At 60.6% G+C, this 113588-nt stretch carries 104 protein-coding genes and 2 pseudogenes; 49 read left to right on the top strand and 57 right to left on the bottom strand.

The annotated features are described in order from the left end of the window. Window positions 1-67 precede the first annotated feature (67 nt). The 8 genes from ruvB to ACYP2Q_RS28210 all read right to left on the bottom strand — a co-directional run bounded on the left by ruvB (window position 68) and on the right by ACYP2Q_RS28210 (window position 6686). Window positions 68-1129 (bottom strand): Holliday junction branch migration DNA helicase RuvB, encoded by a 1062-nt coding sequence (gene ruvB, locus ACYP2Q_RS28245; RefSeq protein WP_046818807.1) that lies wholly within the window; start codon window positions 1127-1129, stop codon window positions 68-70. Then, window positions 1130-1738: a Holliday junction branch migration protein RuvA gene (gene ruvA, locus ACYP2Q_RS28240; protein ID WP_046818808.1), complete on the bottom strand. Its 609-nt coding sequence runs from the start codon at window positions 1736-1738 to the stop codon at window positions 1130-1132. It abuts the gene before it with no gap. Window positions 1739-1852: 114 nt separating this feature from the next. Next, window positions 1853-2377, bottom strand: coding sequence for a crossover junction endodeoxyribonuclease RuvC (gene ruvC, locus ACYP2Q_RS28235; protein ID WP_008015799.1), 525 nt, complete (start codon window positions 2375-2377; stop codon window positions 1853-1855). Window positions 2378-2505: 128 nt separating this feature from the next. Further along, the gene (locus ACYP2Q_RS28230) at window positions 2506-3252 is read right to left on the bottom strand and encodes a YebC/PmpR family DNA-binding transcriptional regulator (RefSeq protein ID WP_459733477.1); all 747 of its coding nucleotides are present in this window, start codon (window positions 3250-3252) and stop codon (window positions 2506-2508) included. Window positions 3253-3377: 125 nt separating this feature from the next. After that, window positions 3378-5153: an aspartate--tRNA ligase gene (aspS, locus tag ACYP2Q_RS28225; RefSeq protein ID WP_408598603.1), complete on the bottom strand. Its 1776-nt coding sequence runs from the start codon at window positions 5151-5153 to the stop codon at window positions 3378-3380. Window positions 5154-5262: 109 nt separating this feature from the next. Beyond that, window positions 5263-5484, bottom strand: a complete 222-nt coding sequence (locus tag ACYP2Q_RS28220) for an FmdB family zinc ribbon protein (protein ID WP_032829812.1) — start codon at window positions 5482-5484, stop codon at window positions 5263-5265. Window positions 5485-5620: 136 nt separating this feature from the next. Then, the gene (locus tag ACYP2Q_RS28215) at window positions 5621-5959 is read right to left on the bottom strand and encodes a ribbon-helix-helix domain-containing protein (RefSeq protein WP_459733476.1); all 339 of its coding nucleotides are present in this window, start codon (window positions 5957-5959) and stop codon (window positions 5621-5623) included. A 256-nt stretch (window positions 5960-6215) separates the two neighbouring features. Continuing rightward, window positions 6216-6686: a Dps family protein gene (locus ACYP2Q_RS28210; RefSeq protein WP_180205182.1), complete on the bottom strand. Its 471-nt coding sequence runs from the start codon at window positions 6684-6686 to the stop codon at window positions 6216-6218. A 304-nt stretch (window positions 6687-6990) separates the two neighbouring features. Between ACYP2Q_RS28210 and ACYP2Q_RS28205 the strand changes: the two genes are divergently transcribed. Then, complete coding sequence (locus ACYP2Q_RS28205; protein WP_459733475.1) at window positions 6991-7593, top strand: cold-shock protein; 603 nt, start codon at window positions 6991-6993, stop codon at window positions 7591-7593. 75 nt (window positions 7594-7668) lie between these two features. Here the strand turns inward: ACYP2Q_RS28205 and ACYP2Q_RS28200 are convergent, their stop codons facing one another. Together ACYP2Q_RS28200 and ACYP2Q_RS28195 are read right to left on the bottom strand one after the other, a co-directional pair. Then, the gene (locus tag ACYP2Q_RS28200) at window positions 7669-7875 is read right to left on the bottom strand and encodes a SlyX family protein (protein ID WP_053155314.1); all 207 of its coding nucleotides are present in this window, start codon (window positions 7873-7875) and stop codon (window positions 7669-7671) included. Window positions 7876-7878: 3 nt separating this feature from the next. Next, window positions 7879-8304 (bottom strand): HIT domain-containing protein, encoded by a 426-nt coding sequence (locus ACYP2Q_RS28195; RefSeq protein WP_459733474.1) that lies wholly within the window; start codon window positions 8302-8304, stop codon window positions 7879-7881. A gap of 907 nt (window positions 8305-9211) precedes the next feature. On the opposite strand from ACYP2Q_RS28195, the gene ACYP2Q_RS28190 reads away from it, so the two are divergent. Continuing rightward, window positions 9212-10540, top strand: coding sequence for an OprD family porin (locus ACYP2Q_RS28190; protein ID WP_459733473.1), 1329 nt, complete (start codon window positions 9212-9214; stop codon window positions 10538-10540). 204 nt (window positions 10541-10744) lie between these two features. Here the strand turns inward: ACYP2Q_RS28190 and ACYP2Q_RS28185 are convergent, their stop codons facing one another. Further along, window positions 10745-11587, bottom strand: coding sequence for a mechanosensitive ion channel family protein (locus ACYP2Q_RS28185; RefSeq protein WP_459733472.1), 843 nt, complete (start codon window positions 11585-11587; stop codon window positions 10745-10747). Window positions 11588-11723: 136 nt separating this feature from the next. Continuing rightward, window positions 11724-12209, bottom strand: coding sequence for a YajQ family cyclic di-GMP-binding protein (locus ACYP2Q_RS28180; RefSeq protein ID WP_007990750.1), 486 nt, complete (start codon window positions 12207-12209; stop codon window positions 11724-11726). A gap of 142 nt (window positions 12210-12351) precedes the next feature. On the opposite strand from ACYP2Q_RS28180, the gene ACYP2Q_RS28175 reads away from it, so the two are divergent. From ACYP2Q_RS28175 to ACYP2Q_RS28165, 3 genes are read left to right on the top strand one after another with little or no spacing between them, the layout of a single operon-like run. Beyond that, entirely contained in the window at window positions 12352-13269 is a 918-nt protein-coding gene (locus ACYP2Q_RS28175; protein ID WP_459733471.1) for a putative 2-dehydropantoate 2-reductase, read from the top strand. A gap of 45 nt (window positions 13270-13314) precedes the next feature. Beyond that, complete coding sequence (locus tag ACYP2Q_RS28170; protein ID WP_459733470.1) at window positions 13315-15351, top strand: sensor histidine kinase; 2037 nt, start codon at window positions 13315-13317, stop codon at window positions 15349-15351. Between the two features lie 2 nt (window positions 15352-15353). Then, the gene (locus ACYP2Q_RS28165) at window positions 15354-15935 is read left to right on the top strand and encodes a cob(I)yrinic acid a,c-diamide adenosyltransferase (protein ID WP_459733469.1); all 582 of its coding nucleotides are present in this window, start codon (window positions 15354-15356) and stop codon (window positions 15933-15935) included. Window positions 15936-16052: 117 nt separating this feature from the next. Here the strand turns inward: ACYP2Q_RS28165 and ACYP2Q_RS28160 are convergent, their stop codons facing one another. From ACYP2Q_RS28160 to secA, 4 genes are all read right to left on the bottom strand, one after another. Next, a complete protein-coding gene (locus ACYP2Q_RS28160; RefSeq protein ID WP_459733468.1) occupies window positions 16053-16997 on the bottom strand; it encodes a Nudix family hydrolase in 945 nt (314 codons plus the stop codon). Beyond that, window positions 16994-17626, bottom strand: coding sequence for a glutathione S-transferase family protein (locus tag ACYP2Q_RS28155; protein ID WP_459733467.1), 633 nt, complete (start codon window positions 17624-17626; stop codon window positions 16994-16996). The genes ACYP2Q_RS28160 and ACYP2Q_RS28155 overlap by 4 nt, the downstream gene beginning before the upstream one ends. A 148-nt stretch (window positions 17627-17774) precedes the next feature. Continuing rightward, on the bottom strand, window positions 17775-18992 hold the full coding sequence (argJ, locus tag ACYP2Q_RS28150; protein WP_459733466.1) for a bifunctional glutamate N-acetyltransferase/amino-acid acetyltransferase ArgJ: 1218 nt from the start codon (window positions 18990-18992) through the stop codon (window positions 17775-17777). A gap of 122 nt (window positions 18993-19114) precedes the next feature. Then, window positions 19115-21850: a preprotein translocase subunit SecA gene (gene secA / locus ACYP2Q_RS28145; RefSeq protein WP_459733465.1), complete on the bottom strand. Its 2736-nt coding sequence runs from the start codon at window positions 21848-21850 to the stop codon at window positions 19115-19117. 307 nt (window positions 21851-22157) lie between these two features. On the opposite strand from secA, the gene ACYP2Q_RS28140 reads away from it, so the two are divergent. Further along, complete coding sequence (locus tag ACYP2Q_RS28140) at window positions 22158-22613, top strand: DUF721 domain-containing protein (RefSeq protein WP_459733464.1); 456 nt, start codon at window positions 22158-22160, stop codon at window positions 22611-22613. Window positions 22614-22739: 126 nt separating this feature from the next. On the opposite strand, the gene ACYP2Q_RS28135 is transcribed toward ACYP2Q_RS28140, so the two are convergent. Further along, complete coding sequence (locus ACYP2Q_RS28135) at window positions 22740-24227, bottom strand: helicase HerA-like domain-containing protein (protein WP_459733463.1); 1488 nt, start codon at window positions 24225-24227, stop codon at window positions 22740-22742. A gap of 189 nt (window positions 24228-24416) precedes the next feature. On the opposite strand from ACYP2Q_RS28135, the pseudogene ACYP2Q_RS28130 reads away from it, so the two are divergent. From ACYP2Q_RS28130 to ACYP2Q_RS28110, 5 genes and pseudogenes are all read left to right on the top strand, one after another. Next, window positions 24417-25448, top strand: a pseudogene (locus tag ACYP2Q_RS28130) (HAMP domain-containing protein); the annotation flags it as partial. 93 nt (window positions 25449-25541) lie between these two features. Further along, window positions 25542-26306 carry a methyl-accepting chemotaxis protein gene (locus tag ACYP2Q_RS28125; protein ID WP_459733492.1) on the top strand — a complete coding sequence of 255 codons (765 nt, stop codon included), beginning with the start codon at window positions 25542-25544 and terminating at the stop codon, window positions 26304-26306. A gap of 138 nt (window positions 26307-26444) precedes the next feature. Next, the gene (locus ACYP2Q_RS28120; RefSeq protein WP_459733462.1) at window positions 26445-27566 is read left to right on the top strand and encodes a glycosyltransferase family 4 protein; all 1122 of its coding nucleotides are present in this window, start codon (window positions 26445-26447) and stop codon (window positions 27564-27566) included. After that, window positions 27559-28335, top strand: a complete 777-nt coding sequence (locus tag ACYP2Q_RS28115) for a DUF2334 domain-containing protein (protein WP_459733461.1) — start codon at window positions 27559-27561, stop codon at window positions 28333-28335. The genes ACYP2Q_RS28120 and ACYP2Q_RS28115 overlap by 8 nt, the downstream gene beginning before the upstream one ends. Continuing rightward, the gene (locus ACYP2Q_RS28110; protein WP_459733460.1) at window positions 28332-29327 is read left to right on the top strand and encodes a lysylphosphatidylglycerol synthase transmembrane domain-containing protein; all 996 of its coding nucleotides are present in this window, start codon (window positions 28332-28334) and stop codon (window positions 29325-29327) included. Before ACYP2Q_RS28115 ends, ACYP2Q_RS28110 begins: the two co-directional genes overlap by 4 nt. Here the strand turns inward: ACYP2Q_RS28110 and ACYP2Q_RS28105 are convergent. Together ACYP2Q_RS28105 and purU are read right to left on the bottom strand one after the other, a co-directional pair. After that, entirely contained in the window at window positions 29305-29541 is a 237-nt protein-coding gene (locus tag ACYP2Q_RS28105) for a hypothetical protein (RefSeq protein WP_459733459.1), read from the bottom strand. The genes ACYP2Q_RS28110 and ACYP2Q_RS28105 overlap by 23 nt on opposite strands. A gap of 86 nt (window positions 29542-29627) precedes the next feature. Further along, complete coding sequence (purU, locus tag ACYP2Q_RS28100) at window positions 29628-30476, bottom strand: formyltetrahydrofolate deformylase (RefSeq protein WP_020797876.1); 849 nt, start codon at window positions 30474-30476, stop codon at window positions 29628-29630. Window positions 30477-30810: 334 nt separating this feature from the next. Between purU and mvaT the strand changes: the two genes are divergently transcribed. After that, on the top strand, window positions 30811-31188 hold the full coding sequence (mvaT, locus tag ACYP2Q_RS28095; protein ID WP_008058684.1) for a histone-like nucleoid-structuring protein MvaT: 378 nt from the start codon (window positions 30811-30813) through the stop codon (window positions 31186-31188). Between the two features lie 97 nt (window positions 31189-31285). Here the strand turns inward: mvaT and sbcB are convergent, their stop codons facing one another. After that, window positions 31286-32716, bottom strand: a complete 1431-nt coding sequence (sbcB, locus tag ACYP2Q_RS28090; RefSeq protein ID WP_459733458.1) for an exodeoxyribonuclease I — start codon at window positions 32714-32716, stop codon at window positions 31286-31288. Between the two features lie 184 nt (window positions 32717-32900). Here sbcB and ACYP2Q_RS28085 point away from each other — a divergent pair, with 184 nt between their 5' ends. Genes ACYP2Q_RS28085 through ACYP2Q_RS28060 form a run of 6 tightly spaced genes read left to right on the top strand, consistent with a single transcriptional unit; the run spans window position 32901 to window position 39620 of the window. Next, the gene (locus ACYP2Q_RS28085; RefSeq protein WP_459733457.1) at window positions 32901-33626 is read left to right on the top strand and encodes an RDD family protein; all 726 of its coding nucleotides are present in this window, start codon (window positions 32901-32903) and stop codon (window positions 33624-33626) included. Then, on the top strand, window positions 33623-34600 hold the full coding sequence (locus ACYP2Q_RS28080) for a stage II sporulation protein M (protein WP_459733456.1): 978 nt from the start codon (window positions 33623-33625) through the stop codon (window positions 34598-34600). The genes ACYP2Q_RS28085 and ACYP2Q_RS28080 overlap by 4 nt, the downstream gene beginning before the upstream one ends. Then, window positions 34587-36134: a DUF4129 domain-containing protein gene (locus ACYP2Q_RS28075; protein WP_459733455.1), complete on the top strand. Its 1548-nt coding sequence runs from the start codon at window positions 34587-34589 to the stop codon at window positions 36132-36134. Before ACYP2Q_RS28080 ends, ACYP2Q_RS28075 begins: the two co-directional genes overlap by 14 nt. Beyond that, on the top strand, window positions 36131-37294 hold the full coding sequence (locus ACYP2Q_RS28070) for a DUF4350 domain-containing protein (protein ID WP_459733454.1): 1164 nt from the start codon (window positions 36131-36133) through the stop codon (window positions 37292-37294). Before ACYP2Q_RS28075 ends, ACYP2Q_RS28070 begins: the two co-directional genes overlap by 4 nt. Further along, window positions 37291-38292, top strand: coding sequence for an AAA family ATPase (locus tag ACYP2Q_RS28065; RefSeq protein WP_459733453.1), 1002 nt, complete (start codon window positions 37291-37293; stop codon window positions 38290-38292). Before ACYP2Q_RS28070 ends, ACYP2Q_RS28065 begins: the two co-directional genes overlap by 4 nt. Beyond that, window positions 38289-39620 carry a DUF58 domain-containing protein gene (locus ACYP2Q_RS28060; RefSeq protein WP_459733452.1) on the top strand — a complete coding sequence of 444 codons (1332 nt, stop codon included), beginning with the start codon at window positions 38289-38291 and terminating at the stop codon, window positions 39618-39620. Before ACYP2Q_RS28065 ends, ACYP2Q_RS28060 begins: the two co-directional genes overlap by 4 nt. A gap of 16 nt (window positions 39621-39636) precedes the next feature. Here ACYP2Q_RS28060 and ACYP2Q_RS28055 read toward each other — a convergent pair whose 3' ends face one another. Both ACYP2Q_RS28055 and ACYP2Q_RS28050 read right to left on the bottom strand, forming a co-directional pair. Next, window positions 39637-39996: a PilZ domain-containing protein gene (locus ACYP2Q_RS28055; protein ID WP_459733451.1), complete on the bottom strand. Its 360-nt coding sequence runs from the start codon at window positions 39994-39996 to the stop codon at window positions 39637-39639. A gap of 240 nt (window positions 39997-40236) precedes the next feature. Continuing rightward, window positions 40237-40611, bottom strand: coding sequence for a tetratricopeptide repeat protein (locus tag ACYP2Q_RS28050; RefSeq protein WP_274074335.1), 375 nt, complete (start codon window positions 40609-40611; stop codon window positions 40237-40239). 172 nt (window positions 40612-40783) lie between these two features. On the opposite strand from ACYP2Q_RS28050, the gene pyk reads away from it, so the two are divergent. Next, window positions 40784-42235 (top strand): pyruvate kinase, encoded by a 1452-nt coding sequence (gene pyk / locus ACYP2Q_RS28045; protein ID WP_008052494.1) that lies wholly within the window; start codon window positions 40784-40786, stop codon window positions 42233-42235. Between the two features lie 209 nt (window positions 42236-42444). Further along, window positions 42445-43716, top strand: a complete 1272-nt coding sequence (locus ACYP2Q_RS28040; RefSeq protein WP_459733450.1) for an NHL repeat-containing protein — start codon at window positions 42445-42447, stop codon at window positions 43714-43716. Window positions 43717-43762: 46 nt separating this feature from the next. Here ACYP2Q_RS28040 and ACYP2Q_RS28035 read toward each other — a convergent pair whose 3' ends face one another. Then, on the bottom strand, window positions 43763-44698 hold the full coding sequence (locus ACYP2Q_RS28035) for an iron-sulfur-binding ferredoxin reductase (RefSeq protein WP_459733449.1): 936 nt from the start codon (window positions 44696-44698) through the stop codon (window positions 43763-43765). After that, window positions 44691-45797 (bottom strand): GGDEF domain-containing protein, encoded by a 1107-nt coding sequence (locus ACYP2Q_RS28030; protein ID WP_459733448.1) that lies wholly within the window; start codon window positions 45795-45797, stop codon window positions 44691-44693. Before ACYP2Q_RS28030 ends, ACYP2Q_RS28035 begins: the two co-directional genes overlap by 8 nt. 311 nt (window positions 45798-46108) lie before the next feature. Between ACYP2Q_RS28030 and ACYP2Q_RS28025 the strand changes: the two genes are divergently transcribed. The 6 genes from ACYP2Q_RS28025 (at window position 46109) to ACYP2Q_RS28000 (ending at window position 53916) form a co-directional block, all read left to right on the top strand. Then, window positions 46109-47632, top strand: a complete 1524-nt coding sequence (locus ACYP2Q_RS28025; protein WP_008061943.1) for a fumarate hydratase — start codon at window positions 46109-46111, stop codon at window positions 47630-47632. Window positions 47633-47777: 145 nt separating this feature from the next. Then, a complete protein-coding gene (locus ACYP2Q_RS28020) occupies window positions 47778-49544 on the top strand; it encodes an ATP-binding protein (protein WP_459733447.1) in 1767 nt (588 codons plus the stop codon). Then, window positions 49538-50863, top strand: a complete 1326-nt coding sequence (locus ACYP2Q_RS28015; protein WP_459733446.1) for a sigma-54-dependent transcriptional regulator — start codon at window positions 49538-49540, stop codon at window positions 50861-50863. Before ACYP2Q_RS28020 ends, ACYP2Q_RS28015 begins: the two co-directional genes overlap by 7 nt. 307 nt (window positions 50864-51170) lie before the next feature. After that, window positions 51171-52490: an MFS transporter gene (locus tag ACYP2Q_RS28010; RefSeq protein WP_459733445.1), complete on the top strand. Its 1320-nt coding sequence runs from the start codon at window positions 51171-51173 to the stop codon at window positions 52488-52490. Between the two features lie 322 nt (window positions 52491-52812). After that, entirely contained in the window at window positions 52813-53028 is a 216-nt protein-coding gene (locus ACYP2Q_RS28005) for a hypothetical protein (RefSeq protein WP_459733444.1), read from the top strand. A 258-nt stretch (window positions 53029-53286) separates the two neighbouring features. Further along, window positions 53287-53916, top strand: a complete 630-nt coding sequence (locus ACYP2Q_RS28000) for a flavin reductase family protein (protein ID WP_459733443.1) — start codon at window positions 53287-53289, stop codon at window positions 53914-53916. On the opposite strand, the gene ACYP2Q_RS27995 is transcribed toward ACYP2Q_RS28000, so the two are convergent. Both ACYP2Q_RS27995 and ACYP2Q_RS27990 read right to left on the bottom strand, forming a co-directional pair. Continuing rightward, window positions 53917-54147 carry a hypothetical protein gene (locus ACYP2Q_RS27995; RefSeq protein WP_323626982.1) on the bottom strand — a complete coding sequence of 77 codons (231 nt, stop codon included), beginning with the start codon at window positions 54145-54147 and terminating at the stop codon, window positions 53917-53919. A gap of 41 nt (window positions 54148-54188) precedes the next feature. After that, a complete protein-coding gene (locus ACYP2Q_RS27990; protein WP_459733442.1) occupies window positions 54189-54542 on the bottom strand; it encodes a putative quinol monooxygenase in 354 nt (117 codons plus the stop codon). Between the two features lie 337 nt (window positions 54543-54879). On the opposite strand from ACYP2Q_RS27990, the gene ACYP2Q_RS27985 reads away from it, so the two are divergent. Next, window positions 54880-55809, top strand: coding sequence for an AraC family transcriptional regulator (locus ACYP2Q_RS27985; RefSeq protein WP_459733441.1), 930 nt, complete (start codon window positions 54880-54882; stop codon window positions 55807-55809). 132 nt (window positions 55810-55941) lie between these two features. Here the strand turns inward: ACYP2Q_RS27985 and ACYP2Q_RS27980 are convergent, their stop codons facing one another. The 6 genes from ACYP2Q_RS27980 to ACYP2Q_RS27955 all read right to left on the bottom strand — a co-directional run bounded on the left by ACYP2Q_RS27980 (window position 55942) and on the right by ACYP2Q_RS27955 (window position 63335). After that, a complete protein-coding gene (locus tag ACYP2Q_RS27980; protein ID WP_459733440.1) occupies window positions 55942-56997 on the bottom strand; it encodes an ABC transporter ATP-binding protein in 1056 nt (351 codons plus the stop codon). 16 nt (window positions 56998-57013) lie between these two features. Beyond that, window positions 57014-57862, bottom strand: a complete 849-nt coding sequence (locus tag ACYP2Q_RS27975; protein WP_459733439.1) for an ABC transporter permease — start codon at window positions 57860-57862, stop codon at window positions 57014-57016. After that, entirely contained in the window at window positions 57859-58767 is a 909-nt protein-coding gene (locus tag ACYP2Q_RS27970) for an ABC transporter permease (RefSeq protein ID WP_459733438.1), read from the bottom strand. Before ACYP2Q_RS27970 ends, ACYP2Q_RS27975 begins: the two co-directional genes overlap by 4 nt. A gap of 164 nt (window positions 58768-58931) precedes the next feature. Further along, on the bottom strand, window positions 58932-60035 hold the full coding sequence (locus tag ACYP2Q_RS27965) for an extracellular solute-binding protein (protein WP_274074319.1): 1104 nt from the start codon (window positions 60033-60035) through the stop codon (window positions 58932-58934). Window positions 60036-60252: 217 nt separating this feature from the next. Beyond that, a complete protein-coding gene (locus ACYP2Q_RS27960) occupies window positions 60253-61701 on the bottom strand; it encodes an aldehyde dehydrogenase family protein (RefSeq protein WP_459733437.1) in 1449 nt (482 codons plus the stop codon). Beyond that, window positions 61698-63335: a 5-guanidino-2-oxopentanoate decarboxylase gene (locus ACYP2Q_RS27955; protein ID WP_459733436.1), complete on the bottom strand. Its 1638-nt coding sequence runs from the start codon at window positions 63333-63335 to the stop codon at window positions 61698-61700. The genes ACYP2Q_RS27960 and ACYP2Q_RS27955 overlap by 4 nt, the downstream gene beginning before the upstream one ends. A gap of 159 nt (window positions 63336-63494) precedes the next feature. On the opposite strand from ACYP2Q_RS27955, the gene ACYP2Q_RS27950 reads away from it, so the two are divergent. Next, complete coding sequence (locus ACYP2Q_RS27950; RefSeq protein WP_459733435.1) at window positions 63495-64376, top strand: LysR substrate-binding domain-containing protein; 882 nt, start codon at window positions 63495-63497, stop codon at window positions 64374-64376. Window positions 64377-64389: 13 nt separating this feature from the next. Here the strand turns inward: ACYP2Q_RS27950 and ACYP2Q_RS27945 are convergent, their stop codons facing one another. Further along, a complete protein-coding gene (locus ACYP2Q_RS27945; RefSeq protein ID WP_459733434.1) occupies window positions 64390-65268 on the bottom strand; it encodes an MBL fold metallo-hydrolase in 879 nt (292 codons plus the stop codon). Window positions 65269-65386: 118 nt separating this feature from the next. On the opposite strand from ACYP2Q_RS27945, the gene ACYP2Q_RS27940 reads away from it, so the two are divergent. Together ACYP2Q_RS27940 and ACYP2Q_RS27935 are read left to right on the top strand one after the other, a co-directional pair. After that, a complete protein-coding gene (locus ACYP2Q_RS27940; protein ID WP_459733433.1) occupies window positions 65387-66292 on the top strand; it encodes a LysR family transcriptional regulator in 906 nt (301 codons plus the stop codon). 231 nt (window positions 66293-66523) lie between these two features. Then, the gene (locus tag ACYP2Q_RS27935) at window positions 66524-66700 is read left to right on the top strand and encodes a hypothetical protein (protein ID WP_162837843.1); all 177 of its coding nucleotides are present in this window, start codon (window positions 66524-66526) and stop codon (window positions 66698-66700) included. Window positions 66701-66709: 9 nt separating this feature from the next. Here the strand turns inward: ACYP2Q_RS27935 and ACYP2Q_RS27930 are convergent, their stop codons facing one another. Then, window positions 66710-67606: a helix-turn-helix domain-containing protein gene (locus ACYP2Q_RS27930; RefSeq protein ID WP_459733432.1), complete on the bottom strand. Its 897-nt coding sequence runs from the start codon at window positions 67604-67606 to the stop codon at window positions 66710-66712. Between the two features lie 190 nt (window positions 67607-67796). On the opposite strand from ACYP2Q_RS27930, the gene pobA reads away from it, so the two are divergent. Together pobA and ACYP2Q_RS27920 are read left to right on the top strand one after the other, a co-directional pair. Beyond that, complete coding sequence (gene pobA / locus ACYP2Q_RS27925; RefSeq protein ID WP_459733491.1) at window positions 67797-68981, top strand: 4-hydroxybenzoate 3-monooxygenase; 1185 nt, start codon at window positions 67797-67799, stop codon at window positions 68979-68981. Window positions 68982-69057: 76 nt separating this feature from the next. Further along, the gene (locus ACYP2Q_RS27920) at window positions 69058-70575 is read left to right on the top strand and encodes an MDR family MFS transporter (RefSeq protein WP_459733431.1); all 1518 of its coding nucleotides are present in this window, start codon (window positions 69058-69060) and stop codon (window positions 70573-70575) included. An 87-nt stretch (window positions 70576-70662) separates the two neighbouring features. Here ACYP2Q_RS27920 and ACYP2Q_RS27915 read toward each other — a convergent pair whose 3' ends face one another. The 4 genes from ACYP2Q_RS27915 to ACYP2Q_RS27900 form a co-directional block, all read right to left on the bottom strand. Continuing rightward, window positions 70663-71511 carry a cache domain-containing protein gene (locus ACYP2Q_RS27915; RefSeq protein WP_459733430.1) on the bottom strand — a complete coding sequence of 283 codons (849 nt, stop codon included), beginning with the start codon at window positions 71509-71511 and terminating at the stop codon, window positions 70663-70665. Between the two features lie 99 nt (window positions 71512-71610). Further along, on the bottom strand, window positions 71611-72483 hold the full coding sequence (locus ACYP2Q_RS27910) for an ATPase (protein ID WP_459733429.1): 873 nt from the start codon (window positions 72481-72483) through the stop codon (window positions 71611-71613). 108 nt (window positions 72484-72591) lie between these two features. Continuing rightward, complete coding sequence (locus tag ACYP2Q_RS27905; RefSeq protein WP_459733428.1) at window positions 72592-73584, bottom strand: NAD-dependent epimerase/dehydratase family protein; 993 nt, start codon at window positions 73582-73584, stop codon at window positions 72592-72594. A gap of 54 nt (window positions 73585-73638) precedes the next feature. After that, complete coding sequence (locus ACYP2Q_RS27900; protein WP_459733427.1) at window positions 73639-74532, bottom strand: LysR family transcriptional regulator ArgP; 894 nt, start codon at window positions 74530-74532, stop codon at window positions 73639-73641. A 95-nt stretch (window positions 74533-74627) separates the two neighbouring features. Between ACYP2Q_RS27900 and ACYP2Q_RS27895 the strand changes: the two genes are divergently transcribed. The 3 genes from ACYP2Q_RS27895 (at window position 74628) to ACYP2Q_RS27885 (ending at window position 76411) form a co-directional block, all read left to right on the top strand. After that, complete coding sequence (locus ACYP2Q_RS27895; RefSeq protein WP_459733426.1) at window positions 74628-75029, top strand: ACT domain-containing protein; 402 nt, start codon at window positions 74628-74630, stop codon at window positions 75027-75029. Between the two features lie 6 nt (window positions 75030-75035). Then, window positions 75036-75638 (top strand): LysE/ArgO family amino acid transporter, encoded by a 603-nt coding sequence (locus ACYP2Q_RS27890; RefSeq protein WP_459733425.1) that lies wholly within the window; start codon window positions 75036-75038, stop codon window positions 75636-75638. 176 nt (window positions 75639-75814) lie between these two features. Then, window positions 75815-76411: a superoxide dismutase gene (locus tag ACYP2Q_RS27885; protein WP_008052532.1), complete on the top strand. Its 597-nt coding sequence runs from the start codon at window positions 75815-75817 to the stop codon at window positions 76409-76411. A gap of 118 nt (window positions 76412-76529) precedes the next feature. On the opposite strand, the gene ACYP2Q_RS27880 is transcribed toward ACYP2Q_RS27885, so the two are convergent. After that, a complete protein-coding gene (locus ACYP2Q_RS27880) occupies window positions 76530-76841 on the bottom strand; it encodes an NGG1p interacting factor NIF3 (protein WP_459733424.1) in 312 nt (103 codons plus the stop codon). Between the two features lie 20 nt (window positions 76842-76861). Further along, window positions 76862-80758 (bottom strand): phosphoribosylformylglycinamidine synthase, encoded by a 3897-nt coding sequence (gene purL, locus ACYP2Q_RS27875; protein ID WP_459733423.1) that lies wholly within the window; start codon window positions 80756-80758, stop codon window positions 76862-76864. 285 nt (window positions 80759-81043) lie between these two features. Between purL and mltF the strand changes: the two genes are divergently transcribed. Beyond that, a complete protein-coding gene (mltF, locus tag ACYP2Q_RS27870) occupies window positions 81044-82504 on the top strand; it encodes a membrane-bound lytic murein transglycosylase MltF (RefSeq protein ID WP_459733422.1) in 1461 nt (486 codons plus the stop codon). A 126-nt stretch (window positions 82505-82630) separates the two neighbouring features. Here mltF and pdxJ read toward each other — a convergent pair whose 3' ends face one another. The 8 genes from pdxJ to lptF all read right to left on the bottom strand — a co-directional run bounded on the left by pdxJ (window position 82631) and on the right by lptF (window position 91013). Beyond that, window positions 82631-83374, bottom strand: coding sequence for a pyridoxine 5'-phosphate synthase (pdxJ, locus tag ACYP2Q_RS27865; RefSeq protein ID WP_459733421.1), 744 nt, complete (start codon window positions 83372-83374; stop codon window positions 82631-82633). A 49-nt stretch (window positions 83375-83423) separates the two neighbouring features. After that, on the bottom strand, window positions 83424-84107 hold the full coding sequence (gene recO / locus ACYP2Q_RS27860; RefSeq protein WP_459733420.1) for a DNA repair protein RecO: 684 nt from the start codon (window positions 84105-84107) through the stop codon (window positions 83424-83426). A 133-nt stretch (window positions 84108-84240) separates the two neighbouring features. After that, on the bottom strand, window positions 84241-85143 hold the full coding sequence (era, locus tag ACYP2Q_RS27855) for a GTPase Era (RefSeq protein ID WP_020799458.1): 903 nt from the start codon (window positions 85141-85143) through the stop codon (window positions 84241-84243). Continuing rightward, entirely contained in the window at window positions 85136-85825 is a 690-nt protein-coding gene (rnc, locus tag ACYP2Q_RS27850) for a ribonuclease III (protein WP_018927089.1), read from the bottom strand. The genes era and rnc overlap by 8 nt, the downstream gene beginning before the upstream one ends. 184 nt (window positions 85826-86009) lie before the next feature. After that, the gene (lepB, locus tag ACYP2Q_RS27845) at window positions 86010-86864 is read right to left on the bottom strand and encodes a signal peptidase I (RefSeq protein ID WP_459733419.1); all 855 of its coding nucleotides are present in this window, start codon (window positions 86862-86864) and stop codon (window positions 86010-86012) included. Window positions 86865-86869: 5 nt separating this feature from the next. Then, the gene (lepA, locus tag ACYP2Q_RS27840; RefSeq protein ID WP_248686846.1) at window positions 86870-88669 is read right to left on the bottom strand and encodes a translation elongation factor 4; all 1800 of its coding nucleotides are present in this window, start codon (window positions 88667-88669) and stop codon (window positions 86870-86872) included. A gap of 171 nt (window positions 88670-88840) precedes the next feature. Beyond that, window positions 88841-89902 (bottom strand): LPS export ABC transporter permease LptG, encoded by a 1062-nt coding sequence (lptG, locus tag ACYP2Q_RS27835; RefSeq protein WP_459733418.1) that lies wholly within the window; start codon window positions 89900-89902, stop codon window positions 88841-88843. Further along, the gene (lptF, locus tag ACYP2Q_RS27830; protein ID WP_459733417.1) at window positions 89895-91013 is read right to left on the bottom strand and encodes an LPS export ABC transporter permease LptF; all 1119 of its coding nucleotides are present in this window, start codon (window positions 91011-91013) and stop codon (window positions 89895-89897) included. The genes lptG and lptF overlap by 8 nt, the downstream gene beginning before the upstream one ends. Window positions 91014-91178: 165 nt before the next feature. Here lptF and ACYP2Q_RS27825 point away from each other — a divergent pair. The 6 genes and pseudogenes from ACYP2Q_RS27825 to rlmF all read left to right on the top strand — a co-directional run. Then, window positions 91179-91259: pseudogene (locus ACYP2Q_RS27825) on the top strand (outer membrane lipoprotein carrier protein LolA); the annotation flags it as partial. 170 nt (window positions 91260-91429) lie between these two features. After that, entirely contained in the window at window positions 91430-92920 is a 1491-nt protein-coding gene (locus ACYP2Q_RS27820) for a leucyl aminopeptidase (RefSeq protein WP_459733416.1), read from the top strand. A 59-nt stretch (window positions 92921-92979) separates the two neighbouring features. After that, window positions 92980-93408 (top strand): DNA polymerase III subunit chi, encoded by a 429-nt coding sequence (locus ACYP2Q_RS27815; RefSeq protein WP_459733415.1) that lies wholly within the window; start codon window positions 92980-92982, stop codon window positions 93406-93408. A gap of 8 nt (window positions 93409-93416) precedes the next feature. Beyond that, complete coding sequence (locus ACYP2Q_RS27810; protein ID WP_459733414.1) at window positions 93417-93806, top strand: DNA polymerase III subunit chi; 390 nt, start codon at window positions 93417-93419, stop codon at window positions 93804-93806. A 163-nt stretch (window positions 93807-93969) separates the two neighbouring features. Further along, window positions 93970-96816 (top strand): valine--tRNA ligase, encoded by a 2847-nt coding sequence (locus ACYP2Q_RS27805; RefSeq protein WP_459733413.1) that lies wholly within the window; start codon window positions 93970-93972, stop codon window positions 96814-96816. Window positions 96817-96948: 132 nt separating this feature from the next. Further along, window positions 96949-97971 (top strand): 23S rRNA (adenine(1618)-N(6))-methyltransferase RlmF, encoded by a 1023-nt coding sequence (gene rlmF, locus ACYP2Q_RS27800; RefSeq protein ID WP_459733412.1) that lies wholly within the window; start codon window positions 96949-96951, stop codon window positions 97969-97971. An 80-nt stretch (window positions 97972-98051) separates the two neighbouring features. Here rlmF and ACYP2Q_RS27795 read toward each other — a convergent pair whose 3' ends face one another. Next, a complete protein-coding gene (locus ACYP2Q_RS27795; protein WP_007905514.1) occupies window positions 98052-98333 on the bottom strand; it encodes an HU family DNA-binding protein in 282 nt (93 codons plus the stop codon). Window positions 98334-98728: 395 nt separating this feature from the next. Here ACYP2Q_RS27795 and yejK point away from each other — a divergent pair, with 395 nt between their 5' ends. Continuing rightward, on the top strand, window positions 98729-99733 hold the full coding sequence (yejK, locus tag ACYP2Q_RS27790; protein ID WP_459733411.1) for a nucleoid-associated protein YejK: 1005 nt from the start codon (window positions 98729-98731) through the stop codon (window positions 99731-99733). After that, window positions 99733-100083 (top strand): glutaredoxin family protein, encoded by a 351-nt coding sequence (locus tag ACYP2Q_RS27785; protein ID WP_459733410.1) that lies wholly within the window; start codon window positions 99733-99735, stop codon window positions 100081-100083. Before yejK ends, ACYP2Q_RS27785 begins: the two co-directional genes overlap by 1 nt. A 58-nt stretch (window positions 100084-100141) precedes the next feature. Here the strand turns inward: ACYP2Q_RS27785 and ACYP2Q_RS27780 are convergent, their stop codons facing one another. The 7 genes from ACYP2Q_RS27780 to ACYP2Q_RS27750 all read right to left on the bottom strand — a co-directional run bounded on the left by ACYP2Q_RS27780 (window position 100142) and on the right by ACYP2Q_RS27750 (window position 106814). Then, window positions 100142-101077, bottom strand: a complete 936-nt coding sequence (locus ACYP2Q_RS27780; RefSeq protein ID WP_459733409.1) for a glutathione S-transferase family protein — start codon at window positions 101075-101077, stop codon at window positions 100142-100144. Between the two features lie 88 nt (window positions 101078-101165). Beyond that, the gene (locus tag ACYP2Q_RS27775) at window positions 101166-101477 is read right to left on the bottom strand and encodes a GIY-YIG nuclease family protein (RefSeq protein WP_459733408.1); all 312 of its coding nucleotides are present in this window, start codon (window positions 101475-101477) and stop codon (window positions 101166-101168) included. 40 nt (window positions 101478-101517) lie between these two features. Further along, the gene (locus tag ACYP2Q_RS27770) at window positions 101518-101988 is read right to left on the bottom strand and encodes a nuclear transport factor 2 family protein (RefSeq protein ID WP_459733407.1); all 471 of its coding nucleotides are present in this window, start codon (window positions 101986-101988) and stop codon (window positions 101518-101520) included. Between the two features lie 100 nt (window positions 101989-102088). After that, the gene (locus tag ACYP2Q_RS27765) at window positions 102089-103387 is read right to left on the bottom strand and encodes a CynX/NimT family MFS transporter (RefSeq protein WP_459733406.1); all 1299 of its coding nucleotides are present in this window, start codon (window positions 103385-103387) and stop codon (window positions 102089-102091) included. Beyond that, window positions 103377-104036 carry a FadR/GntR family transcriptional regulator gene (locus ACYP2Q_RS27760; protein ID WP_459733405.1) on the bottom strand — a complete coding sequence of 220 codons (660 nt, stop codon included), beginning with the start codon at window positions 104034-104036 and terminating at the stop codon, window positions 103377-103379. Before ACYP2Q_RS27760 ends, ACYP2Q_RS27765 begins: the two co-directional genes overlap by 11 nt. A 233-nt stretch (window positions 104037-104269) precedes the next feature. After that, window positions 104270-104611 carry a Grx4 family monothiol glutaredoxin gene (gene grxD / locus ACYP2Q_RS27755; protein WP_128605459.1) on the bottom strand — a complete coding sequence of 114 codons (342 nt, stop codon included), beginning with the start codon at window positions 104609-104611 and terminating at the stop codon, window positions 104270-104272. A gap of 97 nt (window positions 104612-104708) precedes the next feature. Next, the gene (locus ACYP2Q_RS27750) at window positions 104709-106814 is read right to left on the bottom strand and encodes a molybdopterin oxidoreductase family protein (RefSeq protein ID WP_459733404.1); all 2106 of its coding nucleotides are present in this window, start codon (window positions 106812-106814) and stop codon (window positions 104709-104711) included. Window positions 106815-107289: 475 nt separating this feature from the next. Between ACYP2Q_RS27750 and argF the strand changes: the two genes are divergently transcribed. Then, window positions 107290-108210 (top strand): ornithine carbamoyltransferase, encoded by a 921-nt coding sequence (gene argF, locus ACYP2Q_RS27745; RefSeq protein ID WP_459733403.1) that lies wholly within the window; start codon window positions 107290-107292, stop codon window positions 108208-108210. Continuing rightward, window positions 108207-109316, top strand: coding sequence for an ABC transporter ATP-binding protein (locus ACYP2Q_RS27740; RefSeq protein WP_459733402.1), 1110 nt, complete (start codon window positions 108207-108209; stop codon window positions 109314-109316). The genes argF and ACYP2Q_RS27740 overlap by 4 nt, the downstream gene beginning before the upstream one ends. A gap of 109 nt (window positions 109317-109425) precedes the next feature. On the opposite strand, the gene ybaK is transcribed toward ACYP2Q_RS27740, so the two are convergent. Then, complete coding sequence (gene ybaK / locus ACYP2Q_RS27735) at window positions 109426-109896, bottom strand: Cys-tRNA(Pro) deacylase (protein ID WP_459733401.1); 471 nt, start codon at window positions 109894-109896, stop codon at window positions 109426-109428. A 338-nt stretch (window positions 109897-110234) separates the two neighbouring features. Between ybaK and ACYP2Q_RS27730 the strand changes: the two genes are divergently transcribed. The 3 genes from ACYP2Q_RS27730 to ACYP2Q_RS27720 all read left to right on the top strand — a co-directional run bounded on the left by ACYP2Q_RS27730 (window position 110235) and on the right by ACYP2Q_RS27720 (window position 113518). Then, window positions 110235-111086, top strand: coding sequence for an MIP/aquaporin family protein (locus ACYP2Q_RS27730; RefSeq protein WP_459733400.1), 852 nt, complete (start codon window positions 110235-110237; stop codon window positions 111084-111086). 75 nt (window positions 111087-111161) lie between these two features. After that, on the top strand, window positions 111162-112667 hold the full coding sequence (glpK, locus tag ACYP2Q_RS27725) for a glycerol kinase GlpK (RefSeq protein ID WP_459733399.1): 1506 nt from the start codon (window positions 111162-111164) through the stop codon (window positions 112665-112667). A gap of 95 nt (window positions 112668-112762) precedes the next feature. Beyond that, window positions 112763-113518, top strand: coding sequence for a DeoR/GlpR family transcriptional regulator (locus ACYP2Q_RS27720; protein ID WP_459733398.1), 756 nt, complete (start codon window positions 112763-112765; stop codon window positions 113516-113518). Window positions 113519-113588: the final 70 nt, after the last annotated feature.

Below are 113588 nucleotides of genomic sequence, written 5' to 3'. Positions count from 1 at the left end.
CGGCTTTCGCGCAAAAGTACGGTCCTGGGACCACACATTGCCCGAAAAAATCAGCTCGCAACGTTAATTAATCGTCCACGGCATCAAGGAACTCGTCTACCACGGGCATTTCGCCCAATCGTGACGGAATGTTTAAACCAAAATGCAGGTACGCGTGCCGTGTCACGACCCGGCCGCGCGGCGTGCGCATGATGTAGCCCTGCTGGATCAGGTACGGCTCCAGCACATCTTCAATGGTGTGACGTTCTTCGCTGATCGCCGCGGCCAGGCTGTCTACCCCCACCGGCCCACCATCGAACTTCTCGATCATGGTCAGCAACAGACGTCGGTCCTGATGATCGAAGCCACGCTCGTCGACATCCAGCAGGTTCAGGGCCAGGTCGGCAATCGGCTTGGTGATGTGGCCTTTGGCGCGCACTTCGGCGAAATCCCGAACCCGGCGCAGCAAGCGGTTGGCGATTCGCGGAGTGCCGCGGGCACGCCGAGCGATTTCGAAGGCGCCTTCCGGGTCCAGCGGCAGGCCGAGGATGTTCGCCGAACGACTGACAATCGTCGACAGGTCGGCTGTGCTGTAGAACTCCAGGCGCTGGACGATGCCGAAACGGTCACGCAACGGGTTGGTCAGCATCCCCGCCCGCGTGGTCGCACCGACCAGGGTGAACGGCGGCAGATCGAGCTTGATCGACCGCGCGGCCGGCCCTTCACCGATCATGATGTCGAGCTGGAAATCCTCCATGGCCGGATACAGCACTTCCTCGACAATCGGCGACAAGCGATGGATTTCATCGATGAACAGCACGTCGTGGGGTTCAAGGTTGGTCAGGAGCGCCGCCAGGTCGCCAGGACGCTCAAGGACCGGCCCCGAAGTGCTCTTGATCGACACACCCATTTCCTGGGCGATGATATTGGCAAGGGTGGTCTTGCCCAAGCCCGGCGGGCCGAAGATCAACGTATGGTCCAGGGACTCGTTTCGCCCGCGGGCAGCCTGGATGAACAGCTCCATCTGCTCGCGAACGGTCGGCTGGCCAATGTACTCGGCCAGGCTGACGGGGCGTATCGCCCGGTCCTGGACTTCCTCGCGATCACGGGGCGCGCCCGTGGCGGCGATCAGACGGTCAGCTTCAATCACTTAGATCATTCCCTTCAGGGCACGACGAATCAGGTCTTCGCTGCTCAAGCCTTTCTCCTTGATCGCGGAAATCGCCTTGCTGGCTTCCTGCGGCTTGTAGCCCAGGGAGATCAGCGCGCTAACCGCGTCGTTTTCGGCGCTATTGACCGGCGCTGGCCCGTCCGGCTGGTTCGGCACCAGGGCAAACATGGCCGGCACGGTTTCCCAGGCCTTGAAGCGATCCTTGAGTTCCACCAACAGGCGTTCAGCGGTTTTCTTGCCCACGCCAGGCACCTTGGTCAGCGCCGAGGTATCCTGGGACTGCACGCAACGCACCAGCTCGTCGACTTCCAGGCTCGACATCAAGGCCAGGGCCAGTTTCGGCCCTACACCATTGAGACGGATCAGTTCGCGAAAAAAGTCTCGCTCACGCTTGCCGACAAAGCCATAGAGTAACTGCGCGTCTTCGCGTACGACCAGATGGGTGTGCAGCGTCAGCGGTTCACCGACCGACGGCAAGCGATAAAGCGTGGTCATGGGCACTTCAAGCTCATACCCCAGGCCATTTACATCCAGAATCAGGTGCGGCGGCTGTTTCTCAGCCAGAGTGCCGCGCAAGCGTCCAATCACGTTACAGATCCTTGAGCGTTGGCCAGCCCTGGGCCAGCGACTGACAGAGCAAGGGTTTTGCGCCGACAACCCAGGCGCATGACCCTCATTCCAGAAAAATGATTGCTGATGCTATCAGAGACGCAGGCGCCCGCCACGACTGCGTGCGGCGCCCAGGCCATGGGGCAACAGGCTGGAGCGGGTGTGCGCATGGCAAATGGCAATGGCCAGTGCGTCGGAGGCATCGATTTGCGGTTTACTGGTCAGCTTCAGCATATGCATGACCATCATCTGTACTTGCTCTTTATTGGCCGCGCCGGTGCCGACGACCGCCTGCTTTACCTGGGTCGCCGTGTATTCGGCGATCTCCAGGCTTTCCTCGGCACCTGCCACGATGGCTGCGCCACGGGCCTGCCCCAGCTTCAAGGCGGAGTCGGCGTTACGGGCCATGAACACTTTCTCGATGCCCATGGTTACCGGATGGTAGGTCTGAATGATTTCCCGCACGCCGCGATAGACTATCTGCAGCCGCTCATGCAGCTCGCCGGCACCGGTACGAATGCAACCGGAGGCCACGTACTCGCAGCCACGACCGGTATCGCGTACCACGCCATAACCGGTAATGCGCGAACCGGGGTCGATACCAAGAATTAAAGTCATAACGCCTGCGGGTTAAATATGTAGGAGCGAGCTTGCTCGCGATGGACGTTAACGAAAACGCGGTTCACCTGACTAAGCGCGTCGCTTTCAGGTTTATCGCGAGCAAGCTCGCTCCTACAGACAGCAGATCAACCGAGTTGTGCGGCGACCGACTCTGGAATATCGGCATTGGAGTAGACGTTCTGCACGTCATCCAGGTCTTCGAGCATATCGATCAGCTTGAGGATTTTCTCCGCCCCTTCCAGGTCCAGCTCGGCGCTGGTGGTCGGCAGCATGACGATTTCCGCATCATCACCCTTGAAACCGGCTGCTTCCAGCGCGTTGCGCACCGCATAGAATCCGGTGAATGAGGTGAACACATCGATAGAGCCGTCTTCGTTGCTGACAACGTCATCGGCATCGGCTTCCAGCGCTGCTTCGGTCAAGGCATCTTCATCGACGCCTGGCGCAAAGCTGATTTGCCCCTTGCGCTCGAAAAGATAGGCCACCGAACCGTCGGTGCCGAGGTTGCCGCCGCACTTGCTGAACGCATGGCGAACAGCCGCTGCGGTCCGGTTTCGGTTGTCGGTCATGCACTCGACCATCACAGCCACGCCGCCGGGACCGTAACCTTCGTAGGTCAGCTCTTCGACGTTGTCGGCTTCGGTCGCACCAGCACCACGGGCAATGGCGCGATCGATGATGTCGCGGCTCATGTTCGCCCCAAGGGCCTTGTCCAGCGCCAGGCGCAGGCGCGGATTCGAGCCAGGCTCGCCACCACCCTGACGGGCCGCGACGGTCAGTTCACGAATCCACTTGGTGAAGATCTTGCCTCTCTTGGCATCCTGACGTTCTTTGCGGTGCTTGATGTTCGCCCACTTGGAATGACCTGCCATATCTCGCTCCGAATTCTCTTTGAAACATTGCCCGCCACGCTGCATCGCGCCGGCCGGCAAACAAAAATCTTGAACTGCTGTATGTATAAAGAAAGGGCGCATCCGCGGATGCGCCCTCCTGAGCCTTACTCAGCCTTGGGCGTTTCGCGCAGACGAATGTGCAGTTCGCGCAATGCCTTGGCATCGACCTGGCCCGGCGCCTGAGTCATGACGTCCGCCGCGCTCTGGGTTTTCGGGAAGGCGATCACTTCACGGATAGACTGGGCGCCAGTCATCAGCATCACCAGACGGTCCAGGCCGAAGGCCAGGCCACCGTGCGGCGGCGCGCCGTATTTCAGGGCGTCGAGCAGGAAGCCGAATTTCTCTTCCTGTTCAGCTTCATTAATGCCCAGCAGGCGGAACACCGACTGTTGCATCTCTTTACGGTGGATACGGATCGAACCGCCACCCAGCTCGGTACCGTTCAATACCATGTCGTAGGCACGGGACAGAGCGCCAGCCGGGTTGGCTTCCAGCTCTGCCGGGGTGCACTTCGGCGCAGTGAACGGGTGGTGCAAGGCGGTGAAGCTGCCATCGTCGTTCTCTTCGAACATCGGGAAGTCGACGACCCACATTGGCGCCCACTTGCAGGTCAGCAGGTCCAGGTCATGGCCGAGCTTGATCCGCAGCGCGCCCAGGGCTTCGCTGACGATCTTCGCTTTGTCGGCGCCGAAGAACACGATATCGCCGTCGACCGCACCAACGCGATCGAGGATCACGTTGAGGTTGGCTTCAGGAATGTTCTTCACGATTGGCGACTGCAGGCCTTCGACGCCTTTGGCGCGCTCGTTGACCTTGATGTACGCCAGGCCCTTGGCACCGTAGATGCCGACGAACTTGGTGTAGTCGTCGATCTGCTTGCGCGGCATGCTTGCCCCGCCTGGAACGCGCAGGGCGGCAATGCGGCATTTAGGGTCGTTGGCCGGGCCGCTGAACACCTTGAAGTCGACTTCCTTGAGCTGGTCGGCAACGTCAACCAGTTCCAGCGGGTTACGCAGGTCTGGCTTGTCGGAACCGTAGCGACGCATGGCTTCTTCGAAAGTCATGTGCGGGAATTCACCGAATTCCAGACCCAACACTTCCTTGAACAGGTTGCGGATCATTTGCTCGGTCAGGCCCATGATCTCTTTTTCATCGAGGAAACTGGTCTCGATGTCGATCTGGGTGAATTCCGGCTGGCGGTCGGCGCGCAGGTCTTCGTCGCGAAAGCACTTGGCGATCTGGTAGTAACGATCGAAGCCCGCGACCATCAGCAGTTGCTTGAACAGCTGCGGTGATTGCGGAAGGGCGAAGAACGAACCGGCATGGGTACGGCTGGGCACCAGGTAATCGCGCGCACCTTCAGGGGTAGCACGGGTCAGGATCGGCGTCTCGACGTCGAGGAAGCCGTTCTCGTCGAGGAAGCGACGGATGCTGGTGGTCATGCGCGAACGCAGGCGCAGCTTCTCGGCCATCTCCGGACGACGCAGGTCCAGGAAGCGATAGCGCAGGCGGGTTTCTTCGCCGACGTCGGAGAACTCGTTCAACGGGAACGGCGGGGTTTCCGACTCGTTCAGCACTTCCAGCTCATAGCCCAGGACTTCGATCATGCCCGACGCCATGTTGGCGTTGGTGGCACCGGCCGGACGCAGGCGAACCTTGCCGGTGATCTTCACGACGTACTCGCTGCGCACGCGATCGGCAGCGGCGAAGGATTCAGCGCGGTCCGGATCGAACACCACCTGGGCCAGACCGTCACGATCACGGATATCGAGGAAAATCACCCCACCGTGGTCACGACGACGGTGGACCCATCCGCAAAGGGTAATTTCCTGGCCTTCCAGGCTTTCGTTCAGTTGGCCGCAATAATGGCTGCGCATCATGGTAGTGGTTTCGCTTCTCGTAATTCGACATTCAGTTGGAGGGCTCGCGTCGATCCGCTGACGGATGACGCAAGAACTCGCGCGTGTGGTTCAACTCAGGTCCAGAAACCTAGTCAGCTTTGTCGCCGCCGGCCAGGTTCTTCTTGGAACCGGTCTTGAAATCGGTCTCGTACCAGCCCGTGCCGCTGAGGCGAAAGCCTGGCATGGACAGCAGTTTCTTAAGCTCTGGCGCCTGGCACGCAGGGCAGTCGACCAACGGTGCATCGCTGATCTTTTGAATGGCTTCCAACTGATGACCACAGGAAGCACATTGGTAATCGTACATCGGCATGGGGGTTGTCTCGGCGATCAGATTGCTACCGCGCACGCTGGGTTTTGCGGCAAAGAGCGGGATTATATCCATTAAATGCAGCCTGTGCAGCCGTAAGACTGCACAGATCGACACGTTGCTCCTTGATTCATCAGGTTCAAGCCATTACCGGGCAATGCCCTTCCTTGCGGCTGTGGACAACACAGACCACCCGCACCAGCCCGCTGAAATTCCTCACCCCGCCATGACGCAAATGCACTTGGCGATCGACATGGGACAGCAACGCGCTGACCGAACAGCAATTGACCCTGGCCATGTCGCCCAAAATATCCCAATACACCTGTTCAAGCCGCAAACAGGTGGCAAAGCCATTCAATCGCACCGACCGGGATAGTGGCTGGGCCAGCCCCATATCGAACTCACTGACAAATGGATCGACCTTTATGTCCCTGGCCGAACTGATCCGCCCCTCGTCTCTCCTGCCTTCATATTCCATATCGCTGACACTCCTTTGCCATTTGCGGTTTCTATAAAAGCAATTTGCATGCTTATAAAAACGTGAGGACAAAGTTATAGCCAGATGACTTTATGACCATCCGCGTAGGATAAGCCAACAACTGAAGGCAGATCAGGGAGAGCGTCCTAGTCCAACACTTTTCCTACAGCAACAGACGAAGAATCGCTCACTCGCCAGGGCGCCCTTCCGAGGAAAAGCGGCGCGCGAACAACAGTGCCATTCACGCGCCGGCGCATCATTGATCCAGCAGCGCGCGGAGCATCCACGCGGTTTTCTCGTGGACCTGCATGCGCTGGGTCAGCAGGTCAGCCGTCGGTTCGTCGCTGACCTTGTCGAGCAGCGGGAAGATCCCACGGGCCGTACGCGTGACAGCCTCCTGTCCCGCCACCAGTTGCCTGATCATGTCTTCGGCAGCTGGCACCCCCTCTTCTTCCTTGATGGAAGACAGGCGCGCATAAACGGAATAGGCGCCCGGCGCCGGAAATCCGAGCGCGCGAATACGCTCGGCAATCGAGTCGACCGCCAACGCCAACTCGTTATATTGCTCCTCGAACATCAAATGCAGGGTGCGGAACATGGGACCCGTAACGTTCCAATGGAAGTTATGGGTTTTCAGGTAAAGCACATAGGTGTCCGACAGCAGACGCGAAAGTCCGTCGACTATGGACTTGCGGTCCTCTTCACTGATACCGATATCGATTGCCATGTTTTTCCCCTAAAGGTGATGAAGTTCATCCAACAGGTGCAAGACCACTCTAGCAAGCCTGTCGCCAGGCTGCAGCTCGGATGCCCCGCCAGGCCGCAAAGCCACCCGATGCACCGCTGGACTCCTTGATTTGAGTAGGCTGCAGCTTTGCTGTTAAATAGGCAGCGTGTCGTCAGCGCCTATTTTTTCGGGCGCGACGCATAGGCTGATACCGGGTACGTGTCCAACGCCTCTCATTTATTCCGAAGCGAACCGTGCGCCATCAGCTCTTCCTTGTGAGCTGTCTTAACGTGAGTTAATCAAAATGTTGAAAATCGTCCACCTGCTGATAGGCGCAGCGGCCTTGCTGCTGTCCTTCATCCCTAGCCTGCGATCCGAGGCTTTACCGTACCTGCAACAACCCGAGGCGCTGTACCTGGCCTTTTTCGGCCTCCTCAACCTGACACTTGCCCCGGTTATCCCTTACTGGAACAAAGGCCCGCGCCATCAACTGCAGAACCTCGTCAGCATCCTGCTGGTGCTGGCTGTCGCCCTGCAAACCGTGACCCTGATCGCGGAGATGCCGGTCATTGCCGGCCAGCCTGCCGTGCTGTTCAGCCTGGTTGCAGCCTTTATCGCTGTTGCCCTGCATCTGGCCATAAGCTTCTACAAATCGTCCCCGGCCGCCGCTTCACCAAGCTATGACATGAGCAACCGCGATACCGGGACCGTCAAGTGGTTCAACACCTCCAAAGGCTTCGGCTTTATTTCCCGCGACTCCGGCGACGATATTTTCGTGCACTTCCGGGCCATTCGCGGTGAAGGCCATCGCGTTCTGGTCGAAGGCCAGCGCGTCGAGTTCTCCGTCATGAATCGTGACAAAGGCCTGCAAGCCGAAGACGTCATCGCCGCTTTGCCGCGACGCTGATCAAAGGCAAAAAAAAACCGCGAACATGTTCGCGGTTTTTTATTGCCTGCATTCTTAATGAAGGAGCCGCGGCGCTTAATAATGAGGCGGCGGCGCATCTTCTTCGAAAGACTCGAACTGGCCGACCATTTCCTCCTGCCGTTTGAGCAGCGCGGCCATTTGCAGCTGCAGGCGCTCGACCACCCGCTGCTGCGCCACCAGGACATCATTCAATGCCTGGATGGTGTCATCCTGAAACGCCAGTCGGCTTTCAAGGTCGGTTACACGCTCTTCGAGGCTCATGGTTCAATCCTCCACAAACGTGAAATCATCGGTCAACACCAGGCGCAGCCGTTCGCGAATCGCCGCGACCTGCTCTGCACCGTAGGGCCTGGCCGGATGCTTGCCCCAGATCGGAGACGGCCAGGCCGCGTCATCACGCTTGCGCACGATCACATGCATGTGCAACTGGCTGACCACGTTGCCCAGGGCTGCGACATTGAGCTTATCCGCATCGAACGAGTCCTTGAGCAACTCTGACAACGCGGTCGTTTCCTGCCACAGTTGCTGCTGATCGGCGACACTCAACTGAAATATCTCGCTGATATCGTCCCTGCGTGGCACCAGGATGAACCAGGGGTAGCTCGAATCATTGGACAACAGCAACCGACAGAGCGGGAAATCACCGATCGGTAGTGTGTCTTGTTGAAGTCGTGGATCTAAAGCGAACACTGCGTTTACTCCCGCCAGGTCATCATTTTTCAGCTTAGCGCCCTTCCAGAGAGATCGTACGCCAGGCCACCGGACGGCAGCATACCCTGCTGGCTTCACGGCGAACCACTGCCTGTGCCACTCGAGGTTGTATAAAGGGCTCTAGCCCGCCCCGAGATGAGACATTTTCTGCGAAAACGCACCAACACCGAACTCGCTTGCGGGTAAAAAACGCCGAAATGACCAGAGAACCAAGGACTGCTCACGCCACGCAAAAGGCCCGACTGTTTGAATTCAGCACAGTCATAAAAATTTTTTGCACCAAAACCGCACAGTGCGTCTACGCTGAGTGCTTCGCATATCCGCCAATTACTCACTGGCGGGGTGAACCGGTAACGCTTTTGCATGTCACGCGACCTAACAGGAGGCTGAGACACGATGCCGAGCATGGCGTCAAGCCCGAAGTAAAGAAGCATGAACCCCCCGGTTTCATGAGGTTTTTACCGCATCAGGCAGCCAGTCAGAAAAAAACATCGGTGGAGTTCTGATTTGTGCACGCTTGTTGCATTGTTACCCACATCGTCTATAAGGCACCGCGGGAAGCGGGCAGCCTTAAGACCCAAAAAAACAGTGGCAGGGTAGCCCGATGGAGATTCAAACGTTTCACCAGGGACTCTTTTTATCGATGCGCCAACCCAGAAAAACAGCATTGAAGTTGTCAGTTCGGTTGCATCGGGGCTGTAAATTTGCGACATCTGGCTAGCCGTTTACGACAGGGTCGTAAAGAAGCTGAAAGGTTAGATGCGCAAGTATCGCCAACATTGTCGGCGTGATATAAGTTTGCGCCGACACAAAAAGAAAGAGCCGCCCAGATAATAAAACAGGTGGAGCGGCAGTACTCTTCTAAAAACCAAAGGAGCAAATCACGATGCGCGTGATGAAGTGGAGCATGATCGCACTGGCTGTTGCAGCAGGCACCTCGCAGTTCGCAATGGCGTCTTCCCAGGACGAGTCCAAGGGTTTTCTCGAAGATTCGAGCCTGAAACTCAAAACCCGTTTTGAGTACATGAACCGCGACTTCAAGAACGGTGCAGGCAACAGTACTTCCGGTACTGCCGGCTATCGTCAGGATTCCGGTCTGAGCCAATTGCTCACCTACGAGTCGGGCTTCACTCAAGGTCTGTTTGGTTTCGGCGCCGACGCCATGGCAATGGGCTCGGTAAAACTGGACGGCGGTTCGGGCCACCGTGGTAACGGCCTGTTCGCCAACGACAGCGATGGCAACCCGGAAAAATCCCAAGGCAAGGTAGGCGGTGCAGTGAAAATGCGCCTGTCCGACACCGTTCTGAAATACGGTCAGCAATTCGTTGCCAGCCCTGTATTCGCAACCGACGACAGCCGTCTGCTGCCAGAAGTCGCTACCGGTACCCTGCTGACTTCCAAGGAAATCAAAGGCCTGGAACTGAGCGCTGGTCGCTTCACCGCGCTGAGCAAGCAAACCGGTATGGCCCGTGACAGCATCGGCGGCATTGAAAATGATGATGGTCTTCACGCCAAAGGCCTGAGCGGCGGCATCAACATCTTCGGCGCCAGCTACGCCTTCACCGACAACTTCACCGGCGCCCTGGCTGCATCGGATGCCGAAGAGTACTTCAAGAAGTACTACGTCAACCTGAACTGGACCCTGCCGATCAACGACGAACAGTCGCTGAACTTCGACCTCAACGGTTACAAGACCAAAGGCGACAAGCGCGGCGACACCGTTGACGCGATTGGCGACGGCACCCTGGGTGTGGACAACAACCTGTGGTCCCTGGCAGCTGCCTACAGCCTGGGCGCTCACAAGTTTACCCTGGCCTACCAGCAGTCGAGCGGCGACAACGCTTACTACTACGGCATTGACGGCGGCAGCGCCATCTTCGTATCCAACTCCATTCAGATCTCCGACTTCGTGGGCCGCGAGGAGAAATCCTACCAAGCTCGCTACGACCTGAACATGGCGACCTACGGCGTACCTGGCCTGAGCTTCATGACCCGTTACGTAATGGGTGACAACATCAAGACCAACGGTCTGGGTGAAGGTAAGGAAAACGAGTGGAACCTGGAGTCCAAGTACGTAGTACAGGAAGGTCCGGCAAAAGACCTGTCGTTCCGTGCACGTTTCGCCAACTACCGTTCGAACGGTGCGTACAGCGGCTACTCGTCTGACAACTACGACACCCGTCTGATCATCGAGTACCCGCTGAGCATCCTGTAATCAGGGTGTAAAACCGGAACTCTGTAGATCAAAAACCGCCCACCTCTTCAGGTGGGCGGTTTTTTTATGCCTGCCACATAACAAACACTGCGGCAAGCAACTTGCGCGCATAACGTTAATACTTTTTTCAATGAACTGATCAATAGTCACAAAAAAACCCAAGAGACTATTAGCCTCTTGGGTTTTTTGCAGTAACAAACAGGCTTACTGTACTGATGCTTCCTGAACCACGCGAACTACACGCTGAGGAAATGGAATGTCAATACCCGCCGTTTTCAATCGGTCACGGGACTGTTCGTTAAACATGAACATCACGTCCCAGTAATCCGCTGTTTTCACCCAGACACGCAGGGAAACAGTGATCGAACTGTCGCCCAGGGTCGAAATGACTGCCTGCGGCGCCGGATCGGCCAACACCCGCGGATCCTTGGCCAGCTCCAGCAACACTTCACGGGCCTTTTGCAGGTCCGCTTCGTAATCAACGCCCACATCGAACACCACCTTGCGAGTCGGTTGACGATTGGTGTTGGTAATGATGCCGTTCGACAGGTTGCCGTTAGGCACGATGATGGTCTTGTTATCGCCGGTGCGCAGTACGGTGTGGAAGATCTGGATGCTGTCGACGGTGCCGGCAACCCCCTGGGCTTCGATCCAGTCACCGATACGGAACGGACGGAACAGCAGAATCAGCACGCCGCCGGCGAAGTTCGCCAGGCTGCCCTGCAACGCCAAGCCGATGGCCAGGCCCGCCGCACCGATGGCCGCCACGAACGACGTGGTTTCCACACCGATCATCGACGCCACGCTGACGACCAGGAGGATCTTGAGAATGATGTTCGCCAGGCTGCTGATAAATCCTTGCAGCGCAAGGTCGGCGTTACGCAGGGCGATCAGGCCACCAAGTTTTTGCGTAACCTTGTTGATCAACCACCAGCCGATAGCCAGGGTGATCACCGCCAACAGTACACGGCTGCCGTATTCCATGATCATCGGGATCCAGGACTGGGACACCCTGACCAGGTTGTCTACTTCAGCATTCAAATCCATCTTGGTTCTCCTGATTTGCGGCTACGCGGCACACGAAAAATAAAGCGGCAGAAAGACCGAACCCTATCCGGATCAATCGTTTCTGCCGCTGCTTGGGCCTCGGACGCCGAAAACGCCGAGAGGTTCCCGACCAAAGTCAGTCGCGGAAGTTGTTGAACTGCAGCGGCATGCCGAATTCCTTGGCTCGCAGCACTGCAATGGCTTCCTGCAGGTCGTCACGCTTCTTGCCGGTGATGCGCACTTGCTCGCCCTGGATGGCCGCCTGGACCTTGAGCTTGGCGTCCTTGACGTGAGCGACGATTTTCTTCGCCAACTCTTTGTCGATGCCTTCCTTGAGGACAGCGTCCTGCTTCATCAGCTTGCCCGAGGCGAATGCATCCTTGACCTCAAGGCACTGCACATCGATCTTGCGCTTGACCAGGGCCAGCTTGAGGATCTCAATCATCGCTTCGAGCTGGAAATCCGCCTCAGCGGTCAGATTGACGGTCAGGTCCTTTTCCTTGAACTCGAAGCTGCCTTTGCCTTTCAGGTCATAACGACGATCGAGTTCCTTGACGGCGTTCTCGACCGCGTTGGTGACTTCGTGTTTGTCCAGTTCGGATACCACGTCGAACGACGGCATGTAATCTCTCCAATAAATAGGGCACGCTCAATCAAGAGGGAGCACGCCTGGCTTGCGGTTAAAATCCGCGCTGATTATAACGGGTCTTTCCCATCATTCACTGCGAGCCTCCCATGCGCGCCTCAAACAGAGCAAAAAGCTGATGTCCACCACCTGGCATGTTCTCGGCGCAGGGAGCCTCGGCACCTTGTGGGCCGCCCGCCTGGCGCGGGCCGCCGTACCGGTGCGGCTGATCCTGCGTGACGCGGCTCGGTTGCAGGCGTACGAAGCGGCAGGCGGCTTGACCCTGGTCGAACAGGGCCAGGCACAGTGTTATGCGGTGAGCGCCGAAACGGCCGACAGCCTCACCCCTATCAATCGCCTGCTGGTTGCCTGCAAGGCCTACGACGCGGAACAGGCGGTGGCACAACTGGCACCGCGCCTGGCGCCCGGCGCCGAGCTGATCCTGTTGCAGAATGGCCTGGGCAGCCAGGATGCCGTGGCGGCGCAAGTACCGCAGGCGCGTTGCATTTACGCGTCCAGCACCGAAGGTGCCTTTCGCGACGGTGACTGGCGTGTGGTCTTCGCCGGGCACGGGTTCACCTGGCTGGGCGATGCCGGCCATCCTGTCGCTCCGATCTGGCTGGACGACCTCGACGCCGCCGGCATTCCCCATGAGTGGAGCACCGAAATCCTCACCCGCTTGTGGCGCAAACTGGCACTCAACTGCGCGATCAATCCGTTGACGGTGCTGCACGATTGCCGCAATGGCGGGTTGCAGGAGCATCACTGTGAGGTTGCCACCTTGTGCGGCGAACTGATTGAGTTGCTCGAGCGTTGCGGCCAGCCGGCAGCCGCCGAAAACCTGCAGCAGGAGGTTGAACGGGTGATTCACGCGACCGCCGCCAACTACTCCTCGATGTACCAGGACGTCAGCAATGGGCGACGCACCGAAATCAGCTACCTGCTGGGTCATGCCTGTAAAGTCGCCGCACGGCATCAACTGAACCTGCCGCACCTCAATCAGCTCGAGGCGAGGCTGATCGCACGCCTGCACAGCCTTGGATTGCCCAGCGACTGAGCAGCGGCTACGCTGGCCCCTTGTTCCTTTGCAGCGATAAACCTGATGCCATTGCGCCAGCGTCTTGAAAACCTCCCTGTCGGCCAGAAACTTCTGGCCGCCCTGTTGGTGCTGTTGACCACTGTCCTGCTTGTCGCCAACCTGACCTTTATCAGCGCCGCGTACTACATCTCCCAGGAAAGCATGGCGCCCCAGGCCCTGCAGACCATTGGCCGGCTGGTCTCCAACCCGAGCCTGGTGTCCGAAGCCTTGCAGTCGCCGCAAAGCGCGCAACGCCTGCTCGATGAGCTCGACAGTTACTCGCCGCTGCGGGCCGCGGCCCTGTATGACGGCAAGGGCGAGCGCCTGGCGCAGTTGCAGCATGGCGATCATCTGAGCCTGCCCAAACGTTTCCGGCACATCGAATCCTGGCAGGTCACCGAATTTCGCAGCAACCAGGTCATCACCCTGCCCCGCCCCGGCACCGCACCCGGTCACCTGCTGCTGGTGGCCAGCAGCGAGCTGCCCATGGCGTTCTATACCGGCACCCTCACCGCCAGCCTGGGCATCCTGATTTTCAGCGTGCTGCTGTGGCTGATCATCGCGCGGCAGATCAAACGCCTGATTACCCAGCCGATTCATCAGCTTGAGGAGTTGTCACGGCAAGTGACTCGGGAAGAGAACTACGCCCTGCGCGCCTCGCGGGGCAACCACGATGAAATCGGCAGCCTGGCCGAAGCGTTCAACACCATGCTCTCGCGGATCGAGGCGCGGGAGCAGCAACTCAAGCGCGCCCGTGATGACTCCCAGGCCGCGTATGACCAGGCCCAGGGCCTGGCCGAAGAAACCCGCCACACCAATCGCAAACTGGAGCTGGAAGTCCAGGTGCGGAGCAAGATCGAGAAAAAACTCACGGGGTTCCAGAATTATCTCAACAGCATCATCGACTCCATGCCTTCGGCGCTGATCGCCCTCGACGAACAGCTCTACGTGACGCAGTGGAACCAGGAAGCCAGCGCCCTTTCCGGTACGCGCCTGGATGAAGCCTTGAACCAGCCGATCTTCCTCGCCTTCGAACCGCTCAAGCCCTTTCTGCCGCAGCTCAAGCAGACCGTCGAGCAGCACACGGTGGCGAAGATCGAGCGCGTGACCTGGGTCAAGGACGATGAACCGCGCCACTACGCCCTGACCTTTTATCCACTGATGGGCGGCGCCGGGCGAGGCGTGGTGATCCGCATCGACGACATCACCCAGCGCCTGTCCCTGGAAGAAATGATGGTGCAGTCGGAGAAAATGCTTTCCGTCGGCGGACTCGCCGCCGGCATGGCCCACGAAATCAACAACCCGCTCGGCGCAATCCTGCACAACGTGCAGAATATCCGCCGTCGCCTGTCCCCCGAACTGCCGAAGAACCTGGAGCAGGCCGAGCAGGTCGGCATCGAGCTGTCGACCGTCAACCAATACCTGCAGGCGCGGGAAGTGCCGCAGCTGCTCGACGGCATCCAGCAGGCGGGCGCCCGGGCGGCGAAGATCGTCACGCACATGCTCAGTTTCAGTCGCCGCAGCACCCGACAAATGGCCCCATGCGATCTGCCGGCGCTGATCGATCAGGCCGTGGAAATCGCCGGAAACGACTTCGACCTGGCGATTGGCTTCGACTTCAAGGGCCAGGCGATCATTCGCCAGTTCGACCCGGCGCTGGGGCCGGTACCCGGCACCGCCAACGAGCTGGAACAGGTGTTGCTCAACCTGCTGAAAAACGCCGCACAGGCCATTCATTTGCGTGAAGACGACCGGGAACCCGGCCGCATCATCCTGCGCACCCGGCTCAATCCACCCTGGGCGGAAATCCAGGTCGAGGACAACGGCATCGGTATGAGCGAAAGCGTGCGCAAGCGCACCTTCGAACCGTTTTTCACCACCAAGGAAATCGGTCAGGGCACCGGCCTTGGCCTGTCGGTCTCGTACTTCATCATCACCAACAATCACAAGGGCCAGATGGAGGTGCAATCGACCTTGGGCCAAGGCACCTGCTTTACCCTGCGCCTGCCATTGGTGAGCACCCCGCTCGTCTCTCAAGAACTCAACCTGCTATCGAGGTAACCATGGGCTTTCGCCTGTCGAAAATTTACACGCGCACCGGCGACAAAGGCGAAACCGGCCTGGGCGACGGTCGCCGCGTCCCCAAGGACCACCCACGGATCGAGGCCATTGGCGAGGTGGATACGTTGAACAGTCAGGTCGGTGTATTACTGGCTGGACTGGCGGCAGACAGTGCCCGGTATCCGGGGTTGCAGGAAGTGATCGAGGTCTTGGCGCCTTGTCAGCACAGGTTGTTTGACCTGGGCGGTGAGCTGGCGATGCCGGAGTATCAGGCATTGAATGCCGTGGAAATCGAGCGCCTGGAGGCGGCGATTGATGTGTGGAATGAGGAGTTGGGGCCGCTGGAGAATTTCATCTTGCCCGGCGGTTCGATGCTGATTGCTCAAGCCCATGTCTGTCGGAGCCTGGCGCGCAGTGCCGAGCGTCGCTGTCAGCATTTGAATGCGATTGAGCCGTTGGCCGGGGTTGGATTGGCGTATATCAATCGGTTGTCGGATTTGTTGTTTGTGGTGGCGCGGGTGATTGCCCGGCGTCAGCGGGTTGCGGAGATTCTTTGGCAGCCTGCGGCGAAACCTGAAGTTTAGTCGGCGCTTGTGAGGCCCTCATCGCCAGCAGGCTAGCTCCCACAGTGGATTTGTGGTGCACACAAAACCTGTGGGAGCCAGCCTGCTGGCGATGAGGCCAACTGCATCACTGGAAAATCAGGCCTCAGGCCAGAACGCCCGAATCCCCGCCACACCCTGGGCACCGGCAGCCCATGCCTTCTGAACTTGCGCAGGGCCAACACCACCCAGCAGAAACACCGGCTTGCTGAATCCCTCGATCAAGCTCGTAGCCTGTTCCCAACCCAGCGGCTGCGCCCCTGGATGCGTCAGGGTCGGCTGCACCGGCGACAAGGTCACGAAGTCCACGCCCATCTCTTCGGCCAACGCCAATTCCTCGGCGTTATGGCAGGACGCCGCCAACCAGCGCGATGCCGGCAGCGGCCGACCAGCGGCGGCATACTTGCGCAACTGCGCCGACGTGATGTGCCATCCAGCGGAAGGAAAATCCCCCAGCCACTCGAACGGCCCCTTGATCATCAGCTGCGCCTTACCGGCACACAGCCCTGCCGCATCTACGGCCAGATCGCGGTATTTCGGATCATAACCGTTGGGTGCACGCAGCTGGATCAGCTTGATGCCGCCGGCGATGGCTTTCTGAATACCCCGCAGCAGGGCTGGGGTTTCCAGGTCATCAGGCGTGATCAGGTATTGCTCGGGCAAACGTGCAGCCGCGACGATTGGCCGGTTGGCCTCGGGGAACTCGTAACCCGACAGTTCACGCGCCGACACCCAGGCCAATGGCTGGCCCTCGGCGCCGTGCGGCTCGCCGGTGAATGCCGAGACTTCCCAGACATCCAGCAACACCTGTTTGTCCGGGTAATCATGGCAGACCTTGATCAGCGGGCGAGCCGCGCCGACCACGATGCCCAGCTCTTCGTGCAGCTCACGGGCCAGGGCGCTTTCGACCGACTCGTCGGCCTCGACCTTGCCACCGGGAAACTCCCACAGGCCGCCCTGGTGTTGCGTGTCGGCACGGCGGGCGATGAGGATCTTGCCACTGTCATCACGGATGACGGCGGCCGCTACGTGTACTCGTTTCACCGCTCGATTTCCTCCAGTCCGGCCTTCTGCCAGGCCTTGAAGGCTGGCCATTGGTAGATGGATTGAACGTAGGCTTCGTCAGCCTCCGGCAGCGTCACCTGATAAGTGCGCAGGCGCACGGCAATCGGGGCGAAGAATGCATCGGCCAGGGTTGCCCGGCCAAACAGGTACGGACCACTTTCGGTTGCGGCGGCGCGGCACTCGGCCCACAGGGCGGACATGCGCTCGATGTCAGCCTGGACATCGGCCGGTGTCGGTGTCAGCGGGGCATCATGGCTCAGGTCGAACGGCATGTTGCCGCGCATGGCGAAGAAGCCGCTGTGCATCTGCGCACACGCCGAACGCGCCTGGGCGCGAGCGCCAACGTCCTTGGGCCAGAGCCCAGCGTCCGGAAACTGTTCCGCCAGGTATTCGGCAATCGCCAGGGAGTCGGCGACGGTGCCGTGTTCGGTCTTCAACAGTGGGACTTTGCCGGTCGGCGAGTGTTTAAGCAGGCGTTCGCGAGTGTCCGGCTGGTTCAGCTTGATCAGCTCTTCGGTGTAGGGGGCGCCGGCCAGTTCAAGGGCCAAGGCACCGCGCAGGGACCAGGAGGAAAGCAGTTTGTCGCCGATGATCAGGTGCAGGCTCATGTTAAAGCGTCCTTAAGCATAAAGAGAGACCTGTAGGAGCTGCGGTGCGGCGATCCGACTTGCCAGCGACAACGGTAGCAGCCTCAACACATGTTTCGCGGCAGAGGACGCCTTCGCCGGCAAGCCGGCTCCTACAGTTTATGCAGCGTTACGTACGGTACTCGGCATTGATTTTCACGTATTCGTGGGACAGGTCGGTGGTCCAGATGGTTTCGCTGCAATCGCCGCGACCCAGTTCGATACGGATGGTGATCTCCGCCTGTTGCATCACCGCCGCACCCTGGGCTTCGGTGTAGGTTGCAGCGCGGGCGCCACGGCTGGCAATGCACACTTCACCGAGGAACACATCGATCTTGCTCACGTCCAGGTTCGGCACGCCGGCACGACCAACAGCCGCGAGGATGCGACCCCAGTTCGGGTCGGAAGCGAACAGTGCGGTCTTGATCAATGGCGAGTGGGCCACGGTGTAGCCGACGTCCAGGCACTCCTGGTGATTGCCGCCGCCATTGACTTCAACGGTAACGAATTTGGTCGCGCCTTCGCCATCGCGAACGATCGCCTGGGCCACTTCCATGCACACTTCGAACACCGCTTGCTTGAGCTTGGCGAACAACTCGCCTTCGGCACGGGTGATTTCTGGCAGTGCCGCCTGACCGGTAGCGATCAGCATGCAGCAGTCGTTGGTCGAGGTGTCGCCGTCGATGGTGATGCGGTTGAACGACTTGTTGGCACCGTCCAGCATCAGGTTCTGCAACACATCGCGGGCGACCTTGGCGTCGGTGGCAATGTAGCCGAGCATGGTCGCCATGTTCGGACGGATCATACCCGCGCCCTTGCTGATGCCGGTGACGGTGATGGTCACGCCGTCATGCTGGAACTGACGGCTGGCGCCCTTTGGCAGGGTGTCGGTGGTCATGATGCCGGTGGCGGCAGCTTCCCAGTTGTTCTCCGACAGATCGTCGAGAGCGGCTTGCAGTGCGCCTTCGATTTTTTCGACCGGCAGTGGCTCGCCGATCACCCCGGTGGAATACGGCAGTACCAGGCTGGCATCGACACCGGTCAACTCGGCCAGTTTGGCGCAAGTACGCTCAGCCGCGGCCAGGCCAGGCTCACCGGTACCCGCGTTGGCATTGCCGGTATTGGTCAACAGGTAGCGTACCGGGCCTTGCACGCGCTGCTTGGCCAGGATCACCGGGGCTGCGCAAAAAGCGTTCAAGGTGAACACGCCCGCCACCGTGGAGCCTTCGGCACAACGCATGACCACAACATCCTTGCGCCCCGGGCGCTTGATACCGGCCGAGGCGATACCGAGTTCAAAACCGGCAACCGGGTGCAACGTTGGCAAAGGACCAAGACCAACAGCCATGAATGCGCTCCTTTATAGATGATGTCTGCACCGCTTCAGCAAAAGCGGGGGGTTGAAATGGCAAAACGCCGCGACGGCATGAGCCGGTCGCGGCGCGGGTATTTCAGCGTATGAAACGGGGGTTACTGGATCTGCCCGTGGCAATGCTTGAATTTCTTGCCCGAACCGCAGTAGCACAGCTCGTTACGGCCCAGCTTCTGCTCGTTGCGAACCGGGGCGGTGGCGAGGGCCACATCGACCTCTTCACCCAACGGCTCCGGCTGCTCCAGGCCTGGGGCCTCTTCATGCAGGAACTGCATGCGAGCGGCCAGTGCTTCGGCTTCCTGACGCAGGCGCTGCTCTTCTTCGATCGGATCTTCGCGGCGAACCTGAACGTGCGACAACACACGGATCGAGTCGCGCTTGATCGAATCCAGCAGCTCGGAGAACAGCGTGAACGACTCGCGCTTGTACTCCTGTTTCGGGTTCTTCTGCGCATAACCACGCAGGTGGATGCCGTGACGCAGGTGATCCATGGTCGACAGGTGGTCTTTCCACAAGTCGTCCAATACACGCAGGACGATTTGCTTCTCGAAGGTGCGCAGCGCTTCGGCGCCCGCCTGGTCTTCTTTCTCGTTGTACGCGGCAATCAGCTCCTGCATCAGTTTCTCGCGCAGGGTTTCCTCGTACAGGTGATCGTCTTCGTCGAGCCACTGCTGGATCGGCAGTTTCACGCCGAAATCGCTTTCCAGTGCCGCTTCCAGGCCCGCAACGTCCCACTGCTCTGGCAGCGATTGCGGAGGAATGTGCGCGCTGACGGTAGCGTTGAGCACGTCCTGACGGAAGTCGGCAATGGTTTCACCGATGTTGTCAGCGGCCAGCAACGTGTTGCGCATGTGATAGATCACTTTACGCTGTTCGTTGTTGACGTCGTCGAACTCGAGCAGTTGCTTGCGAATGTCGAAGTTGCGGCCTTCGACCTTGCGCTGGGCCTTTTCGATGGCGTTGGTCACCATGCGGTGCTCGATCGCTTCGCCAGGCTGCATGCCCAGGGCTTTCATGAAGTTCTTCACCCGGTCGGAGGCGAAGATGCGCATCAGGCTGTCTTCCAGGGACAGGTAGAAACGGCTGGAACCGGCGTCGCCCTGACGACCGGCACGACCACGCAACTGGTTGTCGATACGGCGCGATTCGTGACGCTCGGACGCGATCACCTGCAAACCACCCGATTCGAGCACCTGCTGGTGACGCTTCTGCCAGTCAGCCTTGATCTGGGCAATCTGCTCAGGGGTCGGGTTTTCCAGCGAAGCGACTTCCACTTCCCAGTTGCCGCCCAACAGGATGTCGGTACCGCGACCGGCCATGTTGGTGGCGATGGTCAGCGCACCCGGGCGACCGGCCTGGGCGATGATCTCGGCTTCCTTTTCGTGGAACTTGGCGTTCAGGACCTTGTGTTCGATGCCTTCCTTGTTGAGCAGGTCGGACATGCGCTCGGACGTTTCGATGGTCGCGGTACCCACCAGCACCGGACGGCCCGCGGCCATGCTTTCCTTGATGTCCGTGACGATGGCCGCGTATTTCTCGTCGGCGGTCAGGAACACCAGGTCGTTGTAGTCTTTACGCGCCAGCGGCTTGTTCGTCGGGATGACGATGACCTGCAGGCCATAGATCTGATGGAATTCGAACGCTTCGGTGTCGGCCGTACCGGTCATGCCGGACAGTTTGTTGTACAGACGGAAGTAGTTCTGGAACGTGGTCGATGCCAGGGTCTGGCTTTCGGCCTGGATGTTCAGGTTTTCCTTGGCCTCGATGGCCTGGTGCAGGCCTTCGGACAAACGACGGCCCGGCATGGTACGACCGGTGTGTTCGTCGACCAGTACCACCTGGCCGTCCTGCACGATGTATTCGACGTTGCGATGGAACAGCTTGTGCGCGCGCAGACCGGCATACACGTGAGTCAGCAGGCTCAGGTTGTGCGCCGAGTACAGGCTCTCGCCTTCGGCCAGCAGGCCGATGCGGGTCAGGGTTTCCTCGACGAACTGGTGACCGGCTTCGTTGAGTTCGACCTGTCGGGTCTTCTCGTCAACGGTGTAGTGGCCAGCCTTGGTGACTTCGCCTTCGACTTCTTCGACGTGCAGTTCCAGCTGCGGGATCAGTTTGTTGATCTCGATGTACAGCTTGGAGCTGTCCTCGGCCTGACCGGAAATGATCAGCGGGGTACGGGCTTCGTCGATAAGGATGGAGTCGACTTCGTCGATCACGGCAAAATTGAGTTCGCGCTGGAATTTTTCTTCCACGCTGAACGCCATGTTGTCGCGCAGGTAATCGAAACCGAATTCGTTGTTGGTGCCGTAGGTGATGTCGGCGGCATAGGCCAGGCGCTTTTCTTCCGGCGGCTGGAATGGCGTGACCACGCCGACTGTCAGGCCGAGGAATTCGTAGAGCGGACGCATCCAGTTGGCGTCACGACGGGCCAGGTAGTCGTTCACCGTCACAACGTGCACGCCCTTGCCGGACAATGCGTTGAGGTAAACGCCCAGTGTTGCCACCAGGGTCTTGCCTTCACCGGTACGCATCTCGGCGATCTTGCCTTCATGCAAGGTCATGCCGCCGATCAGCTGGACATCGAAGTGGCGCATGCCCATGACACGCTTGCCGGCTTCACGGGCGACCGCGAAGGCTTCCGGCAGCAGCTTGTCGAGGGATTCCCCTTTGGCGAAGCGGGCCTTGAACTCATCTGTCTTGGCACGCAATTGATCGTCCGAAAGGGCCACCATTTGCTCTTCGAAGGCATTGACGAATTGCACCGTCTTGAGCATGCGTTTGACTTCGCGCTCGTTCTTGCTTCCAAAAAGTTTCTTTAACAAAGGCGCAAACATATCGGCAGGATCTTCCACACTAAAGGGATGGAGGGCGGCCCCGTGAGTCGCCCGAGCAGCCCTCATGGCCGCATGCGAACGAGCATTCTACCCGGAAACGGTGGTGAGGAAAGTGGCGTTATTCCACGATGCTGGCACAGCGTTGTAACGGGGCTCACTTAAAATAAGGGCAAATCGCTGAACTTCAAGCCATTCACGGCAGAAGTTACTTGTTGATTTAATGGGTAAAGCGCTCGCAAAGCAATGGGTCGGGCGCATCCGCTGCTTTCTGCTACCATGGCGGCTCTGTTACTTCAGGTGTCTGATCATGGCATTTCGCCCTCTTACGGCCAGAGCACCCGCCGTTCTGCTTCGCGAAGCCAAGCCGCTCAAGGCCATTCTCGGCCACGCTCAACGCCTGGGTCATTTGCAACGCTTGCTCGAAAGCCAGCTGCAACCCGCCGCGCGCGCCCATTGCCACGTGGCGTCCTGGCGCGAAGGCAGTTTGTTGCTGATTGTCACCGATGGTCATTGGGCCACTCGCCTGCGTTACCAGCAAAAGCGCCTGCAACGGCAACTGCAGATGTTCGACGAGTTCACCCATCTCACGCGAATCCTGTTCAAGGTCCAGCCGCCCACCGTTCAGCAGGGTGCGGCCGGACATACCATGGACTTATCCAACGATGCGGCGGCGACCATCCAGGCCACGGCTGACGGGATCAGCGATCCGAATCTGCGGGCGGCGCTGGAGCGCCTGGCGGCGCACGCCAAGTCCAAGGAATGACATAGAACATATGTGGGATCGGGCTTGCTCGCGAATGCGGTGTGTCATTCGACGAAAATGTTGACTGGTGCACCGTATTCGCGAGCAAGCCCGCTCCCACATTGATCGTGCCCACTTAAGATGGATTTATCGGCTTTTTTTGCCACCTAATAATGAACCCATCAGTCCGCGCACCAATTGCCGGCCCAACTGGTTGGCCGCCTGGCGCATCGCCGATTTCAGTGCCTGCCCCGCCGCCGTGCCGAGGAACTCTCCGGCCTGTTCGGTGAAGCTCGGTTCCTCAGCCGCCGGTTTAGCCTGTGCCGCCTCAGGTTCCGGGGCCAGGCCCTTGCGCCCCATCAGCACTTCATAAGCCGACTCGCGATCGATCGGTTTGTCATATCTTCCCTTGAACGGTGAGCCGCCTATCAGCACGGTACGCTCGGTGTCACTCAATGGCCCGATCCGCGACTGCGGTGGCGCCACCAAGACACGCTGGACCATTTCCGGCGTGCCCTTGTCCTGCAAAGTACCCACCAGCGCTTCGCCGATGCCCAGCTCAGTCAGCACCGACAGGGCGTCGAACGCTGGATTCGGTCGGAAGCCGTCGGCCACCGCCCGCAGGGATTTCTGCTCTTTGGCGGTGAACGCGCGCAAGCCGTGCTGGATGCGCAGGCCCAGCTGTGCCAGCACGTCGTCCGGCAAGTCACCCGGCGACTGGGTGACGAAATACACGCCCACGCCTTTGGAACGAATCAGCCGCACCACTTGCTCCAGACGATCCTGCAACGCCTTGGGCGTGCCGGCGAACAACAGGTGCGCCTCGTCGAAAAACAGCGCCAGCAGCGGTTTGTCCGCATCGCCGCGTTCCGGCAGTTGCTCGAACAGCTCGGCCAGCAGCCACAGCAGGAACGTCGCGTAGACCTTTGGCGCTTCATGCACCAGGCGACTGGCATCGAGCAAGTGAATGCGTCCGCGCCCATCGGCGGTCGGTTGCAGGATGTCCTCAAGTTGCAGCGCCGGCTCACCGAACAGCGCTTCAGCGCCCTGCTGTTCCAGCGTTGCCAGGCGCCGTAGCAGGGCCTGGCTGGAGCCGGTGGTCATCAGTGCCGCGTCGTCTCCCAGCAGTTCGGGGTTGTCCTTGAGGTGATTGAGCAGCGCCTTGAGGTCCTTCAGGTCCAGCAGCAACAGGCCTTCGCGGTCGGCAACCTTGAACGCGGCATACAGCGCCGACTGCTGGCTGTCGGTCAATTCCAACAGGCTGCCCAAGAGTAGCGGCCCCATTTCGCTCAATGTCGTGCGCAACGGATGACCGGACTGACCGTGAATGTCCCACAAGGTCACCGGATACGCCGCAGGCTTGTGGTTCAGCCATGGCATGCCGGCAATCCGCTCGGCGATCTTGCCCTGGGGGTTGCCGGCAGCGCCCAGGCCACACAGGTCACCCTTGATGTCGGCGGCAAACACCGCCACGCCGGCATCGCTGAAGGCTTCGGCCATGCGTTGCAAGGTGACGGTCTTGCCGGTTCCGGTCGCGCCCGCGATCAAACCGTGGCGGTTCGCCAGGCGCATGGACTGGGCGATCGGCTGTCCCGCGAGGTCGGCGCCGATAACAAGTTGCAATGAATCAGGCATTTGGTCACCCATGGTTAATCTTTGGTCCTACACGGCCGATAGAAATAACGACAAAGCAGACGGACACAAATCTGTCGGACATTTCCCTTAAGGAGCGACGGAAATCTCACTTGCTTTCAACATTGCCCATCGTGCGTTCCTTTATAAAAGCACGCGCAGGACATTAAGACCTTAGCGGAACCCCAAGCCATGAACAAAAATCTACGCTTCAGCCATAAGATCCTGCTTGCCGCCGCCCTCATCGTCATTGCCACTTTCGCTTCATTCACCCTGTATAACGACTATTTACAGCGCAATGCCATCCGCGAAAACCTGGACAACTATCTCAACGAGATGGGCGACGTCACCGCCAACAATATCCAGACCTGGCTGACCGGTCGAATCCTGCTGATCGAGAACCTCGCGCAAAACATTGCCATCAACCCGGAACAAGCCAACGTCGCCACCCTGCTGGAACAGAAAGCACTGACGTCGACGTTCATGGCGTCCTACCTGGGTGACGCTACCGGGCACTTCACCATCCGTCCGGACGCGAAGATGCCTGACGGTTTCGATCCTCGGGTTCGCCCTTGGTACAAGGGTGCGCAAAACAGCAGCACACCAACCCTGACCGAACCCTATGTCGACGCGGCGACCGGTCAGACCATCATTTCCCTGGCCATGCCCTCGACAAAAGCCGGGCAAGGCGTCGGTGTGGTAGGCGGCGACCTGAGCCTGCAAACCTTGATCGATACCCTCAGCGCCCGGGATTTCGATGGCATGGGCTACGCCTTCCTGGTCAGCGCTGACGGCAAGATCCTGGTCCACCCGGACAAGGCCCTGGTCATGAAATCCCTGGGCGAGGCGTATCCGCAAAACACCCCGCGCATCAGCCGCGACTTCAGTGAAATCGTGGTCAACGGCAAGACCCGCATCGTCACCTTTACCCCGATCAAGGGCCTGCCGTCGGTCAATTGGTACATCGGCCTGTCGGTGGACAAGGACAAGGCTTTCTCGATGCTCAGCGAGTTCCGCGCCTCGGCGGTGGTTGCCACGGTGATCGCCGTCGCCATCATCATCGCCCTGCTGGGCATGCTGATCCGCCTGCTGATCCAGCCGTTGCACGTGATGACCCGGGCCATGGCCGACATCGCCGACGGTGAAGGCGACCTGACCAAGCGACTGGTGATCCAGAACAACGACGAGTTCGGTAGCCTCGGCACGGCATTCAACCGTTTTGTGGAACGTATCCACGGTTCGATCCGCGAAGTGTCCTCGGCCACGGGCCAGGTCAACGAAGTGGCATTGCGCGTGGTCGCCGCCTCGAACTCGTCGATGTACAACTCCGACCAGCAAGCCTCGCGCACCAGCAGCGTGGCCGCGGCGATCAACCAACTCGGTGCCGCCACCCAGGAGATCGCCCGCAATGCCGCGCACGCATCGAGCCAGGCCAGCGATGCCCGTAACCTGGCCGAAGACGGCCAGCAAGTGGTGGACCGTAGCATTGCCGCGATGAATCAACTGTCGAACATGCTCAGCGCCTCGAGTAGCAACATCGAATCGCTCAACAGCAAAACCGTGAACATCGGACAGATTCTCGAAGTGATCACCAGCATTTCCCAGCAGACCAACCTGCTGGCGCTCAACGCCGCCATCGAAGCGGCGCGGGCCGGTGAAGCCGGGCGTGGATTTGCCGTGGTGGCCGATGAGGTGCGTAACCTGGCGCATCGCACCCAGGAATCGGCGCAGCAGGTGCAGACCATGATCGAAGAACTGCAGGTCGGCGCCCGCGAGTCGGTCAGCACCATGAGCGACAGCCAGCGCCACAGTCAGGACAGCGTGGAGATCGCCAATCTGGCCGGCGAGCGCCTGAGCAGCGTGACGCAACGCATCGGCGAGATCGATGGCATGAACCAGTCGGTCGCAACCGCCACCGAGGAACAGACCGCGGTGGTCGAGTCGATCAACGTGGACATCACCGAAATCAACACGCTGAACCAGGAAGGCGTGGAAAACCTGCAATCGACCTTGCGCGCCTGTTCGGACCTTGAGCAACAGGCGGCGCGGTTGAAGCAGCTGGTGGGCAGCTTCCGTATCTAGCGTTTGATACGGCCACTTCGCGGGCGGCAATCCGACTTGCCCGCGAAGAAGCTCTGCCCAGGCGCCCCACCCTCCAAACCCCAACCGAACATCTATTCTTCATAAAGGTCAACCAAGGGAGAACAACGGACCGGAGGGATGTTCATCGTGCATATCGCTGACATAACCATGTTCTACGCCCCTGCCAGCGGTGGCGTGCGCACTTATCTGGATGCCAAGCATCATCGCCTGTGCACCAGGCCAGGTATTCGCCACAGCGTGCTGATACCGGGGGCCGTTCTCAGCGAACAGGATGGCATCTACACGGTTCCGGCGCCCGCCCTGCCGTTCGGCAAGGGTTATCGTTTCCCTCTGCGTCTCGCGCCCTGGCGCAATGTCCTGCAGGATCTGCAACCCGAACTGATAGAAGTCGGCGATCCTTACCTCACCGCCTGGGCGGCCCTGGACGCCCGTCGCCAACTCGACGTGCCGGTGATCGGCTTTTATCACTCTGACCTGCCGTTGCTGGCCAGCAATCGAATGGGCAACTGGGTCACCCCCAACGTCGAGGCCTATGTCAGCAGGCTCTACGGCAACTTCGACCGGGTACTGGCGCCGAGCCGGGTCATGGCCAACAAGCTGACCGGGCTGGGGGTGAAGAACGTTTTCGTGCAGCCCCTGGGGGTCGATCTCCAGATGTTTCATCCCGATGCACGGGATACCGACCTTCGGGCCGAGCTGGGCCTCGACGAAAACACCCATCTATTGATCTTCGCCGGGCGTGGTTCCAAGGAAAAGAATCTTCCGGTGCTGCTCGAATGCATGAAGCGCCTGGGCCACCGTTACCACTTGCTGCTGGTCGGTTCGTCGATGCCGACCACTGTGCCGGATAACGTCACAGTCATCGACCAATTCTGCCCGGCCCCGCAAGTCGCCCGCCTGATGGCCAGCGCCGATGCACTGCTGCATGCCGGCGACCAGGAAACCTTTGGCCTGGTGATCCTCGAAGCCATGGCCTGCGGCATCCCGGTGGTGGCAGTGGCCGCCGGTGCGTTCGAGGAAATCATCACCGATCAATGTGGCCTGTTGTGTGCCCCCAACGATTCGTTGGCCATGGCCAACGCGGTGCGCGAATTGTTCAGCCAGGGCAGCGCAGTCCTCGGCCAGCAGGCCCGACGCCATGTCGAGCGGCATTACGCCTGGGACGCCGTGGTCAACAGTTTGCTCGGCCACTATCACGCCGTCCGCGGCAGCCAATGGCCGCGAGCCGCCAATGCCTGAACCCACGGATGCACCCGGCCTGCTGTTGGTACTGCACGATGTCGCGCCACAGACCTGGGGCGATTACCAACCCTTTGTCGAAGCCGTCGACGCGCTGGGCAACGTGCCGATCACCTGGCTGGTGGTGCCCGATTTCCACAAACACAACGACCTGCAAGCCCACCCGGCGTTTCGTCGTCAGCTTGAGACACGACTGGTGCGCGGCGATGAACTGGTGCTGCACGGTTATTTCCACTGCGATGACGGTCCGCGGGCTCGCAATCCCCGCGACTGGTTCATGCGCCGGATCTACACCCACGAAGGCGAGTTCTACAGCTTGTCTCGCGAGGCCGCCCTCACCCGCCTGCACGCTGGCATTGAAATGTTCCAGCGATACGATTGGCCACTGCACGGCTTTGTCGCGCCTGCCTGGTTGATGAGCGAAGGCACGCGCCAGGCCTTGAGCCAATTACCGCTGAATTACACCAGCGACGCCCGGCACCTGTATCGCTTGCCCGAATTCGCCGCGATCGATGCCCCCGGGCTGGTCTGGAGTGCGCGCAGTGTCTGGCGTCGTGGCTTATCGAAAGTGGTCAGCCAGCAACTCGAACACCGCTGGCGAAGCGCGCCGGTGATTCGCCTGGGCCTGCACCCGGTGGACATGCGTCATGAGTTCTCGCGCACATACTGGTTGCAAACCCTCAAGCGCCTGCTCGATGAGGGCCGCGTGCCCATGACCAAGGCCCGCTGGCTGACCTTGCACGGCGGGCGCATGGGGCGTGCGGCATGAGTCGCGCGATTCTGTTGTGCATCGGCCTGCTCGCCGCCGTGCTGATTCCCTGGCTGCTGGGCGGCAGCGGAACCTGGTCGCGGCTCAATGACTTTCCGCTGAGCAGCTTGCTGGTCATGTTCGGCATGATCCTGCTGTGCTGGGTCGTCAATACGATGCGCTTGCGCCTGTTGCTGGGGGATCAGCGCCACAAGGTCAGCCCGCTCAGGAGCCTGGGCGTGGTGATGGCCGCCGAGTTTGCCTATTGCGCCACGCCGGGTGGCAGCGGCGGGCCACTCACCATCATGGCGTTGCTGGCGCGCAACGGCGTGCGACCGGCTCGGGGCAGCGCCGTATTTGCCATGGACCAACTGAGCGATCTGTTGTTTTTCCTCTGCGCATTGATCGGAATTCTGATTTACGCACTGTTCCAGCATCTCAGCCAGCACATGGCGTGGTTGCTGATTGTCAGTGCCCTGTCGATGTTCGGTGGATTGGTCAGTTGCGTGCTGGTGGCGCGTTATCATCGCGTGCTGATTCGTATGGGAGGCCGACTGCTGGCGCGCCTCAACGTCGAGCCCTCGACCCGAATGCGTTGGGCACGAAAACTCCTGCACTTTCTGGCGGCGTTCACCGACACCCTGAAGCTGCCTGCGCAGACGCTGATCACTGTATTTGGCTTGACGTGCGTGCATTGGATCTTGCGTTACAGCGTGATGTACCTGGCGCTGCGCGGGCTCGGCGCGGACATGCAGTGGGCCTGGAGCTTTCTGATCCAGATGGTTTCATTGAGTGCGGGGCAGTTCAGCCTGTTACCAGGCGGTGCCGGGGCGGCTGAATTGACCTCGGCGGCACTGTTGGCGCCCATGGTCGGCAAATCCACGGCGGCAGCGGCCATTCTGATCTGGCGGGCGGTGACGTATTACTTTTACTTGCTGGTGGGTGGGCCGGTGTTTTTATTGATGCTGGGGCGGCCGTTGCTCAAGAAGCTCATGAAAAGCGTGTATCTGTAGGAGCCGGCTTGCCGGCGAAGGCGTCCTCAAGCATTGCGTTGGTCTTTCTGCCGCCTTCGCTGCGATGCGGCGACCCGACAAGCCAGCTCCTACAGCCCCCCGGAAAATCGGTGCCATCTTCAGGGCTCATCTCATCGGGGTCGTAACGGCTCAAGCAACCCTCGCCCAAGGTGGCGGGTGCCTTGGAAGTGGCTTTGTCCAGCGGATCGGCCATGTTCAAATCCTCAGTGCAGAAACGACGAAGGGCCTGCGGCGATTGAACGCCCAGGCCCTTCGAATTTCAACCGTGCCGTGCGGTTATCAGAACACCACGGTTTTGTTGCCGTGTACCAGCACCCGGTCTTCCAGGTGGTAGCGCAGGCCACGGGCCAGCACCATTTTCTCGACATCACGACCGAAACGCACCATGTCTTCAATGCTGTCGCTGTGGCTGACGCGCACCACGTCCTGCTCGATGATGGGGCCGGCGTCCAGTTCTTCGGTCACATAGTGGCAGGTAGCACCGATCAGCTTCACCCCGCGCAGGGAAGCCTGGTGGTATGGCTTGGCGCCGACGAACGACGGCAGGAAGCTGTGGTGGATGTTGATGACTTTGTGCGCATATTCACGGCACAGCTCAGGCGGCAGGATCTGCATGTAGCGGGCCAGTACGACCACTTCGGCATCATGCTGCTTGACCAGGCGCGAGACCTCGGCGAATGCCGGCTCCTTGTCCTGGGGATTGACCGGTACGTGGTAGTACGGAATGCCGTGCCATTCGACCATGCTGCGCAGGTCGTCGTGGTTGGAAATCACGCAGGCGATTTCACAATCCAGTTCATCGCTGTGCCAGCGATGCAGCAAATCGGCGAGGCAGTGAGATTCGCGGCTGGCCATCAGTACCACGCGCTTCTTCTGCTCGGTATCGGTGATACGCCAGTCCATCGAGAACTCTTCGGCAATCGGCGCAAAGGCTTCGCGCAAAGCCTCGATACCGAAAGGCAGCGAGTCGGCACGAATTTCGTGACGCATGAAGAACCAGCCACTCAGATTGTCCGAGTGGTGGCTCGCTTCAGTGATCCAGCCGTTGTGTGACGCCAGAAAGTTACTGACTTTGGCAACGATGCCGACGCGGTCCGGGCAAGAAATCACCAGCCGAAAAGTGCGCATGAGGGGGAAACTCCAGAACTTCGCAAAGTCGGCCATTCTAACGATTGCGCAGCAAATCTGCAGTATTGATCACGTGCTGCCTGGTCGATGGCCTGCGCCAAGGTCCCCGCGCCACCAGGTTGACGCCGCCACAGTGTACTTGGCCCATCGACCAGCAGCGCTTTGTAAATATCTGTAGCACAAGCATCAAACTATAAACTGAGTATCCAATGCGTGCTGAATTCACTGGAATTTAATTAAATAAACTCAGGTTTAATGTTTACTTGATGATACACCCTGACTATTATTGCCGCACTGTCACCTGCCATCCAGCGCCCTACATAAGGTAGTAATCATGTCCTTGATCAACGAATACCGTGCCACCGAAGAAGCTATCAAAGAACTGCAAGCCCGTTTGAAGAACCTGTCCCAAGACGACAAACTGCAGACCGAACTGGAATTCGAAGGCAAACTGCGCACCCTGATGGGCGAGTATTCCAAGTCCCTGCGTGACATCATCGCGCTGCTGGATCCAGAAGCCAAAACCAAAGCTCCACGTGGCGGCGCAGTAAAAACTACCGGCACCAAGCGTGCTCGCAAAGTTAAACAATACAAAAACCCGCACAACGGCGAAGTCATCGAAACCAAAGGTGGCAACCACAAGACTCTGAAAGAGTGGAAAGCCAAGTGGGGCGGTGACGTGGTTGAAGGCTGGGCTACCCTGCTGGGCTAAGCCTGCGCGCGTGTCGCTGATCGATTGCGACAAAAAAACGCCAGCACACGCTGGCGTTTTTTTATGCCACAAGTTCAGCCTCGGGACATTTTCGATTTCAAAGATTCAAACGTTTGCGTAAACCCTGAACATAATCCTGCCAATCATTGAGCACCGCCAGCTGCATCGATGTCGCTGTAACGGTCAATTGGGCCGCGGCCTCTACGAAACTATCCAGCGTATTTGGCGCGCCCCATTCAGGCACTGACAAACGTTTCTGACAGAATACTCGCCAGCGTTCTTGCTCGTCGAGACTCAAGGTGTCGGGAAAGTTACGTGCGCGATATCGAAACAATAGCTCTGGCAAACGTTCATCATCGAAAGGCCATTGCTGTTGTGCCAATTGCAGCGGGTCGACTGTTCTGACTTGCTCGCATAGACGCCGATCACGGTCCCCGATAAATCCGTCGTATAACTGTTGTTCAGGGTCCTCGCTCGAGGAAAAATCTTCACGGGCATAAATCGCCAGAACTTTGGCCTGCCACTCTTGCTGCGCGTCACTTAGCCGCAGTGCTCGTTGCTTATAAAGCGCAACATCCACTCCCAGGCGCTGCTGATCTTCAGGACGAAGAACCGATAACGGCGCCACCACGGGGCATTTATTGATGTGGATAAGCTTGAGCGGTACTGGCAATTCGCCTTCTGCCAGGTCTTCGCGACGGGTATACAAGCGCTGACGCAAGGTTTGGGCATCGAGATCGAGCAAGCCCTGCGGATCGAGGTGCAGGTCGCAGACGATCAGTGCGTTCTTGTTGCGCGGATGCCAGGCCAGGGGTAAAACCACGCCCAAATAGTTGCGCGCCGCGGAAAAGCGCCCCGACACGTGGACCATGGGCTGCAGCAGGCGTATCTGGTCCAGCACCTTTTGCTTGCTACGAAGCTGAAACAACCAGTCATACAATTTCGGCTGTTTCTCCCGGATCAGGCGCGCGAGGGCGATCGTGGCGCGAACGTCCGACAGCGCTTCGTGGGCATTGCCATGATCGATGCCGTTGGCGGCAGTCAGGCGTTCGAGCTTGAGCGTCACCCGCCCCTCATCGTCCGTCGGCCAGTCAAGGCCATCGGGGCGCAAGGCATAGGCCGCCCGCACGACATCGATCAGGTCCCAGCGACTGTTACCGCCCTGCCATTCCCGTGCATAAGGGTCGAAAAAATTGCGGTACAGGCTGTAGCGGGTCATCTCATCGTCGAAGCGCAACGTGTTGTAGCCCGCGCCGCACGTCCCTGGCGCTGCCAGTTGGGCATGGACGCGGGTCATGAAGTCGGCCTCGCTCAACCCGTGCTCAGCCAGTTGGGCGGGCGTGATGCCGGTGATTGCGCAAGCAGCGGGATGCGGCAGGATGTCGTCGCTGGGACGGCAAAAGAGGTTGACCGGCTCGTCGATTTCATTGAGGGCGAAGTCAGTACGCAGCCCCGCCATTTGCAGCGGTCGGTCGCAACGGGGGTTGATGCCCGTCGTTTCGTAGTCGTACCAGAAGATGGAGGTCACGGGCTATTCCTGAACTGAAGATTGGCGAAGTCTAGGCGTTCCCGTCCCGCTCCGGCCAGTAATCCTGCCATTCAATCATCCCCGGCCACGCAATGTGCAATACATAGTTATGTCGTTTTCCCCAGCGAGGCTGCTAGCATCCTTTGAAGAGACAAACCGATCAGGCCACACCATCAGGTTGCCCATGCTCGACGCCACAGCACTGCCACGGAAAGCAACGCTGTCCCCGCCACTGGACACGCAGTATCAGGTCGAAACGCCCGAAGGCATCGACTTGCCACTGCGCCCGGCCGGGTTGATGGTGCGTGCACTGGCGTTTGCCATCGACCTGGCGTTGCGCGGGTTGATCCTGGGCCTGTTGTTCATTGCCCTCGCGATGCTCGGAAAACTCGGTGCGGGCCTGGGTTCGATCCTGCTGTTCGGCGTGAGCTGGTGGTACATGGTGCTGTTCGAAGTCCTCAACCAGGGCTGTTCACCGGGCAAACAATGGATGGGCCTGCGTGTCGTCCAGGACGATGGCACGCCTGTTGGCTGGTCCGCGTCACTGTTGCGCAACCTGCTGCGATTCGTTGACATGCTGCCATTCGGCTACTTCCTCGGTGCCATCAGTTGCCTGCAACACCCCAACTTCAAGCGTCTCGGAGACCTGGCCGCCGGCACGCTGGTGGTCTACCGCGAACAGCCGCTCACCCGCCCGCAACTGCCACCCTCTCAACCCCGTCGCCCACCTTTTGCCCTGACACTGACCGAGCAACGCGCCATCCTCGGGTTCGCCGAACGCCAGGCAGGACTGTCCGACGCCAGGGTCAACGAGCTGGCCGCGATCCTCGCGCGCCCCTTGCAGGTTGCGCCACCGCGCGCCGTGGCCGAACTCAACGGCATCGCCCACGGCTTGTTGGGTCCGGCATGAAACAAAGCCTTTTCGAACATCGGCACATGGCCGAATGGGAGCAGTTTTCCCTCATGCTGGACAGGCTGGAGCGGAACAGGAAAGCCAATGGGGTCGATCAGTTCCCAGCCGATTATCGGCGCATGTGCCAACACCTTGCGCTGGCCCGCGAGCGTGGTTACAGCAGTTTCCTGATCGACTCGTTGCAGCAACAGGTGTTGCGCGGGCATCAGCAACTGTATCGGCATCGCAGTCAGCTGGGGGCCAATGCGCTGGGTTTCATCCTGGCCGGCTTCCCCCGGCTGGTACGCGAACAATGGCCCTTTGTGCTCGCCGCCAGCCTGATGTTTTTCGGCAGTCTGATCGCGATGGCTGGGCTGGTGTATCTGTTTCCGGACCTGGTCTATAACCTGATCCCGGCCGATCAGGTCAGCGACATGCAAAGCATGTACGACCCCGATGCCGGTCACCTCGGGCGCTCGATGGAGCGGGCGGCCAGTGAAGACTGGGCGATGTTCGGCTACTACATCATGCACAACATCGGGATCGCCTTTCAGACGTTTGCCAGCGGCTTGCTGTTTGGCCTGGGCAGCGCGTTTTTCCTGGTCTTCAACGGTTTGATGATCGGCGCGGTAGCCGGACACTTGACGCATATTGGCTATGGACAAACATTCTGGTCATTCGTGGTGGGACACGGAGCCTTTGAACTGACGGCCATCGCCCTGGCGGGTGCCGCCGGCCTGCAACTGGGTTGGGCATTGATCGCCCCGGGACGCCTGCCCCGTGGCGAAGCCTTGCGCCTGACAGCCCGCAAGAGCGTGCTGCTGATTTGCGGAGTCATGTTGTTTCTGCTGATTGCGGCATTTATCGAAGCCTACTGGTCGTCGATGACGGCCCCGGCGCCCCTGACCAAATACCTGGTCGGTGCGGTCCTCTGGGTACTGGTGGCGGTTTACCTGCTATTCGCCGGACGGGCCCGCCATGCGCCTGAGTGACACCACTGTGGTCATTCGCCCGCGACCGACCTTCGAGGCCATGGACCTCGGCGTGCTGCTGAGTCAGCGCCACCGTCGCCTGCTGATGACCAGCTGGGCGATTGTCACCTTGCCGGTTTTCGCATTGCTCACCTGGTTACTGTGGGATTCGCCGACCCTCGCCGTGTTCATCTTCTGGTGGCTGAAGCCGGCCTTCGAGCGCTTGCCGTTGTACATCCTTTCCAAAGCCATCTTTGCTGAAACGCCCACCCTCAAACAGGCACTTTACCAATGGCCACGGTTGCTCAAGCCGCAACTGCTGGCCAGCCTGACCTGGCGACGCCTGGGCCTGAGCCGCAGCTTCCTGCTGCCCGTGCTGCAACTCGAAGGCTTGAGCGGTGAGGCGCGCCATCAGCGATTGCAGGTGTTGTTGCAGCGTGACGCCGGCGCGGCGCGCTGGCTGACCGTGATCGGGGCGCTCCTGGAAAGCGCGCTCTGGATCGGCTTGATGGTGCTGTTTTACCTGCTGTTGCCACAACAGGTCGCACTCGACTGGAGCTGGCAGTCGCTGATCAGCGCCGCGACGCAGGATTGGCACTGGCTGGAACATCTCTCCAACGGGTTCTACGCCCTGGTGCTGGTGGTTTGGGAACCGGTCTACGTGGCCGCAGGCTTCAGCCTGTATCTGAACCGGCGCACCGCGCTCGAAGCCTGGGATATCGAGCTGGTGTTTCGCCGACTGTCCCAGCGCTTGAGTGGCACCACCCTTGCCCTGTTGCTGGGGGCGATCTTGCTGATGCCGGTCGCGCCCACTGTACGGGCGGCCGAATCGGCCCCGGCGACGCCCGACAGCCCGCGCTTGCTGGAGCAATCACTGACCAGCCAGGCGTCCCGGGACAGCATCAAGGCAATCCTCGATCAACCACCGTTCATGAACAGGGAAACCGTCACCCGCTATCGCTTCGGCGAAAAACCGGCCGGCGACGAAAGCGCGGATAGCGACGAGACGCCTCAATGGCTAAAGGCACTGCTCCAACGGTTTGACAACCAGCACTTCGGCGCCTTGGCCACGCTGATCGAAATCACACTGTGGGCAGCCGTGATCAGCGCCATCGGAGTATTGATCTGGTACTACCGTGACTGGTTGCAGGCGTTCGTCAGCCGTCGCCCACGCCCCGCCGAAAAAGCTCCGCGCCCACTTCCTGCGCAGGCCTTCGACCTGGATCTCGACCGCGAAACCCTGCCCCCCGACATTGCTGCAAGTGCCGAAAACCTCTGGCAAAGCAACCCCCGCGCAGCGCTCGGCTTGCTCTATCGCGCATTGCTCAGCCGCTTGTTGCACGACTTCGACATCCCGCTCAAAGCCGCCGACACCGAAGGCCAGGTTCTGGAACGAGTCGAGCAACTGCAGCAACCGGCCTTGTTGGCCTTCAGCAAAGACCTGACCGCGCACTGGCAAAACATGGCCTACGGGAACCAACCGCCGCCCGCTCATGCGCAACGCGAACTGTGTGACGGCTGGCGTAATGTATTTGGCCCGAGAACCGCCCGGTGAACCGGCGCACCTGGCCGATCGTCAGCGCGGTGGCTGCTTTGCTGCTGGGCGCGCTGATGATTTATCTGTACCTGAAGGCAACGCCCTACCCGGCCGAAATCGACCACGGCCCGGCGCCGGAAGCCCAGGCGAATCCCTACCTTGCCGCCGAGTATTTTTTGCGCAAACAGGGCTTGAGTGTCAGCCATGCCAACAGCCTCGACATCCTGCCCAGCCTCGCGCCAAAGCATCACAGCCTGTTGTTGCTCGGCGACCGCTACAACATGACGCCCAGGCAGATCGATCAAGTGCTGGACTGGACCCGGGCTGGGGGGCGCCTGCTGTTCGTTGCTCAGTCACTGTGGGATGAACAGACCGGGCAAAGCAATGACCGCTTGCTCGATCGGGTGCAACTGCAGCAATCGCTGAGCAAAGACCTCAAGGACCCGCCGCCCGATACTCATGGCGACCCCTACCCGCAACTGACCAAGCTCTATCTGGAAAATGAACCCGCACCGGCCTACGCCGGCTTCGATACCGCATTCCATCTCGAGGACCCGAAAAACCTCGCCCACGCCTGGGCCAACAGTGGCAAGGCCACCCATATGATGCAACTGAACCACGGGCTCGGTTCGATCATTGTGGTGACTGACGCCGACCTGTGGAAAACCCCATCCATCGATCAATACGACAACGCCTGGCTGCTCTGGTACCTGACCGCCGATACCGGCGTGACCCTGCTGTTCAACACCGAGCACGACAGCCTGCTGACATTGCTGTTGCGCAATTTCCCCCAGGCGCTGGTCGCCTTGATCGCCCTGATCGGGCTGGCGTTCTGGCACTTTGGCATGCGCCATGGCCCACTCCAGCAACCGCAGCCCAAAGCTCGGCAGCAATGGCAGGAGCATCTGCGCGCCGGCGCCGATTTCATCTTGCGACACAATGGCCAGGACAGCCTGCTGCAAGCCTTGCGGCAAGACATACTGCGCCGTGTCAGACATCGTCATCCTGGCTATGAGCAACTCGATGTCGCCGAACAATGGCGCGTACTCGCGCGCCTGAGCGGCCAACCCGAGAGCGCGGTCAGCCAAGCCATGGGACCGCGGCCGAAGCAGCGGCTTTCCAGCGCTGAATTCAGCCGCCGGGTCGCCCGTCTGCAAACTTTGAGGAATGCGTTATGAGCCAACCGACCGAGCCCGATGCAATCGATAATGCCACTGCGCAACGCCAGCGCGCCTGCCAGTTGGCCCAGGCGGTGCGCCATGAATTGCAAAAAGCCGTGATCGGGCAGGACACTGTCATCGATGACGTGCTGACAGCCCTGCTTGCCGGCGGCCACGTGTTGCTCGAAGGCGTGCCGGGTCTGGGCAAGACGTTGCTGGTCAGGGCACTGGCTCGCTGTTTCGGCGGTGAGTTCGCGCGTATCCAGTTCACCCCGGACCTGATGCCCAGCGATGTCACCGGGCATGCGGTGTACGACTTGCAGACCGAGCAATTCAAACTGCGCAAAGGTCCCTTGTTCACCAACCTGTTGCTGGCCGATGAGATCAACCGCGCCCCGGCAAAAACCCAGGCAGCACTGCTCGAAGCCATGCAGGAACGCCAGGTCACCCTCGAAGGCCGCGCCCTGCCTATCGCCCAGCCGTTCATGGTGCTCGCCACGCAAAACCCCATCGAACAGGAAGGCACTTACCCGCTGCCGGAAGCCGAACTCGATCGTTTCATGCTCAAGGTGCGCATGGATTATCCCGACGCCGGGCAGGAGTTGGACATGGTGCGTCAGGTCAGCCGCTCGACCCGCGCCGACATGCTCGATGTGCAACCGCTGCGCACCGTGCTGCAAGCCAAGGACGTGCTGGCCCTGCAACGCATTGCCAGTCAATTGCCGCTGGATGAGCAAGCCCTCGATTACGCCGTGCGCCTCGCCCGCACCACCCGCAGTTGGCCCGGCCTGACGCTCGGCGCCGGGCCTCGTGCGTCCATTGCGCTGGTGCGCTGCGCGCGGGCACGAGCCTTGTTGCGCGGCGGCGAGTTCGTGATTCCAGACGACATAAAAGGCTGTGCCCTGGCCGTGCTGCGCCATCGCGTGCGCATCGCGCCGGAGCTGGATATCGAAGGCCTGGACGTCGATCAGGTGCTACAGCAACTGCTCGATCAAGTACCGGCACCTCGGCTTTGAAACCTTCGCGCCTGCTGCTGATCTGGCTCACGATCCTGCTGGTCATCGGCGTCGTGCTGGGCATATTGCGGGCGCTGGGCATGGGAATGCCATCCAGCCTGTTGTCGATCAACTGGGGCTTGCTGCTGGCGCTATTGGTCCTGGCAATACTCGACGCCATCCGACTCGAACGCCTGCCCTCCCCCCGCGTACAAAGACAAATGCCCGGCAGCCTGGCCCTCGGCCGCTGGAGCGAAGTGCGACTGGAAGTCGAGCACGACTTTGCCCTGCCACTGAACATACAGATTCATGACCACGTGCCCGATGGCCTGAGTTTCGAGAACCTGCCCCTGTCGGTCGAACTGCAACCCGGCCAGTACAGCCACGTCGGCTATCGCCTGCGTCCGCTCAAACGCGGTCACTTCAGCTTCGATCACTGCGAAATCAATCTGCCGAGCCCATTGGGCCTATGGTCCGGCAAGCGCCTGCTCAGCGTGAGCGACAACACCCGGGTCTACCCGGACTTCGCTCGACTCTACGGCGGCCAACTGCTGGCGGTGGACAATTGGCTCAGCCAACTCGGCGTACGTCAGCGCCAACGGCGTGGCCTTGGCCTGGAATTTCATCAGCTGCGGGAATTTCGCGAGGGTGACAGCCTGCGGCAGATCGACTGGAAGGCCACCGCGCGCCAACGCACACCGATTGCCCGGGAATACCAGGACGAGCGTGACCAACAGATAATCTTCATGCTCGACTGCGGTCGACGCATGCGCAGCCAGGATGACGAACTGGCGCACTTCGATCACGCGCTCAACGCCTGCCTGTTGCTCAGTTACGTCGCCCTGCGCCAAGGGGATGCTGTGGGCCTGAGCACCTTTGCCAGCGAACACCCGCGCTACCTCGCACCGGTGAAAGGCACTGGCCAGCTCAACGTTTTGCTGAACACGGTCTATGACCTGAACAGCACCCAACGCAGCGCCGATTATCAAGCGGCTACCACTGAGCTACTGGCTCGGCAGAAACGCCGGGCGCTGGTGCTGCTGATGACCAACCTGCGCGATGAAGACGATGAAGAACTGCTGACGGCCGTCAAGCGATTGAGCAAACAGCATCAGGTGCTGGTCGCAAGCTTGCGGGAAAATGTCCTCGATACTACGCGCCTATTGCCGGTGCAAACCTTGTCGGAGGCGCTGAGCTATTGCGGGACCGTTGAATACCTGAATTCACGCGCAGCACTCCATGAGCGCTTGAACGCCCATGGAGTACAGGTAGTGGACAGGCAACCTGAGGCGCTGGGGCCAGCATTGGTCACGCGTTACCTGAACTGGAAAAAAGCGGGAACAATTTAAAAGATCGCAGCCTGTATCAGGCAGAAGCCGGCAACGGCTGAAAGCTGAAGTACTGCTTCAATGCCTGCACCAACTGCCCATACTCCGGCGGTGCCCGTTGCAGGCTGAAGCCGGCGTCGTAATGGTGGGGGGTTTGGTCCTCGTGGCACCACAGGCAACAGGCCTGCAGATCGATGATCTGTATCCCCCCGTCGGTCGCAGGGATTTTCAGGCGCAAACCGAAATCGGCGCCGATCATCATCGGCAACTGACTGACGAGCATCAGCCCGTCTGCAGAGACGTTGCCCAGAAAGCCGATCGGCTTGTCGGTGATGCTGTTGAAGACTTTCAGAAAATACGGCAGTTGATGCCGCTCGATACGGCGGTCAGTGAACATGCGCAATTCGCCCAGCAAGGCCCTTAAGCAGGGCCGCACTAATGCTTCGGAACGGGCCGGCCTGCTGTTTAATCAGGCATGGGCGCGCTCTCCCCGATCCTGGTGCGACAGTCCATGAGCCGCTGTCGCTTACTCCTGCCGATCACGGGTGTTACGTCGGTTTGGAGGCGAGGCTCCAAACCGCTTTATTCGACTATAGCTCACCGTCGCCGGTGAGCCAGTCCTGAATGCGAAACGTTATCAGAAGCGGGTCGGACGCACCGCCGCCGCGCTGCGCAGCGGGTAGTGACCCAGCGCCTGCAAGGTTTCCAGGCGCGCCTGGGCGCGGTAGGCGTATTCGCTTTGTGGGTACGACGCGATGATGAACTGGTAGGTTTGCGCCGCATCGACAAACAGTTTCTGCCGTTCCAGGCACAGACCGCGCAGCATCGACACTTCCGGCCACACATAAGGCCGCGCGCGGCTGGCGCGTTCGACCTTGGACAGCTCGAGCGTCACCTGCTCGCAATTGCCACGGTCATAGGCGCTGTAGGCGAGGTTCAAATGGTGGTTCATCGACCAACGGGTGCAGCCCACGACACTGAGGGCAAGGACGGCTATGAGCACGAATCGCATGGGAGTTCTCCTGACTTGAGCTCTGTATCGACCCATTGGCAAAAATCTTCAGGCGGCCGCTCACCAAAAGTGTTCGGTTCAATAAACAAACGAATAAGTAGTGCACATGAACAATGACTACACCCCAAGAGCATAGTAGCCTCACTCAGCGCTTGAACTCAGGAGTCTTTGCATGTCCGTCCGTCGTACCAAAATCGTCGCCACCCTTGGCCCGGCCAGTAACTCGCCGGAAGTCCTCGAACAACTGATCCTGGCTGGCCTGGACGTCGCCCGCCTGAACTTCTCCCACGGCACCCCCGACGAGCACAAGGCTCGCGCGAAGCTGGTGCGTGACCTGGCGGCCAAGCATGGCCGCTTCGTTGCCCTGCTGGGCGACCTGCAAGGCCCGAAAATCCGTATCGCCAAATTCGCCAACAAGAAGATCGAGCTGAAGATCGGTGATCAATTCACCTTCTCCACCAGCCATCCTCTGACCGAAGGCAACCAGCAAGTGGTCGGTATCGACTACCCGGACCTGGTCAAGGACTGCGGCGTGGGCGACGAACTGCTGCTCGACGACGGTCGCGTGGTCATGCGCGTCGACACCGCCACCGCTACCGAACTGAACTGCACCGTAACCATTGGCGGCCCGCTGTCCGACCACAAGGGTATCAACCGTCGCGGTGGTGGCCTGACCGCTCCGGCCCTGACCGAAAAAGACAAGGCCGACATCAAGCTCGCCGCGGAAATGGAAGTCGACTACCTCGCGGTCTCCTTCCCGCGTGACGCCGCGGACATGGAATACGCCCGTCAACTGCGCGACGAAGCCGGCGGCACCGCCTGGCTGGTGGCAAAGATCGAACGCGCCGAAGCCGTGGCCGACGACGAAACCCTCGACGGCCTGATCAAGGCATCCGACGCCGTGATGGTGGCCCGTGGCGACCTCGGTGTGGAAATCGGCGACGCCGAGCTGGTGGGCATCCAGAAAAAGATCATTCTGCACGCACGCCGCCACAACAAGGCGGTGATCGTTGCGACCCAGATGATGGAGTCGATGATCCAGAACCCGATGCCGACCCGCGCCGAAGTGTCCGACGTAGCCAACGCGGTGCTCGACTACACCGACGCCGTGATGCTCTCGGCCGAAAGTGCTGCCGGTCTATACCCGCTGGAGGCCGTTCAGGCGATGGCGCGCATTTGTGTCGGCGCTGAGAAGCACCCGACCAGCAAGACCTCCAGCCACCGTATCGGCAAAGAGTTCGAGCGCTGCGACGAGAGCATTGCGCTGGCGACCATGTACACCGCCAACCACTTCCCGGGCGTCAAAGCGATCATCGCCCTGACCGAAAGTGGCTACACCCCGCTGATCATGTCGCGCATCCGTTCCTCGGTGCCGATCTACGCATTCACGCCACACCGCGAAGCCCAGGCGCGCGCCGCGATGTTCCGTGGCGTGTACACCATCCCGTTCGATCCGGCTTCGCTGGCGCCGAACGAAGTCAGCCAGAAGGCGATCGACGAGCTGGTCAAGCGCGGCGTCGTACAGAAAGGCGACTGGGTCATCCTGACCAAGGGCGACAGCTACCACACCACCGGCGGCACCAATGGCATGAAGATCCTGCACGTTGGCGATCCGATGGTCTGAATGACCGTTTGCTGAAAAACAAAGGCCCCGCCATGAGAATGGCGGGGCCTTTTTCGTTTGGTTTTTTGTGTTCCTGGAGTCTGCGCCTCAGCTACCGGACATTGGCAACCTGTCACATTTGACAGTATAAAAAATCCTCCCCCTTAGGCTAAATGACCCTGTTCTCGCCTTACGGCGCAAACATCTCATTTATCTCAATGGAGAACATCATGCTGCCTCCTCCCCCCAAGAAAGTGAATCAACCCGGTGAGATTGATCTGAGCTTCGGCACCAATGGATCAACTAGCGTCGAAGGCGGCCCCCTGGTAGACATCGCTGTCGTTACGAGTGATGGACCACATCAAGGTAAAATTGTCGGCCTTGTGGCTGATAACAACATGTTCAAACTTTTCCGCCTTCATAAAGACGGACAACTTGACATGGAATTTGGCACAGATTTGCACGAAGGTAAGCGCACCGGATACACCACTCAAGGCTTCGGAAACGAAGGCAGCAAATCAACGCCCAATAAACTGACCTTGATGGGTGACAAAAAAATTCTCGTCACAGGTCAAGTTGACGACAAGGACATTCCATTTACAGCCTACCCCGCAGCCGCACTCTTTAATTTCAGCGGCTCCAGCAATCCTGTTTTTGCAAAGAACGGGGTGTTCATCCTCAAGGAGCAACCACCAAAAGACGAAAGCCCCCAAGCTTGCTCCCCTGAAATGACTGATTTGCCCCCTGCCTCGAGGGGCAATAAGAACTCAGACACTATCCTGTTTTATTCGCGCAGCAGCCCAGCACGTACAGGATGGGGAGTGTTGATTCGACTGACGCCCAACGGCGAGTTGGACACGACGTTCAACCGTTCTGGCTATGTATTTTTTCGACACCCTGGCGGTGCGTCCGCCGTTCATTCAGTCGTGACTCAACGCGACGGTACGATCATTGTCGCTGGAGTTACGCAGACAGAAGGATTTTTAGCCGCGTTCCATCCTGACGGCAGCATCAAATTAGACTTCGGTACTGACGGATTTATTACTCTAAAGTCAGAAGAAGGCTCTATGGAACCCCGCCAACTTTTACTGCGTCAATCAGACGATGCGCTGATTGTCGTTGGCTGGATCGACCAAAACCAGCGCAATGCCTGCATTATCAGAACGCTTGCCAAGGGTATGCCTGACCCTGCTTTCAATCACGGAAAACCGGTTGTAACCGACGGCAAATTCTTGGGTTCACTATGGCAAGGAGGTGCCCTGGACTCTCAGGGATCCATTGTTGCTGCCGGTGAAATCAACTACCTCCGACACGGTCTCGTAGGACGCATTACCGAGAATGGAACAGAAGACCCGACTTTCGGCACGGACGGCTACTCAGATCCGTATGCCGTCTACATGCCTACGGCGGCAACATGCATTGCAGTCCAAACTGATACCACTTTAGTTATCGGCGCGCGACAATGGTCTTCGCGCTTTTCAGTGAGCCGTATTCATACCTGAATCGTCGGTGTTTCTGGCTTTTTGACCGGTATCGCGTCTTGATTGCTCAACCGCGCGGCAGAAACACATCGGCCAGCAGCTGATTGCGCGGCAACCCCGCCAGGTACAGGCGTCGGGCAAAGGCGTCAACACTGTCGGGAGCACCACAGACCAAAGCCAGGGTTTGCCGGGAAACAAGGCGCAGTTGCGCCAGGACCGCGGGTAACTCGGCTGGGGTCCAGAGTTCGACCGTGAGGTTCGGACGACTGGCTGCCATGGCGTGCAGCGGCTTGGCCAGATAATGCTCGTTGGCATCATGGGCCAGGTGAATGACGCGAATAACGCCCCGATGATCCTGGCGCAAGGCTTCCCGCAACACGCCAAACAATGGTCCCAACCCGGTGCCGGCCGCCATCAGCCACAGCGGTCGGTCGTGCCAGTCCGGGTCGTATTGCAAGGCCCCGCCGCGCAACTCGCCGAGACGGATCGGGTCACCGATGTTCAGTTGACGGGCTGCATCGCAAAATTCCCCCGACTGGCGACAATCGAGGTGAAACTCCAGAAAGCGGTCCTCTTCCGGCAGGCTGGCGAGGGAATACGGTCGCGCCACATTGCCCGCCCATAACACCAGATGCTGGCCGGCGCAGTAGCGCAATGGCCGCTGTGTCGTCAGGCGCAAGCGCAATACGTTGGGGCTCAACCAATCGGCGGCGGCGACCTCGGCCGGACGACCGTCCTGTTGCGGGTCGAAGGTGTGAACTTGCAAATCCTCGACCACCTGGCACTGGCAGGCCAGGCGCCAGCCTTGCTGACGCTGCTCTGCGCTCAGGGCATCGGGACGGCTGTCGCTCGGCAATCCTTGCACGCACTGCACCAGGCAGGCATGACAACTGCCGGCGCGGCAACTGTAGGGGACCGCAACGCCGTTCTGATTCAGGGTATCGAGCAGATTTGCGCCGGTTGCCACCGACCATTGGCGATCGCCCACGCGTAATTCAGGCATCGACGTTTTCCCACGCCGCTGCGCAACGATTGCGGCCGTCACGCTTGGCGCGATAAAGCGCCTGGTCAGCCCGCTGCAAGGCCTCGTCAAGATCATCGCCCATGTCCAGCAGGGTCATGCCGGCGGACAGGCTGAGACTGCCCACTTTCAAGCCGATCAACTGGACATCGGTGAAGGCGATGCGCAGCCGCTCGCAACAGGCCGTCAACCGTTCAGCATCGCAATCAGGCAGCAACACCACGAACTCTTCTCCGCCGTAGCGTGCCAGGACATCGCCGTCGCGCAGGCAGGCCGACGCCACGCCGGCAAAAGCCTGCAGCACCTGATCTCCAGCCGCATGGCCATGAATGTCGTTGATGCGCTTGAAGTGATCGAGGTCGATCAGCGCCAGACCATGCACGACACCAGCGTCCATGGCTTTGAGTTCGCGCGAAGCCAGGCGCAGGAAATGCCGACGATTGAACAAACCGGTCAACTCGTCGGTGGCAACCAGGTCCTCGAGCTGGCGCATCATTGCGCGCAACGTGTCCTGGTGCGCCTGCAAGGCGAAGCGGCGCTGACGCATGCGCAAGTGCGAGGCCTGGACGTAACGGGCGTACAGCTCCAGCCAGACCAGAACAATGAACAGTACGCACACCTGCAACACCGCCAGCGCCGGATCGGCCAGCTGGAAGTGGTAGCCTTCCCACAGCGTGATCGCGCTGAAACTGAAAAACACCAGCAGCGCGCACCGCGCAAACGCACGGCGCGACAGATGAAATAGCCCGAACAGCAGAATCAGCACGTAAAACACCAGAAACGCGCCGCGAGCCTCATCCAGATTGGCAATCAGCCAGGTTTGCCAGCCCAGCCCCAGCAATACCTGCGCCTCGGTCAGGCTGGGGTCGGAGAAACGCAGGTTGCACCCGCTATAGAAAACCACGAACAACGCCGCCTGGCTGATGACCACGAGTGCGCTGCCAACGGCGACATCGGCCAGCGATTCATCGTAATGGCCAGTAAAAAATGCCAGCCACAGCAGCAGCAAAGCCAGGGCATAAGTGCCGGCCGCGAGGGCAAACCGTTTGAGCAACATGCGCTGGATGGCGTTATGGGTCAATCGTTGACTCACCCTATGAAAGGAGACTGACAGAGCGTCCTACTCTACAGACCGAATGTCACTTTAGTGGCGTGGCCGATAAATGACCATTCAATTTTCGGGCTGACCCGATACAGGGACCGATCGCGACAATGAGACCAAGGTTTGACCACCGGCGGGTGTGTACCGAACCGAGGCGCGTTATACTGCCGCGCCTTTTTAGCGTCGCGCCAGCTTGCCCGGCGTGCCTTGAAAGGTGCTTGCAACCGACCGATGCACCCAAGCTGCAAGCACCTTATTGAATGTTCCCGTCTTTTAGAGGAGCGCGACTCATGACCGTGATCAAGCAAGACGACCTGATTCAGAGCGTTGCCGACGCCCTGCAGTTCATTTCCTATTACCACCCCGTGGATTTCATCCAGGCGATGCACGAAGCCTACCTGCGCGAAGAATCGCCAGCGGCCCGTGATTCGATGGCACAAATCCTGATCAACTCGCGCATGTGCGCCACCGGCCACCGCCCGATCTGCCAGGACACCGGCATCGTGACCGTGTTTGTCCGCGTGGGCATGGACGTGCGTTGGGATGGCGCCACCATGGGCCTGGACGACATGATCAACGAAGGCGTTCGTCGCGCCTACAACCTGCCGGAAAACGTCTTGCGTGCTTCGATCCTCGCCGACCCGGCGGGCGCTCGAAAGAACACCAAGGACAACACCCCGGCCGTAATCCACTACTCCATTGTTCCCGGTAACACCGTGGAAGTGGACGTGGCGGCCAAGGGCGGCGGTTCCGAGAACAAGTCGAAAATGGCCATGCTCAACCCGTCCGACTCGATCGTCGACTGGGTTCTGAAGACCGTCCCAACCATGGGCGCCGGCTGGTGCCCACCGGGCATGCTCGGCATCGGTATCGGCGGCACCGCCGAGAAAGCCGCTGTCATGGCGAAAGAAGTGTTGATGGAGTCCATCGACATCCACGAGCTGAAGGCCCGCGGCCCGCAGAACCGCATCGAAGAAATGCGCCTGGAGCTGTTCGAGAAGGTCAACCAGTTGGGCATCGGCGCCCAGGGCCTCGGTGGCCTGACCACCGTGCTCGACGTGAAGATCATGGATTACCCGACCCACGCCGCCTCGTTGCCGGTGTGCATGATCCCGAACTGCGCCGCCACCCGTCACGCGCACTTCGTGCTAGACGGTTCCGGCCCGGCCTCGCTTGAAGCGCCACCGCTGGACGCCTACCCGGAAATCGTCTGGGAAGCCGGCCCGTCTGCCCGTCGCGTCAACCTCGACACCCTGACCCCGGAAGAAGTGCAGAGCTGGAAGCCGGGCGAAACCGTCCTGCTCAACGGCAAGATGCTCACTGGACGCGACGCGGCGCACAAGCGCATGGTCGAGATGCTGAACAAGGGTGAAACCCTGCCGGTGGACCTCAAGGGTCGCTTCATCTATTACGTCGGCCCGGTCGATCCGGTGCGCGAAGAAGTGGTTGGCCCTGCCGGCCCGACTACTGCCACGCGGATGGACAAGTTCACCCGCCAGATCCTCGAGCAGACTGGCCTGCTGGGCATGATCGGCAAATCCGAGCGCGGCCCGACCGCCATCGACGCGATCAAGGACCACAAGGCCGTTTACCTGATGGCAGTGGGCGGCGCGGCTTACCTGGTGGCGCAAGCGATCAAGAAATCCCGCGTTGTCGCTTTCGCCGAACTGGGCATGGAAGCGATCTACGAGTTCGACGTCAAGGACATGCCGGTGACCGTTGCGGTCGACAGCAAGGGCGAGTCCGTACACATCACCGGTCCTGCCATCTGGCAGCAAAAGATCAGTGAAAGCCTGGCGGTAGAAGTGCAGTAAGCGCTTCGACTGGCACGACAAAAGGCGACAGGAGAATGCTCTTGTCGCCTTTTTTATTGCCTCATTTTGCAAGAGCCGCTTTTATGGGATGACAGCGAAGCCCCATGTTATGGTGCGCCCCCCGTACACCTGTGTAATGCCCAGCATGTTTGAGTCCTCTCGCCCTTTGCGCCTGGCGCTTTATACCTTGTTGATTGTCGCCGGCGCCGCCCTCGTCGCGACCCTGGCCGTTCGTCAAACCGTGCGCCAGTCACTGGTCGATGACGCCGCCCGTGCCAATCAGCAACTGGCGCTTTACGCCACCTCGCTGCACACCCTGATCGAACGCTACCGCGCCCTGCCCTCGGTGCTGGCACTCGACCCGCAGTTGCGCGACGCACTCAAAGGCCCGGTGAGCCCCGAGCAACAGGAGCTGCTGAACCGCAAACTGGAAAAGATCAACGGCGCCGCCGAATCCTCGACCCTGGAACTGCTCGATCGCACGGGCCTGGCCGTGGCGGCGAGCAATTGGCGCTTGCCCAGCAGCTACGTCGGCCACAACTACGGCTTTCGACCCTACTTCAACCAGACCCGCACCCAGGGCACCGGGCGCTTTTATGCCGTGGGGGTGACCAGCGGAATTCCAGGCTACTTCTTGTCCAGTGCGGTGACGAACGACGATGGCCAGTTTCTCGGCGCGATGGTGGTGAAACTGGAATTTCCCGAGCTGGAACGCGAATGGCGCCAGGGTAGCGACACCTTGCTGGTCAGTGACGCCCGCGCAATCATCTTCATCGCCAACCAGCCAGGCTGGCGCTATCGGCACCTGAAACCGCTGAGCGACAGCGATCACGCCGAACTCAAGGTCACCCGCCAATACGACAAGCAGCCGCTGACACCGCTTGAATACCGATCGTTGCGCCGCTTCGACGAGACCAGTGACCTGGCACGGGTCGATGGCCCCGACGGCCCTGCCGATTATCTTTGGGAATCCCTGCCGCTGGCCGCCGAAGGCTGGACCCTGCACCTGCTGCGCCGCCCGCAGGTGGCCTTCGAAGACAGCCGCAACGCCGCGCTCGCCGCAGCCGGCCTTTGGCTGACGCTGGTGTTTCTGCTGCTGTTCCTCAATCAGCGCTGGCGTCTGGCGAAAATGCGCCAGCGCAGTCGCGAAGAGCTTGAACAGCTGGTACAGGAGCGTACCCGCGACCTGCGCACCGCTCAGGACGGTCTGGTGCAATCGGCCAAACTCGCGGCCCTCGGCCAGATGTCGGCGGCGCTGGCCCATGAAATCAATCAACCGCTGACCGCCCAACGCATGCAGTTGGCGACCTTGCGCCTGTTACTGGATCACGGTCGCGTCGACGACGCCTACAAGGCGCTCAAACCGGTGGATGACATGCTCACGCGCATGGCCGCCCTCACCGGGCACCTGAAGACCTTCGCCCGTAAAAGCCCCAGTGGCTTGCGCGAACGTCTGGACCTGGCGTCGGTGGTGGACCAATCGCTTGAGCTGCTCGACACGCGCCTGCGCGATGAACAGGTCAGCACCGTGCTGCACCTGACGCGCCCGGCCTGGGTGCGGGGCGATGCGATTCGCCTGGAGCAGGTGCTGATCAACTTGCTGCGCAATGCGCTGGATGCGATGCAGGATAAACCCTGCAAACGCCTGGAAATCCGCCTCGAAGCTGACGAACAACTGTGGCGCCTGAGCGTCATCGACAACGGCAGTGGCATTGCCGAGGAAAACCTGGCGAAAGTGTTCGACCCGTTTTTCACCACCAAACCGGTGGGCGATGGCCTGGGCATCGGTCTGGCCGTATCCTTCGCCATCGTTCACGAATCGGGCGGACGCCTGAGCGCCGATAATCACGACAACGGCGCGGTGTTCACACTCACTTTGCCCATCGACTCGGAGGCTCATGAGCCATGCTGAATTCAGTGATGGTGGTCGACGACGAAATCAGCATTCGCAGCGCCGTCGAGCAATGGCTGAGCCTGTCGGGTTTCGAGGTGCAACTGTTCAGCCGCGCCGACGAGTGCCTGGCGCAGTTGCCCAGGCATTTTCCCGGGGTGATTCTCTGCGACGTGCGCATGCCCGGCATGAGCGGTCTGGATCTGCTGGCCGAAATACAGCGCCGCGATGCCGATCTGCCGGTGATTCTGCTGACGGGCCACGGCGACGTCCCCATGGCTGTCGACGCGATGCGTGATGGCGCCTACGACTTCCTGGAAAAACCCTTCAGTCCCGAATCCTTGCTTGGCAGCTTACGGCGGGCACTGGACAAGCGCCGGCTGGTCCTGGAAAACCGTGCCCTGCACGTACAGGCGGACAACCGCGCCAAACTGGACGCCACCTTGCTCGGCGTTTCCCGTGGCTTGCAGACCCTGCGTCGGCAGGTGCTCGATCTGGCGGCGCTACCGGTCAACGTGTTGATCCGCGGCGAAACCGGCAGCGGCAAGGAGCTGGTTGCACGTTGCCTGCACGACTTCGGCCCACGCGCCGATAAACCCTTCGTCGCCTTGAACTGCGCGGCCATCCCCGAACAACTGTTTGAGGCCGAGTTGTTCGGCCACGAAAGCGGCGCGTTCACCGGCGCCCAGGGCAAGCGCATCGGCAAGCTCGAATACGCCGATGGCGGCACGCTGTTTCTCGATGAAATCGAAAGCATGCCCCTGGCCCAGCAGGTGAAATTGTTGCGGGTGCTGCAGGAGCAAAAACTCGAGCGATTGGGTTCGAACCAGAGTATCCGCGTGGATCTGCGGATCATTGCCGCGACCAAACCGGACTTGCTCGAGGAAGCACGGGCCGGACGTTTTCGCGAGGATCTGGCTTACCGTCTGAATGTCGCCGAGTTGCGCCTGCCGCCGCTGCGCGATCGCCGCGAAGACATCCCGTTGTTGTACGAAGCCTTTGCCCAGAGTGCCGCCGAGCGCCTGGGTCGCACCTTTGCGCCGTTGAGCGGGCCGCAGTTGAGCCATCTGTTGAGCCACGACTGGCCGGGCAATGTGCGCGAGCTGGCGAACGTGGCCGAGCGTCAGGTGTTGGGGCTTGGCGAGTCGGTGCCAGCGGGTATCGAACCCGGGCAGTCACTGGCGGCGCAGCAGGAAGCCTTTGAAGCGCAGTGCCTGCGCGCGGCATTGACCCGGCACAAGGGCGATGTGAAAGCGGTGCTTGAAGAGCTGCAACTGCCGCGCCGCACTTTCAATGAAAAGATGCAGCGGCATGGGTTGAACCGGGAGATGTTTTTGTAGCGTCTGTGCCGGCCTCTTCGCGGGCAAGCCCGCTCCTACATGGACCGAGTTGACCACAGATTGTGAGCACGACACTCATCCACTGTGGGAGTGAGCCTGCTCGCGATGAGGCCGGCACAGGTACCCCACACCCAAATCCAAATAAGCAATTTTCCGCTCACAGCCATTCCAGAATAAGCGGATTTCCGCTCACCCAAGCGTCAACACCCCTCTAAACCGCCCCTCTCCCCGTTGGCACAGCTCCTGCTATAGCCCCCGCAGGCTGCGTTAACGCGCGCTCCACAAAAAATAATTAAAGGATCCTTCAATGGATAATTCCAATACCCTGCCCCGTGGGTCGGCCGTCGCGCCGACAAAAGAACGTACTACCTCCAGCCGTATCAAATCGATCTTCAGCGGTTCCGTCGGCAACATGGTCGAGTGGTATGACTGGTACGTCTATGCCGCTTTCTCCCTGTACTTCGCCAAGACCTTTTTCCCCAAAGGCGACACCACCGCACAACTGCTGAACACCGCTGCGATTTTCGCCGTGGGCTTCCTGATGCGTCCGATCGGGGGCTGGCTGATGGGCCTGTACGCCGACAAAGTCGGGCGCAAAAAGGCGCTGATGGCCTCGGTATACCTGATGTGCTTCGGCTCGCTGCTGATCGCGCTGAGCCCGGGCTATGAAATCATCGGCATCGGCGCGCCGATCCTGTTGGTGTTCGCCCGTCTGCTGCAAGGCCTGTCGGTCGGTGGCGAGTACGGCACCTCCGCCACCTACCTCAGCGAGATGGCGACCAAGGAGCGTCGCGGTTTCTACTCCAGCTTCCAGTACGTGACCCTGATCTCCGGCCAGCTCATAGCCTTGGCCGTACTGATCATCCTGCAAAACGTACTGACCACCGAAGAGCTCTATGCCTGGGGCTGGCGTATCCCATTCGCCATCGGTGCGCTGTGTGCCGTGGTCGCGCTGTACCTGCGTCGCGGCATGGAAGAAACCGAGTCGTTCACCAAGAAAGAAAAAGCCAAGGAAAGCGCGATGCGCACCTTGATGCGCCACCCGAAGGAACTGATGACCGTGGTCGGCCTGACCATGGGCGGTACGCTGGCGTTCTACACCTACACCACCTACATGCAGAAATACCTGGTGAACACCGTCGGCATGAGCATCTCCGACTCCACCACCATTTCCGCCGCCACGCTGTTCCTGTTCATGTGCCTACAGCCGATCGTCGGCGGATTGTCGGATAAAATCGGTCGCCGGCCGATCCTGATTGCCTTCGGCATTCTTGGGACGCTGTTCACCGTGCCGATCCTCACCACTTTGCACACCGTCACGACTTGGTGGGGCGCGTTCTTCCTGATCATGGCGGCGCTGATCATCGTCAGCGGCTACACCTCGATCAACGCGGTGGTGAAGGCCGAACTGTTCCCAACCGAAATCCGCGCCCTGGGCGTGGGCCTACCGTATGCCCTGACCGTATCGATCTTCGGCGGTACCGCTGAATACATCGCGCTGTGGTTCAAGAGCATCGGCATGGAAACCGGTTACTACTGGTATGTCACCGCGTGCATCGCCGTGTCGTTGCTGGTGTACATCACCATGAAGGACACCCGCAAGCATTCGCGGATCCTCACCGACTAAGTCCAGGCGCGTCATGAAAAAAGGGGGCAGACCGTCGGGGTCTGCCCCTTTTTTGTTTGTGCTGAGCGCCAAATGAAAATCCGTCATGCACAAAGTCAGACAGATTAATCACGAGTTAATGCTCATTTTCCATCCTGAGCCTGCCTGATCGATTGACTGCGATTCGCTCATTCAGCCCCTGAAAGCGAAAAAGCGGGACGGCGTTAACATCTAGTTAATCGATTGTTTCTAGCATATTTTTGCGCTTTTTAATCAGTTTAATTGGCGTAGCATGAAACCCATACCCAAGACAGAAAACGCCAAAGAACCTGGAGAAATGAAGATGAAAACCAAACTGTTCCTCGCCATCGCCCTGTCCGTACTGGCCGCCAACACCTTCGCCGCCGACGGTTATGACCGCACAGGCTCCGCGGTTGCCGCCGATGGTTATGACCGCACTGGCTCCGCTACTGTTGCCGCAGATGGCTACGACCACACTGGCGGCGCCACTGTTGCCGAAGATGGTTATGACCGTACGGGCGGCGCTACCGTCAGCTGATTCATTCACGCGGCATCACAGCCCGGCTTCGGCCGGGCTTAGTCATTTTTCAGGCACCAGAAATGTCCAGACTGATCAAGAAAACCTGTGGGAGCGGGCTTGCCCGCGATGGCGGCTCAACAGTTGACAGTGATGCTGAATGTAATGCCCTCATCGCGGGCAAGCCCGCTCCCACAGGGTTCTTCGTCTGACTGGTAATCGGCGGCTTGGCCTTGCACTATTGTCGATACTCGAAAGCAGCCCACAGGTACAAGCTCCATGCCCGACGACATCCACTATTACGAACCCGCCAACGGCCACGGCCTGCCCCACGATCCGTTCAATGCGATCGTCGGCCCGCGCCCCATCGGCTGGATTTCTTCACAGGATGCCGAAGGCCGCTTGAACCTGGCGCCCTACAGCTTTTTCAATGCCTTCAACTACATTCCGCCGATCATTGGTTTTTCCAGCGTCGGGCGCAAAGACAGCCTGAACAACATCGAACAGACCGGCGAATTCGCCTGGAACCTGGCCACCCGGCCATTGGCCGAGCGGATGAACCAAAGCAGCGCCATGGTCGAGCCCCAGGTCAACGAATTCGAAATGGCGGGCCTTAGCACCGTCGCCTCGAAAGTCATTCAGGTGCCACGGGTCGCCGAAAGCCCGGTGTCTTTCGAGTGCAAGGTCACGCAGATCATTCAGCTGCAGCGGGCGGACGGCAATGTGGTACCGAGCTGGCTGATTCTCGGCGAAGTGGTCGCCGTGCATATCGCCAAGTGGCTGTTGAAGGATGGGGTGTACGACACCGCCGCCGCAGAACCGATTCTGCGCGGCGGCGGGCCGGCGGATTATTTCCAGTTGGGGCCTGAGGCGTTGTTCAAGATGTACCGCCCGGGGGCGGTGAAGTAATCACCAGAGCAGGTCGGTGTCTTCCTTGACATCTTTCAAGCGGGTCAGCTCCTTGGCGGCCGCCAGATCAGCCTCATTGGCTGTCTTGAAAGTCTGGCCTTCCAGCACTTTGTGAAAACGCGGGGCGCCGGAACCACCCAGCGCTTTGACGGCGATAGCGGCGTGGTAACCACCCTCGCCCGGTACTACGGCGGAAACAGCTTCGAAGTGTTCAAAGGCTTTACGTGCCATGTCGCGAATCCTGGCTGGTTGAGAATGCCGCCATTAAACCCTCAACCGGCCAGTTTGTGTATATCTGCCCCGGACTGACGCAAGGCCTGCGCCGCCGACACATCCTTGAAGGTGTGAAAATCCAGGCTGTTGACCACCAGTTCCTGCACCAACTCGGCAAAAACCTCCATCGCCGGGGTGCTGAAATACGCGGTCATGGCCTGCTGGTTGACCCAGAAGCCGGACACCAGCCACAACTCGGGGTCGCATAACGAATGCTGCAAGGCAAAGTTCAGGCAACCAGGTGCCGCGCGGGACGGCTCGATCAGCGCGCTCAGGCGCATACCCAGCTCTTGGGAACGTCCGGCGCGCGCTCGGACAAAGGCCATATGACTGACGGGGATCTGCTTGGACATGTTCAACCCTCCCGGGGAGTCGCGTGGCAGCCAGGGGGACGGGCTGCGACAGGATCAAAGGTTAAAGGTCACAGCGCCTGGATGGTTAGTCGAATCCTGCCGGCGTGTTGCACAATCCTGCGAACGTGCAGAGGCCGCCTGTAACAATGTGTAAAACACTGCCCGGGTTGTGCCTTACGAGTTTCAAGCAAGTTTTCCCGTCTGCGTCCTGCCTTGTCCGTGCAGGGCAATTACCCCGTGCAGAATCAGGCAAGCATCAGGCAGGATGTGTCTACCGCTGCTGCTTGCACAAACTTATGCTCTGCCCATCACCCATGCCTTGCCGAGGATGCCTTGCATGTCGTCGTTCGATCACTTTCAAGCCCCGCTTGACACCGACATGGAAAAGCAACGCGCGGAACTGGCGGCGATCATCCGTCGCAACACCGCCGAAGATGGCAGTTATGCCACTGCCATTGGCTCACTGTTCATGTCGCGCCACAGCCAGTCCCACGAGTTCGCCCCGGTGCTCGCGCAACCGGCGCTGTGCATCATGGCCCAAGGGCGCAAGGAAGTTCAGCTGGCCAACGAGTACTTCAACTACGACCCGCTGAACTACCTGGTGGTCTCGGTCTCGATGCCGCTGAGCGGGCGGGTGGTCGATGTCTCGGCCGAGGAGCCGATCCTGGCCTTGCGGCTGGACATCGACCCGACGGAAATCACCGCGTTGATCGCCGACGCCGGGCCCCTCGGCGTCCCCACCCGGCCAACCGGGCGCGGGTTGTATGTCGAACAGCTCGACAGCGCCATGCTCGACGCCGTGCTGCGCCTGGCGCGATTGCTCGACACACCGAAAGACATCGCCATGCTCGCGCCGCTGATTCGCCGGGAAATTCTCTATCGGTTGTTACGCAGCAAGCAAGGGCACCGGCTGTATGAAATCGCCATTGCCAACAGTCAGAGTCATCGCATCAGCCAGGCGATCAAGTGGCTCAACGGTAACTATGAGCAGCCGTTGCGCATTGATGATCTGGCCAAGGAAGTGAACCTGAGCGTGTCGACCTTGCATCACCGCTTCAAGGCGATGACGGCGATGAGTCCGTTGCAGTATCAGAAGCAGTTGCGCTTGCAGGAAGCTCGCCGGCTGATGCTGGCGGAAGGATTGGAGGCTTCGGCGGCGGGTTATCGGGTGGGTTATGAAAGCCCTTCGCAGTTCAGCCGGGAGTACAGCCGGTTGTTCGGGGCGCCGCCGTTGCGGGATCTGGCGCGGTTGCGGTTGTCGGTTTGATCCAGCTTTCTCTGTGTGGCTGATGGCCTCATCGCTGGCAAGCCAGCTCCCACGGTGATCTGTGGCGTTCACAAAACCTGTAGGAGCTGGCTTGCCAGCGATGGGGCCGGCAAAGCCAACATCAAACACGAATCACGCGCCGAGCACCCGGCAAGCCTCTGCCGGAAGGGTCACCGACACCGGATGCCCAACGCTCAAGCCAAAGCCCTGACACGGCGTACTCAACGCCGTAAACGACACTCCGGAACACTCCACCGTCGTCTCGATGGTCGCGCCGATATCCCGCACGAACGTCACCTTGCCCAGCAAGCGGTTACCCGCCGTGGCCTGGGGCGCCGACAGTTGCAGGTCTTCGGGGCGAATCAGCATCTTCACTTTTTCCCCCACCACGATGCTGCTGCAGATCGGCACTTGCAGCGCATCGCCGCCCGGCAGGCTGACCTTGCCGTTGCCCAGCGCCGTGGCCGGGAAGATGTTGCCCGAGCCGATGAAGTCCGCGACGAACTCGTTGGCCGGGTGACGGTAGATCTCGATCGGCGTACCCACCTGCTGCACCTTGTGCTCACCCAACACGACGACGATATCAGCCATGGTCATGGCTTCGCGCTGGTCGTGGGTGACCATGATGGTGGTGATGTTCAGGCGCTGTTGCAGCTGGCGTATTTCCACTTGCATCGACTCGCGCAACTTGGCGTCCAGCGCCGACAGCGGTTCGTCGAGCAAGAGGATTTTCGGGTGATTGGCAATCGCCCGGGCAATCGCCACGCGCTGGCGCTGGCCGCCGGACAGTTTCGCCACCGGCCGATCAATCATCGGTTGCAGCTGGATCAGTTCCAGCAACTCCACCACCCGCGCCTGCTGATCAACCTTGCTGACCCCGCGCAGCTTCAGTGGATACGCAATGTTTTCGCCCACGGTCATGTGCGGGAACAGCGCCAGGGACTGGAACACCATGCCGAAGTTACGCAGGTGCGCCGGGGTATGGCCGATGTCCTCGCCGTCCAGGCGAATCTCGCCACCGCTCAGGGTTTCCAGCCCGGCGATCATCCGCAGCAAAGTGGTTTTGCCGCACCCCGAGGGGCCGAGGAAACACACCAGTTTGCCCTCGGGCAAATGCAGGTTTACATCCTTTACCGCGCAGGCCGAGCCGTAATGTTTCTCGACGTTTTCCAGAATCAGACCAGACATAAATCACCTCAAGAAATCAGAACGAAACGCCACCTTCACCGACCAGCTTCTCCAGCGCCCAGATCAGGACGAAGTCGATCAGCACGATCAGCACGGCAAACGAAAATACGGTGGGGTCGAGCGAAGACACGGTGCGGCTGTACATCCAGATCGGCACGGTCATCACATCGATGGTGTAGAGGAAATAGGTCACGGTGAACTCGTTGAACGAGACGATGAACGCCAGCAGCATGCCCGCCAGGATCCCCGACTTCATCAACGGCACCACCACATCGACAATCGCCCGCAGTGGTGAAGCGCCGAGCATTTGCGCGGCCTCCTCGACTTCGCTGCCGATCGAGAGCATGGCCGCCGTGCAGTTCTTCACCACGAACGGCAAGGCCAGGATCACGTGGGCAATCACCAGGCGCGAGGTGGTCATCTGGAACGGCAGGCTGTCGAACACCAGCAGCAACGCCAGCCCCAACACCACCATCGGGAACACCAGGGGCAGCGACATCAGTTGCAGGGCCACGCCCTTGCCACGGAACTCGCAACGGGTCAGCGCATAGGCCGCCGGCACCGCAATCAGCGTGGCAAAGACCATGGTCAGGCACGACACCATCAGGCTGGTGGTCATGGCCTTGCCCAGGCTCAGTACATCGCTTGCATCCGGCGACACGAACGTGTGCCAGGCGGCCTTGTACCATTGCAGGCTGTAGCTGCTCGGCGGGAAATCGAGGTTCGACGCGCCGCTGAACGACATCACGATCATGGTCAGGATCGGCAACACCGCCAGCAGCAGGATGAAGCCCGAGAGGATGCCGGCGAACTTGCCGGTCTCGCCGGGCAACAGCCCATAGCGCTTCTTGGTCAGGGTGCTCATTGGGAAGCCTCCAGCATCCGGCGACGGCGGCCAGTGATGTATTCGGACAGGGTCATGATCGCGAGGGTGGTGACGATCAGCACCACGCCGGCGGCGGACGCGGCGGGCCAGTTCATCAGCGGAGCGATCTGGTCATGCACCATCACCGCCAGCATCGGCACGCGGCGACCACCGAGCAGCAACGGCACCACGAAGCTGCTGGCGTTGTAGGCAAACACCAGGGTCGCACCGGTGATGATCCCCGGCATGCTCATCGGCAACACCACCTGACGGAACACTTGGAAGCGACTCGCCCCCAGGGTCGCGGCGGCTTCTTCGTAACTGCGGGCGACGCCGCGCATGGCACTGGCGATCGGCAGCACGGCCAGCGGGAAGGCGGTTTGTACCAGGCCCATCAGCACGCCGTTCTGGTTGTACAACAGCATGATCGGGCGCTTGATCAGGCCCAGGCCCATCAGTGCCTGGTTGAGCATGCCGCCGGGGCCGAGGATGACCAGCCAGCCGTAGCTTTGCAGCAGCAGGTTGACCAGCAACGGCAACAGCACCGCGGCGAGGAAGATCCGGCGCACGAAGGGCGAGGTCAGCCGGGACATGGTATAGGCCACCGGAATCGCCAGCACCACCGCGATCACCGCGCTGATCAGCGCCAGGCGCAGGGTCAGCATCAGGGATTTGAGGTAGTAGGGTTCGAGCAATTGGGCGTAACTGGCCAGGCTGAACCCGGACCATTCCGCGCCCTTGGTGCCCACGCTCATGCGCAGCACCAGCAGGCTGGCGGCAATCAGCACACCGAGGAACAGCATCGACGGCGTGAGGAAAAACCAGGCGCGGGCCGTCGGCGAAACACCGAGGCGTGGGCGCGACTCAGCGGCGCTGACCGAATGGGTCAAAGGTTGGTGTTCCATAGCAAAGGTCTCGTCAATGGAAGATCAATGGCACACGGATGCGGGGTGTCAACCCGATCCCCTGTAGGAGCGAGCTTGCTCGCGAAGGACATGAGGGCGCCGATTTCATCCAGGCAGTCCCCGTTATCGTTAACGTCCATCGCGAGCAAGCTCGCTCCTACAGATCAGGAAGAAAAGATTTCCGTGTAACGACGAATCCATTGGTCATGCACGGTGGCCAGGAAGGCGTTGTCGTGCATGATCGCCTTCTCGGCAATCTGCTCCGGCGTGAGAATGAACGGGCTCTTGCGCGCTTCGGCGGAGATGATCGCCTTGGCGTTGACCGGGCCGTTGTAGATGTCTTCAGCCATCTTGCCCTGCACCAGCGGGTCCAGGGAGTGGTTGATGAATGCGTAGGTCAGGTCGGTATCGCCCGGACGATTCTTCGGCATCACCGAGAGCATCAGGTCGGTGTAGAAGCCTTCCTTCATGCCGAAGGTGGCGCCCAGGCCGTAGGCCGGATCGCGAATCTGTTTCGGGAAAAACGCCGGGGCGTACAGGCCGCCCATGTCCAGGGAACCGGTGCGGAACAGCTCGGCGATCTGGTTCGGGTTTTCGCCCAACGTCACTACGCGGTCTTTCAGCTCGGCGAGTTTCTTGAAGCCCGGCTCGATGTTGTGTTCGTCACCACCGGCCAGTTTGGCGGCGATGATGATCAGGTCCATGGCTTCGGTCCAGTTCGGCGGCGGCAGGAAGATGTTCGGCGACAGGTCGGCGTCCCACAGGGCGGCATAGCTGTCCGGCGCTTGCTGGATGGTGCGGGTGCTGTAGACCAGGCTGTTGCACCAGAGCAGGTAACCGATGCCGTGGCCATTGGCGCCGGTGCGGTATTTTTCCGGTACGTCGACCAGGTTGGGAATACGGTTGAGGTCGGGTTTTTCCAGCAGGTTGGCGGCGGCCAGGCCTTCGGCGCCGACGCCGGCCAGGGTGATGATGTCGTACTGCGGACGATCACCGCCGGCCTTGAGTTTGGCGACCATTTCCGAGGTACTGCCGGTGCGGTCGGCGATGACCTTGCAGCCGTACTTGTCTTCGAAGGTCGCGGCGATATTGCGCAGTGCGGCCAGGCCGGTGTCGTCGGACCAGGTCAGCAGGCGCAGGGTCTTGCCTTGAAAGCGGGTGTCGCTGGCATTGGCCTTGACGAACGGCAGGCTCATGGCCGCCGCGGCAACCGAGGCTACGCCCACGGTCTTGATGAATTGACGTCTGTTCAGATCATGCTCGCCCATTACGGACTCCCTTTGTTTTTGTAGGTATAAGGCAGGTCGAAACTGTTGCATCCGCGCGGCCGGACCAGCGTTCCCCCCCGTATTTTCGGGGGTTTTACTGAGCCAGCGAGGTCATCCTGAGGTTGTGTAAAACAGCTGACTATCGATAAAAACTCATCGAAGCCATGACGCCGACGCATGCCTCATCACATGGCATGCGCCGACCGTTTTCGTGCCGTCAGACGGCGCGAATCACGTGCTTGATTTCCTGGAAAGCCTGCAAGCCCCACGGCCCCAATTCGCGGCCGATGCTGCTCTGTTTGTAGCCACCCCAGGCGGTCTGCGGGAAGATCACTTGCGGCGCGTTGATCCACACCAGCCCCGCCTGCAAAGCATTGGCGACGCGGTCTGCGGTCTCGGTATTGCGCGTAACCACGCTGGCGACCAGGCCGAACTGGCTGTCGTTGGCCAAGGCAATCGCTTCAGCTTCAGAGGCGAAACGGCGCACGCAGATCACCGGGCCGAAAATCTCTTCACACCACAGCGCACTGTCCAGGGGCACGTCGGTGAAAACCGTCGGCTGCAAAAAATATCCGCGCGGCAGGTCTGCCGGACGATTGCCGCCGCACACCAGCCTGGCCCCCGCACTCAAGCCGCGGTCGATGTGGCCGAGCACGCGTTGGTATTGCGCCTGGTTGACCAGCGCGCCCATTTCCACGTTCGGGTCGAACGGATCGGCCACACGAATGGCTTCGGCGCGAGCCTTCACCCGGGCGAGGAATTCATCGGCCAGTTCATCGGCAACGAGCACGCGGCTGGTGGCGGAACACATCTGCCCGGCGTTGAAGAAACCACCACCGCAGGCCACGTCAACCGCCAGGTCGAGATCGGCATCGGCCAGCACCAGCAAGGAGGATTTGCCGCCCAGTTCCAGGCTCACGCCCTTGACAGTTTCCGCGGCACGCTGCATGACCTGCACGCCGACCGCGTTGCTGCCGGTGAACGACACCTTGGCGATCCGCGGGTCTGCCGACAACGGTGCGCCAACGGCCAGGCCGGTGCCGCACACCAGGTTGAACACACCGGCAGGCAAGCCGGCCTGGGCAATGATCGTCGCCAGTTCCAGCTCCGGCAGCGGCGTCACTTCCGACGGCTTGAGCACCACGCAGCAACCGGCGGCGAGAGCCGGGGCGAGCTTCCACGCGGTGGTGACCATCGGGAAGTTCCACGGCACGATCAGGCCGACCACACCGCAAGGTTCACGGCGCAGGCGAGCGCTGAAATCTTCGCTCGGTAACTCAATGGCGCTATCTTGTTTCGCGTCCAGCCCTTCAGCCAGACCTGCGTAATACTCGAACGTGGCGATCACGTCATCGACGTCGATGGCCGCTTCGAACAATGGCTTGCCGTTGTTGCTCGACTGCAAGTGCATGAGTTTTTCGCGACCGGCCTGCACGCCCGCCGCAATCGCGCGCAGGATCGCGCCGCGCTCGGCGCCGCTGGTTTGCGACCAGGCGGCGAAGGCCTTGGTTGCCGCGTCCACCGCCAGAGTGACGGCGTGTTCGTCACCGCCGTTGACCGTGGTCAACAGCGCTTCGGTTGCCGGGTTGATCACGCGCAAATGTTCGTCGCCCGCCGACCATTGGCCGTTGATGTACAGGCCATCCAGAGTGGTTGGAAAACTCATTTCGACACCGCCTTGGTCCACTCGGCCTGATCGATTTCAATCAGGGTCGGCCCCTGGCGATCGGTGGCGACCCGCAATGCCGTACGCAGTTGTTCAACGCCATTGACCGCCTCGGCCGCGCAGCCCAGGGCCTTGGCCACAGCGATGAAGTCCGGGGTGTAGATGTCCACGCCGACCGGTTCGATGGCACGGTTGACCATGTACTTCTTGATCTCTTCGTAGCCCTGGTTATTCCACAGCAGCACGATCACCGGGGTGCGTGCTTCAACGGCGCTCGCCAGTTCCGGAAGGGTGAATTGCAGGCCGCCGTCGCCGATCAGGCACACCACCGGCGGACGCGCGCCGCCTTCGACGGTGCCACCCAACCAGGCGCCAATCGCCGCGGGCAAGGCGTAACCCAGGGTGCCGTAACCGGTGGACGAGTTGAACCAGCGACGCGGGCGCTCGGGGTTGAACGTCAGGTTGCCGGTGTACACCGGTTGGGTCGAATCGCCGACGAATACCGCGTTCGGCAGTTCGTGCAGGACGGTTTCCAGGAAGCGGGTCTGGGCCAGGGTCGGCGCATCCCAGTTGGCAGCCAGCTCTTCACGCAGGCGGGCGGCGCGCACCTGGCCCCAATCGTTGCGGCGTTCGGCCAGCGGCTTGTGCGACAGGGCGCTGAGCAAGGCCTGGGCGGCGTTGCGCGAGTCGGCCACCAGGGCCACGTGTGGCGGGTAGTTGCGTACGGTCTGGTCCGGATCGATGTCGATGCGCAGCAGCTTGCCGGGAATCTCGAAACCACCAGCGAATGTGACGTCGTAGTCGGTCTCGGCCAGTTCGGTACCGATTGCCAGGACCACATCAGCCTCGGCCACCAGTGCGCGAGTGGCGACCAGGCTCTGGGTCGAACCGATCAGCAGCGGGTGAGCGCAGGGCAGCATGCCCTTGGCATTGATGGTCAGCGCGACGGGCGCGTCGAGCAACTCAGCCAGTTCGGTCAGCTCGGCAGCGGCATCGATGGCGCCGCCACCGGCGAGGATCAACGGTCGCTTGGCGCCCGCCAACAGATCGGTCATGCGCGAAATGGCGGACGGCGAAGCGCCGGCGCGGTCGATGTTCACCGGCACGCTGGCGAGCAGGTCGCCGGCTTCTTCAACCAGCACGTCCAACGGAATTTCGATGTGCACCGGACGCGGACGACCGGCCTGGAACAGCGCGAAGGCACGGGCCAGAACACCCGGCAACTCGGACGCCGACATCAGGGTATGGGAGAACGCCGCCACACCACCGACCAGCGCGCTCTGGTTCGGCAGCTCGTGGAGCTTGCCGCGACCGCCGCCCAGCTGGTTGCGGGTCTGTACGCTAGAAATCACCAGCATCGGGATCGAGTCGGCATAGGCCTGGCCCATCGCCGTGGTGATGTTGGTCATGCCGGGACCTGTGATGATGAAGCACACACCCGGCTTGCCACTGGTGCGGGCATAGCCGTCAGCCATGAAGCCGGCGCCCTGTTCGTGACGCGGGGTGACGTGGTTGATGCTCGAACGGGCCAGCCCGCGATACAGCTCCACGGTGTGCACCCCGGGAATGCCGAACACCTGCTCGACCCCGTAGCCTTCGAGTAACTTGACCAATACTTCGCCGCACGTCGCCATGTGATTGCCCTTCTTGTTCGTTTGAGACGCCGGGCCTGCGCAGTGTTTATGATGGATTCGCAGGTCCAGGGATGGCCTCATTGGAACGGGCGACACGTAGCCGCAACAATGGATAAAAAGTCATACTAGCCATGTCCTCACGTCATACCTTGGATCCCAATGAAACGATTGCCTCCCCTGCCGGCGCTTCATACTTTTCTGATTACCGCGCAGTGCTGCAACTTCACCCGGGCCGCCGAGCAACTGCACATCACCCAGGGCGCCGTGAGCCGGCAGATCGCCGGGCTGGAAGATCACCTGGGTTATGAGCTGTTCATTCGCCAGGCCCGAGGCCTGGACCTGACCGCCGAGGGACGCGAGTGGTTACCACGGGTCCAGCAGGTTTTCGGCCTGATCGACGAAGCCGTCGAACAGATCGGCGAGAAGCGCGAGACCCTGCAACTCAAGGCCCCGACCTGTGTCATGCGCTGGCTGTTGCCACGGCTGCTGCAGTGGCAAAAAGAACGCCCGGACGTGCCGGTCGAGCTGACCACCACGGTCAAGCACGGGGTGGATTTTCACCTCGAACAATTCGATGCGGCGGTGATGTATGGCGCATCACCGGACGACTCGCTGGTGGCGCAAAAACTCTTCGATGAGCAACTGACGCCGGTGTGTTCCAGACCCATGCTCGAAGGCCCAATGACCCTGCGGACACCCGCCGATTTGCAACAACACCTGCTGTTGCACCCCACCCGCGATGAACGGGACTGGAAGGCCTGGTTGAAAGCCGCGGATGTGCAGCTGAGCAATGTCGGCAAGGGCCAGCATTTCGAAACCCTGGACCTGGCGATGTCGATGGCGTCCCAGGGAACCGGCGTGGCGATCGGTGACTGGTCGCTGATCGGCGACGACCTGAATGCAGGGCGGCTGGTCATGCCTTTCGAATTGAAGGTGAAAACCGGGCTGGCGTATTACCTGGTGTTCCCCGAAAAACCCGGACCTTCAGCGAAGTTGCGTGAGTTGATGGGGTGGTTGGTGGAGCAGGCGCAGAGTCGCTGAGACACAAAAGCTGTTACCACTTCATCTCGCCCTTGGCGACCTTCGCGCTCAGCTCCAGCGAGCTTTCTTCACCCAGTGTCGGGTAGCGCTTTTTCATCGCCGCGATCAGTGCCGCCGAATCCTTGGCCCTGGCGGTTTCTTCGTCGAAGGCCTTGATGTAGTCGGCGGTGAACTGCACCGCGGCCAGGGACCGGGGGCTGTCGCCAAGGTAGTGGCCCGGCACGATGGTTTTTGGCTTCAGGCTTTCGATCGAGTGCAGCGTCGCCAGCCAATCAGCGTGGGACTGCGGGGTCTGGGTGTCGGCCATCCACACGTGAATGTTCTCTGCCACGACCACGCCACCGACCACGGCCTTGATCGACGGAATCCACACGAAGCTGCGATCCGGTTGTTTACCCTCAAGGCCGACCACCTGCAGTTTCTGCCCTTCGAGCATCAGGCTATCGCCCTTGAGCACTTGCGGCACGATGGTTCTGGCCGGAATATCCGCGCCCATCTTCGGGCCCCAGAACGCCATTTTGCCGTCGACGGTCTCCTTGATGTGATCAACGGTCGGCTGCGAGGCGAACACCTTGGCCTTTGGGAATGCAGCGGTCAGGGTATCGAGGCCGAAGTAGTAGTCCGGGTCGCCGTGGCTGATGTAGATGGTGGTCAGTTGCTTGCCGCTGGCGCGGATTTTTTCTACCACCTGTTCGGCCTGTGACTTGCCGAACTGGGCGTCCACCAGGATCGCTTCTTTCTCGCCGCTGACCAGCACCGAAGACACCGGGAATATCGCTTTTTCGCCGGGGTTGTACACATCCAGCGTCAATGTCGACGCGGTTGCGTGTGCGGCGAAACCGAAGGCGGTAGCCGCCAGCAAAACGCGCTTGAGGGTAGTGAATCCGGTCATCTGTTGCTCCGTTGTTTGGTGGCCAGGGCTGGCCGATACAGGAACAGAGCTTAGTTGCCTGGTTCAGTACAAAAAATGCGATGCTGGAACATAGTTTGTTTCTGAAATCGGGCAAATCATGGATCGTCTCCAAGCAATGCGGGTGTTCGTCACGGTGGTTGATCTCGGCAGCCAGTCGGCCGCCGCCGATCATCTGGAGCTGTCAAGGCCGGTGGTTTCGCGCTATCTGGCGGAATTGGAAGATTGGGTCGGCGCGCGCCTGATGCACCGCACCACCCGCAAGTTGAGCCTGACCGCCGCCGGCAGCGAAATACTGCCGCGCTGCCGGCAGATGCTCGACTTGTCCACGGACATGCAGGCCGCCGTCAGCGTGCCGGACGCTGCACCCCGTGGCCTGCTGCGCATCAGTGTCAGCACCTCGTTCGGCCAGGCGCAACTGGCCGATGCCATGGCGGCCTACGTCAAGCGCTACCCGGGTGTGAGCATCGACATGCAGATGCTCGACCGCACGGTGAACCTGGTGGATGAGCGCATCGACCTGGCCATTCGCACCAGCAATGACCTGGACCCGAACCTGATCGCCCGTCGGTTGACGGTGTGTCGCTCGGTGATCTGCGCCGCCCCCGCCTACCTGCGCGAACACCCGGCACCCCAGCGGGTCGAGGACCTGAGCCAGCACAATTGCCTGACCCACTCGTACTTCGGCAAAAGCCTGTGGCATTTCGAAAAAGACGGCGAACAGGTTTCGGTGCCCGTGCAAGGCAACATCAGCGCCAACGAAGCCAGCACCCTGCTGCGAGCGACCCTGGCCGGCGCCGGCGTGGCGATGCTCCCCACTTATCAGGCCGGTGTGCATATCCACAGCGGTGAGCTGGTCCGCCTGCTGCCCCAGGCCGAACCACGGCAAATGAACGTGTACGCGGTGTATGCCTCCCGCAAGCACATGCCGGCGGCGCTGCGCAGCTTGCTGGATTTTCTGGTGGCGAGGTTTCCCGAAGAACCGGCGTGGGACATCGGCCTTTAACACCGCCCCCCCTGTGTAGGAGCGAGCTTGCTCGCGATGGTCGCCAACGATGACGCTGGGAACCTGATACCCCACGGCGTTCTCAGGCTCATCGCGAGCAAGCTCGCTCCTACAAGGGTCATCAGCGTGTTGAATACCGCGTTACAAGCGAAGCCCGTGTGACTGGCAACTCCCCACCCCTGACCTATGCTCAAGGTAATACCCAAGGGTATTCGTTCAGAGGTCTACGCCATGAACATCAAAACAAGAAGATACCTCGCCATCTTCATCACCTGCGCCGTCACGCTCGGGCTGTATGGCGCTGCCGCCTGGCGCGTCGAGCAGCTGCGCAACCTGCCCCGGGAGTATGCCAGCTGCAATTTCGAGCGCTGCATTCCCCACAACGCGACCCTTAACGCCCTGCGGTAATCAGGCGGGTCAGTCCTGGTTGTCCTGATCGGCCTTCAAACGGTCGCGGAACGCCTTTGGCGAGATTCCCACCCGGCGTCGGAACAGGCGCGTGAAGTTGGTCGGGTCAGAGAACCCCAACACGTCGGACATTTCATAGATGGTCATGCTGGTGTAGGTCAGCAGGCGCTTGGCCTCCAGCAATTGCCGCTCGTGCATGATCTGCAACGCCGGTTGCCCCGCCAGCTCACGGCAAGTGCCATTGAGGTGCGAGACCGAAATCCCCAGGCGATGGGCCAGGTCCTCGACCTTGACGTGCTGGCGATAGGTCTCTTCCACCAGCTGGATGTAGCCATTGAGGTATTCGCGCGCCCGCTGCGGTCGTTGACTGGCCGACCGGCGCTGGATCACCTGGCGACTGACCCACACCATGATCACGCTGACCAGCGAATGCATGAGCATTTCCCGCGCCGGTTGATGGCTGGTGTATTCGGCCTGCAACGCGCAGAACAGACTGTGCAGGTACTCGGCGTCCTGGCCCGCCGGGTAGCTCTCGGCCTGGGCCAGGGCATTCACCGAATGCCCCAGTTGCCCCTGAAGGTGCGTGATCAGCGGCGCCGCGAGGGTGACCACGAACCCTTCGACATCTTCGCTGAAGCGGAAACCATGCACCGACAACGGCGGCAGGATCTGGATCGCCGCTTCAGTCAGTTGTGTACGTTTGCCTTCGATTTCAAGCTCTGCCTGACCTTTGAACACGAAGAGCAACTGACATAAATCAGCATGGCGGTGGGGCTTGATTTCCCATTGATGTTCGCGACTGCGTTTGGAAATGGTTTCACAGTGCAGCAAGTCCGGAGTCGGCCAGTCCAGGCTTTCCCCGTAGAGCTTGAACACCGGAATCGAAGGCAGGTCAGGCTTGTTCATCACTTCAATCCAGGTTTCGAAATGGACGACGGGCGATAATCGCACCGATTGGCAGAATGTACAGCTATCCGCTCAGTTTTCACCTTCAATTGACAGACCCGCAAGTGAAAAATGCAAGCACTCGATCCATAAAAATCATTCACCGACCCCCGTCGCGTGTAGCTTGCGAGTCATAAAAACAATGAAAACACTGAAAACCCAAGTTGCCATTATCGGTGCCGGTCCGTCCGGTTTGCTCCTCGGCCAGTTGTTGCACAACGCAGGCATCGACACCGTCATTGTCGAGCGCCAGGCGCCGGACTACGTGCTCGGGCGAATCCGTGCCGGCGTACTCGAACAAGGCATGGTAGAGCTGTTGCGCCAGGCCGGCGTGAGTCAGCGCATGGACGCCGAAGGGTTGGTCCACGGTGGCTTCGAACTGGCGCTGGATGGCCGTCAGGTACATATCGATCTGCACGCCCTGACCGGTGGCAAAACGGTGATGATCTATGGTCAGACCGAAGTCACCCGCGACTTGATGGCCGCTCGTCAGGTCGCCGGCGCACAGACGATTTACCAGGCCGCCAATGTCGTTCCCCACGGCATGAAAACCGATGAAACGTTCGTGACATTCGAAAAGGACGGCGAAACCTGGCGACTCGACTGTGACTACATTGCCGGTTGCGACGGCTTCCATGGCGTTGCGCGCCAATCTATTCCCGCCGAATGCCTGAAGGTCTTCGAACGGGTCTATCCGTTCGGCTGGCTGGGGATCCTCGCCGATACCCCGCCTGTCCACGAAGAGCTGGTCTACGCCCGCCACGCGCGCGGTTTTGCCTTGTGCAGCATGCGTTCGGCAACGCGCACCCGCTATTACCTGCAGGTGCCGGCGGATGAAAAGGTCGAGGACTGGTCCGACCAACGCTTCTGGGATGAACTCAAGACCCGCCTGCCGTCAGCCTTGGCGGACACGCTGGTAACCGGTCCGTCCATCGAAAAGAGCATCGCGCCGTTGCGCAGTTTCGTGGTCGAACCGATGCAGTATGGGCGGATGTTCCTGGTCGGCGACGCGGCGCACATTGTGCCGCCTACCGGCGCCAAGGGTTTGAATCTGGCAGCCAGCGATGTGAGCACGCTGTTCAATATCCTGCTCAAGGTTTATCGCGAAGGTCGTGTCGATCTGCTGGAGAAATACTCCGAGGTCTGCCTGCGCCGGGTGTGGAAAGCCGAGCGGTTTTCCTGGTGGATGACCTCGATGCTGCACCGCTTCGACGATCACGACGCCTTTAGCCAGCGCATTGCCGAATCGGAGCTGGACTACTTCGTCGACTCCGAAGCAGGCCGCAAGACTATTGCGGAAAATTACGTCGGCCTTCCATATGAGGCTATCGAATAGCTCCCTACCGACTTACACTGGCGAGCATCCCGCTCGCCTTGCCTCTGGCGGGTCAATCACTGCCGCAGGTTTACCCGTGACCAATCTCCACCAGCCTGAAGTGCCCAAGCCAGCCATCCGCAGCGTGCTGATCGCGCTGATGCTGGCGATTTTCCTCGGCGCGCTGGACCAGACCATCGTTGCCGTATCGATGCCGGCCATTTCCGCGCAGTTCAAGGACGTCAGCCTGCTGGCCTGGGTGATTTCCGGCTACATGGTGGCCATGACGGTGGCGGTGCCGATCTACGGCAAATTGGGCGACCTGTATGGCCGGCGCAAACTGATGCTGTTCGGCATGGGCCTGTTCACCCTGGCGTCAGTGTTCTGTGGCATGGCCCAGAGCATGGAGCAGCTGGTGCTGGCGCGCATTCTCCAGGGCATCGGTGCCGGTGGCATGATCTCGGTCAGCCAGGCGATCATCGGCGACATCGTGCCGCCCCGCGAGCGCGGCCGTTATCAGGGCTACTTCAGCAGCATGTATGCGGTAGCCAGCGTCGCCGGTCCGGTGCTGGGCGGGTACATGACCGAATACCTGTCCTGGCGCTGGGTCTTCCTGATCAATCTGCCGCTGGGTCTGGGCGCGTGGCTGGTGGCCAATCGCACGCTGGTGGGCTTGCCGATTCCGCAACGCAAGCCGGTGATCGATTACCTCGGCACACTATTGATGATCATCGGGCTGACGGCATTGTTGCTGGGCATTACCCAGTTCGGCCAGGGCCATTCCTGGCGCAGTGCCGAAGTCTTGGGTTTGCTGGCTTGCGCGGCGGCTGTGCTGGGCCTGTTCGTGCTGCATGAACGACGGACGGCGGAGCCACTGCTGCCGATGCACCTGTTCGCCAACCGCAATGCCATCCTGTGCTGGTGCACGATTTTCTTTACCAGCTTCCAGGCGATCTCGATGATTGTGCTGATGCCACTGCGTTTCCAGAGCGTCACCGGTGCCGGTGCAGACGCCGCCGCCCTGCACCTGCTGCCACTGGCCATAGGCTTGCCGATTGGTGCGTATTTCGCCGGCCGCCGTACTTCCATTACCGGGCGCTACAAGCCGATGATCCTGGGCGGTGCCCTGCTCATGCCGCTGTCGATCCTGGGCATGGCGTTCAGCCCGCCCCAAGCCGTTTGGCTGAGCAGCCTGTTCATGTTGCTCTGCGGGATCGCCTCGGGCATGCAGTTTCCGACTTCCCTGGTCGGCACGCAGAACTCGGTGCAACAGCGTGACATCGGCGTCGCCACCAGCACCACCAACCTGTTCCGCTCATTGGGCGGTGCGGTGGGCGTGGCATTGATGTCGGCGCTGTTGCTGGCGTTGTTGCAGGATTCGAGCTTCGCCCACCTGGCTGGTGCTTCGCTGCTGGGCGAGGGTCACTCGGGGAATGTCCTGCTGGACGGGCTGAACGCCGCGCCGGGGGATGCTCAAGATGCCTTGCGCGCGGAACTGTTGCTGACGTTCCGGCATTTGCTGATGATCAGCGCGGCGGTGTCGCTGCTGGGACTGGCGGCGGCGTTTGCCATGCCGAACATGTTGTTGCGTGGGCGCGAAGACAAGGTCCTGTAGGAGCCCGGCTTGCCGGCGAAGAACGATTACGCGGTACATCGGATACACCGCGTGAATGGTTCGCGGGCAAGCCACGCTCCTACACCATCAGGGACTGTAATACCCCACAGCCACCAGGAAATGCCCGACCTTCTTCAGGTAGGCATGCTTGTTCTCGACCTTCCCGGTCACCGGGTTTTTCCAGCGGTACTCATACTCGCCGTAATCCTGTTTCGCGATCAGCGCCAGCATCGGTTCACCCACAGGTTTGCCATCCGGGTCCTTGATCATGCTGAAATCAGTGTTGATCAATCGCAGGTTGGTGCCATGGGCCACGTAGCGCCCGGTATTGATGTCGACGACAAATACATACAGGTCATCCTGCAGATATCCGCCCTTGAGGGAGTTGATCGCTGCCAGGGTGCCCTTCTCGTCCTTCGCCAGGTCGGTCGCCGCTTTGTTCAGCAAGGCCATGGCCTGTTCCGCCGAAGCCCGTGGCAGGTAGTAGCCGACCGCGAGAATTCGCTGGCCGACACGCTGATAGTAGACATGCTTGAGCTCGACCTTGCCGTCGGACCAGTTCTGCCAGCGGTACTCCGCTTGCTGGATGCCATTGCCCTCGGGCACTTTCAGCGCCTCCTTGAAGGCTTTCTGCAAATCCGGGCCGAGCACATCCGACACATCCCGGCCAATCAGCGCCGCCGAGGGTCCGCCGCTGGCAAGCATCACGCCGTTGGTATCGACCACGAAGACATAGCGGTCCTGGTCGACGAACTCACCCTGGCGGCTGAACGCGGCGAAGGCCTTGTCGCCATTATCGTGGTAGTAGGCCAGGGCTTTTTCCAGCAAGGCGATGGCGGCCTGGCTGTCAGCCTTTTCCGTTCCGGCCGCTTGAACCTGGCCCAGGCACATCAGCAGCATGCTGAACAGCCAGGCCAACTTGTGCACAACTCCCATGGTGCGTCCCTCGTTCTTTTAGATGTTTCAAGAGCGTAGACGGCAATGGCGTGGGTGCGGGAGGGATTCATTCCCGGCGAACCGGGAATGAATGAGTGCTTACTGGCGAGCGCGCAGCTGCTGTTGCAGGTTCTGGATCTGCGCTTGCAGGGAATTGATGGTACGTGTGACCTGACTGCGGAACGCATCGAACTCTGCCGTGTTGGCGCCTTGAGGGGCGCTCGGACGGTTGTCCTGCTGGCTTTTGAGGACAACGATATCCTGCTCCAGACGGTCGATGGCAGCGCTCGGATTCCCCTGTTTCTTCAGCGCCGTGATGTCGGCACCGAGACTTTTCAGCTGTGCATCGAATTTTTCGGTGTCCGCCGGGGTGTTTTTCAGGGTGGTCAGTTCACTGCCCAAGGCTTTGACCTGCGCCTGCAGTTGCGTATTGGCATTCTGCTGCTCGGTGTACTGGGCAGTCATCTGTGTCAGGCGCTTGTCCAGATCGCTGGTCTGCGCGGTCATCTGCGCCAGACGCTTGTCCAGGTCCGAGGCCTGGCCGGCGACGCCCTGTTGTTGCTTGCCCTGATCCTGCAACTGGTTTTCCAGTTGTTTGATTTGCAGCTTCAGCGCTTCGCTGTCGCTGGTGACATTGGTCTGGCTGGCAACCACCTTGCCGGAAATATCCTGCAGGCGCCCCGCCGCTTCTTCACTGATTCGCGCGAAGCTTTCCTGCGTCGCCACCAGCTGTTGCTCCATCAGCGAAATCTGCTGGAAGCTCCACCAGGCAAGGCCCGCGAAGGCAAAGAGCAAGGCGCCGACCAGGGCCCACAACGGCCCGGTGCTCGCCGCCTTGACCCTGACCACGGGCGGTGTGCGCGAATGCACGGTGGTGCGGGTGGTCTTGGGGAAATCATCGTCATCGAGGATGTCTGCACGCAGGCTCGGTACATCGTCGAAGTCATCGTGGGCATCGTTACGCATGGACATTGAGTCAACCTTTGTGAAACGCGGTGATGGCTTGATGCGGCGCAGTATAACCCCCCATCGCCGCATCCATTGACCCCGGTCCCGAACCTCGGTTCAGTGCGGCAGGATTCAGCGAAGGTCCTGAGCCTTCCACCAGGCGCAGAATTCATCGAGCGCCGTCCAGAGACTGACCTTGGGGTCGTAGTCCAGATAATGCCGGGCGCGGCTGATATCCAGGGTGAAATTTTTCTTCATGACCTGCATGCCCAGGCGCGACAGGGTCGGCTCGGGACGTCCCGGCCACAGCTTGCAGAACCCTTCGTTGAGCGCCGCGACGCTATAGCCCAGGCCGTAGGAACGGTAGCGCGTCACTTGTGGGACTTCCATTCTGCGCATCACGTAATTAACCACGTCCCACAACGGGATCGGTGTTCCGTTGCTGATGTTGTACACCTTGCCCAGGGCTGAACCGCTGGCCAGCAAACTGCTGAGCAAGGCTTCATTGAGGTTTTGCACACTGGTGAAATCGACCTTGTTCAAGCCGTTGCCGATGATCGCCAGGCGCCCCTTGCGCTGCATGTTGAGCAATCGCGGGAAGATGCTCATGTCCCCCGCTCCGGTGACGAAACGTGGGCGCAGCGCCAGGGTTTCGAGGCCAAACTCCTGGGCACCGAAGACTTTCTGCTCAGCCAGGTACTTGGTCGCGGCGTAGGGGTGCTTGAAGCGTTTGGGCACTTGCTCTTCGGTCAGGCCCAGGTGATCGCGGCCATCGAAATAGATCGACGGCGACGACAGATGCACCAGACGCCGCACCCGCTGCTTCAGGCAGGCTTCGACCACGTTTTCGGTGACCTGGACGTTGCCCAGGTGAAAGTCCTGATAACGCCCCCACAGGCCAACGGCACCGGCGCAATGCACCACCGCCTCAACCTCGGAACACAGGTCGTGGGCCAGGATCGGATCGCTCAAGTCGCCCTGGATGAACTCGGCGCCACGGCGTACCAGATGCTCGACACTTTCGGCCCGGCGACCGTTGACCCGCACGTCCAGGCCCTGCTCCAGGGCGAAACGCGCAAAGCGCCCGCCTATGAAGCCGCTTGCGCCGGTGACCAGAATCTTCATGTATTGCTCCGAATATTGCGTTTTGCGTTTTGCGTGAGGTCTTGACGCTGCCCGTCAGTCCAACGGCACCAACCATTGCTTCGACGCCTGCACCAATTGTTCGGTCAGCAACCCCAGCAACTGACCGCCATTGCGCCAATGATGCCAGTACAGCGGCACGTCGATCGGTTTATCTGGCAACAACTCCAGCAAAATGCCGCGTTCCAGCTGCTCGCGCACCTGCAGCTCCGGCACCAGGCCCCAGCCAAGCCCGGCTTCGGTGAGGCGGATGAATCCTTCGGACGAGGGGCACAGATGGTGTTCGAAACCGCCATCGACGCCGAGGGACGCCAGGTAGCGATGCTGCAGGAAGTCGTCCGGGCCGAACACCAGCGCCGGGGTTCGGGCCAACTGGTCGGCGCGCACGCCTTGAGGAAAGTGCCGTGCAATGAAGGCCGGACTGGCCAGGGCGCGGTAGCGCATGGCGCCAAGCAATACGCTGCGCGCACCGGCCACCGGACGCTCGCTGGCGCACAGGCACGCCGCGACTTCGCCTGCGCGCATGCGTTTGAGGCCGACGGTCTGGTCCTCGACCACCAGATCCATCAGCACCTGTTGTTCTGCGCAAAACCCCCCCACCGCCTGGGCCCACCAGGTCGCCAGGCTGTCGGCATTCAGGGCGATTCGAAGGCGTTCCGGCAGGCCCTCTTCGTCCAGCGCCGGCACCAGCGTCTGCAAATCCCGCTCAAGCAGACGCACCTGCTGTACGTGGTTGAGCAAGCGCCGGCCGATTTCGGTCGGCGACGGCGGCGTGCCTCGCACCAATACCGGCTGGCCGACCCGTGCTTCCAGCAATTTGATGCGCTGGGAAATGGCCGATTGCGACAACCCGAGCACCTGGGCTGCCCGTTCGAAACCGGCCTGCTCGACCACAGCGGCCAAGGCAGAAAGCAATTTATAGTCGAACATCAGTTTTCCTAATGAGCGATCAGCAATATTGGTTTTTCTTATACAGGCTCGTACGGGAGAATAGCCAGCAAGAACTCTCCAACAAGGACACCGATATGGCTGGCGAAACTTCATTGGCAACGCTGCTGCGCAGCATGAGCCCGCAACTCAATGCCGGCGACTACGTGTTCTGCACCCTGGTCGACGGCCAGTTGCCTGCGGGCGTGGAAGTCATCGGCAGCTTTCGCGAGCAGGAAGGCCTGACCGTGATTCTCGAGCGCTCCTGCGCTGAACAGGCGGGCTTGAGCTACGACTACGTCGCCGCGTGGATCACCCTGAACGTGCATTCGGCCCTCGAAGCCGTGGGCCTCACTGCTGCGTTCGCCACGGCCCTGGGCCAGGCCGGGATCAGCTGCAACGTGATCGCCGGTTATTACCACGACCATTTGTTCGTCGGCCAGGTCGATGCCGAGCGCGCCATGCAAGTGTTGCGCGACCTGGCAGCCAACGGGGAGTAAAAAGCCATGTGGCAAAGTTATGTGAACGGCCTGTTGGTGGCCTTCGGACTGATCATGGCGATCGGCACGCAGAATGCGTTTGTGCTGGCGCAAAGCCTGCGCCGTGAACATCACCTGCCGGTGGCGGCGCTCTGCGTGGCCTGCGACGCCCTGCTGGTTGCCGCTGGAGTATTTGGCCTGGCGACGGTACTGGCACAGAACCCGACCTTGTTGGCCATCGCCCGTTGGGGTGGAGCGGCGTTTCTGCTGTGGTACGGCAGTCAGGCGTTGCGTCGGGCTTTTTCCAGACAGAGCCTGCAACAAGGTGAAAACCAGACCGTTCGCTCACTGCGCGCGGTAATGCTCAGTGCCCTGGCGGTGACGCTGCTCAATCCGCATGTTTACCTGGACACTGTTTTGCTGATCGGCTCCCTCGGCGCCCAGCAAACAGAACCCGGGGCTTACGTGGTGGGCGCGGCGAGTGCTTCATTGTTGTGGTTTTTCACCCTGGCGCTCGGCGCGGCATGGCTGGCGCCGTGGCTGGCACGGCCGAGCACCTGGCGTATTCTTGACCTGTTGGTGGCCGTGATGATGTTCGCCGTAGCATTGCAACTGATCAGTGCCGGCTGATTTATTCCAAAAGGCTCTGGAACCTCTATTCCACACAGTTGTTGCGTGGTTATGCCGCACCCCCGGTGCTATGATCCGATCCCTGCGCCGCAAAGAGTACAAACTCCCCGGCGCTTGTTTGGCCGCCCGTGATCGGCCTTGCGCTCACCGCAACAGACCTGATTAGGAGAATCATCATGGCTTTCGAATTGCCGCCACTGCCGTACGCACACGATGCCCTGCAGCCGCACATCTCCAAGGAAACCCTGGAGTTTCACCACGACAAGCACCACAACACCTACGTCGTGAACCTGAACAACCTGGTGCCAGGCACCGAGTTCGAAGGCAAGACCCTGGAAGAAATCGTCAAGACTTCCTCGGGCGGTATCTTCAACAACGCCGCTCAAGTGTGGAACCACACTTTCTACTGGAACTGCCTGGCGCCAAACGCTGGCGGTCAACCAACCGGCGCGCTGGCGGAAGCCATCAACGCAGCCTTCGGTTCGTTCGACAAGTTCAAGGAAGAGTTCAGCAAGACTTCCATCGGCACCTTCGGTTCCGGTTGGGGCTGGCTGGTGAAGAAAGCTGACGGTTCCCTGGGCCTGGCTAGCACCATCGGTGCCGGCAACCCGCTGACCAACGGCGACACCCCACTGCTGACCTGCGACGTCTGGGAGCACGCCTACTACATCGACTACCGCAACCTGCGTCCAAAGTACGTTGAAGCGTTCTGGAACCTGGTCAACTGGAAATTCGTGGCTGAGCAGTTCGAAGGCAAAACCTTCACCGCTTAAGCTCGACGCTCCTGAAAAACCCGGCTTTGATGCCGGGTTTTTTTGCGCCCGAAAAAACTGCGGGCAATAAAAAACCCGCTGACGAATCAGCGGGTTTTTTATTGCGACGATCAAAGGATCAGAAATCCTCCAGCCGCCACACTTCATAAGCCGGCGTCTCGTAGGGGTGACTCTGTTTCAGAGCCGCCACCACCGAGCCGATCAACTCATCGGCCACCACAAGTTCGACCTTCCATTCCTCGACCCGTTCGACCTGCCCCGCCTCGCCAATGAACGGCTGACTGCCGTCCAGTGGACGAAACTGGCCCTGGCCCAACACCTGCCAGGCGCAGTGGTCGTAAGCGCCGATCCGCCCGCCACCGGCGGCGAATACGGCGCTCTTCACGTCTTCGACGTGACTGATAGGTACAAAAAAGCTGAGCTTGTACACGACGCTTGGTTCACCCGCTCTTAGTTCACCCAAACACGCGCATTACGGAACATACGCATCCAAGGTGCGTCTTCGTTCCAGTCTTCCGAACGCCACGAGTTCTGCACGGCACGGAACACACGCTCCGGGTGCGGCATCATGATGGTCACGCGACCGTCGCGGCTGGTCAAACCGGTGATCCCGCGCGGCGAGCCGTTCGGGTTGGCCGGGTAGCTTTCGGTGACCTTGCCGTGGTTGTCGACGAAACGCACCGCCACGCAACCTGACAGATCGGCTTCCAGCAACGCTTCTTCGCTGGCGAATTCGGCATGGCCTTCACCGTGGGCGATGGCGATCGGCATGCGCGAACCGGCCATGCCCTGCAGGAAGATCGAGTTCGACTCCTGGATCTGCACCATGGCCACGCGCGCTTCGAACTGCTCAGAACGGTTACGCACGAAGTGCGGCCAGAACTCGCTGCCCGGGATCAGCTCGTGCAGGTTGGACATCATCTGGCATCCGTTGCACACGCCGAGGGTGAAGCTGTCGTTACGCTCGAAGAAGCCCTGGAACGCATCGCGGGCACGGCTGTTGAACAGTGCCGACTTGGCCCAGCCTTCACCGGCACCCAGTACGTCGCCGTAAGAGAAACCGCCGCACGCCACCAGGCCCTTGAACTCGTTCAGGTCGACACGACCGGCAAGGATGTCGCTCATGTGCACGTCGATCGCGTTGAAACCGGCGCGGTCGAACGCGGCGGCCATTTCCACTTGACCGTTGACGCCCTGCTCACGCAGCACGGCAACTTGTGGGCGGATGCCTTTCTTGATGTAAGGCGCGGCGATGTCCTGGTTGACGTCATAGCTCAGCTTGACGCTCAGGCCCGGGTTGTCTTCTTCCAGCAGCACGTCGAACTCTTGATCGGCGCAGTCGGCGTTGTCACGCAGACGCTGGATCTGGTAGCTGGTCTCGGCCCACTGGCGTTGTAGCAGACGACGCTGGCCTTCGAACACGGTGTCACCGTTGAAGGTGATGTTGATCTGGCCATTGTTGATCGGCTGACCGATCACCGACACGCACTCGCCCAGGCCGGCAGCGCTGAACTGCGCAAGGATGTCAGCGGTAGCGTCCTGGCGAACCTGGATCACGGCGCCGAGTTCTTCGTTGAACAGGATCGCGGCGATGTCGGCGGAAGTTTCCGCCAGGCCATCGAGGTTCAGGCTCAGGCCGCAATGACCGGCGAACGCCATTTCCACCACGCTGGTCAGCAGACCACCGTCGGAACGGTCGTGGTAGGCCAGCAGGTGACCGTCGGCGTTGAGGCCCTGGATCACCGCGAAGAAGGCCTTCAGGTCTTCTGCGTCGTCGACGTCCGGTGCCTGCTTGCCGAGCTTGCCGTGAACCTGCGCGAGGATCGAGGCGCCCATGCGGTTCTGGCCACGGCCCAGGTCGATCAGGATCAGGTCGGTGGTGCCCTTGTCCATGCGCAGTTGCGGGGTCAGGGTCTGACGGATGTCAGTCACTGGCGCGAAACCGGTCACGATCAGGGACATCGGCGAAGTGACGGACTTGTCCACGCCTTCATCGTTCCAGCGCGTGGCCATGGACATCGAGTCCTTGCCCACCGGAATGGTGATGCCCAACTCTGGGCACAGCTCCATGCCGACCGCTTTCACAGTGTCGTACAAACGTGCGTCTTCGCCCGGGTGACCGGCGGCGGACATCCAATTCGCCGACAGCTTGATGTCGGAGATCTTGCCGATGCGCGAAGCGGCGATGTTGGTCAGGGTTTCGCCGATGGCCATGCGGCCCGACGCCGGAGCGTCCAGCAGTGCCAGCGGAGTGCGCTCGCCCATCGCCATGGCTTCACCGGTGTAGACGTCGAAGCTGGTGGCGGTGACGGCAACGTCGGCCACTGGAACCTGCCACGGGCCGACCATCTGGTCACGGGCCACGAGGCCGGTGATGGTGCGGTCGCCGATGGTGATCAGGAAGCTCTTGCTGGCCACGGCCGGGTGATGCAGGACGCGCTCGACGCATTCGCCGATGTCCAGGGTCGACGGATCGAAATCGTCGCCCAGCTCGTTTTCACGAACAACCGAACGGTGCATGCGTGGAGCCTTGCCCAGCAGCACTTCCAGTGGCATGTCCACCGGACTGTTGCCGAAGTGGCTGTCAGTCACAGTGAGTTGTGGCTCGGCGGTCGCTTCACCGACTACAGCGAACGGGCAACGCTCGCGTTCGCAGATTGCCTTGAAGCGTTCGAAGTCGGCCGGGCCGACGGCCAGCACGTAACGTTCCTGGGATTCGTTACTCCAGATTTCGTGCGGGGCCATGCCCGGCTCGTCGTTTGGAATGTTGCGCAGTTCGAAACGGCCACCACGGTCGCCGTCGTTGACCAGTTCCGGGAAGGCGTTGGACAGACCACCCGCACCCACGTCGTGGATGAAGCTGATCGGGTTCTTGTCGCCCAGCTGCCAGCAACGGTCGATGACTTCCTGGCAACGACGCTCCATCTCAGGGTTTTCACGCTGTACGGAAGCGAAGTCCAGGTCCGCCGAGCTGGTGCCGGTGGCCATCGAGGAAGCGGCGCCGCCGCCCAGGCCGATCAGCATCGCCGGGCCGCCGAGCACGATCAGCTTGGAGCCAACGACGATCTCGCCTTTCTTGACGTGTTCTTCGCGGATGTTGCCCATGCCGCCGGCCAACATGATCGGCTTGTGGTAACCGCGCACTTCGTCGCCGTGCGGGGTGCTGATCGACTGTTCGAAGGTACGGAAGTAGCCGGTCAGGGCCGGACGACCGAATTCGTTGTTGAACGCAGCGCCGCCCAGCGGGCCTTCGATCATGATGTCCAGCGCGGTAACGATGCGCTCGGGCTTGCCGTATGGCACTTCCCACGGCTGTTCGAAGCCAGGGATCTGCAGGTTGGACACGGTGAAGCCGGTCAGGCCAGCCTTCGGCTTGGCGCCACGACCGGTCGCGCCTTCGTCGCGGATCTCGCCACCGGAGCCGGTAGACGCGCCCGGGAACGGGGCAATCGCGGTCGGGTGGTTGTGCGTCTCGACTTTCATCAGGATGTGCACCGGCTCCTGCACCGCGCCGTACTGGCGGGTTTCAGGGTCCGGGAAGAAACGCCCGGCCACGGAGCCGACGATCACCGAAGCGTTGTCCTTGTAAGCCGACAGAACGCCTTCGCTGTGCATCACGTAGGTGTTCTTGATCATGCCGAACAGGCTTTTTTCCTGGCTCTCGCCGTCGATGTCCCAACTGGCGTTGAAGATCTTGTGACGGCAGTGCTCGGAGTTCGCCTGGGCGAACATCATCAGTTCGATGTCGTGCGGGTTGCGCTTCAAGCCGACGAAGGCGTTGACCAGATAGTCGATCTCGTCTTCGGCCAGGGCCAGGCCCAGCTCGGTGTTGGCTTTTTCCAGCGCGGCGCGGCCGCCACCCAACACGTCGATCGCGGTCAGGGGCTTGGGTTCGGCGTGGCTGAACAGGCCGGCGGCCTGTTCCAGGTTGCCCAGGACGATCTGGGTCATGCGGTCGTGCAGTGCATCGGCGATCAGCTGGGCGTCAGCATCGCTGAACTGGCCGGCCACGTAGAAGGCAATGCCGCGCTCCAGGCGCTGGATCTTGCTCAGGCCGCAGTTGCGAGCGATGTCGCTGGCCTTGCTCGACCAGGGCGAGATGGTGCCGAAACGCGGCAACACCAGGAACAGACGACCGGTCGGTTCCTGGACCGGAACACTTGGACCGTACTTCAGAAGGCGCGCCAGCACCTGCTGTTCGTCGCCGGTCAGGACGCCGGTAACTTCGGCGAAGTGAGCGAATTCAGCATACAAGCCACTGACAGCCGGAACCTTCTGGCTCAGTTGCTCAAGGAGTTTGCTGTGGCGAAAGGCAGAAAGGGCAGGAGCGCCGCGCAGGATCAACATCTTCGGGACAGCCTCGGGAAGGGGTGTGCTTTGAGGCCGTGCATTCTAGCCTAAACAGCCCGCGACGGCACCCGAAACGCTACGTGCGGTTGCACTGGAGTGCCGATCTGTGTTTCTGCCCCGAGAGTCAGGTTAACCGAGCGTGTAACCACAGCTTATTTTTACTGTATCAAAACGCAGAAAAGGCCCATTCCTGCGGGGTTTCGCCCGGTTTTTTGCTCACTAGCAGATAGGCCCTTCGCTGTCGAGATATGGCGCCCGTGGTCCTTTGCGTATACTGCGCAGATGTTTTCCCCAACGGCTTTGCGTCCGCGGTACGCCAAATGGCTGATCGCAACCGGACTCTTCCTGATGCTCAGTGGCTGTGTTGATAAACCCAACACACTGGAGCGCGTAAAGGAGGACGGTGTGCTGCGGGTGGTTACCCGTAACAGCCCCGCCACCTACTTTCAGGATCGCAACGGTGAAACCGGCTTCGAATACGAGCTGGTGAAGCGCTTCGCCGACGATCTGGGGGTCGAGCTCAAGATCGAGACGGCCGACAACCTCGACGACCTGTTCGACCAGGTGGGCAAGCCCAATGGCCCTGTACTGGCGGCCGCGGGCCTGGTCAGCAGCGAAGCGCGTAAAAAGCAGGTGCGGTTTTCCCACTCCTACCTGGAAGTCACGCCGCAGATCATCTACCGCAACGGCCAGTCGCGCCCTACCGACGGGAAGGATCTGGTCGGCAAGAAGATCATGGTGCTCAAGGGCAGCACCCACGCCGAACAGCTCGCACAACTGAAACAGAAATTTCCCGGCATCGAATACGAAGAATCCGACGCGGTTGAGGTCGTTGATCTCCTGCGCATGGTCGACGAAGGTCAGATCGACCTGACACTGGTCGACTCCAATGAAGTTGCAATGAACCAGGTGTACTTCACCAACATCCGGGTCGCCTTCGACCTGGGGGATGCCAGCAACCAGAGTTGGGCCGTGGCGCCGGGCGACGACAACAGCCTGCTCAACGAGATCAACGACTACCTCGACAAGGTCAAGAAAAACGGCACCCTGCAACGTCTCAAGGATCGTTATTACGGGCATGTCGATGTACTCGGCTACATGGGCGCCACCACGTTCGCCCAGCACCTGCAGCAACGCTTGCCCAAGTACGAACAGCACTTCAAGGCGTACGCCAAGAAAGAGAAAGTCGACTGGCGCCTGCTGGCGGCCATCGGCTATCAGGAGTCCCTGTGGCAACCGGCTGTCACGTCCAAGACCGGCGTGCGTGGCCTGATGATGCTGACCCAGAACACCGCGCAGGCCATGGGCGTGTCCAACCGTCTTGACCCCAAGCAGAGCATCATGGGCGGCGCCAAGTACCTGGCCTACATGAAAGACCAGCTCGACGATTCGATCCAGGAACCGGATCGCACCTGGTTCGCCCTGGCCGCCTATAACGTCGGCAGCGGTCACCTCGACGACGCCCGCAAGCTGGCGGCCAAGGAAGGGTTGAATCCGGACAAATGGCTGGACGTGAAAAAAATCCTGCCGCGCCTGTCCGAGAAGAAGTGGTACAGCAAGACCCGTTACGGCTACGCCCGTGGCGGCGAGCCGGTGCATTTCGTGGCGAACATCCGTCGTTACTACGACATCCTGACCTGGGTCACGCAGCCGCAGCTTGAAGGCGACCAGGTGGCCGAGGGAAACCTGCATGTGCCCGGCATCGACAAATCAAAACCGACCCAAGAGCCAGCCCCGCTCTGACAGACGCCATCATCCAAATGTGGGAGCCAGCCTGCTGGCGATAGCGGTTCATCATTCAACATCTTTGTTGACTGACACTCCACTATCGCCAGCAGGCTAGCTCCCACATTGGTTTTGTGTTGTTGCTCAGGCCTTGGCAGCAGCCAGGATCAAGGCTTTCATTTCGGACACGGCGGACTTGAATCCCACAAACAGCGCATGGGCCACCAGCGCATGGCCGATGTTCAGTTCGTGGATGCCCTTGATCGCCGCCACTGCCTCGACGTTGTGGTAATGCAGGCCGTGGCCGGCATTGACGATCAGGCCTTGAGTCAGGCCGAACGCTACGCCATCGGCGACGCGCTTGAGCTCTTCCGCCACTTCGGTCGGCGTCTGCGCATCGGCATACCGCCCGGTGTGCAGTTCGATGGCGGGCGCACCGACGCGACGCGAAGCCTCGATCTGCCGTTCGTCGGCATCGATGAACAGCGACACTTCCGAGCCGATCTTCGACAGGCGCTCCACAGCGGCCTTGATCCGCGCTTCCTGCCCCGCCACGTCCAGACCGCCTTCGGTCGTCAGCTCCTGACGGGTTTCCGGCACCAGGCAAATGTGCGCCGGGCGGATGCGCTCGGCGAACTGCATCATTTCTTCGGTGACGCCCATTTCGAAGTTCATGCGGGTTTGCAGCACGTCCTTGAGCAGCAGCACGTCGCGTTCCTGGATGTGCCGGCGGTCTTCGCGCAGGTGCACGGTGATGCCGTCAGCGCCCGCCTCTTCCGCATCCAGTGCCGCCTTGACCGGATCCGGGTAGCGAGTACCCCGGGCCTGACGCAGGGTGGCAACGTGGTCGATGTTGACGCCAAGAAGAATGCGGGTGCTGGTGGTCACGGAAGCGCTCCAGAATCAGAAAAAGTTCGCTGCACAGCATACGGGGAGACTACGGCTTGCGAAACAGTTCGCGACTGACCAAGGGGCGACCGCCCAGGTGGACGGCCAGTGCCTGACGCATCAAACGCTTGGCCGCCGACAACGCACCCGGTGCGCTCCAGTCGGCCTCAGCCATGGCCAGCAGTTCGGCGCCATTGAACAACCCGGGCTGCAGCAGATAGACCCGCTCCAGTCCTGCATCCACCTGCAAACGATAGAGACCGTCTGACGCAATGGGGTCGTCGTGGATATCGGTTATCAATGAAAAGCCGTAGCCCAGGTCATCCAGCAAACGCCATTCGAATGACCGCAGCAGCGGCTCCAGCGGACGGCCTTCGGCCAGGGCCAGCAGGGTCGCGGCATAGTGATCGAATACCGCAGGGAAAGGGTCTTCAGCGGGCAGCAGGCGAATCAACAGCTCGTTGAGATAAAGCCCGCTGAACAGCGCCTCGCCGTTGAGCCAGGTGGGGATGCCTGCACTCTCCATGCGCCCCACATTCTTCAGCTCGCCACGCCCGCGAAACTCGACCTCCAACGGCACGAACGGCCGCGCCAGCGTCCCGGCCTTGCCCCGCGCACTGCGCAACACCGCCCGTAGTCGACCTTGCGGCGTGAGGAAGTCCACCAAGGCGCTGTTTTCTCGGTAGGCACGGGAGTGGAGAACGTAGGCGGGTTGGGGGATGGGTTGGGACATGGAGTTCTCAATGAAATGTAGGAGCGAGCTTGCTCGCGATGGTGGGTAACGATAACGCGGGCATTCTGAATGAACGCGGCGCTCTCAAATCCATCGCGAGCAAGCTCGCTCCTACAAGGGGTCCTGCGCTGTATTACAGGTCGCCGTAACCCAGCGAACGCAAAGCGCGCTCGTCATCGGACCAGCCACCCTTCACCTTGACCCACAGGTTGAGCATGATCTTGGAGTCGAACAACAGCTCCATGTCCTTGCGCGCTTCGGTGCCGATGCGCTTGATGCGCTCGCCCTTGTCGCCAATGATGATCTTCTTCTGGCCATCACGCTCGACGAGGATCAGGGCATGGATGTGCAGGGTCTTGCCCTGCTGCTTGAACTCTTCGATTTCAACGGTGATCTGGTACGGCAGCTCCGCGCCCAGCTGGCGCATGATTTTCTCGCGTACCAGCTCGGCGGCGAGGAAACGGCTGCTGCGGTCGGTGATCTGGTCTTCCGGGAAGAAATGATCGTTTTCCGGCAGGTGGTCAGCGATGACCTTTTCCAGCGCGTCGAGGTTGTGCCCGTGCTGCGCGGAAATCGGGATGATCTGCGCGTTGGGCAGCTGCTCCTGCAACCAGCTCAGGTGCGGCATCAGCTCGGCTTTGTCTTCGATGCGATCGGTCTTGTTCAGTGCCACGATCAGCGGGCCGGTCACGTACTGGACACGCTCGAGGACCATCTGGTCTTCGTCGGTCCACTTGGTGCGATCCACCACAAAGATCACCACGTCGACGTCTTTCAACGCCGCCGACGCGGTCTTGTTCATGTAGCGGTTCAGGGCCTTCTCGCCCCCCTTGTGCATACCAGGGGTGTCGACGTAGATCGCCTGTACGTCACCCTCGGTCTTGATGCCGAGCATGTTGTGACGGGTGGTTTGCGGCTTGCGCGAGGTGATCGCCAGCTTCTGGCCGAGGATGTGGTTGAGCAACGTGGACTTGCCCACGTTCGGACGGCCGACGATGGCAACATAGCCACAGCGTGTTGCGTTTGTATCAGTCATTGCCATTCTCCACACCCAGGGCAATCAGTGCTGCGGCGGCCGCTACCTGTTCGGCAATACGACGGCTCACACCCTGACCTCGGCTTTTCTCATTCAATAGGATGATTTCACACTCGACGAAGAACGTCCGGCAATGCGGCTCACCCTGGATATCCACCACTTCGTAACGCGGCAGCTCGCAACCACGGGACTGCAGGAATTCCTGCAGGCGGGTCTTTGGATCTTTGTTGGTGTCGACCAGCGTCAGGCCTTCGAACTCTCCGGCCAGCCAGGCCAGCACGCGCTCGCGCGCCACTTCCATGCCGGCGTCCAGGTAGATCGCACCAATCAGCGCTTCCAGGGCATCGGCCAGAATCGACTCGCGACGGAAACCGCCGCTTTTCAATTCACCGGAGCCCAGGCGCAGGTATTCGCCCAGGTCGAAACCACGGGCCAGTACGGCCAGGGTCTCACCTTTGACCAGGCGTGCGCGCAAACGCGACAACTGGCCTTCGCGAGCCAGCGGGAAGCGATCGAACAAGGCCTCGCCAGCAACGAAGTTGAGGATGGCATCACCGAGGAATTCCAGGCGTTCGTTGTTACGCCCGGCAAAACTGCGGTGAGTCAGGGCCAGGACCATCAGTTCCTGATCCTTGAAGGTGTAGCCGAGCTGACGCTCGAGACGGCTTAAGGAGACGCTCACGGTTTACCCACGCTGAGTTCGTGGTTGGATTCCACCGCCATCGCCGTGACTCGGCGCAGGCTTGGGACAATTAACGCTGTGTTCAAAAATAACGTCCTGAATATCGTTGTTTTCATGCATCTGTCGCCGATTGTGTCGACTCCAGAAATGCATTCGGCGCTGTGTTCAACAGCGCCGTGTTTGATTACTGGATCAGGCCAACCCGCGAGAAATTCGGCAGGTGACTGAGTTTGGGTTCCGGCCAGCTCATCCAGACTGCGAAAGCCTTGCCGACGATATTCTTGTCGGGAACCATGCCCAGCAGATCCTTGGGAATGGCTGGATCATCCCAGTAGCGACTGTCGTTGGAGTTGTCGCGGTTGTCGCCCATCATGAAGTAGTGCCCGGCTGGCACGGTCCAGGTACGGTCCGGCGTTGCGCGGTAGCGGCTCATTTCCTTGCGGATCAGGTGCTCGGCGACACCGAGTTTTTCCTTGTAGAGCTCGGCGCTGCCCAGCGTGCCCGGCTCGGAGCCGATCAGCTTTTCGGCAATCGACTCGCCGTTGACGAACAGACGCTTGTCAGCGGTGTACCGCACCGTGTCGCCCGGCAGCCCCACTACACGCTTGATGTAGTTGACGTTCGGATCGCTCGGGTAGCGGAACACCATCACATCGCCACGCTGTGGCTCACCGACTTCGATGATTTTCTTGTCGATCACCGGCAAGCGGATCCCGTAGGAAAACTTGCTCACCAGGATGAAGTCGCCGACGTCCAGGGTCGGTTTCATCGAGCCGGAAGGGATCTGGAACGGTTCCACCAGGAACGAACGCAGCACCAGCACGATGAATAACACCGGGAAGAACGACTTGCCGTATTCGACCAGCAGCGGTTCCTTGCTCAGCTTCTCGACCACCACCCCATCAGGCTGGCTGACGCTGCCCTGATAGGAGGCGATGGCGGCACGCCGACGCGGTGCCAGGATCAACAGATCAAGCAACGCCAACAGGCCGCAGACGAACACGGCGATGACCAGCAACAGCGGGAAATTTAGTGACATAGGACCTAACTATCCAACCTGAGCACGGCAAGGAAGGCTTCTTGTGGAATTTCCACGTTACCGACCTGCTTCATGCGTTTCTTACCGGCCTTTTGCTTTTCCAGCAGCTTTTTCTTACGGCTGACGTCACCGCCGTAGCATTTGGCCAATACGTTCTTTCTGAGCGCCTTGACGGTTGTACGCGCCACAATCTGCCCGCCAATGGCGGCCTGGATTGCCACGTCGAACATCTGCCGCGGAATCAGTTCTTTCATCTTCTCGGTCAACTGGCGACCTTTGTAGTGCGCATTGTCACGGTGCACGATCAGCGCCAGGGCGTCGACCTTGTCGCCGTTGATCAGCACGTCCAGTTTCACCAGACTAGCCGATTGGTAACGATCGAAATGGTAATCCAGCGAAGCATAGCCGCGGCTGGTGGATTTCAGACGATCGAAGAAGTCCAGCACCACTTCGTTCATCGGCAAGTCGTAGGTCACCTGGACCTGGGAGCCGAGGAACAGCATGTCGACCTGCACACCACGTTTTTCGATGCACAGGGTAATGACGTTGCCCAGGTGCTCTTGCGGCACAAGGATGTTGGCGCGCACGATCGGCTCGCGCATGTCTTCGATCGACGATAGATCCGGCAACTTCGACGGGTTATCGACGTAGATCGTCTCACCGGTCTTGAGCAGCAGTTCGAAGATTACCGTCGGCGCCGTGGTGATCAGGTCCAGGTCGTACTCGCGCTCCAGGCGCTCCTGGATGATCTCCATGTGCAGCATGCCGAGGAACCCGCAGCGGAAGCCGAAGCCCAGGGCGTCGGAGCTTTCCGGGGTGTACTGCAGCGACGAGTCGTTCAGGGTGAGCTTTTGCAGCGCTTCACGGAAGTCTTCGAAGTCGTCGGAGCTGACCGGGAACAGACCCGCGTAGACCTGCGGCTGAATGCGTTTGAAACCTGGCAGCACATCGACGTCCGGCGTCGAGCTCAAGGTCAGGGTGTCACCCACCGGTGCACCGTGAATGTCCTTGATACCGGCAATGATGAAGCCCACTTCACCGGCTTTCAGGTCGACGGTAGCGGTGTGTTTCGGGTTGAACACGCCCACGCTGTCCACCAGGTGGATCTTGCCGGTGGACTTGACCAGGATCTTGTCGCCCTTCTTCACGCGACCGTGGCGCACGCGCACCAGGGACACGACGCCCAGGTAGTTGTCGAACCAGGAGTCGATGATCAACGCCTGCAGCGGATCTTCGATGTTGCCGGTTGGCGCAGGAATGGTGGTAACCAGGCGCTCCAGCACTTCATCGACGCCCAGGCCGGTCTTGGCACTGCAAGTGACCGCGTCGGTAGCATCGATGCCGATGATTTTTTCGATTTCTTCTTTGACGCGGTCCGGATCGGCCTGTGGCAGGTCGATCTTGTTCAGTACCGGCATCACTTCCAGGCCCTGCTCGATCGCCGTGTAGCAGTTGGCAACCGACTGCGCCTCGACGCCTTGACCGGCATCGACCACCAGCAGCGCGCCCTCACAGGCCGCCAGCGAACGGCTCACCTCATAGGTGAAGTCCACGTGACCGGGGGTATCGATGAAGTTCAGTTGGTAGGTGATGCCATCGCGAGCCTTGTAGTACAGCGTAACGCTGTGCGCCTTGATGGTGATCCCGCGCTCACGCTCAAGATCCATGGAATCCAGCACCTGGGCTTCCATTTCACGCTCGGCCAGGCCGCCGCACATCTGGATGAAGCGATCGGCCAGCGTCGACTTGCCATGGTCAATGTGGGCGATGATGGAGAAATTGCGGATATGACTCAAATCACTCACGGATCAACACTCAAAAAGGCTGCAGGCATAGCCCGCCGAAAAATAGCCGGGAATTGTACCTGATCCACGGCGCAAGCGTCACGTTTGCAGGCCAGACGGCCCATACAAAAACGCCCCGGTCTGGCGACAGGGGCGTTTTTCATCTTCGGCCAGGCCAGGAACAGGCCGCCATCAACCGGCGCGACGCAACAGCCACAGACCGGCCAAGGCACAGATACCGGCGGGCACGAGCACCGCGAACAGCGGCGAAAAACCAAACACAAGGCTCGAAGGCCCGAGCAAATCCTGGGCAATACGGAAGGTGAAGCCCACCAGCACACCGGTGAACACCCGTTGACCGAGGGTTACCGAGCGCAGCGGACCAAAGATGAAGGAAATCGCCATCAGCACCAGGGCCGCGGTGACCAGCGGCTGCAACACCTTGACCCAAAATGCCAGCCAGTAGCGGCCATTGTTCAGCCCCTGGTCCGCCAGATAGTGGATGTAGCCCCACAGCCCCGAGATCGACAGCGATTCCGGCGCCATGACCACCGTACTCAACAGTTGCGGGCTCAACGCCACGTCCCAGCGCTCGACCGGGGCGGTCACCACTTCGGTGTTCTTCTCATGGAAGACCGTGGTGGTGACATCGGTCAACTGCCAGTGATCCTTGTCGAACTCCGCGCGCTTGGCGAAGCTCGCCGACAGCATGTGCCGTTCCTTGTCGAAGTGATAACGGGTCACGCCATACAGCAGGCCATTGGGTTGCACGGAGTTGACGTGAATGAATTCGTCACCTTGGCGATGCCACAGGCCGTGCTTGGCGCTTTGCGCGTCGCCACTGCCCTGCGCCAGCGAACGATTGGCCTGGGCGGTGCTTTCGGTCGCCGGCGCTACGTATTCGCCAATCAGCACCCCCACCACCATCAGCACCAGCATCGGCTTCATGACCGCCCAGACGATCCGCCCGATGGACACGCCTGCCGCGCGCATGATGGTCAGTTCGCTGTTGCTGGCCAGGCTGCCGAGACCGATCAGGCAACCGATCAGGGCGGCCATCGGCAGCATGTCGTAGAGCCGGCGCGGTGCCGTCAGCAGCACATAGCTCAGGACATCGAGCAAGGTGTAGGTATCGCTGGCGTCGCCCATCTCGTCGATGAACGCAAACAGCGTGGCCAGGCCAAGAATGATCCCCAATACCGCCAGGATCGCCACGAATACGCTGCTACCGATGTAGCGATCGAGCTTAACCACGGGCCACCTCCCGCGCGCTGCGGCGACTCGCCCGCTTCAATTGCAGGGGCTCCCAGTAGAGCAGGCCCAGGCCAATGACCAGGAATATTCCGTGTACCCACCACAAGCCCAGCGCCGCCGGGATCTTGCCCTTTTCGAGGGCGCCGCGAGCGGCAATCAGGATGGTCAGGTAAGCCATATAAAGAAGGATTGCCGGCAACAACTTGAGGAAACGCCCCTGGCGCGGGTTGACCCGCGACAGCGGCACCGCCATCAAGGTGACGATGAACACCAGCAACGGCAGGGACAGGCGCCATTGCAGCTCGGTGCGGGAACGAAGGTCTTCGCTGCCCACCAAGGAGCTCGTGGGCATGGCGTCACGGTCGGTCACTTCGTCGCTGACGTCCGGCTTGGGCAGCAGCACGCCGTATTCGTCGTACTTGATCGCCCGGTAGTCGGCCTGCCCCGGATTGCCGTCATAGCGGTAACCGTTGTCGAGGATCAGGTAGCGGTTGCCGTCGGGGCGGATTTCCTGCCGGCCTTTTTCAGCCACCAGCACGGAGATCCCGCGATCCTTCTTGTCGGAATTGATGTTCTTCTGCGAAATGAACACCCCGCCCAGATTGATCCGGTCGTCGGACAACTGCTCGGTATAGGTCACCCGCGTACCGTCGCGCAGGGCCTGGAAGCGGCCCGGCTCCAGGGTATCGAACTCGGTCAGGGCATCCTGCTTGTTCAGCAGCAACTGGAACTGATTGGCACCCTGGGGCGCCAGGCTCAGGCTCAACCAGGCAACGACCAGGGCAACCAGGGTCGCCGGGAACAGGGTCATGCGAAACAGGCGTTGCTGGCTCATGCCCGTGGCCGAGAGCACGGTCATTTCGCTTTCAAGGTACAGGCGGCCATAGGCCAGCAGGATACCGAGAAACAGGCCCAGCGGCAGGATCAGCTGCAGGAATCCCGGCAGGCGAAAGCCCATGATGAGGAACAGCGAGCCCGGATCCAGTTGACCCGATGCGGCCTGCGCGAGGTACTTGATGAAGCGTCCACTCATGATGATGACCAGCAGCACCGCACTGACGGCACTCAAGGTCAACAGGACTTCGCGGGATAGATAACGGAAGACAATCAAACCAGACACTCCAGGGTTGTCAGGCTAAGCGGCCAAACAAGCAAACACATCAGACAGCCCGCAAGGTAGAGCCGCCGAAAAAAAAGATGGCGCATTATCCTGTGATTGGGTGCGCCTGTCACTGCGCAATGCTTGGGCAGGTATGTAGGAGCGAGCTCGCTCGCGATGGTCGTTAACGATTACGCGGGAAGTCTGACAACCTGTGGCGCTCTCAGGTTTTTCGCGAGCAAGCTCGCTCCTACGGTGGCCGTCAAAACCGTGAAGATCATACAACCGAGGGTTGTCAGGCGCCGCCGGCGAGGTTCAAACTGCCGCCTTCGTCGCCGGTCGATCCTGGCGCCTTTCTATTTATAAGCAAGCGCTGCCCGTACCTTGTCCAGCGCTTGCGTATCGACCATCAATTCAGGGACCCGGACATGGAACTGGTTGTAAAAAGCGTCAACCCGCAAACGTTGAAGACCGCCACGCTGGTGGTCGCTGTCGGCGAAGGCCGCAAGCTCGGCGCTGTTGCCAAACAGCTCGACGAACTCAGCGCCGGCGCCATCAGCGCGGTGCTCAAGCGCGGCGACCTGGCCGGCAAGGTCGGCCAGAGCCTGTTGCTGCACAGCCTGCCGAACCTGAAAGCCGAACGCGTATTGCTGGTCGGCGTGGGCAAGGATGAAGAGCTGGGCGACCGCCCGTTCCGCAAGATCATTGCCGGCATCCTCAACACCCTGAAAGGCCTGGGCGGCAGTGATGCCGTGCTGGCCCTGGACGAAATCGTGGTCAAGGGCCGCGACAGCTACGGCAAGACCCGCCTGCTGGCCGAAACCCTGGTGGACGGCGAATACCAGTTCGACCAGTTCAAGAGCCAGAAAGCCGAGCCGCGGGCCCTGAAGAAAATCACCCTGGTGACCATCAAGGCCGCCGAGGCTGAAGTGCAACGCGCCGTGAACCACGCCACCGCCATCGCCAACGGCATGGCCTTCACCCGCAACCTGGGCAACCTGCCACCGAACATCTGCCACCCGACCTTCCTCGGCGAGCAGGCCAAGATTCTGGGCAAAGAGTTCAAGGACCTGAAAGTCGAAGTCCTCGACGAGAAAAAGATCAAGGCCCTGGGCATGGGCTCGTTCTACGCCGTCGGCCAGGGCAGCGCCCAGCCTCCGCGCCTGATCGTCATGCAATACAACGGCGGCAAGAAGTCCGAGAAGCCCTACGCCCTGGTCGGCAAGGGCATCACCTTCGACACCGGCGGCATCAGCCTCAAGCCGGGTGCCGGCATGGATGAAATGAAATACGACATGGGCGGCGCCGCCAGTGTGTTCGGCACCGTGCGTGCCGTGCTCGAACTGAAGCTGCCGATCAACCTGGTGTGCATCCTGGCTTGCGCCGAGAACATGCCGAGTGGCAACGCTTCGCGTCCGGGCGACATCGTCACCACCATGAGCGGCCAGACCGTGGAAATCCTCAACACCGACGCCGAAGGCCGCCTGGTGCTGTGCGACGCCCTGACCTACTCCGAGCGCTTCAAACCGCAAGCGGTGATCGACATCGCCACCCTGACCGGCGCCTGCGTGGTTGCACTGGGTTCCCACACTTCCGGCCTGCTGGGCAACAACGACGAACTGATCGGCCAACTGCTGAGCGCCGGCAAGGCTGCCGACGACCGCGCCTGGCAACTGCCGCTGTTCGATGAGTACCAGGAGCAGCTGGACAGCCCGTTCGCCGACATCGCCAACATCGGTGGCCCGAAAGCCGGCACCATCACGGCGGCCTGCTTCCTGTCGCGCTTCACCAAGAACCTGAACTGGGCGCACCTGGACATCGCCGGCACGGCCTGGACCAGCGGCGGCAAGGACAAGGGCGCCACTGGCCGTCCGGTTCCGTTGCTGACTCAGTACCTGCTGGATCGTGCCAAAGCCTGAAACCAATGATCCCGGGTGGCGTTGCTTGCGAGTGACGTCACCCCGGCTCAGGAACCGCAATGACCAAAGTCGACTTCTATATCCTGCCCAGCGCCGATCCTTCGGCACGTCTGGACTTTGCCTGCAAGCTCACCGAGAAAGCCTGGCGCATGGGACACCGCATATACCTGCATTGCAGCGACGCGGCCCAGCGCGATGATCTCGATGCGCGACTGTGGGCGTTCAAGGGCGAAAGCTTCGTGCCCCACGGCCCTGCCGACAGCGAACCTGAGGGCTTGATTGTCCTGGGGTTGGGCGAAGACTGCGGTCAGCATCAGGATTTGCTGGTCAATCTCGATTTGAAAGTCCCTGCCTTCGCCAGCAAGTTCGCCAGAGTGGCAGAAGTGGTGGTGGAGGATCCGACGATCAGGGCTGCTGCGCGGGAGAGTTTCCGTTTCTACCGCGAACAGGGCTATCCTCTGCAAGATCACCGTTTACAGCGACTCTGAGCATTCCGATGGACACTCCAAAACCGCTGCAACAATCCGCGCACCTGCTGGACGACCTCGAGTCGATCCGCCAACTGCTCGGCGATGACAACCTGCAACCACCCCTGCTGACCGATACGGTCGAAGAAGGTGACCAGGAACAGATTCCGATGCTGTTCGACACCGTCAGCGAGCCTTCGCCGGTCGCCTCCCCCCCCGCTCCCAAACCTGCCGCTGAACCTGCACCGACCGCCAGTAAAAGCGCCGATGCCCTGTTGCACCTCGACAGCGAACTGCGCGCCGCCGCGCAATTGATCATGCAAGACGTGATCGACGACTTCGCGCCGCACATCGAAACCGAAATCAAACGCCGCCTCAGCGCGCGGATGGAGCGGTTGCTCAGCCAGTACAACGACTGAACCCAGCACAGTTCCCCTTGTAGGAGCGAGCAAGCTCGCTCCTACAAGGGGATTTGCATCAGTTTTGAGGACGCACGCTGTCCGCCCCTGCTCGCCCTGCGTCCCATGCCCCGCTATACTTGCCGGCTTTTCCTGAACAAATGCCAATAGGGTCCCGCCGCGCATGGATAAGACCTACCAGCCGCACGCCATTGAAACTTCCTGGTACAACACCTGGGAGTCAGAGAATTACTTCGCCCCGCAAGGCGCGGGCGAGTCCTACACCATCATGATCCCGCCGCCGAACGTCACCGGCAGCCTGCACATGGGGCACGGCTTCAACAACGCGATCATGGACGCCCTGATCCGTTTCCGCCGCATGCAGGGTCGCAACACCCTGTGGCAGCCGGGCACCGACCACGCCGGTATCGCCACGCAAATGCTGGTGGAGCGTCAACTCGAAGCCCAGGGCCAGAATCGCCACGACCTGGGCCGCGACAAATTCCTCGAGAAAGTCTGGGAATGGAAGGATCAGTCCGGCGGCAACATCAGCCGTCAGATCCGTCGCCTCGGCTCGTCCGTGGACTGGAGCCGCGAGCGCTTCACCATGGACGACGGCCTCTCGGAAGCCGTGAAGGAAGCCTTCGTGCGCCTGCACGAAGACGGCCTGATCTACCGCGGCAAGCGCCTGGTCAACTGGGACACCAAGCTGCACACGGCGATTTCCGACCTTGAAGTGGAAAACCACGACGAGAAAGGTTTCCTGTGGAACCTGAAATACCCGCTGGCCGATGGCGCCAAGACCGCTGAAGGCAACGACTTCCTGATCGTCGCGACGACTCGTCCGGAAACCATGCTCGGCGACTCCGCCGTCGCGGTTAACCCGAACGATGAGCGCTACAAAGCCCTGATCGGCAAATTTGTCGAGCTGCCGCTGGTCGGCCGCCGCATCCCGATCATCGCCGACGATTACTGCGATCCAGAATTCGGCACCGGTTGCGTGAAGATCACCCCGGCCCACGATTTCAACGACTACGAAGTCGGCAAGCGCCATAACCTGCCGCTGCTGAACATCTTCGACAAGAACGCCCACGTCCTGCCGGCCGTACAGGCGTTCAACCTGGACGGCACCCTGAACGAAACGATCGACGGCAAGATCCCGGCTGAATATGCCGGCCTGGACCGCTTCGAAGCGCGCAAACAGATCGTGGCCGCGTTCGATGCCGCGGGCCTGTTGGTCAGCGTCGACGATCACGCCCTGAAAGTGCCGAAAGGCGATCGCTCCGGCACCATCATCGAGCCGTGGCTGACCGACCAGTGGTACGTATCCACCAAGCCGCTGGCCGAGCCTGCGATTGCCGCCGTCGAAGACGGTCGCATCCAGTTCGTGCCGAAACAGTACGAAAACATGTACTTCTCGTGGATGCGTGACATCCAGGACTGGTGCATCAGCCGTCAGCTGTGGTGGGGCCACCGGATTCCGGCCTGGTACGACGAGTCGGGCAAAGTCTACGTCGGTCGCGATGAAGCCGAAGTGCGTGCCAAGCACAACCTCGGCCCGGACGTCGCGCTGCAACAGGACAACGACGTACTCGACACCTGGTTCAGCTCGGGCCTGTGGACCTTCTCCACCCTCGGCTGGCCGGAGAAAACCGAGTTCCTGAAGAAATTCCACTCCACCGACGTGCTGGTCACCGGCTTCGACATCATTTTCTTCTGGGTTGCCCGGATGATCATGCTGACCATGCACCTGATCAAGAACGAGGACGGCACGCCGCAAGTGCCGTTCAAGACCGTGTATGTGCACGGCCTGGTGCGTGATGGCCAAGGCCAGAAGATGTCCAAGTCCAAGGGCAACGTCCTTGACCCGCTGGACATCATCGACGGTATCGAGCTGGAAGAGCTTGTTCAAAAGCGTACCTCCGGCATGATGCAGCCGAAACTGGCGAAGAAGATCGAGAAGCAGACCCGCGAAGAATTCGCCGAAGGCATCGCCAGCTACGGCACCGACGCCCTGCGCTTCACTTTCTGCTCGCTGGCGTCCACCGGTCGCGACATCAAGTTCGACATGGGCCGCGTCGAAGGCTATCGCAATTTCTGCAACAAGATCTGGAACGCCGCGCGCTACGTGCTGGACAAAGGCGAAGACTGCGGTCAGAACGGCGAAGCCTACGAGCTCTCGCTGGCCGATCGCTGGATCATTTCGCAGCTGCAACGCACCGAAGCCGAAGTGACCCGCCAGCTCGACCAGTTCCGTTTCGACCTGGCCGCGCAAGCCTTGTACGAGTTCATCTGGAACCAGTATTGCGACTGGTACCTGGAACTGTCCAAGCCTGTGCTGTGGGACGAAAACGCTCCGGTTGAACGCCAGCGCGGCACCCGCCGCACCCTGGTTCGCGTGCTCGAAGTGGCCCTGCGCCTGGCGCATCCGTTCATGCCGTTCATCACCGAAGAAATCTGGCAGCGCCTCGCGCCGCTGGCCGGTATCGAAGGCAAGACGATCATGCTGCAACCTTGGCCAGTGGCCAATGAAGCACGCATCGACCAGGCTGCCGAAGACGACATCGAATGGCTCAAGGGCCTGATGCTCGGTACCCGCAACATCCGTGGCGAAATGAACATCGGCCCGGGTAAACCGCTGCCGTTGTTCCTGAAGAACGTCAGCGCCGAGGATCAGCGTCGCCTGAGCGAAAACGAAGCGCTGCTGAAGAAGCTGGCACGCCTGGAATCGATCACCGTATTGGCAGCTGGCGAAGAGCCCCCCCTGTCCGCCACCGCACTGGTCGGCGAAATGGAAGTGCTGGTGCCGATGGCCGGCCTGATCGACAAGGGTGCCGAGCTTGCTCGCCTGGACAAGGAAATCCAGCGCCTGCAAGGCGAGGTGCAGCGGGTCGGCGGCAAGCTGTCCAACGCCGGTTTCGTTGACAAGGCGCCCGCTGAAGTCATCGAGAAAGAACGCGCCAAACTGGCCGAAGCCGAACAGGCTCTGGGCAAACTGGCGGAGCAACATGCGCGGATTGCCAGTCTGTAACGGCAGATCGCAATGAAACAGGGAGGCCCATTCGGCCTCCCTTTTTTATGCCTGCCACTTTTTTCCAAACACCCCTAAACACCTGTGGGACAATGCCAGCCACTTTCAGCCATACCCGAATCGACCACACCCATGACCGCCCCCCGCACACCCAGACCTGCGCGTAAAAAGCCCGAATCCGCGACCCCGGCCAAGGCCGTGGAGCCGCGCGAAAAGGCCAGCTTGCACCCGCGCAATCGCCACCAGGGTCGCTACGACTTCCCGGCACTGATCAAGAGCACGCCGGAGCTGGCGAAGTTCGTGATCATCAACCCGTACGGCAAGGAAAGCATCGACTTCGCCAGCCCGGACGCGGTGCGGGTGTTCAACCGGGCGCTGCTCAAGTCGTTCTACGGCATCGCCCACTGGGACATTCCGGCCGATTACCTGTGCCCGCCGGTTCCGGGTCGTGCGGACTATGTGCACTTCCTCGCCGACCTGTTGGCCAGCGTCAATGACGGCGTCATCCCCCGCGGTGCGGCGGTGAAGGTGCTGGACGTGGGCATGGGCGCCAACTGCGTTTACCCGTTGATCGGTCACAGCGACTACCGCTGGCAGTTTCTCGGCTCGGAAATCGACGCCACCGCCATTGCCGCCGCCAAGGCCATCATCCAGTCCAACGGCTTGAACAAGGCCATCCAGGTTCGCCAGCAGGGCAACCGCAAGCATATTCTGCTGGGCTTGCTGGAGAGCGCCGAGCGCTTTGACCTGACAATGTGCAACCCACCGTTCCACGCGTCCCTGGAGGAAGCCACCCGGGGCAGCAGCCGCAAGTGGCGCGCGCTGGGCAAGGCCGACCCGAAACGCAAACTGCCGGTGTTGAATTTCGGCGGTCAGGCGGCGGAGTTGTGGTGTGAGGGCGGCGAGGCGCGGTTCGTCACGCAACTGATCAGCGAGAGCGCACAGGTAGGCCAACAGGTGTTGTGGTTCAGCACCCTGGTGTCGAAGGCTTCGAACCTGCCGGCGATCCAGACCGCCCTGAAGAAGGCCGGTGCCCTGCAAAGCCAGGTGGTGGAAATGTCCCAGGGTCAGAAGCAGAGCCGTTTCGTGGCCTGGACCTTCAAGACCCCATCCGAACAGCAGGTATGGCGCGAGCGGTGGGCGCAGAAAAGCTGAGCCAGCCACTGCCTGGTAAATCGCGGATACAAAAAAACCGTGCCCGGACTGCTCCGGCGCACGGTTTTTTTTAACAAGTCTTACTTGTTAACAGCGTCGGTCAGGCCTTTGGCCACAACCAGCTTGATCACTTTCTTGGCAGCGATTTCGATGGCAGCGCCAGTCGAAGGGTTACGGCCAGTACGGGCAGGACGCTCAGTCACTTTCAGTTTGCCGATACCTGGCAGAGTGATTTCGCCGCCGTTTTCCAGCTGATCGGCAACGATTTGGCCCAGTTGGTCCAGAGCGTTACGCGCGGTGGTTTTCGGCGCGTCGATAGCTTCAGCGATGTCGGCGATCAGTTGGTCTTTAGTAAGAGCCATGTAGTGTTCCTTCCCTATCAAATTCATATGGATTGCAGAGTGCAGTGTCAGCCATCGAGCCCGATCTTCTGGATCTGGCACCCTCGGTCGAATAACCACGGGATCGGGGTTATAGATTCCGAAATCAGGGTTTGGTTCGACCTGACAAATGCTGAATGCACGCTTAACGCAGTGACTACGCGTAAGACCGGGCAAAACTAGCACAGAGACGGGGAAATATCCGCCTCTAGCTACCCAATTGGTCAGCTTTATTGCTCTAAATCGGGAAAAAACCGCATAAGCACCACCGGCCACCCTGGAATTGCCCTTCGCACCGCGCCAAAACCAGTGGTTGCGGTACACTGAGCGCTTTTTCGGGGAGCGCGCCCTCCCGTCTTCAATCAGCCGAGAAGCCCATGCCGATCCGTCATTGCATCGTCCACCTGATCGACAAAAAACCCGACGGCACACCCGCAGTTCTACACGCTCGCGACTCCGAGCTGGCCGAGTCGAGCGCCATCGAGAACATGCTTGCCGACCTCAACGAAAGTTACAACGCGAAACAAGGCAAGGCCTGGGGTTTCTTCCACGCCGAATCCGGGGCGCATCCGTTCAGCGGTTGGCTGAAGGAGTACTTCGATGGCGGCAAGGATTTCACCGCGTTCAGTCGCGTGGCAGTCGAGCACCTGCAAAAACTGATGGAAGAGTCCAATCTCTCGGTCGGCGGTCACGTCCTGTTCGCCCACTATCAGCAAGGCATGACCGACTACCTGGCCATCGCCCTGCTGCATCACAGTGAAGGCGTCGCGGTGACCGAACAGCTGGACGTGACCCCGTCCCGTCACCTGGACCTGGGCCAGTTGCACCTGGCGGCGCGGATCAACGTGTCCGAGTGGCAGAACAACAAGCAGTCCAAGCAGTACATCTCGTTCATCAAGGGCAAGAACGGCAAAAAAGTATCGGAGTATTTCCGCGACTTCATCGGTTGCCAGGAAGGCGTCGACGGCCCCGGCGAAACCCGCACCCTGCTCAAGGCCTTCAGTGACTTCGTCGAAAGCGAAGACCTGCCCGAAGACGAAGCCCGCGAGAAAACCAAGACCCTGGTGGACTACGCCAGCAGCCAGGCCAAGCTCGGCGAGCCCATGGGCCTGGAAGAGTTGTCGGGCCTGATCGACGAAGAACGCCCGAAAGCCTTCTACGACCATATCCGCAACAAGGACTACGGCCTGTCGCCGGAGATCCCGGCCGATAAACGCACCCTGAACCAGTTCCGCCGTTTCACCGGCCGTGCCGAAGGCCTGTCCATCAGCTTCGAAGCGCACCTGCTGGGTTCGAAGATCGAGTACGACGAAGAAGCAGGCACCCTGATCATCAAGGGCCTCCCGACCTCGCTCACCGACCAGCTCAAGCGCCGCAACTGATGCTCGGCAGCGTATTGAAGAAGTTCCTGCTGATCTTGCTGGTGGTCGTGGTCTATCAGAACTGGGGCAAGATCGAGCGGGTATTCAACCCTTCGCAAGTGGTGTCCGAGCAGACCCAGGCCAAGGCCAACGTCGTGCTCTACGCCACCGAGTGGTGCGGCTACTGCAAGCTGACCCGGCGCTTTCTCGACCAGAAGGGCATCCCGTACAAGGAGTTCGACATCGAGAAGGATGCCGAGGCGCGCAAGGCCTATCAGGCGTTGGGTGGAGGCGGGATTCCGATCATCGATGTGAACGGGACGTTGATTCGCGGGTATGACCCGGATGCGATTTTGGCTGCCCTGAAATAACCTTCGATGACCTGTAGGAGCTGGCTTGCCAGCTCCTACAGGGTCGTGTATGGCGAAGTTATTGTGCTTGGATGCGGAAACCGAATCGCGGAAAGTGCACATGCACCACGCCGCCACGCTCATCCTCACGACGCACGATCAATTCCTCGCTGCCGGCAAACACCAACTCACCCGCCACCGGATCAACGCCATAGTCAGTGGCGGCGATCACCACCTGCTGACCGGCCTTGAAACCATTCGGATCATCGAACGCCTCATCCGGCAATGCAGCAGGCATCGCGTCGCGGGCCACGCTCAGCGCTTCTTCAGAAGTCATTTCGCTCGGCGCACCGTGGCCGAACCCCAGCACCCGCGCCAACCACGCCGAAACCGCTGGATAGTTATCCACAAGCGGCGAGGTCACGGGCGTTGCCTTGAGGAACCAGAGCGGGTGAGCCATGGCGAAGTCGGCAATCGACGGCTCGCCAAACAGGTAATCGCCCTCTTCGCGCTGCAGCTGCTGCTCCAGGCGCGCCATGATCGTCGGCCATTGGTGCCTGGCCTGCTCGGCTGACAAGCGTGTAGCGCTGCCACCGCTGAACAATCCGGCGCGGTCGGCGATAAACGCCTTGATCGCTTCCGGCGGCATATTGCCGAAACGCACCGCTATCGATTCCGGCTGGAATACCAGGCTGACCGCATGCTGGAACACCACCGAATCGGCCCAGGCAGCGAAGGACGCGGCGATCATTTCCTGCCCCTCGGGGAAGAACGCTGGCAGGGCTTTTTCCTGCTCTAGGCGACGAGCGATCAAGGCGGTGTCGCCATAGATATCCGCGCCGATCTGCAACACCGGGGTCTTGCGGTAGCCACCGGTCAAGGCGGTGAGATCGGGCTTGGGCATCACTGGCGAGATCTTTACCGAGCGCCAGGACAACCCCTTGAAACCCAGCAACAACCGGGCCTTTTCGGCGAAAGGGGACGTCGGGTAATGATGCAGAATCAACTCGGACATGCTCGGCTCCGCCGCAAGAATCAGGAATCCGCAGCTTAGCGCGCATTCGCAGGGCAGCCTACAGATCCACCTTATGGGCACCGATCAGTCAGATTGATAAGCTGGCGGTGGCGCTGGCCACCAGGCATTCCTTCGCGCTTTTTTTGAGTTTCTTGATCAGCCGCTCCTGGCGCAACGCTTCGCTTTTGTCGCGGCAGATTTCGGTATAGACCAGCGCCACGGCCGGACTGGAGAGAAAGAAGCGCGCGCCCTTGCCGCTCTGGTGAGCGGCGAAGCGGCGCACGGGATCGTCGCTTATCCCGCAGTAGAGCGAACCGTTGGCCGCGCGCACGAGGTAGACGAACCAGGGTTTGCTTACCGGTGAATCTGCATCGGGAGGATTTTCGCTAAGGGTGGTCACGGCACGATCGAGGCTTGAAAGGAAACAAGCCGCGATCTTATCAGCGACTGGCCTGGAATGCCTTCAGCCCCTTCAGGGCCTGCGCGCGGACGGCGTTGCGCACCAGGGGCGTCCAGCCCAGCAGCAGGCCTTTGAAACCCAAGGCCTGACGCGACCACTTCCACAAATCAAAGTGGTCGTGATGCTCGCAAATCTTGCCGTCGCGAAAGACGAAGCGCGCCTGAATGTCGTTGATCACGATGTTGCCGGTCTTGCTGAACAGATAGGTCGCGACCCAATGAGCAGCACCGGTGCGCTCATCGGCATGGACGTTGTCGAAGGTCAGGGAAAAATCCTTGGCCCGGGTGGTCAACATGCGCCACATGTCGCCGGCATCGCGCCCGCGAAGCTCGCCGAACGCCGGATCACTGAACACCACGTCATCGGTATAGCAGGCGCTCATGGCCTCGGCATCCAGCCGCTGGAAGGCTTGGTAGAACTGGGTGATCAATGCGCTGTGGGCATCACTCATGGGCAGGCTCCGTGCAGTTGATGGATGGCCTGCACGATAGTCTGCAAATACGCCGAACACTATCGGCATTCGCCGGGCGAATACCGATAGTGTCCAGGGCTCAGACCTTTTCGCTTTCGACTTGCACGTAAAGTGCGCGCCCGGCACCAAGACCGGCGATGATCGCACCCAGGCCGATGACGCCGAAGATCCAGCCCACGGCGTTCCAGCCACCTGTCCAGTCATGCACGATGCCGACCGCGAACGGCCCCATGGACGCCAGGGTGTAACCGAAGCCCTGGGCCATGCTCGACAGGTTCGCCGCCACATGGGAGTCCCGCGAGCGCAGCACGATCAGGGTCAACGCCAGGCTGAACGTGGCACCCTGCCCCAACCCCAGCACGATCGCCCAGCCCCACAGGCCTTCGATCGGCGCATACAGGCAACCGAACAAACCTCCCAGGGTCAGCGCCATGACGATCACGATCGCCAGGCGCTGGTCCTTGCCACGCGTCGCCAGCCAGGGTGCGGCGAGGGAGCTGACCAATTGCACGATCACCGAACCCGAGAGCACCAGGCCGGCCTGGGTCGGGGTCAGGCCACGACCGATCAGGATCGACGGCAACCAGCCGAACACGATGTAGGCCAGTGACGATTGCAGGCCCATGTACAGGGTCACTTGCCAGGCCAGCGGGTCGCGCAGCAGGCCGCGCACCCGATACGCCACGTTGTGCGCGCCGTGTTTCTGCCCGACCTGGGGCAGCCAGAACAGCGCCGCGACCAGCGCCGGAATCACCCAGAAACCGAGGCCCATGGCCCAGCTCTTGTCGAAATGTTCGCTCAGGGGCACCGTCGCGCCCGCCGCCATGGCCGCACCGAGGCACAGGGCCATGGTGTAGACACCGGTCATGGTCCCGGCCTGTTTGGCGAAGTCGCGCTTGACGATGCCAGGCAGCAACACGCCGATCACACCGATGCTGGCGCCTGCCAGCACGCTGCCAGCGAACAGGCCGATCTCGCCAAAGGAACTGCGCAGGATGATCCCGCCCGCCAGGGTCAGGAGAATGCCCAGCACCACCCGCTCCGCGCCGAACCGACGCGCCAGCACCGGCGCCAGCGGCGCGAACAGGCCGAGGCAGAGCACCGGCAGGGTGGTCAGCAACCCGGCCTGCGACGCCGACAGACCCAGGCTTTTCGACACCTCGCTGAGCATCGGCGCCATGCTCGACAGCGCCGGGCGCAGGTTCAGCGCCACCAGGATCAGCCCCAGCAGCAACAGCCACGGCCGACCCAGGATCGGTTGGGTTTGCTGGACCTGTTCGTCATCGGCCTCGGCATCGATCAACAGCTCTTCCAGCTCTGCTGAGCGCTTGGGTGATGCGAGATCTCTGGACATGGTGCTCTCGGTTTCAAGGTTCATTGATCAACTGCCTCGACAGGGCTTTGGCCCGTTCCGGGTCCCGTTGTTCCACGGCATCGAGCAGCTCGACGTGCAGGTCGAACACCTCCTGGCGCCGGGGTGTGATGTTCAGGCAGTGGCGCAATTGTTCGCCGACAACGCTTGAGAAATAGCGATACAGCTCGCTGAGGGTCGGGTTGTGCGCGGCGTCCACCAGGCGGCGGTGGAACACCAGGTCACAGGCGATGTAGGTGTCGAGGTCGCCGTGGTAGAGGCTGCCACTGACGCCCAGCGCCTCGCGCAATGCCACCAGGTCCTCATCGGTGCGGCGCAGGGCCGCCAGGCCGATGGCCTCGACTTCGAGGATGTGCCGGGTCTCGCGCGCCTGCTCAAGCGAGCAGCGGGACAACGCCTTGAGGGTATCCAGCGGGTCGACCAGTGCCCGCAGGTAACTACCGTCGCCCTGGCGAATCTCGATCAACCCGGAAAACGCCAGCACACGCATGGCTTCACGCACCGTGTTGCGGCTGATGCCCAATTCAGCGGACAACTCGGGCTCCGTCGGCAGGCGCTGTCCAACTGCCCAGACGCCTTGGTTGATGCGCAAGCGCAGCTGCTCCAGGGCCTGATCGACCAGGGAGCGTTTAACTAATGGAGCAATGTCTGACATGGGATTCGCCCTGTCATCCAATCATAGGATGAATTTTCTGACATGTTAGTCAGCTTCATCCAAGAGGACAACCCTCCCCTTGTAGGAGCGAGCTTGCTCGCGATGGTCGTCAACGGTAACGCTGGAAGCCTGACACCCCGCGCACCCCTCTCGTACATCGCTAGCAAGCTCGCTCCTGCAGGCAAAAAAAACCCTTCACGACTAATCGTGAAGGGTTTTTTTGATGCCTTGTATCAGGCTTCGGACTTGGCAGCAGCAGCGGCTTCGACAGCAGCCTTGATGGTGGTTTGCAGAGATCCGTCTGCAGCCATCTCGGTCATGATGTCGCTACCGCCGACCAGCTCGCCACCGACCCACAGTTGCGGGAAGGTTGGCCAGTTGGCGTATTTTGGCAGGTTGGCGCGGATTTCCGGGTTTTGCAGGATATCCACGTACGCAAATTTTTCGCCACACGCCATCACGGCCTGCGCGGCTTTCGCGGAGAAGCCGCACTGTGGGGCATTCGGCGAGCCTTTCATGTAAAGCAGAATGGTGTTGTTGGCAATCTGCTCTTTAATCGTTTCGATGATATCCATGGAGCACCTCGGCTGAACTTTCCGACTCATGGGTCGGCACGGTGGCGCATTGTAACGGAAAGCCGAGCGCCCTGCTCGGTCTCTCCGTCAGATGCGATCAGGCCGCTACCACGGTCACCGGCACACCGTTCAACGCCGCGTTACCCGACAATTCATCGAGCTGACACTCGTCGGTCAGGTCATTGGCGCTGGAACCCGGCTGGCCGCTGGCGATGCTCATCTGCACCCCCGGCCGCGCATGGCCCCAACCGTGCGGAAGGCTGACCACACCTTTCATCATATCCAGGCTGGCCAGCACTTCCACCTCGATGACCCCGACCCTCGAACTGACCCGCACCCGCTGCCCGTCGTTGAGCCCGCGACTGGCCAGATCCTGCGGATGCATCAACAACTGATGACGCGGCTTGCCCTTCACCAGACGGTGATAGTTATGCATCCACGAGTTGTTGCTGCGCACATGTCGCCGGCCGATCATCAACAACTCGTCGGTGGATGGCGCCTGCAATGCCGCAAAGCGCGCCAGGTCGGCGAGGATGGCGACGGGAGCCGCGTGGACTCGCTGATTGGCGGTTTTCAGTCGGGGTGCCAGATTGGATTTCAACGCCCCGAGGTCAACCCCATGGGGATGATCGGACAGGGTGGCCAGTGACAACTTGTGCGGCGACGCGTCGCCGTACAGTCCCAGGCGCAAACCGCGGTCGATCATCTGTGCCGGGGCAATGGTGGGCTTCAACTCCTTGCCCGTCCTGGCCGCGAACGCCTTGGCCAAGCCGACGAAAATCTCCCAGTCGTGCAACGCACCTTCAGGTTTGGGCAGGATGGCGCGATTGAAGCGGCTGACGTTGCGCACCGCGAACATATTGAAGGTGGTGTCGTAATGATCGTTTTCCAGCGCCGAGGTGGACGGCAGGATCAGGTCGGCATAACGCGTGGTTTCATTGATGTACAGGTCGATACTGACCATGAATTCCAGGCCGTCCAGCGCCTGCTCCAGCTGGCGGCCATTGGGCGTGGACAACACCGGGTTGCCCGCGACGGTGATCAACGCGCGAACCTGCCCTTCGCCTTCGGTCAGCATCTCTTCGGCCAACGCCGACACCGGCAGTTCGCCGCCGTATTCAGGACGCCCGGACACCCGGCTCTGCCACAAATTGAAATGCCCGCCCGAGGTCGAGGCCACCAGGTCCACCGCCGGCTCGGTACACAAGGCGCCGCCGACACGGTCGAGGTTGCCGGTGACCAGGTTGATCAGTTGCACCAGCCAATGGCACAGCGTGCCGAAGGCCTGGGTCGAGACGCCCATGCGGCCGTAGCAAACCGCACTTGGCGCTGCGGCGAAGTCCCGCGCCAACTGGCGAATCTGCTCGGCCGGCACCGCACACAACGGGCTCATGGTTTCGGCGGTGAAACCTGCCACGACTTCGCGCACCTCATCCAGGCCGTCCACCGGCAAATGACTGTCGCGGGTCAGGCCTTCGGCGAACAAGGTATTGAGCAGCCCGAACAGCAGCGCCGCATCCCCACCGGGACGCACGAACAGATGCTGGTCGGCGATCGCTGCCGTTTCGCTGCGACGCGGGTCGACCACCACCACTTTGCCGCCCCGGGCCTGGATCGCCTTCAAGCGTTTTTCCACGTCCGGCACGGTCATGATGCTGCCGTTGGAGGCCAGTGGGTTGCCGCCGAGGATCAGCATGAAGTCGGTGTGATCGATGTCTGGTATCGGTAACAGCAAGCCGTGACCGTACATCAAGTGACTGGTCAGGTGATGGGGCAACTGGTCGACCGACGTCGCGGAAAACCGGTTGCGGGTTTTCAGCAGGCCAAGGAAGTAATTGCTGTGGGTCATCAACCCATAGTTGTGCACGCTGGGGTTGCCCTGGTACACCGCCACTGCGTTTTGCCCGTGGCGCGCCTGGATGGCAGCCAGGCGTTCGGCGATCAGGTCGAAGGCCTCGTCCCACTCGATCGGCTGCCATTCGCTGCCCACCCGCCGCATAGGTTGATGCAGGCGATCCGGGTCGTTCTGGATGTCTTGCAGGGCCACCGCCTTGGGGCAGATGTGGCCGCGGCTGAACGCGTCCTGGGGGTCGCCCTTGATCGAGGTGATCTGCAGGTGGCCTTCGAGCTCAGTGGTTTCGATGGTCAGGCCGCAGATGGCTTCACACAAATGGCACGCACGGTGATGGAGAGTCTTGGTCATGGCCAGTCTCTGTCTTGTTCTGGGCGGGCAATAGCGACCGCGGGAACAAAACTATGGCGCCAGCCCCGCCACCGCGCCAGCGACGTTCGTCTCGTGAATCGGTGGCCATCAGGCCGGCCGATAACCACCGGCGATCAGCTCGACAGCAGCCTCGCGGCGGCCACGTATAACTGCCCGGAAAGCGACTGACTGTGCACCATCCCTGCCCCGTTTGATTGCCAAGCTCCACGGAGCCGGTGTACAAATACCTGGCTGCAGTCAGGAAACAGGCTTCAAAAGCGCTATCGCGGTCACTCCATAGCCCCTCCGAATCCCCTAAAAACCGTAGCCCTATTGGTAAGACGCGACATTTAATTATAAGATCGCGCCTTCCCCTATTTCGTCGCCCCGTGCGGCTTACGCCGCAGGTCTCGCCCGTTGTTCCGTTAAACAAGGCTTTGAGCATCTGCGGTTTGTAGCAAAAAGGTAGTCAATGATGAGCGCAAGGCACTTTCTCTCCCTGATGGATTGCACGCCCGAAGAGCTGGTCAGCGTGATCCGTCGAGGCGTTGAGCTCAAAGACCTGCGTAACCGCGGCGTACTGTTCGAGCCCTTGAAAAACCGCGTGCTCGGGATGATTTTCGAAAAGTCCTCGACCCGCACCCGAATTTCCTTCGAAGCCGGCATGATCCAGCTCGGTGGCCAGGCGATCTTCCTGTCGCCTCGCGATACCCAACTGGGCCGTGGCGAGCCGATCGGCGACTGCGCGATCGTCATGTCGAGCATGCTCGACGCCGTGATGATCCGTACCTTTGCCCACAGCAACCTGACCGAATTTGCCGCCAACTCCCGGGTGCCGGTGATCAACGGCCTGTCCGACGACCTGCACCCGTGCCAGTTGCTGGCCGACATGCAGACCTTCCTCGAACACCGTGGCTCGATCCAGGGCAAGACCGTGGCCTGGATCGGCGACGGCAACAACATGTGCAACAGCTATATAGAAGCGGCGATCCAGTTCGACTTCCAGTTGCGCGTGGCCTGCCCGGAAGGTTACGAACCCAACCCCGAATTCGTGGCCAAGGCCGGCGATCGGGTGAGCATCGTGCGCGATCCGCAGGAAGCCGTGCGCGGTGCACACCTGGTGAGCACCGACGTCTGGACCTCCATGGGCCAGGAAGAGGAAACCGCCAAGCGTCTGCAACTGTTCGCGCCGTATCAGGTCAACCGCGCCCTGCTCGACCTGGCCGCAGACGACGTGCTGTTCATGCACTGCCTGCCAGCCCACCGTGGCGAGGAAATCAGCGTCGACCTGCTCGACGACAAACGCTCGGTGGCCTGGGATCAAGCGGAAAACCGCCTGCATGCGCAAAAAGCCCTGCTCGAGTTCCTCGTCGAACCGGCGTATCACCACGCATGAGCCAGCCATTACTGCTTAACCTGCGTAACCTCGCCTGCGGCTATCAAGACCAGCGCGTGGTGCAAAACCTCAACCTGCACTTGAACGCCGGCGACATCGGTTGCCTGCTGGGCTCGTCAGGCTGCGGCAAGACCACCACCCTGCGCGCCATCGCCGGCTTCGAACCCGTGCACGAAGGCGATATCCAACTGGCGGGCGAGACCATCTCCAGTGCCGGTTTCACCCTCGCGCCGGAGAAACGCCGGATCGGCATGGTGTTCCAGGACTACGCACTGTTTCCGCATTTGACCGTGGCCGACAACATCGCCTTTGGTATTCGCAAACATCCGCACAAGGATCGCGTCACCGAAGAACTGCTCGAACTGGTCAACCTGAAAAACCTCGGCAAGCGCTATCCCCACGAGCTCTCCGGCGGCCAGCAGCAACGGGTCGCCCTGGCGCGTGCTTTGGCGCCGGAGCCGCAATTGCTGCTACTGGACGAACCCTTCTCCAACCTCGACGGTGAACTGCGCCGCAAGCTCAGCCACGAGGTGCGCGACATTCTCAAGGCCCGCGGCACCAGCGCGATCCTGGTGACCCACGACCAGGAAGAAGCCTTCGCGGTCAGCGATCACGTCGGCGTGTTCAAGGAAGGCCGGCTGGAGCAGTGGGATACGCCCTACAACCTCTATCACGAACCGCTGACGCCCTATGTGGCCAGTTTCATCGGCCAGGGTTATTTCATTCGCGGCCAGCTGAGCAGCCCGGAGTCGGTGCAGACGGAGCTCGGAGAGTTACGCGGCAACCGTGCCTACACCTGGCCGGTCGGCGGTGCGGTGGATGTCTTGCTGCGTCCGGACGATATCGTCTATGCGCCAGAGAGTGCCTTGAAGGCGCGGATCGTCGGCAAGTCCTTCCAGGGTGCCGCGACGCTTTATCGCCTGCAAATGCTCACCGGCGCGCAACTGGAAGCGATCTTCCCGAGCCATGTCGATCATCTGATTGGCGCAGAGGTCGGCATTCGTGTCGCGGCGGAACATCTGGTGCTGTTCCAGGCATCCGGCAGCATGGCGGCGCAGATTCCGACGGTTGATTCAGGGGTTCGGCGCTTTAGCACCGCGCACTGATCCCCCCTGTAGGAGCGAGCTTGCTCGCGATGGTGGTCAACGATAACGAGGGCTGCCTGAATGCACGCGGTGCCCTGACGTCCATCGCGAGCAAGCTCGCCCCTACAATTCAAGCGCGTCCGATATCGGCAAATTTCGCCTGGGTATGCTCCGCCAGCACCGCCGGTGCCAGTTCGACTTCCAGCCCCCGCCGCCCCGCACTGACAAAAATGCTCGCCAACGGCTGGGCCGAACTGTCGATAAACGTGCGCAAGCGCTTCTTCTGCCCCAGCGGGCTGATACCCCCCAATAGATAACCGGTGGAACGCTGGGCCGCCGCAGGGTCGGCCATTTCGACTTTCTTCACCCCGGCCGCATGCGCCAAGGCCTTCAAGTCCAGGCTTCCGCCAACCGGCACCACCGCCACCAGTAACTCGCCTTTCTCACTGGCCGCCAGCAAGGTCTTGAACACCTGCGCCGGGTCCAGTCCGAGCTTCTCCGCGGCTTCCAACCCATAGGACGCAGCCTTCGGGTCATGTTCATAACTGTGCACACGGTGTTCGGCCCGAACCTTTTTCAGCAAATCCAATGCGGGTGTCATGACGGCTCCAGACTGGGTGGCAGTAGAAAAATCCTGCTCCGGATTCTAAGACATTGATTCACAAAAGGCTCTATTGCCGCACCGCTGCAAAAGCGCCACGGCCACTCGCCGACGCGATCATTCACACAACTAATAGATTATTTGTGACCGTCGGTTCACTTTCGACCTTTGACAGCAGCGTTTCTTGTCTATATTTTTTCGTTTCTGAATCTTTGCGAAAAGTCTTACCGCAGTACCCGCTGTAAACCGGGAACAGGATGGGGATCTTGCCTCAGTCAAGAACGCGCTTTGAACCTGCAGGAATGAAAGCGTCAGACAAGAAAAACAATGAGGTTTCAATGACAACTGCTTTACAACAACCGTCACTCTCGAGCCAATGCATGGCCGAGTTCCTGGGGACTGCGCTGCTGATCTTCTTCGGCACTGGCTGCGTTGCCGCTCTCAAGGTCGCGGGTGCCAGCTTTGGCCTGTGGGAAATCAGCATTATCTGGGGTGTCGGCGTGAGCATGGCGATCTACTTGACCGCCGGGGTTTCCGGCGCTCATCTCAACCCTGCCGTCAGTATCGCGCTGAGCATTTTTGCCGACTTCGAAAAGCGCAAACTGCCTTTCTATATCGTCGCCCAGGTGGCTGGCGCCTTTTGCGGCGCCTTGCTGGTGTACACGCTGTACAGCAATCTATTCTTCGATTTCGAACAAACTCACCAAATGGTTCGCGGCTCCGCAGCCAGCCTTGAATTGGCGTCGGTGTTTTCCACCTTCCCCAACCCGAGCCTGTCCACCGCCCAGGCGTTCCTGGTCGAAGTGATCATCACTGCCATCCTGATGGGCGTGATCATGTCGCTGACCGACGATAACAATGGCCTGCCCAATGGTCCGCTGGCACCGATCCTGATCGGCCTGCTGATTGCGGTGATTGGCAGTTCGATGGGGCCGCTGACCGGCTTCGCGATGAACCCGGCCCGGGACTTCGGTCCTAAACTGATGACTTTCTTCGCGGGCTGGGGTGAAATTTCCTTCACTGGCGGTCGCGATATTCCGTACTTCCTGGTTCCGGTTTTTGCACCGATTGTCGGTGCCTGCCTGGGTGCTGCCGCCTACCGCGGCCTGATTGCCCGTCACCTGCCCGGTGCCGCACCTGCTACAAAGGATGCAACACAGGCGATTGACGGCAAGCCCGGAATTTCTTGATACCCCCGGCGCGCGACCCTGCCCCTTTGTACGCGCGCCAGGCTTCACTCCCCTTTTTCGTCCAAGGCAATCGACATGACCGACACTCAGAATAAGAACTACATCATTGCCCTCGATCAGGGTACGACCAGCTCGCGCGCGATCATTTTCGATCGCGACGCCAACGTGGTTTGCACCGCCCAGCGCGAGTTCGCGCAGCATTATCCGCAAGCTGGCTGGGTCGAACATGACCCAATGGAAATCTTCGCCACCCAAAGCGCGGTGATGGTCGAGGCCTTGGCGCAAGCGGGCTTGCATCACGATCAGGTCGCAGCCATCGGCATCACCAACCAGCGTGAAACCACCGTGGTCTGGGACAAGAACACCGGCCGCCCGATCTACAACGCGATCGTCTGGCAATGCCGGCGCAGCACCGAGATCTGCCAGCAGCTCAAGCGCGATGGCCATGAGCAATACATCAGCGACACCACGGGCCTGGTCACCGACCCATACTTCTCCGGCACCAAGCTCAAGTGGATTCTCGACAATGTCGAAGGCAGCCGCGAACGGGCGCGCAACGGTGAGCTGTTGTTCGGCACCGTCGACAGCTGGCTGATCTGGAAATTTACCGGCGGCAAGGTGCACGTCACCGACTACACCAACGCCTCGCGCACCCTGCTCTTCAACATCCACACCCTGGAGTGGGATGCGAAGATGCTGGAACTGCTGGATATCCCGCGGGAAATGCTGCCGCAAGTGAAATCGTCGTCGCAGATTTACGGCCACACCAAAAGCGGTATTGCCATCGGCGGCATTGCCGGTGACCAGCAGGCCGCGCTGTTCGGCCAGATGTGCGTCGAAGCCGGTCAGGCCAAAAATACCTACGGCACCGGTTGCTTCCTGTTGATGAACACCGGTGACAAAGCCGTGAAGTCCAACCACGGCATGCTCACCACCATCGCCTGCGGCCCCCGTGGTGAAGTGGCCTATGCGCTCGAAGGCGCGGTGTTCAACGGCGGCTCCACCGTCCAGTGGCTGCGCGACGAATTGAAGATCATCAACGACGCCCACGACACCGAATACTTCGCCAACAAGGTCAAGGACAGCAACGGCGTGTACCTGGTGCCGGCCTTCACCGGCCTCGGCGCGCCGTACTGGGACCCCTATGCCCGTGGCGCATTGTTCGGCCTGACCCGTGGCGTGCGCGTCGATCACATCATTCGCGCTGCGCTGGAGTCGATTGCCTACCAGACCCGCGACGTGCTCGATGCGATGCAGCAGGATTGCGGCGAACGCCTCAAGGCCCTGCGCGTGGACGGCGGCGCGGTGGCGAACAACTTCCTGATGCAGTTCCAGGCCGACATCCTCGGCACCCAGGTCGAGCGACCGCAGATGCGCGAAACCACGGCATTGGGCGCCGCTTACCTGGCGGGCCTGGCCTGTGGTTTCTGGGGCAGCCTGGAAGAGCTGCGTGGCAAGGCAGTGATCGAACGCAGGTTCGAGCCGACGCTGGATGAAGCGGCGAAGGAAAAACTCTACGCAGGATGGAAAAAAGCGGTCAGCCGCACCCGCGATTGGGCAGCTGAAGACGAAGCTGAATAAACCGGGATGCGGGCTGGTATCCGTATGTAACTGGCAGGGAGCAGATTCCTGCGGCATCATGGGCAAATTTTGCACGGCAGCCCAAAGGACGCCCCATGAATCTGCCTCCCCGTCAGCAGCAAATCCTCGAACTGGTCCGCGAACGCGGTTATGTCAGCATCGAGGAAATGGCCACGCTGTTCGTTGTTACCCCGCAGACCATCCGCCGCGATATCAATCAACTGGCAGAAGCCAATTTGTTGCGCCGCTACCACGGTGGCGCGGCTTACGATTCCAGTGTTGAAAACACCGCCTACGCCATGCGCGCCGATCAGATGCGCGATGAGAAACAGCGCATCGGCGAAGCCATTGCCGCGCAGATCCCCGACCACGCCTCGCTGTTCATCAATATCGGTACCACCACCGAGTCCATTGCCCGCGCCCTGCTCAACCACAGTCACCTGAAGATCATCACCAACAACCTGCATGTGGCCTCGATGCTCAGCGCCAAGGACGACTTCGATGTGCTGCTGACCGGGGGCAATGTGCGGCGTGACGGTGGCGTGGTCGGCCAGGCCAGTGTCGATTTCATCAACCAGTTCAAGGTCGACTTTGCCCTGGTCGGCATCAGCGGCATCGATGAAGACGGCAGCCTGCTGGATTTCGATTATCAGGAAGTGCGGGTATCCCAGGCGATCATCGCCAACGCCCGCAAGGTGATTCTCGCCGCCGACTCCAGCAAGTTCGGGCGCAACGCCATGATCCGCCTGGGGCCGATCAGCCTTATCGATTGCCTGGTCACCGACCAGGAGCCGGTGCCGGCGCTGACCCAGTTGTTGAATCAGCACAAGATTCGGTTGGAGGTTGTTTAACGCCGCAGGCCGTTAAACAACCTGTAGGAGCCCGGCTTGCCGGCGATGGCGTCATTCAGGCCGCCATCGC

The sequence above is a fragment of the Pseudomonas sp. MHK4 genome (assembly GCF_054600775.1).
Note: the sequence above shows the minus strand (reverse complement) of the source record. Positions and strands in the feature narration are given on the sequence as shown.

What these genes read in the sequence shown, in the direction of transcription:
- ruvC (WP_008015799.1), bottom strand. Translation starts at nt 2,377, where the DNA reads ATGACTTTAATTCTTGGTATCGACCCCGGTTCGCGCATTACCGGTTAT.
- ACYP2Q_RS28230 (WP_459733477.1), bottom strand. Translation starts at nt 3,252, where the DNA reads ATGGCAGGTCATTCCAAGTGGGCGAACATCAAGCACCGCAAAGAACGT.
- aspS (WP_408598603.1), bottom strand. Translation starts at nt 5,153, where the DNA reads ATGATGCGCAGCCATTATTGCGGCCAACTGAACGAAAGCCTGGAAGGC.
- ACYP2Q_RS28220 (WP_032829812.1), bottom strand. Translation starts at nt 5,484, where the DNA reads ATGCCGATGTACGATTACCAATGTGCTTCCTGTGGTCATCAGTTGGAA.
- ACYP2Q_RS28215 (WP_459733476.1), bottom strand. Translation starts at nt 5,959, where the DNA reads ATGGAATATGAAGGCAGGAGAGACGAGGGGCGGATCAGTTCGGCCAGG.
- ACYP2Q_RS28210 (WP_180205182.1), bottom strand. Translation starts at nt 6,686, where the DNA reads ATGGCAATCGATATCGGTATCAGTGAAGAGGACCGCAAGTCCATAGTC.
- ACYP2Q_RS28205 (WP_459733475.1), top strand. Translation starts at nt 6,991, where the DNA reads ATGTTGAAAATCGTCCACCTGCTGATAGGCGCAGCGGCCTTGCTGCTG.
- ACYP2Q_RS28200 (WP_053155314.1), bottom strand. Translation starts at nt 7,875, where the DNA reads ATGAGCCTCGAAGAGCGTGTAACCGACCTTGAAAGCCGACTGGCGTTT.
- ACYP2Q_RS28190 (WP_459733473.1), top strand. Translation starts at nt 9,212, where the DNA reads ATGCGCGTGATGAAGTGGAGCATGATCGCACTGGCTGTTGCAGCAGGC.
- ACYP2Q_RS28185 (WP_459733472.1), bottom strand. Translation starts at nt 11,587, where the DNA reads ATGGATTTGAATGCTGAAGTAGACAACCTGGTCAGGGTGTCCCAGTCC.
- ACYP2Q_RS28180 (WP_007990750.1), bottom strand. Translation starts at nt 12,209, where the DNA reads ATGCCGTCGTTCGACGTGGTATCCGAACTGGACAAACACGAAGTCACC.
- ACYP2Q_RS28175 (WP_459733471.1), top strand. Translation starts at nt 12,352, where the DNA reads ATGTCCACCACCTGGCATGTTCTCGGCGCAGGGAGCCTCGGCACCTTG.
- ACYP2Q_RS28170 (WP_459733470.1), top strand. Translation starts at nt 13,315, where the DNA reads ATGCCATTGCGCCAGCGTCTTGAAAACCTCCCTGTCGGCCAGAAACTT.
- ACYP2Q_RS28165 (WP_459733469.1), top strand. Translation starts at nt 15,354, where the DNA reads ATGGGCTTTCGCCTGTCGAAAATTTACACGCGCACCGGCGACAAAGGC.
- ACYP2Q_RS28155 (WP_459733467.1), bottom strand. Translation starts at nt 17,626, where the DNA reads ATGAGCCTGCACCTGATCATCGGCGACAAACTGCTTTCCTCCTGGTCC.
- argJ (WP_459733466.1), bottom strand. Translation starts at nt 18,992, where the DNA reads ATGGCTGTTGGTCTTGGTCCTTTGCCAACGTTGCACCCGGTTGCCGGT.
- secA (WP_459733465.1), bottom strand. Translation starts at nt 21,850, where the DNA reads ATGTTTGCGCCTTTGTTAAAGAAACTTTTTGGAAGCAAGAACGAGCGC.
- ACYP2Q_RS28140 (WP_459733464.1), top strand. Translation starts at nt 22,158, where the DNA reads ATGGCATTTCGCCCTCTTACGGCCAGAGCACCCGCCGTTCTGCTTCGC.
- ACYP2Q_RS28135 (WP_459733463.1), bottom strand. Translation starts at nt 24,227, where the DNA reads ATGCCTGATTCATTGCAACTTGTTATCGGCGCCGACCTCGCGGGACAG.
- ACYP2Q_RS28125 (WP_459733492.1), top strand. Translation starts at nt 25,542, where the DNA reads ATGTACAACTCCGACCAGCAAGCCTCGCGCACCAGCAGCGTGGCCGCG.
- ACYP2Q_RS28120 (WP_459733462.1), top strand. Translation starts at nt 26,445, where the DNA reads ATGTTCATCGTGCATATCGCTGACATAACCATGTTCTACGCCCCTGCC.
- ACYP2Q_RS28115 (WP_459733461.1), top strand. Translation starts at nt 27,559, where the DNA reads ATGCCTGAACCCACGGATGCACCCGGCCTGCTGTTGGTACTGCACGAT.
- ACYP2Q_RS28110 (WP_459733460.1), top strand. Translation starts at nt 28,332, where the DNA reads ATGAGTCGCGCGATTCTGTTGTGCATCGGCCTGCTCGCCGCCGTGCTG.
- ACYP2Q_RS28105 (WP_459733459.1), bottom strand. Translation starts at nt 29,541, where the DNA reads ATGGCCGATCCGCTGGACAAAGCCACTTCCAAGGCACCCGCCACCTTG.
- purU (WP_020797876.1), bottom strand. Translation starts at nt 30,476, where the DNA reads ATGCGCACTTTTCGGCTGGTGATTTCTTGCCCGGACCGCGTCGGCATC.
- mvaT (WP_008058684.1), top strand. Translation starts at nt 30,811, where the DNA reads ATGTCCTTGATCAACGAATACCGTGCCACCGAAGAAGCTATCAAAGAA.
- ACYP2Q_RS28085 (WP_459733457.1), top strand. Translation starts at nt 32,901, where the DNA reads ATGCTCGACGCCACAGCACTGCCACGGAAAGCAACGCTGTCCCCGCCA.
- ACYP2Q_RS28080 (WP_459733456.1), top strand. Translation starts at nt 33,623, where the DNA reads ATGAAACAAAGCCTTTTCGAACATCGGCACATGGCCGAATGGGAGCAG.
- ACYP2Q_RS28075 (WP_459733455.1), top strand. Translation starts at nt 34,587, where the DNA reads ATGCGCCTGAGTGACACCACTGTGGTCATTCGCCCGCGACCGACCTTC.
- ACYP2Q_RS28065 (WP_459733453.1), top strand. Translation starts at nt 37,291, where the DNA reads ATGAGCCAACCGACCGAGCCCGATGCAATCGATAATGCCACTGCGCAA.
- ACYP2Q_RS28055 (WP_459733451.1), bottom strand. Translation starts at nt 39,996, where the DNA reads ATGTTCACTGACCGCCGTATCGAGCGGCATCAACTGCCGTATTTTCTG.
- ACYP2Q_RS28050 (WP_274074335.1), bottom strand. Translation starts at nt 40,611, where the DNA reads ATGCGATTCGTGCTCATAGCCGTCCTTGCCCTCAGTGTCGTGGGCTGC.
- pyk (WP_008052494.1), top strand. Translation starts at nt 40,784, where the DNA reads ATGTCCGTCCGTCGTACCAAAATCGTCGCCACCCTTGGCCCGGCCAGT.
- ACYP2Q_RS28040 (WP_459733450.1), top strand. Translation starts at nt 42,445, where the DNA reads ATGCTGCCTCCTCCCCCCAAGAAAGTGAATCAACCCGGTGAGATTGAT.
- ACYP2Q_RS28035 (WP_459733449.1), bottom strand. Translation starts at nt 44,698, where the DNA reads ATGCCTGAATTACGCGTGGGCGATCGCCAATGGTCGGTGGCAACCGGC.
- ACYP2Q_RS28025 (WP_008061943.1), top strand. Translation starts at nt 46,109, where the DNA reads ATGACCGTGATCAAGCAAGACGACCTGATTCAGAGCGTTGCCGACGCC.
- ACYP2Q_RS28020 (WP_459733447.1), top strand. Translation starts at nt 47,778, where the DNA reads ATGTTTGAGTCCTCTCGCCCTTTGCGCCTGGCGCTTTATACCTTGTTG.
- ACYP2Q_RS28015 (WP_459733446.1), top strand. Translation starts at nt 49,538, where the DNA reads ATGCTGAATTCAGTGATGGTGGTCGACGACGAAATCAGCATTCGCAGC.
- ACYP2Q_RS28010 (WP_459733445.1), top strand. Translation starts at nt 51,171, where the DNA reads ATGGATAATTCCAATACCCTGCCCCGTGGGTCGGCCGTCGCGCCGACA.
- ACYP2Q_RS28005 (WP_459733444.1), top strand. Translation starts at nt 52,813, where the DNA reads ATGAAAACCAAACTGTTCCTCGCCATCGCCCTGTCCGTACTGGCCGCC.
- ACYP2Q_RS28000 (WP_459733443.1), top strand. Translation starts at nt 53,287, where the DNA reads ATGCCCGACGACATCCACTATTACGAACCCGCCAACGGCCACGGCCTG.
- ACYP2Q_RS27995 (WP_323626982.1), bottom strand. Translation starts at nt 54,147, where the DNA reads ATGGCACGTAAAGCCTTTGAACACTTCGAAGCTGTTTCCGCCGTAGTA.
- ACYP2Q_RS27990 (WP_459733442.1), bottom strand. Translation starts at nt 54,542, where the DNA reads ATGTCCAAGCAGATCCCCGTCAGTCATATGGCCTTTGTCCGAGCGCGC.
- ACYP2Q_RS27985 (WP_459733441.1), top strand. Translation starts at nt 54,880, where the DNA reads ATGTCGTCGTTCGATCACTTTCAAGCCCCGCTTGACACCGACATGGAA.
- ACYP2Q_RS27980 (WP_459733440.1), bottom strand. Translation starts at nt 56,997, where the DNA reads ATGTCTGGTCTGATTCTGGAAAACGTCGAGAAACATTACGGCTCGGCC.
- ACYP2Q_RS27975 (WP_459733439.1), bottom strand. Translation starts at nt 57,862, where the DNA reads ATGAGCACCCTGACCAAGAAGCGCTATGGGCTGTTGCCCGGCGAGACC.
- ACYP2Q_RS27970 (WP_459733438.1), bottom strand. Translation starts at nt 58,767, where the DNA reads ATGGAACACCAACCTTTGACCCATTCGGTCAGCGCCGCTGAGTCGCGC.
- ACYP2Q_RS27965 (WP_274074319.1), bottom strand. Translation starts at nt 60,035, where the DNA reads ATGGGCGAGCATGATCTGAACAGACGTCAATTCATCAAGACCGTGGGC.
- ACYP2Q_RS27960 (WP_459733437.1), bottom strand. Translation starts at nt 61,701, where the DNA reads ATGAGTTTTCCAACCACTCTGGATGGCCTGTACATCAACGGCCAATGG.
- ACYP2Q_RS27955 (WP_459733436.1), bottom strand. Translation starts at nt 63,335, where the DNA reads ATGGCGACGTGCGGCGAAGTATTGGTCAAGTTACTCGAAGGCTACGGG.
- ACYP2Q_RS27950 (WP_459733435.1), top strand. Translation starts at nt 63,495, where the DNA reads ATGAAACGATTGCCTCCCCTGCCGGCGCTTCATACTTTTCTGATTACC.
- ACYP2Q_RS27945 (WP_459733434.1), bottom strand. Translation starts at nt 65,268, where the DNA reads ATGACCGGATTCACTACCCTCAAGCGCGTTTTGCTGGCGGCTACCGCC.
- ACYP2Q_RS27940 (WP_459733433.1), top strand. Translation starts at nt 65,387, where the DNA reads ATGGATCGTCTCCAAGCAATGCGGGTGTTCGTCACGGTGGTTGATCTC.
- ACYP2Q_RS27935 (WP_162837843.1), top strand. Translation starts at nt 66,524, where the DNA reads ATGAACATCAAAACAAGAAGATACCTCGCCATCTTCATCACCTGCGCC.
- ACYP2Q_RS27930 (WP_459733432.1), bottom strand. Translation starts at nt 67,606, where the DNA reads ATGAACAAGCCTGACCTGCCTTCGATTCCGGTGTTCAAGCTCTACGGG.
- ACYP2Q_RS27915 (WP_459733430.1), bottom strand. Translation starts at nt 71,511, where the DNA reads ATGGGAGTTGTGCACAAGTTGGCCTGGCTGTTCAGCATGCTGCTGATG.
- ACYP2Q_RS27910 (WP_459733429.1), bottom strand. Translation starts at nt 72,483, where the DNA reads ATGTCCATGCGTAACGATGCCCACGATGACTTCGACGATGTACCGAGC.
- ACYP2Q_RS27905 (WP_459733428.1), bottom strand. Translation starts at nt 73,584, where the DNA reads ATGAAGATTCTGGTCACCGGCGCAAGCGGCTTCATAGGCGGGCGCTTT.
- ACYP2Q_RS27900 (WP_459733427.1), bottom strand. Translation starts at nt 74,532, where the DNA reads ATGTTCGACTATAAATTGCTTTCTGCCTTGGCCGCTGTGGTCGAGCAG.
- ACYP2Q_RS27895 (WP_459733426.1), top strand. Translation starts at nt 74,628, where the DNA reads ATGGCTGGCGAAACTTCATTGGCAACGCTGCTGCGCAGCATGAGCCCG.
- ACYP2Q_RS27890 (WP_459733425.1), top strand. Translation starts at nt 75,036, where the DNA reads ATGTGGCAAAGTTATGTGAACGGCCTGTTGGTGGCCTTCGGACTGATC.
- ACYP2Q_RS27885 (WP_008052532.1), top strand. Translation starts at nt 75,815, where the DNA reads ATGGCTTTCGAATTGCCGCCACTGCCGTACGCACACGATGCCCTGCAG.
- purL (WP_459733423.1), bottom strand. Translation starts at nt 80,758, where the DNA reads ATGTTGATCCTGCGCGGCGCTCCTGCCCTTTCTGCCTTTCGCCACAGC.
- mltF (WP_459733422.1), top strand. Translation starts at nt 81,044, where the DNA reads ATGTTTTCCCCAACGGCTTTGCGTCCGCGGTACGCCAAATGGCTGATC.
- recO (WP_459733420.1), bottom strand. Translation starts at nt 84,107, where the DNA reads ATGTCCCAACCCATCCCCCAACCCGCCTACGTTCTCCACTCCCGTGCC.
- era (WP_020799458.1), bottom strand. Translation starts at nt 85,143, where the DNA reads ATGACTGATACAAACGCAACACGCTGTGGCTATGTTGCCATCGTCGGC.
- lepB (WP_459733419.1), bottom strand. Translation starts at nt 86,864, where the DNA reads ATGTCACTAAATTTCCCGCTGTTGCTGGTCATCGCCGTGTTCGTCTGC.
- ACYP2Q_RS27820 (WP_459733416.1), top strand. Translation starts at nt 91,430, where the DNA reads ATGGAACTGGTTGTAAAAAGCGTCAACCCGCAAACGTTGAAGACCGCC.
- ACYP2Q_RS27815 (WP_459733415.1), top strand. Translation starts at nt 92,980, where the DNA reads ATGACCAAAGTCGACTTCTATATCCTGCCCAGCGCCGATCCTTCGGCA.
- ACYP2Q_RS27810 (WP_459733414.1), top strand. Translation starts at nt 93,417, where the DNA reads ATGGACACTCCAAAACCGCTGCAACAATCCGCGCACCTGCTGGACGAC.
- ACYP2Q_RS27805 (WP_459733413.1), top strand. Translation starts at nt 93,970, where the DNA reads ATGGATAAGACCTACCAGCCGCACGCCATTGAAACTTCCTGGTACAAC.
- rlmF (WP_459733412.1), top strand. Translation starts at nt 96,949, where the DNA reads ATGACCGCCCCCCGCACACCCAGACCTGCGCGTAAAAAGCCCGAATCC.
- ACYP2Q_RS27795 (WP_007905514.1), bottom strand. Translation starts at nt 98,333, where the DNA reads ATGGCTCTTACTAAAGACCAACTGATCGCCGACATCGCTGAAGCTATC.
- yejK (WP_459733411.1), top strand. Translation starts at nt 98,729, where the DNA reads ATGCCGATCCGTCATTGCATCGTCCACCTGATCGACAAAAAACCCGAC.
- ACYP2Q_RS27785 (WP_459733410.1), top strand. Translation starts at nt 99,733, where the DNA reads ATGCTCGGCAGCGTATTGAAGAAGTTCCTGCTGATCTTGCTGGTGGTC.
- ACYP2Q_RS27780 (WP_459733409.1), bottom strand. Translation starts at nt 101,077, where the DNA reads ATGTCCGAGTTGATTCTGCATCATTACCCGACGTCCCCTTTCGCCGAA.
- ACYP2Q_RS27770 (WP_459733407.1), bottom strand. Translation starts at nt 101,988, where the DNA reads ATGAGTGATGCCCACAGCGCATTGATCACCCAGTTCTACCAAGCCTTC.
- ACYP2Q_RS27765 (WP_459733406.1), bottom strand. Translation starts at nt 103,387, where the DNA reads ATGAACCTTGAAACCGAGAGCACCATGTCCAGAGATCTCGCATCACCC.
- ACYP2Q_RS27760 (WP_459733405.1), bottom strand. Translation starts at nt 104,036, where the DNA reads ATGTCAGACATTGCTCCATTAGTTAAACGCTCCCTGGTCGATCAGGCC.
- grxD (WP_128605459.1), bottom strand. Translation starts at nt 104,611, where the DNA reads ATGGATATCATCGAAACGATTAAAGAGCAGATTGCCAACAACACCATT.
- ACYP2Q_RS27750 (WP_459733404.1), bottom strand. Translation starts at nt 106,814, where the DNA reads ATGACCAAGACTCTCCATCACCGTGCGTGCCATTTGTGTGAAGCCATC.
- argF (WP_459733403.1), top strand. Translation starts at nt 107,290, where the DNA reads ATGAGCGCAAGGCACTTTCTCTCCCTGATGGATTGCACGCCCGAAGAG.
- ACYP2Q_RS27740 (WP_459733402.1), top strand. Translation starts at nt 108,207, where the DNA reads ATGAGCCAGCCATTACTGCTTAACCTGCGTAACCTCGCCTGCGGCTAT.
- ybaK (WP_459733401.1), bottom strand. Translation starts at nt 109,896, where the DNA reads ATGACACCCGCATTGGATTTGCTGAAAAAGGTTCGGGCCGAACACCGT.
- ACYP2Q_RS27730 (WP_459733400.1), top strand. Translation starts at nt 110,235, where the DNA reads ATGACAACTGCTTTACAACAACCGTCACTCTCGAGCCAATGCATGGCC.
- glpK (WP_459733399.1), top strand. Translation starts at nt 111,162, where the DNA reads ATGACCGACACTCAGAATAAGAACTACATCATTGCCCTCGATCAGGGT.
- ACYP2Q_RS27720 (WP_459733398.1), top strand. Translation starts at nt 112,763, where the DNA reads ATGAATCTGCCTCCCCGTCAGCAGCAAATCCTCGAACTGGTCCGCGAA.